Source organism: Sphingomonas sediminicola, assembly GCF_014489515.1.
In the GTDB taxonomy this organism is placed as follows: domain Bacteria; phylum Pseudomonadota; class Alphaproteobacteria; order Sphingomonadales; family Sphingomonadaceae; genus Sphingomicrobium; species Sphingomicrobium sediminicola.
In genome coordinates this window covers 2,007,879-2,120,836 of the sequence record NZ_CP060782.1, presented here as the reverse complement: position 1 = coordinate 2,120,836, position 112,958 = coordinate 2,007,879, and the positions used below count along the sequence as shown (strand labels likewise).

Genomic DNA, 112,958 nt, shown 5'->3' with positions numbered 1-112,958 from the left:
CGTGCATGTCGTAAAGACAGCCATCAAGGGTGCCGTGGACCTTGCCGCGGAGAGGCGGCCGCCACCCTTGCACTTACAGAACGCAATCATAACCGGATCCCATCAGGGTCCCCCGGCTGGTTGGATTGTGACGATCCGAACGCGCTTAACGGTCATTTCTCATTGTCGGCGTCAGCCTCAGATCGTTGAACTGTCGCAACGAGGTGGTTAGCTGATGGCGTGAAGCCCAAGCTCCTGACGACCCTCCGCGACTACAGCTGGCGCTTTTTCGTCGGCGATGCGCTGGCGGGGGTCACGGTGGCGCTGGTCGCACTTCCGCTGAGCATCGCCATCGCCATCGCGTCCGGCGCCGATCCGAAGGCCGGGCTGGTTACTGCGATTGTCGCCGGCCTGCTGATTTCGCTGCTGGGCGGGAGCAGGGTTCAGATCGGCGGCCCGACGGGTGCGTTCATCGTCGTCGTCTATGGCGTCATCGAGCAGCACGGGTTCGACGGCCTGCTCCTGGCGACGCTGATGGCCGGCCTGATCCTGGTCGCCGGCGGTCTTTTGCGGGCGGGGCGATTCATCACGCTGGTGCCGGAGCCTGTGATCGAGGGCTTTACCGTCGGGATCGCGATCATCATTGCGGTCAGCCAGTTCAAGGACCTGCTCGGGCTTTCGTCGATCAAGGCGTCGGCCGACCTGGTCGAGGCGCTGCCGGCGCTCTGGGCGGCGCGCGAGACGATCAACCCGCTGGCGGTCGGCGTGGGCCTTTTTTCAGTGGCGGGAATCGCATTGCTCCGCCGAATCGCGCCCTGGTTTCCGGGATCACTGCTGGTGATCGGCGCCGCGTCGGCGGCGGTGGCTCTGTTGATGCTGCCGGTCGATACGATCTACTCGCGCTTCGGTGCGCTTCCGACGGGCCTGCCGATGCCGTCGCTGCCGCACGTCAGCATCGCGCGGATCAGCGCCCTGCTGCCCTCGGCGTTCGTCATCGCCTTCCTCGCCGCGGTCGAATCCCTGCTGTCCGCGATCGTCGCGGACCGGATGATAGGGGGAAGCATCGCTCAAATGCCGAGCTCCTGGCGCAGGGCGTCGCGAACATTGCCTCGCCCCTGTTCGGAGGTTTGCCCGCCACTGGCGCAATCGCCCGGACCGCGACCAACGTGCGGGCCGGCGGCAAGACGCCCGTCGCGGGGATCGTGCACGCGCTGGTCATCCTGCTCATCACATTGGGAGCGGGCTGGCTGACCGGCTATCTGGCGATGCCGGCGCTGGCGGGGCTGCTGATCGTGACCGCGTGGGTTATGAGCGAGCCGCATCGCTGGGGCGAGCGGATACGGTTGCGAGCGGGCGACCGGACCTTGCTGTTCCTGACGATGCTCCTGACGATCGCCACAGACCTGACAATTGCGATTGCGGTGGGCACGGTCGCTGGCCTCGCACTGCGCCTCATCCGGAAGGACGTCGAGCCGGAGGAATGGACACCGGCCGACCGGTCACAGCTTTGATCGTAATGTTCGCTTTTGACCCACTGCGGACACTCGGCACTACCTTGAAGCGAGGATCTGTCGAACCTCTTCAAAGGGAGCCGCGACGAAACTCACGTTGTGAAACGCTTCGCGCGAAATCGAATCGGCTACAGCTTGAGCGTCTTTGCCGATGGCTCCGAAAACTACGATCCGCGTGTTGTGATCTTCCATTGGGAGGCGCCCGTCATCCTTGGCTTCTTTCACCACACCTTGGTCCTTGCCGGGCTTAAGGCCGCTCACGGGAATATTTCGCGCGCCTGGGATCGTCTCTGTGGCGAATTGTGATGATTCGCGCGCGTCTACCCATACGGCAGTGGGATCGCTCCGGATGTACTGAAGCGCCGACACTTCGGTTTGCATCGCAGCACCAGCGAGCGCTCGCCAGCCCGGTGCACCAAGCTGATACCGGCGAACATTGGTGTACCCAGCCTCGGCGAGTTCGGCCGCGAGGCGTTTGGACTTCCCGCAGAACGGGCCGTTACAATACAACACAAGTGGGCGGTCCTTCACCCCTTTAGCAACCGTCCGACTTCCACGACGTCAGAGACGTAGATGGGCGGGACGACCAGGCTGCGGCGCCACGTTCTGAGCGCCGGGAATATGGCTTATTGAATATTCTAGTGGTGGCCGCGCATCGATCAGCACTCCACTGCGGCTATCGATGAACCGGCGCAGTTCGTTCGTGGAAATATCAGCGGTCTTCTGCTCACTTTCGACGAGCGTTGCATCGAGGACGTTCTGCGCAATCGTTGGGGTTGTCGCGAACAGCAATGAAGCGGCAAGGCTCATAGCAAGATGTCGCATTATCTTTTCCCCGTCGAGCGACCTCAACAGTATAGCGGACTCAACGCGAAATGTCCGCTTTCCACCCAAAGCAGACATAAACAGAAACACCGTTTACAACTGTAGTCGTGTCGTTTACACGTGTAATCGACATGGTGACAGACAAGAGAATCAGCGACGCCGAGCTCGACCTCATGGAGGTGCTTTGGGCCGCCAGTGAGCCGCTCACTTCCGCCGAGGTTGGCGAACGACTCGAGGCGCAGCGTGGTTGGTCGATGGCTACCGTCAAGACCATGCTCGGGCGGCTCGCCGCCAAGGGCGTTGTCTCGCACCGCGAAGACGGACGCCGCTTTCTCTATTCACCCGCGATCGAGCGCGAGGCCTATGTCGGAAGCGAGTCCCGGCGGTTCGTCGAACGGCTGTTCGGCGGCCGTCTATCGCCGCTGGTCGCGCGCCTCGCCGAAGAAGATGGGCTCGATGCGAAGGATATCGCCGAGATCGAGGCTTTGTTGAGGGAGCTCAAGTCGTGACGGATTGGCTGGTTGGTACCTTGCTTGCCACTTCGGGATTGATGGTCCTGGTCCTTTTGCTGCGCGAGCCGGTGCGCCGCCATTTCGGAGCCCGCGTCGCCTATGGCCTGTGGCTGATTCCGGGGGCGCGGCTGCTGATGCCGACGATCACGCAGACGATCGAGCGCCCGATGGGACCGGCCGTCACGCCGCGGCTGATGAGCACGCAATACATGTCCGAGCCAATGCTGTTGAGCAGCGTCGTGCCGCCCGAACAGTCGCTGATCGAGCAGGTCGGCGGGTGGTCGACGATCCTGCTGGTCGCTTGGCTGGGCGTCGCGGCCGGGCTGTTCGCGGGCCGAATCCTGCAGTTCCGGCGCGCCAGGACCATCATCCTGGACGGCGCCGTCGAGCTGGGTCGGGTCGGCTCGATCCGCATCGTCCGGTCGAGCGAGGTCACCGGTCCTCTTGCGTTCGGGATCTTCGACCGGGTCATCGCCGTGCCGGCCGACTTCGAGCGAATTTACGCGGAGCATGAGCGGCGGCTCGCGCTCGAGCACGAGCTCGCGCACCATCGCTCGGGCGACCTGATCGCCAACCTCTTCGCCTTCGGCCTGCTCTGCCTGCAGTGGTTCAATCCGCTGGCCTGGGCCGCGCACGCCGCGTTCCGCTTCGACCAGGAAGCGGCATGCGACGCGCGGGTGCTGGAGAAAGCCGGAACCATCGACCGCTCGGACTATGGCCGGGCGATCGCGAAAGCCACATCGGGCGGGCGCTGCTGTTTGCCAGCGCGCTCGATCGTCGGACTACCCTTCACAGGAGATTGAAGTCCATGCTCAGCAATCCCACCGCCGGCCGCAAATTGACCGGCCGGATGATGGTCCTCGCAGTGATCGGAGTCGCGCTGCCGCTGACCGCCACGCGGGCGATTGAGTATGTCGATATCCCGATGTTGTCCGCGGCGCCTGCCGCCGCTCCGATTGTCCCCGTGGCGTCGGTTGCCCAAGTGGCCGCTCCGGCGCCGGTTGCGCCCGTCTCCCCGGTCCACAAGCGGTCCAACCTCAGCATCCACAACGGCAGTGTCACGATGAACGGCGAGACGAAGAAGTGGGAGGATCTTACTCCGGCTGAGAAGGCGGAGGTACGCAAGTCGCTGACAGAGGCGAGGGCAGAGATCAGCCGTATCAACCGCGACGAGATTCAGCGCGATGTCCGCGAAGCAATGAACGAGGCCCGGATCAGCAAGGAAGAGTTCCGGCGCGAGATGGCTGCGGCCAAGGTCGAAATCGATCGCGCAATGCGAGAGATCGACGCGCACTCCGTCGAGCTTCGCCGCGCCGGCCAGAGCCCTGACCAGATCAAGGCGACCGTTCGCGCGTCGCTGAAATCGGTCGAGGCGATCGACATCGAAGCGATCACTCGCAACGCCATGGCCTCGGTCAGCGAAGCGCAGATGGAGCGGGCCTTGGAAGCTGCCCAGGACGGACTCGACAAGGCGCGGGACGAACTCGACCGCCTCGACGACCCTCAAGACTAAGCTCAAAAGGATCGTCCACTTCCCGGACCGCTAGCCAGGCAGCCGACGAACCCATTAAGGGATCCGTCCGTTGTCGAGGTTCGGTCGAGGGAAGTGGACGATGAAGATTTGGCGACTCGCTTCGGCTCTCATGGTTGTGGGTGTCCTGTGCGGATGTGAGACTGTCCCGCCGCCGCCGCCTCCTTCTGCCGAAGCTTCTCCCCCGCCTGCTACAGCCCCGACAATCAGCGCCAATCGTATGTCCGAGATCACGCGCGTGCTTGCATCGGACGAATTCCAGGGCCGGTCGATGGGCGGTCCGGGCGAGGAGAAGACCGTCGCTTATCTGACCGAGCAATTCAAAGCGGCGGGGCTCGAGCCCGGCGGAGAGAATGGCGGCTGGACACAGACGGTCCCGATGATCCGAACCAAGCTACAGGCGCCGATGACATTCTCGGTGAAGCAGGGCAGCCGGACGCTGCCGCTGCGCTTCCCCGACGACATTTATCTCAGCACCGTCCGCGACACCGACCGGGCGAAGATCGCCGGCGCGCCGATGGTGTTCGTTGGATACGGCGTGAATGCGCCGGAGCGCGGCTGGGACGACTTCAAGGGCGTCGACCTCAAGGGCAAGGTCGCGGTCTTTCTGGTCAACGATCCCGACTTCGAAGCGGTCGCAGGAGAGCCGGTGGCCGGAAAGTTCAGCGGCCAGACGATGACCTATTACGGGCGCTGGACCTACAAGTTCGACGAGGCGGCGCGGCGCGGCGCGGTCGCCGCCCTGATCGTCCACGACACGCTGGGCGCGGGCTACGGCTGGAACGTCGTTCAGAGCGCGGCGGGGAGAACTTCAACATCGTCCTTTCCCGGAACGCGCAGCAGCCGGTGCTCCTGCAGGGCTGGATCCAGGGTCCAGTCGCGGCGGAGATGTTCAAGCGCGCCGGATACGATCTCGCGCAGCTGCGCCGGAAGGCGCGGACCGCGGAGTTCAAGCCGGTGGCCCTCAAGGCGACCTTCTCGGCCAATGCCCCGGTAGAGCTAGCGCGGATTACCAGCCATAACGTTATCGGCAAGCTGACCGGCTCCAAATATCCGAATGAAACGGTCAGCTACGGCGGACACTGGGACGCTTACGGCATCGGGCCGGCGGACGCGCAGGGACGAACGATCCGCCCGGGTGCAGCCGACGACGCGCTCGGCCTCGCGGCGATGATCGAGATTGCGCGGAAATTCGCGGCCGGTCCTCGGCCAGAGCGCACTTTGCTGTTCGCGGCGTGGACATCGGAGGAACGCGGCCTGCTCGGGTCCGAATATTATGCCCAGCATCCGCTCTACCCGCACGAGACGATGGTCGCGAACCTCACGCTCGATACCCTCCAGTTCGCGGGTCCGGTGAAGGATGTGGTGCTGATCGGCAAAGGGCAGAGCGAGATGGAGCAGCTCCTTGCTCAGGCCGCCCAGGCGCAAGGCCGGTACGTCACGCCGGAGGGGCATCCGGAGCGCGGATTGTTCTATCGCGCCGACCATTTCTCGCTCGCGAAGCGCGGCGTCCCGGTGCTCCTCGATATGGCGCTGGCGGGAGCCTACGACCTGCAGGACGGAGGCCGGGAAGCAGGTGAGCGCTGGCTCTCCGAGTTCACCGGCAAATGTTACCACCAGACCTGCGATGCCTGGTCGCCGGACTGGAACCTCGGCGGCGCGGTGCAGGAGGCCGACCTGTTCTACGACATCGGTGCGCGCCTGGCGAACAGCCGCGAATGGCCGAAATGGCTGCCTTCGTCCGAATTCTCGAAGGTTCGCGAAGCAAGCGCCGAAACACGCCGCTAACCCAGATCGGGACTGCTCTTCGAGGTGATTGCCTAGACGAATTAACTTGCGTCATGCATTCTCGGCCTTTCGGAGCAGGGAGCGCGGATGCTCCAGCGTAACAGGACGACCCGGCGATGAACGTCGCCGAGTGGGTGAGAGCGGGAGACGGCGCGACGAGGCTCGTTGTTCGCTGCCTCGGCCGATTCAGCCTCGAGGATCAGTCCGGAAGCCAGCTTCATCTTCGAACGAAGAAGGCGCGCGCTCTGCTCGCGGCACTGGCTTTGAGCGGGCGCCCGATGTCCCGCGATGCCCTCGCCGACCTCCTGTGGAGCGACCGGGGGAAGCGCAGGCGAAGGCCAGCCTCCGGCAGACTATCTTCGAACTGCAGCACTTCGGCGACGAAGACCGGCCTATCCTCAGTGTCGGCCGGGACGAGTTGGCGATCCGTAGGGATAATCTCGTCACCGACATCGAGCTGGTCCGCCTAGCCGCGGGCGATGGCGACTGGACGCGTCTAATGGCCTTGCTGGATGGGGCCGAACCCGGTCTTCTCACGGATCTGGATGGCCTCGACCCGGAGTTCGATGACTGGCTCCGAAAGATACGTGCGCTGGAACCCGAGCGTTCATTCTCCGCAGCTGTATCGGCAGTCGATCGCTGCCGGGCGGAGGCCGGGCCGAGGGCGGCGATTGAGCTCGTCACGGCGCTGCTGCGCTTCGATCCCGCAAACGAGGGAGCTACGCGGTCCGCCCTACAACTTGACCATGAGCTAGGCGACAACGCCGCACTATACCGTCACTTCCATTCTCTGAAGGAAAGACTAGCGGTTGATTTCGACGCCGCTCCATCCAACGAAACCGTCGAGCTTTTTGAACGCCTTTCAAACGAGCGCGCGTCCGTAATTCCGGACGGCTCGCGATTGGAAACCGGGCCGTCGACGGTTGGCACCGTCACGCCGATCGCGCCACGGCGCGCGCGACCGATCATGTCGGTTCTCACGGTGCTGGTGCTGGCCGCTGCCGCACTGGCGGCCCTGATCTGGAGTAAGCCGCGGCAGGCTTCGACGGACTATCCGGTTATCATTGCCGTAATGCCGTTCGATCAAAAGCCGAGGCAGGACAGCTTCCTGGCTGCGGACTATGGGAGCAGACTCGAGGGCCCTGACCAGGGCAAGGGCTTCCGGGTTCTTGGGCGCGCGACGACCGAGGCCATGGCTCAGCAGCGGATTTCTCCGCGGCAGTTCCTCGACAGGTTCGGCGTCACGCACCTTCTCGAAGGCATGGTCCTCAGAAGCGGGGACAATGTGCAGATTTCGGTGTCGCTGACCCGGACCAGCGACGGGATTGCAGTGTGGCAGGACACGTTCCGGGGCCGGATGAAGGAACCCTTCGCGCTACAGGATGCCATCGCGAACGGAATAGAGGGGAAGTTGCGCGCTCGGCTGGCGCCGGATGGCGGACGTCGGGCAGAGCAGATCGCGACGACGCCCGAAGTCTACGCGATGTACAGCGAGGCCCGGCAGCTCATCGGGAGCCGCGAGCGGGCAAACTTCCAAAGGCGGAGGCACTTCTTCGGCAGGCGGTTAAGGCCGATCCCAACTATGCGCCCGCCTGGTCGCTGCTCGGAGGAGCTACTTTCTTCAACGGGCGGATCGCCATCGTGGATGCAGATGCGCGCGCGGAGGGCTAGCGGCCGTTCGGAAGGCGCTCGCCATGGCACCGAACTTCGCGCCCGCCCACGCGACATTAGCGCTGATCCAGGGTGACAATTCGCGTGCGGCGGAGCCGGAACTCCGTCGCGCGGTCGAGCTCGATCCGAGCTATTCCGAAGCCTGGCTGTGGCTGGGGAATTCACTGGCCGCGCAGGCACGTTACCAAGAAGCCCGCGACGCCTACTGGCGCGCTCTCGAGCTGGATCCCCTCTTGCAGCCGGCCGTGCTCAACTTCTTTGGGACCTCTTCAGATCTGGGCGATGCGGCTTCGATCGAACGGCTATTTCGAAAGCTCAAGCGGGCTGGGGCCAGCGCCGACCTCCTTTTTAGCCTGCGGGCCGAAGGTGCTTACCGGCTGGGCGATTATTCTGCTGCGCTCAAGTTGCTCAGCAAACATGGTGTGGATGGGAATGGACGTCCCAAACATCTGCTCTGGCTAAGCTGGTTCGAGTCGATCAGCGCTATCGGATATTACGACGCTATGCACCGGGTCACGGGCTGTCCGGAGTGGTACGCGCTCATGGTCAGCGGCAAGGTTCTCCCGCCCAAATCTTTTGAGGGAAAACCGGTCACGCCCGAAGAATTCTGGACCTCTCTATTCTTCTCCGCGCCCGCCGCACGATCGATGATCGAACTCGGCCATTCGCATGACCTCGTGAAGCTCTACCGTGCCGGTTTTCGCGACGCAGATGAATTCATATCGCAGGTGGACCGTCGCGACATGCTGCCGGAACTCGCCTCCAATGTGGCCGTCGCCCTGCGGTCAGAAGGTTTGGATTCAGAGGCCGATTACGTGCTCAGAGGGCGGCTCGTAAGCTTGAAACGGTGCTGGCGCGCGCGCCGGTCAGGGACGCGAGCGGCAGGCTGGCACTGGTCAGGGCGGCACAAGGGGAGCAGTCTCAGGCGCTCGCCACGCTCGAAACCGCGCTCAAGCGAGGCTGGCTGCCGGATGGCCGTACGATCGCACTCGATCTCGCGCGGGAACCTGCATTTAGCGGGCTTCGCGGCAATCCTCGCTTTCAGGCCGCCCGCGATCGCATTCTCAATCACGTCGCGAAAGAACAGGCGGAGCTCGGACCGTTGAAGGTCTGAGCTCCGCACCCCCCGCGAGATACTGCGGCTACTCGCGAGTCGAAGTGAAGATGTCGGCTGAGCCTTCAACGCCGGCTCTGGTCGAGCCGAACATCAGGCGGGTTCCATCCCACGACAAAGAAGCGCGCGTGTCGTTTCCTGCGCTGCTGATGCCGTTTTCTAAATGGATGCCCGTGCCCCAAGGTTGATCGACCGATGATCGGGTAGCCGTCCAGATGTCTGGTCCACCAAGTGTCCCCGTCCGTGTAGAATCCCACACGATTTCCAGCCCATCGTGGCGAACGTTCGGACGCGCGTCGCTGGCCGAGCTGTTTACGCCGCCCTGCGCGAGCTGAGCTGGCCCGTAGTCGACGCTGTAATAGACCTGCTGCCGGGGAGCGCCGACGCGCGTGCTGGAGAAATAGAGGACCTCGCGGCCGTCGGGCGTCTCGAACCAGGAGGGGCTCCATTCCTCATACGGACTGTTGATCGAATCCGATCCGGTCGGGAGACGCTGGGGTGCTTGGAAGCCCTTATTGGGCAAGTCTTTCGAAACGAAGATATCCGTATTCGTCGCACTAAGTCTTCGCACAAAGAAGAACCGATTGCCCCGCGACGGAGTGGGGCAGAACTCATCTGCCGCGGAATTGATGGCTGGACCTGCATTGACGGGGGTTCCCCACCCTTCGCCACTCCTAGGCGCAATCCAGATGTCGAGTCCGCCGTAACCGCCCGGTCTGTTGGAGGCCATGTACAGGCTTCCATCATAAGGGTTGAGGATTGGGCAGCCGTCGTTGGAGGGAGTGTTCAGCGAACTGCTCGAGCCGGGTAGCGATTCCGCATTCACCGGAGCACCCCAGTCGCCGAAGGACTTTGCGGCAACGGCTGTCGCGGTAAGGGCCAAGACTGTCGCACCGCCGGCCACCAATGCACGCATGGGCCGTTGAGGCCACCAGACATCTTTACGCATTCCACTTCTCCCATTCGCCCGCGCGAGTTGCGCGTTCGAGTTGGGTGCAGGAGGAAGCGTTCGCTGGGTGTGACCGCCGCGTTATCGCGACGTCAAATCGAACGGATCCAAATCGTTGAAGGCGAAGCGGCAGCGCTGGCGGCCGGCTTCCTTCACCCTTTTCCGGCGCGACGCGCACTGCAGGCTCGTAGCGAAAGTCTGCAGGCTTCGGCGGAACGCGACTTCTTCGGCCGCGCGATAGGCGCTGGTCCCGCGCGGTGGATCGTCCGACAATCCGGTAATGAAATAAGCGACGCCCGTTCCGTTCACGCGGTCGATCCACAGGCCTGATCGGAGACCGTACGCGTCGCCTGCGTGCCCGGCACGGGCAATGCCGTCACCTGCCGGGTCGTCCTTGCAGCCGCGTCGGGCTGTGGGGATCTGCTGGGTCGCGAGCCCATAGCTGCAATAAAATCCATGATCGGTGTCGCCATTCGATCCGTCGAAACGCCAGACGGGCGTCAGGAGCGTTTCGACCGACTGCGGCGACAGAATGCGGACTCCGTCCAAGGTGCCGCCATTCAACAGCATTCGGCCGACGCGAGCGAGATCGCGCATGGAGATCCGCAGTCCGCCCTGGGAGCAAACAATGCGCCATTCTCGCCGAGCTTTGAGCGGGCAAGATCGCAGGCGCCGGTCTCCACATAGACCGGACAGTCCGGCTGTCTTCCCCCTAGGTCGTCCTTAACGGCCTTGCCGTCCTGCGTGAGCACGACCGCGCGGGCGACCTTCGCATCGCTGCAGGTCGGCCAATTGTAGCAGGCGTCGAGCTTCATTGGCTCGATGACTTCGCGCCGCATCCAGAGGTCGAACCGCTCGCCCGTAACACGCTCCACGATCGACGCGACGATCGGGAAATTGAGGTTCGAATATTTGAAAAAGACGTCGCCCGGCCCGTGTTTCGGATCCCAGCTCGTCGGCGCCGCCATGATCGACTGGACGCTGTCGCCGAGCGGAATCGCATATTGGTCGTGATGGTCGCGGACGGAGCTTGTGTGCGACAGCAATTGCCGGAGCGTGATCGGGCGATTGGGATACGCCGGGTTTCTAAGTTTCCAGCCGAGGTAGGCCGACGCATCGCTGTCGAGGTCTAGCTTGCCCTGCTCGACAAGCTTCATCACGCCGATGCCGACGACCAGCTTGCTGATCGAGGCGACGCGCACCGGATCGTCGGGAGTGACCGCGCGGCCGGCGGCGGGCTCGGCAAAGCCTTCCACGAAACTGCCGACTTCCTCATTGCGGTCGAAGGCAACGCCAACCTGCGACACCGGAACTTCGGGCGCTTGCAGCGGGACCGTTGCGCAGCCCGCCAAGGCCAGAAATGCCAGTGCAACGCCCCTCATGCCCGCAGGGTGACTCATGAGTGCGCCCATGCGCAAGCGTCTGTCTCATTTGACTCCAATCAGCCGGAGGCAGAGGCTCCACATATCGGAGGCCAAAATGTTTGGTTCGCTGCTTTTGATCTCTGCCTTTTTTGCCCAGGATCAGCCGGTCATTGTCGAGGGGCAACGGCCTGCCGTGGAAAAGAAGGTGTGCCGGACAGAACGTTCGACTGGCAGCCGGGTCGTCAAGCAGGTCTGCAAGACGGAGGCCGAGCGGCTGAGGGAACAACGGGACGCCAAGACCATGCTGGGTATGGGCAATCGCTCCAACCGCCCGCCCGACGCCTTCAAGCCATCCAAGGGCGACTGATCGCGGTTAGGGCGCGATGACCTTTAGAGCGCGCTTTCGCACCTTGTAGTCCAGTGGCGATGTGAGTGCGGTAACTTCGCCGTCGACGGAAATCGGAAGATGCGTGCGGCGGCTTGCGACGCGCAGGCGGGCGACGTCGTCCAGCCGGACCATATCGTCCGGCCGCGTCCGGTTGAGCAAGGCGCGGATGCTTGCCGCGATCAGTCCGCGCCGCGTCTTCTTGCGCATGACGAGGACGCACAGCTTCCCGTCCTGCAGGCTGCCCCGGTGGCCGGGCGCCCCGATGTCGATCCGGTAGTCGTTGTTGCCGACGAACAGAAGAGGCGTGTCGAGCCGTGCCTGCTCGTCGTTCACGGTCAAGGTGAGGCGATTGTGATGAAAGCGCGCGAGCGTCCGCAGCGCCGCGACCACCATGGCGAACCTCTTGCTTCGGCCCAGCCGCTGCTGCTGCAGGTCGCGGTCGATCACCATCAGCGGGTAAAGGCCGATCGCGCTGTTGTTGATGAAGGTGCGCCCATTGACCTCGGCGACGTCAACCACGCGAGTCTGGCCGGCCGCAATGACCTTTGCGGCCTCGTCGAGCTTCATCGGAATGCCAAGGTCGCGCGCGAAATGGTTGAGTGTCCCGAGGGGCAGGATTCCGAGACTAGTCTCGGTCCCCGCAAGCGCTCCGGCAGCAGCGCTGATCGTGCCGTCCCCGCCGCCGACGACGATCAACTCGGTGACCGCTTCCGCAGCCTTCTTCGCCTGCTCGGCGATTGCGGCACCATCGAGCAGCTCGACCCGTCCCTTGATTCCCGCGCTCGCGAGCGCCGCGCGGATCTCGTCGGCTTCGCGCTCGCTGCGCGCGGCGGTGCCGCTCGAACGGTTGACGCAGACCAGGACTTCGCGGGCGCGGGGCATCCGCGCCTTAACGCTTAAGGGCCGCCGGGTCCCGTTCAGGACGTCTTGGCGGATTTTTCCGTCGCCGGCGGACATTCGCCGACGCGCTTGGCGGTGATAGTCCGGGTCATGGCATAGTCGCCAAAGCCCGACAGGTAGGTTGTCGTGCTGACTTCGACGTCCATGCTGTCTGCCTTGAACGTTCCGCTGACGGACTGACGAACCTCGCCAGTCTGGCTTTTGCGCTTGCAGGTCAGGTCCATGCTCAGTCGGCCGTTGCGGACATAGGGATTGGCGACGGTGCACGTATCCCCATCCTCGGCGAACAGTGCAGGGTCGATCGTGCCGTCGGCGGCGACACATCCGCTGGTGGTCCCCGCCGCATCCTGCTTGAGCTTCGTCGCCGGAGTGCTCTTGTCGACCGAGCGGACCGACGTGACCTTCCAGCTGGCTTGATACTGGCCCGCGGAAGGAACGGCGGCGGCCGTCTCTTCCTGCTTCACCGGAGCGTCTTCCGAGCAAGCGGAAACGAGAGCAGCGGCGGCCGCTGCGACGATCAGTTTGCGCAATTCACTTCCCCCTCTTCACCCAGTCCTAGCTCTCGCGGCCGTCGCACTCCCCGATGCGCTTGGCGTCGACCCGCATCTTCATGTTCATCGTCTGGCCCGGCTGGGCGCCCTGGCCGCTCATGGCCATCGCCATCTGGTAGCTGTTCGGTTCGTAGGTGCCCGTCATTTCCATGGTCTTGGTCGCCTGCGGTTCCGTGCAGACAATCTTCATGTCGACCTTGCCGCCGCCCCATTTGAAATGCTCGTAACGACAGTTCTTCTCGGCGCCCGTGAAGAAGTCCTCCTTGGGACGTTTCGCCTGTTCTTCGGTGAGGCAGGTTTCATGGACCTGGCTCGTCCCGACTGCCTTCTTCATAGCCTCGGCCACTTGCGGCGGCATTCCGGGAACGTCCATTTCAAGCAGCGATGCAGTCTGCTGCCACTTGCCCGGACTGACGAAGGCAACATCCGATTTGCCCATTTCCTTGGCGACGTCGCCTGCCGACGCATTGGTCATCTCGACCGTATCGCCGGAGCCGCAAGCGGCCAGGCAGGCGAACGATGCCAGTATGAAAGGTCTCATCCACAGCCCCCTGTGAGACGTCCGCCTCCCGGACGCGGCGCGCACCCTATTCCGAAAAAGCGGCGATGGGAATCAGCCCCAGATATGCACGAACTCGGCGGTTGCCGGCAGAGCGTCGATCGCGCCGTGGACAAGCGCGACCAGCAGCAGGCTTCGGGACCTTGACCAGAGCACGCCCATCGAAACGGACAAAGGCGAGAGGGTGGCGACGGTAAACGCGGCGACCTGTGCCGGGTCGTTCGACCAGCCGTCCACGCCCGGACCGCCGCGGAAATAGAGGCCTGGGAAGTGAGAAAGGCCGAACAGGATCGACGTCGCGAAGATCGCCGTCGCTGGAGAATTGAGCCAGGCTGTGAGGCGCGATTGCAGGCAGACCCGGAAGAAGAACTCTTCGCAAAGGCCTGCTTCGACTGAAATCCACAGCCAGGACGCGATGACCCATGAGGCTGCCGCCGCCGGCGAGAGGTTCAGCTCGGCAATCTGCTTCAGCGACGGGCTGACGAGTGCCAATAGCGCGAACATCGCAGCGCTCAGCACGATCAGGGCGAGCCAGAATCCGCGGCGCCGGTGGCCGGTGTCGAACAGCGCGTGCACAGTTCCGCCGAGCGACAGGATAATCGCCACGGGAAGGGCGACGTGGATCGCAAGCTTGTAGGCGAGGACCGCGAGTTCCTGCGAAGGGCCGGGAGGGATGGCGCTCTTGATCGCGCCCAGTCCGAAACCAATCAGGAGCACGGCATAGACCACGAGATATATGAGCAGGCCGGCGCTTTCGCGCTTGGGATTGGCGACGGGCACCGGCGGCGCGTCCATCTTCCGGGTGACGAACCAGATGACGGCGCTGAAGGCCACGCCGAAGATCAGCAGGGAGGCGAACGGGAAGGTCCAGTCGCCTCCGGTCAGGGCGAGATAGGCGACGGCGACGCCCCAGATCGCGATATAGATGAACAGTGCCCGAAGCGTCGGTCTACTAGCCAAGGAATTGCGGTTCACAACGTTTCCCCTGCGTAACCATTACGCGCCGGGAGCGGCAATCGGAAGCCGCGAACGGCGTCGCTGGAACTGAGCCGCTGCGAACGCCATATGGGCCGTAATGGCGATTCAAATCCGCACCAGCCTTGCCGAACCGGAACCTGCCGAAGGCTTCGTTCCTCACCGCCCCGCGCGCCCCGACAAGGCGGAGGGTGGCAAGGCGTTCAGGGTCGTTTCGGATTTTGAACCGTCGGGCGACCAGCCGACCGCCATCCGCGAACTGGTCGAAGGCATCGGCGAAAATGGGGACGTCAGCCAGGTGCTCCTGGGCGTCACCGGTTCTGGCAAGACGTTCACCATGGCGAAGGTTATCGAGACCTTGCAGCGGCCGGCGCTGATCATCGCCCCGAACAAGATCCTGGCCGCGCAGCTCTACGGGGAGTTCAAGAGCTTCTTCCCCGACAACGCCGTCGAATATTTCGTATCTTACTACGACTACTATCAGCCCGAGGCCTACGTGCCGCGCACCGACACCTACATCGAGAAGGAAAGCTCGGTGAACGAGGCGATCGACCGCATGCGCCACTCGGCGACGCGGTCGCTGCTGGAGCGCGACGACGTGATCATCGTTGCCTCAGTGTCCTGCCTCTACGGCATCGGCTCGGTTGAGACCTATTCGGCGATGACTTTCAGCCTGAAGAAGGGCGCGAGCGAGGATCAGCGCGAGGTCATCCGCAAACTCGTCGCGCTTCAATACAAGCGAAACGATGCTGCCTTCGCGCGCGGCAATTTCCGGGTGCGCGGCGATAACCTCGAAATCTTCCCGTCCCACTATGAGGACACGGCTTGGCGCGTGTCTTTCTTCGGGGACGAGATCGAGGACATCGTCGAATTCGACCCGTTGACGGGCAGAAGGCGGCGAGCCTGGACAGCGTGAAGATCTACGCCAACTCCCACTACGTGACGCCCGGTCCGACGCTCAAGCAGGCGATGGAAGCGATCAAGCATGAGCTCGAGGAGCGGCTGAAGGAGCTGGTCGCGGAAGGACGGCTGCTGGAAGCTCAGCGGCTCGAGCAGCGCACCAACTTCGACCTGGAAATGATCGCCGCCACTGGGTCGTGCGCGGGCATCGAGAATTACTCGCGTTTCCTCACCGGCCGATTGCCCGGCGAGCCGCCGCCGACCTTGTTCGAATATCTGCCCGACAACGCGCTTCTGTTCATCGACGAGAGCCACCAGACGGTGCCGCAGATCGGCGCGATGGCGCGCGGCGACCATCGGCGGAAGATCACGCTGGCGGAGTACGGCTTCCGTCTGCCGAGCTGCATCGACAATAGGCCGTTGCGCTTCAATGAGTGGGACGCGATGCGTCCGCAATCGGTGTTCGTTTCGGCGACGCCCGGCCCGTGGGAGATGAACGAGACTGGCGGCGTATTCAGCGAACAGGTCATCCGCCCCACGGGCCTCATCGACCCGCCGGTAGAGATCAAGCCGGTTGAGGACCAAGTCGACGACCTTGTCCACGAGGCGAAGGAGACCGCGCGCAAGGGTTATCGGACCCTAGTCACCACGCTGACCAAGCGCATGGCCGAGGACCTAACCGAGTACCTGCACGAAGCAGGGCTTCGCGTCCGCTACATGCACTCCGACGTCGAGACACTGGAGCGTATCGAGCTGATCCGCGAGCTGCGGCTAGGCGTCTACGACGTGCTGGTCGGCATCAACCTGCTGCGCGAGGGTCTCGATATCCCGGAATGCGGGCTGGTCGCGATTCTCGACGCGGACAAGGAAGGCTTTCTGCGATCCGAGACGTCGCTGATACAGACCATCGGCCGCGCCGCTCGCAACATCGACGGGCGCGTGATCCTCTACGCCGATACCAAGACGGGCTCGATCGAGCGCGCGCTGGCCGAGACCGACCGCCGCCGCGAAAAGCAGCTCGAGTATAATAAGCTCCACGGGATAACGCCCGAAAGCATCAAGCGCCAGATCAGCGACATTATCGCCCACGTTTCCACACGCGATGGCGTGGTCATCGACACCGGCGACGAGGATCGCCCGCACCTCGTCGGCCACAACCTCAAGGCCTACGTCGCCGACCTCGAACAACGCATGCGCAAGGCGGCCGCCGACCTCGAGTTCGAGGAAGCCGGACGCTTGCGCGACGAAATCCGCCGGCTGGAAGAGGACGATCTCGGAATCCCGCACGACCAGCGCGTTGCGCCGCGCCCGGCGGGCAATTCGAGCGAGGGAAAGCCTGGAACGCGCAAAGGCCGCTTCGGCAAGCAGTCACGCACACGCTTCGGCGGGCGGCGATAATTGGTTCAGGTGCGCGCAACCCAATCATCCGCAAGGAGTTTCGTGAACAAATCCACTTGGGGAATGCGCCGCGAACGCGGCGCAAAATTTATGCGCAAGAAGCTCGGGCTGTTTGTTGGCGCATTGGCGCTGGTTGGTTCTACGCCGCTTTGGGCGCAGAGGGGCGATGAACCGATCGCGGTTCCGCGCACCATCAAGCAGGGCATCGACTTCGTCTACGTCGATCCGGATATGAACAACGTGGCCAGACGCCATCAGCGGCCACAGAACTGGTTCCAGAGAATCCTGAGCTTCGATTTCTCCGGCGGCCGGACCGGCGCTCCGAACGTGCTGTTCAATCAGCTTGGCCGCGGCATGCGGCAGTATCAGGCTACCTACGGTCGGCTTCCGCAGAACAAGATCCCTGCGGGCCCTGTGCTCAAGCGCGGATCGACGGGCAAGCGCGTGCAACTCCTTCGTCAGCGGCTCGGCCTTTATCCGTCCGGCGGATATGACGATCAGCTATTCCAGGCCGTGGCGTCCTACCAGACTGTTCACGGCATTGGCCCGGCCGACGGCGTTGCCGGCAAGGGCACGATCGCATCGCTGAACCGCGGCGCGGACTATTACGAGAAGCGGCTCGCGATCAACCTGGAGCGCGCCTACCGGCTGCCGGCAGTCCGGACATTCAACCGCTATGTCGTTGTCGATTCAGGCGCGGCCGAAGCCTATCTGTTTGATCGCGACCGGATCGTGGATGGAATGAAGGTCGTCGTCGGTGCGCCGAAGACCAAGACGCCGATGATCGCCGTGATCATGCGCAACGCGAAGGCGAACCCCTATTGGAACGTCCCGCCGGAGCTTGTCCGCAGCCTGACCGCGAAGAAGGTCGGTGAAATGGGCCTCTCCTACTTCAAGAGTTTCCATTACGAGGTGCTGTCCGACTGGGGACCGAACGCCCGGGTCGTTGATCCGAAGACGATCAACTGGAAGGCGATCGCTTCGGGAAAGCAGCAGCCGACCATGCGCGTTCGCCAGCTTCCCGGACCGTGGAATTCCATGCGCAACATGAAGTTCGAGATGCCGAACGATTACGGCATCTATCTTCATGACACTCCGCATACGGAGCTGTTCGCGAAGAACGACCGCTGGCTGAGCAACGGCTGCGTGCGTCTGCAGGATTATCGCCGGTTCGCGACCTGGGTGTTCGGGAGCGTCCCGCAGCCGTCGACACCGTATGAGCAGACATTCAACCTGCCTCGCCCGGTCCCGGTCTATTTGACTTACCTGACGGTCGAGCCGAGCAACAATGGCGTCGTATTCCGCCCGGATCCGTACGGATGGGACGCACTGGCGATGCCGCAGATGTTCGGAGGCCGCGTTGCAGCGGCCGGTGACGAAGACGGCGGACGACGCGGCTAACGCCGTCCGCCGCAGTTACTACCGAAGAAGGCCTTTTCTCTCGACTCCGCGCGCGTAGGCGAACTGCGCGATCCCCAGGACGACGATGACCAGCGGCATGTATTTCATCATGCCTGCCTGCTCGCTGCCGGGCATCGGCGGGCCGAGGAACATGTAGCCGAAGCTCATGATCATTCCGGCGATCGACAAGCCGAATGCCCAGACTGCGTAGCGATGGCGCATCAACAGCAGCACCGATCCGACGAGAGCCGCCCAGACGCCGAGGCCCCAGCCGATCTGAGCGTACATCGGCATGCCGTCGATATAGTCGATCAGTGTCGTTACATCGACGCCGGGCGGCGTCATGCTGGTCAGGTAATCCATGTTGCGCGTGCGGGTCATCAGATAGTCGTATCCGCCAAAGCAATTCCAGAGCAGCGACAGGATCCCGACCACCCACAAATGTGCGGGTGTGCGCAAGGGCGCGGCAGTTGCCATGAGTGTCCTCCCTCGTCGCGGCGCGACGATGCGCCGCTTACCGACGCTTACAGGGCAGGCACGGGCGACCCGCGCTGCCGTGACGAAAAAGGCTCCGCAAGCCGCCCGGAGTCAAGCGGCTTGCAGGGGAGCTGCCGTTCTAGAAACCGACGTTCAGGCAGACCTGCGCGGATGTATCGTTGCCGTCGTCGCGACCGACCGTCGTCGAAAGAACGGTGTTCAACGTGACGCCGCTGAGGATCGCGGCGCTGCCGCCGCCCGAGATCCGGCCATAGGCCTTCTTCGTCCGGTCGAACGTCCAGCTGTTGACGATCCCCGGCGCACTGGTTTGCGCGAAGCGGACTGTCCTGTCGCCGTTGAGCAGTTCCTTTTCAAGCATCGCCGACAAATAGGGACGGACCGACATTCCGCCGGTTTCGAAGTCGCCGCGGATCTCAGCGCCGATGCCGCCGGTCAGCGACTTGGCCGAGACGGAGCTGACGTTGAGGTTCAGTGCCGGGTCTCCGCTTTCGGTATAGCCGTCGACCTTTGCCTTGGCATAGTCGAGCGCGACGACCGGGCCTGCACGCATGCTTCCGACTGGAACGAGGTAGCCGGCCTTGGCGCCGGCAAGCCAATGACTGGCGTCGGTGCTTGCGGTCATGCCCTCGACGACGCCCTGGCGTTCGATGTCGAGGTTGTCCCAGCCGTACCCAGCGTAGCCCTGGGCGAAGGCGCCGGCGAGCGCGAAGCCCGCGAAGCCGCCGATCTGCCAGCTGTTCGCCTCGGTCCGCGAAACGTCGCCGATGAACTTGGCTCGAGGGCGGGAATAGTTGCCGGCGATCCCGACCGTTCCATTGTTGAAGCCGTAAGCAACGCCCGCAGTGCCGCCGACGCCGTCGATGTCGAACTGGTCGCTTGCGAAGTCGGCCTTCGCATCGCGGGAGAAGGTATCGCCGACGACGAAGAACTTGAGGCCCTCGGCGACGTCGCCGTCACGCGGAGAGCCGACGTCTGCGCGCGTGGACAGGGTCCGTCCGAACTGACGGGCCGTCTCGAGCCCGAGTTCGCTCGGAGCCTTGAGCGTGAGCGGCGCCTGCAGCTGCGTTGCGACGTACCGGCCGACGATCCGGAAGCCCGCCGACGTCAGGTGGAGCGCGTCCACGTAGAACAGGTACTGGTTGGCATAATTGCTGTCGGTCACGCACGACGGCGCAGGCGTGCACGCGCCGGTGTTGGTGAAGCCGTAGGCGCCGGGATTGGCGACGATCTGCTGCCCGACCAATGTCAGGTCGAGATAGTGGACCATGACTCCGTTGGCGGCATAGTCGGCCAGGACATCCTGCATCGTCGCATTGAAGGTCGTTGAATAAGAGTTGCGGATCGCCTGAGCCGTGGGTCGTTGGCGATCTCCGGAAGGATCGACGTGTTGCCGGCGAGGAAGCTGATGTTCTGGGCGCCCGCCGAGACGAGTGCGTCGATGCCGGCTGCAGCAGTAGCTGCAGAAACCGTGGCGGCGGTAGGCGCACCCGCCAGCGTTCCACCATTCTGCTGATAGAAGCGGGCGTCGTTTCCGCCGATCGAGAAGGTAACGAGGTCGCCTTCGTCGAAGGTCCCGGAAACCGTCGGGAAAGGTCCGCCGCCACCAGCGAGATAGGCGTTCCACTCGGTGATGAAACCGGGAATGCCAGGCCCGTTGGTGTTCGTATTGTCGGTCAGCGCGCCGCCGATCGCGAAGTTCTCGACTGGCGCGTCAAGCAGAAGCGACAGAGTGTCGATGTAATTGGTGCCGCCCGAGAAGCGGCCCGTCGGATAGACCTGCGGCGCGGGGTTGAAGCCGATGATCTGGAAGAGATTGCCGTCGTCCGCATAGCTGTCGCCAAATGCGACGATATTATCGATGCGCTGCGCGGCGGCCGGTGTCGTGAATGTCGCTGCGGCAAGAGCGGTTGCGCCCAGAAGGGTGCGGCCCATCAACCGGCTATTCGTCATGAATCCTCTCCCCGCGGCCGAAACTAGCCGCCCAACGCAGATTTATGACCGTTGATTAAGCACCATGACAAGTGGCGGCGCGGCAACAGCCGCCGGAGAACGGCTTACCGTTGGAACCTCACCGCTCGGCTGCGGGTAACTAACGGGATTCTGGAGCCATTCATCTTCGGCTGCTACAAAGCTCGCGGGTGTGAAGGGGTGACAATGCGCCGTCTTGTCTTGATTCTCGCGGGCCTTGGCCTGCCAGCTTCGGCTTTCGCCGCGGCGGGCCAACAGCCGATCGAGCCGATCGATGTCCCGCCGAGCATCGAGCAGGGCCTCGACATGGTCTACATCGACCGCGAAATGGCGCCGTCGATCGAGCAGCGCGACGAGCAGCTGCAGGCGCAGGGCTATGACGATTTCAAGGTCGCCCCCGTCGACATGTTCGCGCCGGTGCACCCGCTTTACACCGACCTCAGGCGCGCGCTCATTCGCTACCAGATGCGCTGGGGCTCGCTTCCTCAGGTGCAGGTCGCGTCCGGCCCGACGCTGAAGCTCAATTCGACCGGCGATCGCGTTGCGGTGCTTCGCCAGCGGCTCGGATTGCCCGAAGGCACCAAGTTCGACGCGGCGACTGCCGCAGCGGTCAAGGAATTCCAGGGCGTTCACGGCTTCAAGGCGGACGGCATCGCCGGCGCAGGGACGATCAAGGCGCTCAACCTCGGCTACAAGCATTACGAGAACGTGCTCCTTCTCAACATGGAGCGTGCTCGCCGCCTTCCGCGGACGACGGAGTCCGGCCGTTACGTGCTGGTCGATGCAGGCTCGGCGCGTCTCACGATGTATGAGGACGGCCGTCCGGTCGACAGCATGCGCGTGATCGTCGGAAGCCAGGCGACCGAGACGCCCATGATGGCGGCGCTGCTGCGCTTCGTCAGCGTTCATCCGTGGTGGAATACGCCGCCGGAGCTCGCGAAGAAGTCGGTCGCCCCCGGCGTTCTCAACGAGGGCCTCAAGTATCTCACCGACCGCGACTACCAGGTCCTGTCTGACTGGAGCGACGACGCCCAGCCGATCGATCCGGCCACCGTCGACTGGAAAGCCGTTGCGGACGGCAAGGTCACCGCGCGCCTGCGCCGGGGCCGGGCGAGTGGAATTCGATGGGCGACTATAAATTCAACATGCCCAACGATTTCGGCATCTACCTCCACGACGTGCCGGGCCACGAGAAGGACCTGTTCAAGGCCGACAACCGCTGGATCAGCAACGGCTGCATCCGGCTGGAGGACGCGCAGCGGTTCGCCAAGTGGCTTTTCGGGCGTCCGCTGAAGGGCGAGGATTCGAAGACCGAGGTGAACGTCGATCTTCCGGAGCCGGTACCGGTCTATGTCACCTATCTGACGGCGGAAGCCGGGCCGAACGGGCCCAAGTTCCGCGCCGATCCGTACAGTCGCGATCCGGCGTTGCTCGCCCGCTATTTCGGTGACGGCCAGCAGCAGGTCGCGGCCTTCAACCCCTAGGGTCCTCGTTCCAGGTCACGCTTGAGCTTCGTGAGCCACACCGTGGCGGACGCGGCGTGCGGCCCAATCCAGAACTCGTGAATTTCCTGGATCGGCGCCACGTTGAGATGGTTCCAACGCTCACGACGCTTGCGGACGGGATCACCAGATCCGCCTCCTCCAGCACCTTCAGATGCGGCATCACCGCGCAGCGATCCAGTTCCGGGAAGTGCGCGACCAGCGTTCCGGTCGTTAGCGGCTGGTCTTTCAGAGCGTCCAGAATCTGCCGCCGGACCTGATGGCCCAGCGCTGAAGGGCGCTACGGCAACTGCCAAGGCTGGTCGCAGATGCTCGCGGCGCTGAAAGCCTGGGTCGAATACGACAGCAACCTGCACGAGGGCATGTAGAGAGCGCTAATCATCACTCGGGGAACCAAGTTCTTGACGGCCAACGGTGTTAGTGATTCAATCGTTCCCTAGGTGAAACGACTGGACGGGAGGAGGGGCCCATGTCCGTAGCGTTTTCCGTGGTGGCGAGACTGCACGACAGGCTGCTGTTCGCTTTATCGCCGTCTTACAGGCAGGTCAGAAGAAGGCTCGAAGGGATAGGTCGGCCCGTGGGCTAGCGAGCCTAGATCAGCGGCCGATCGCGGCCACGAATGTGTTCTGCGACGCGATGATCTTCCATTCGGTTTCACGTTTCTCGATCACATGCTTGAGACGTGTCCGGACGACCCCGTCCGATCCGCAAGTTGCGCCGGGCGGGGCAGGCGAAAAGCCCGTGACTTCGACGTCGAGGTCGACGACCGCGAGCGTCGTACTGAGCGACTTGGTGCGCCGCACGCTCGCAATCACGCGAGTGTCGCGCGCCGGGCCGTTCCAGAGGTCGACGTGCATGTCGGCGATTGCCTTGCGGCCTGTCCAAATAGTTCCGGTTGGATCCACCAGTTCGGCGTCAGGCCAGTAAGCTTCGCCATAGCCCGATCCGTCCCTGCCGTTCCACGTGGTCGCAAATCTCTCCGCAAACATGGTTGCGATTGGTTCGGACTGCATGGTGCAGCTACCTCCTCTCCTTCGCCAGCCGGCTCATCAGGATCGCGGCGCGTTTGGCCTGCCGCGCTATCGAAGGGATGTCTACGAACTCGCCAGGGGCGTGGCTTCCCGCGCCAGCTGGTCCGAGGCCGACGAGCCCGTCGGTGTCGTTGGCGACAAAGCTGATGTCGCCCGCGCCGCGGTCCATCGGGTCCAGCTCGCCCATCAGCTCCAGGCCCATGTCGGCGTTCACGCGGTTGAGCCGGGCGAGCAAGGCGCGATTGCCCTCGGTCGGCGCCATCGGCGGATAACCGCCCTTGTCGAAGCTGATCTGCGCATTGGTTCCGGGCAGCGACTTGGCGACGATCTCCTGCATCTTCGCCTTGGTACGGTCGATCTGATCCTGGCTGATGGCGCGCAGGTCGCCGCGTGCGACGGCGGTTGCTGCGATGATGTTGGTCTTTCCGGTTGCATTCAACCGGATCCGGTCGGCATCCATCTCGGTGGTCGCGCCGCCGCCGATCATCCCGACATTATAGGTCAATTTGTCCTCGCCCAGCTCGCGGCGGAACGTGTCGACGATCCGCGATAGTTCGTAGATCGCGCCATATTCGGGATGCATCACGCCGCTCGAATGGCCGGTCCGGCCGCTTACGATCAGAGTCCAGCTGTCGGAGCTGCGTCGGGCAATCGAGCCCATGTCCTTGCCCTCTTTCTGGGCAAGGCCTTCGAAGTCGAGCGCGACGTCCGCCCACTTCCCTGCTTCGATCAGCGGACCGCGCGTAACCTCGATCGGGTCGCCCGCATCCTCCTCGTCGCCGGTAAGGACAACCGTGATGTCGGCGGGTTTCAAAGTGCCCGCGGCCTTCATCGCGCGGAGGGAGGCGATGATGACCGCCATTCCGCCCTTGTCGTCGCCCGAGCCCGGCCCGATCCCGCGGTCGCCTTTCCGCTCCCATTTCTGGAACGAGGAATCCGGCTCGAACACCGTGTCGAGGTGGCCGATCAGGAGCATGCGCTTGCCGCGGCCGCTACCCTTGTGGCGGGCAACGATGTGCCCCGCGCGGCCGGCGGCCTTCATCTCGATCCACTCGACCTTGAAGCCGAGCGGCTCGAACTCGGAGCGGAGCAACTTGCCGACCGCCTCGACACCCAGCGCGTTCAGGCTCCCGCTGTTCTGGTTCACCCACGTCTCGAGCATCGAAACCGTGCGATCCTGCTCGGCATCGACAGTCTGGATCATCACCTGCTCGGGTTTCGAAAGCTCGGCAGCGACAGGGGTGGCGAAAAGGAAGGCGGAAGCGGCAATCAGCCAAAGACGCAGACGCATGCACAAGCTGTAGCCGCGCCGGGAACCTCCAGCAAACCGCGGCATCCAATCGGGCGAAACTCGAACCGGGAGGATTGAATGACCGCCAAGATCGCCTTGATCGCCTCGGCCACGCTGCTGGCCGGCTCCGTCGCCTTCGCTGCCGACGGCCCGACCGATCCCCAGATCGCGCATATCGCCTACACCGCGGGCTCGCTCGACATCGAGGCTGGGAAGCTGGCGCTTCAAAAGTCGAAGAATTCGTCCGTCCGCGAATTCGCTTCGGAAATGGTTCGCGACCATGAGGCGGTGAACGAAAAGGCGCTGGCTCTCGTCGCGAAGCTCGGAGTTACGCCTGAGCCGAACGCAACGAGCGAAGGTCTGACCAAGCAGGCGGACGAGACGCGGGCGAAATTGGCCAAGCTCAATGGCAAGGCGTTCGACCGCGCCTATGTTGCGAACGAGGTTGCCTATCACAACACGGTCAACGGTGCGCTGAAGACCGCGCTCATTCCGTCCGCCGAGAATGGCGAGCTGAAGGCACTGCTCGAGACCGGGCTGACGCTCTTCAGCGAGCATCAGAAGCATGCCGAACACCTCTCGGCGAGCCTGAAATAGCCATGCGGGGCTGGCCCGCATTTGGCCCCGCGGCGGCGTTGCTGCTGCTTGTTGCCCCCTCCCTGGCAGCAGCGACGCAGCGAACGCACGTCGTGACGATCGAAAAGATGAAGTTCGGCGCGCTTCCGGCGGATGTTAGAGCGGGCGACACGATCATCTGGGACAACCGTGACATGTTCCAGCATACCGCGATGGCGAAGGACGGCAGCTTCAATGTAGACCTTCCCGCGGGCGCCAAGGGCAAAACCGTGGTCCGGAAAGCGGGAGCGATCGCCTTCATGTGCAAATATCATCCGGGTATGCGCGGCGTGCTAAAGGTCGCGAGATGACCGTTCGGGCCAAACGCGACTATTCCATCCTCGGAGATGGTGAGCTTGCCGCTCTCTGTGCGGGCCGCGATCCCGAGGCAGTCCGGCATGTGCTCACCACCAACAATCAGCGTCTGTTCCGCGCAGCTTGGAGCATTCTCAAGGACCGGGCCGAAGCGGAAGAGGCGTTGCAGGCCGCCTATGTCTCGGCCTTCTCGTCGATCGGCAGCTTCGAAGGACGCTCGTCGCTCACGACCTGGCTGACCCGCATCGTGATCAACGAAGCCCTGGGGCGTGTTCGGAAGGAGCGCCGCCGCCGTGCCCAGTTGGATGCCGCAGGAGTGCCTGTACTCGATGCCTATCGGGAGAAGCTGATGGCCGGATCTGAGACACTGGCTCCGGATGCCGCAGTTGCACGGGAGCAGCTTCGGAGGGTCCTCGAAAGAGCGATCGCCGGGCTGCCCGAAATCTTCCGGACGGTATTCGTATTGCGAGAGATCGAGGGCCTGTCGGTCGAAGACACCTCTGACGCGCTCGGCATTCCTGCTTCGACCGTGAAGACCCGCCTTCTGCGCGCGAGGAGACGGCTGCAGGAAGCGCTCGCGCCCGAAGTGCATGAGGCGCTGACCGGGACGTTCCCGTTTGCAGGAGCCGATTGCGCCGCGCTGACCGCGCGCGTGATGGGCCGCCTCGGCCTTTAGCGGTTCAGAAGCCTGTCCCACAATGAACCAAAGAGGTTAATCACGCCACGACTCGGTCGTTAGTTGTGAGAGACAGCGTTGGAGAATGAGATTTCGATGTCGATGCGCTGATCGGCGACCTGATCGAGCGTGAGGGCGGCTATGTGAACCATCCCGCCGACAAGGCGGGCCGACCTGCTTCGGCATTACCAAGGCGGTCGCACGGAACGGCTTTGCCGGTGCAATGAAGAAGCTGCCGCGAGACGAGGCGGCTGGTCTATCGGCGCCTTTACTGGCTTCGACCTCGTTTCGACCAGGTCGCCAGGCGCTCGCCGAGGATCGCGGCCGAGCTGTTCGACACACGGGTCAACGTGGGCCGGCGGTTGCGACGACCTTCTCCAGCGCGCGCTCACGGCGCTTAACCGCAATGCCAAGGATTAGATGGACCTGACGCAAGACTGACGCGTGGGCCCGCTCACCCTGCATGCGCTCGACGCCTCCCTTGAAACGCTCGGGACGAAGGGCGGCGAGACCGTGCTGATGCGCGCGCTCGAAGCGCTCCAGGGCGAGCGCTACCTCCGTCTCGCCGAGGCGCAGTCTTCAGACCCGTGGACCAGCCGCGCGCGGCCGAGCTTTCTCTATATGATGTACGCGCTGATCCTCTGGACGATCCCGATGGGCCTGATCGCGGCTGCCGACCCCCGCAATGCAAAGGGAATAGCCGACGGCATGACAGCATTTCTGCGCGGATTCCCGAGGAGCTCTACGCCCTCTTCGGCACCGGCTACCTCGGCTACACGGCGGCCCGCACCTGGGGTAAGGTCAAGGGAGTGGAGCGCTAAAGCAAGGGGCGGGAGATGCGGCCGGAGCGGCTTAATGCATTGACCGACGGTGTGGTCGCCATTGTCCTGACGATCATGGTGCTCGAGCTGAAGTTCCCGGAGGAGCCTACTTTCGCGGCAGTCCTCGCCGTCCTGCCTTTGCTCGCAGCCTATCTGCTCGCCTTCATCTACGTCGCCATCTACTGGAACAACCATCACCACATGATGCAGTCGGCGCACAAGGTGACAGGCGGCGTGCTGTGGGCGAACCATTCGCTGCTTTTCTGGCTTACGCTGTTTCCCTTGATGATCCGCTGGATCGACGAGGCCGGGATGGCGCACCTGCCGGTCGCTTCGTTCGGCCTTGTCCTTATCGGCGCTTCGATTTCGTACCTGGTCCTCGAACGGACTCTGATCGCCGCGGACGGCGAGGACTCCGGCGTGAAAAAGGCGGTGGGACGTGGAACGAAGGAATGGGTTAGCTTCGCGCTCTACGTGGCGGCGGTCGTGATCGCGTTCGTCTCGCCTCCGATCGCTGTCACCATTTACGTAGCCGTCGCTGCGATCTGGCTGATCCCCGACCGCCGCTTCGTTCGGGCCTAGTTGCAGGCGTAACGACGCCTTCCCACATCCTCGCCATGGAAAAGTATCACGGAACCACGATCCTTGGCGTGAAGAAGGACGGCAAGACAGTTATTGCCGGGGACGGCCAGGTCAGCCTTGGCAATACGGTGATCAAGCCGAACGCGAAGAAGGTCCGCCGGATCGGCGAGGGCGGGAAGGTCATCGGCGGCTTCGCCGGCGCGACCGCGGACGCCTTCACCTTGTTCGAGCGGCTGGAAAAGAAGCTGGAGCAGTACAATGGCCAGCTGATGCGATCGGCTGTCGAGCTCGCCAAGGACTGGCGGACCGACAAATACCTTCGCAATCTGGAAGCGATGATGATCGTCGCGGACAAGGACAGTTTGTTGATCCTGACCGGCAACGGTGACGTGCTGGAGCCGGAGGGCGGCATCGCGGCGATCGGCTCGGGCGGCAATTATGCGCTCGCCGCAGCGCGCGCGCTCACCGATTATGAGAAGGATCCGGAGAAGCTGGCCCGCCGCGCGATGCAGATCGCCGCGGAGGTCTGCGTCTTCACCAACGACCAGCTGACAATCGAGACGGTCGAATAGGTCCGCTTGAAGCGGGCCACCGCGCCTCCAATCTAGGCTTTCAAATGAACTACCACAGATCCATTCCCCAGAGCGGCGGGGCTTCCGAAATGCTGAAGGACAAGCTCACTCCCAAGGCGATAGTCGCGGCGCTCAATGAGCATATCGTGGGCAGAACGACGCGAAGAAGGCGGTTGCCGTCGCGCTTCGCAATCGTTGGCGCCGCCAGCAACTCTCGCCGGAACTTCGCGACGAAGTGACGCCGAAGAACATATTGATGATCGGCCCGACCGGCTGCGGAAAGACGGAGATCAGCCGCCGTTTGGCAAAACTCGCCGACGCGCCATTCGTGAAGGTCGAGGCGACCAAGTTTACCGAGGTCGGCTACGTCGGCCGCGACGTCGAGCAGATCGCCCGCGACCTCGTCGAAGAAGCGGTTCGGCTGGAGCGCGAACGCCGCCGCGAAGCAGTCCGCACCGGAGCCGAGGAAGTCGCGATGGAACGGCTGCTCGACGCGCTGACCGGCAAGGGCTCCAGCGCCGCCACCCGCGAAAGCTTTCGCCAACGTTACAAGGACGGCAGCCTCACCGAAGCCGAAGTCGAGATCGAGGTGCATGAAGCCCCGTCGACGCCGTTCGAGATCCCCGGAATGGGCGGCCAAGTCGGCATGATCAACCTCAGCGAGATGATGGGCAAGGCGTTCGGCAACCAGCCCGGCAAGCGCCGCAAGCTCAAGGTACCAGACGCCTTCCAGCGCCTGACGGACGAAGAGGCCGACAAGCGCGTCGATCCTGACGACATCAACCGCGTCGCCTTGGCGGATGCGGAGGCGAACGGGATCGTGTTCCTCGACGAGATCGACAAGATTGCGGTCAGCGACGTGCGTGGGGGCTCGGTCAGCCGCGAGGGCGTCCAGCGCGACCTGCTCCCGCTGATCGAAGGCACGACGGTCGCGACCAAGTATGGGCCGCTGAAGACGGATCACATCCTCTTCATCGCGTCCGGAGCATTCCACATCGCGAAGCCGGCAGATCTGCTGCCGGAGCTTCAGGGCCGCCTCCCGATCCGCGTAGAGCTCAAGGCCCTGACGCAGGAGGACTTCGTCCGCATCCTGTCGCAGACCCGGGCGAGCCTGACCCAGCAATATCAGGCGCTGCTCGGCACCGAGGGCGTGACCGTCACCTTCGCGGACGACGGTATCGAGGCGCTCGCCCGCATCGCCGCAGAAGTGAACGAGGCGGTCGAGAACATCGGCGCGCGTCGCCTGCAGACGGTGATGGAGAAGCTGCTCGAGGACGTGAGCTTCGAAGCCGAGGACCGGAGTGGGCAGACGCTGGTCGTCGACGCGGCATTCGTTGAAGGTCAGCTCGCCGGCATTGCGAAGAATGCCGACCTCAGCCGCTACGTTCTCTAATCTTCGCTGATCTTGCGATAGCGCCAGACGAAGCCTTGCACGAAGGGCGGCCAAAGGCTGGTCCGCACGCCGGCAAGGCGAAAGCGACCGGACGCCCAGGTGTTGCAGGTCTTGAGGGCGTGGAACCTGCCGGTGGCCCAGTAGAAGGCGTCCGAACGGCCGTAGCCGGCATGGCCGATGCGCTCGGGCTTGCCGTCCGCGTTCAGACGGAAATCGGAGCGGATCGCTGCCCACAGGCGGCGATATTCCTCGGGTCGAAGGCGAATCGTCCGGTCGGCGTAGAATTCCGGGTTGGAGACCCACTCGACGTGCATCACCCGCTTTCCGCCCGTTAGCGCCGACCAGACGGTTCCGGGCCGGATGTCGCGCCAGCGGGGCGTGTCGAGGTAGACGTGCTCCTCACCCGAACCGAAGGCGACCCAGCCGGCATTCGGGTCGGGAGAGGCGAAGTCGGATCTCGGAACGAACGGCGCCCAGTCCAGGCCCTGCGCCTTAACCGGCATGACGATGTCGGAATGGATTCCGTTGTTGGCCAGATAGATGGTGACGCCCTGGTCAGGCTCGCTCCAATCCCGATTCACCGGGACCAATGAGCCGATCAAGGCGGCAATCAGGTAAGCGACCGGGATCGCCGCGAAGGCCAGGACCAAGCGACGGACCCAATTGCTTTTTCTGCGTTTGCGTCTTCGGGCCATCCGCTTGTGTTATCTGCGAGCGGTGCCTAGATGCCAGCCCTCGGTCGGGGCGTAGCGCAGCCTGGTAGCGCATCACACTGGGGTGTGGGGGTCGCTGGTTCGAATCCAGTCGCCCCGACCATCAAACCAAAGGGCTGTTCTTGCGCCTTTCTTCACTGCCGTGATAGTCGCCCGCCGACTTCCGCTTAGGAACCATTCCCTCAGCCAATGACAGACATTCTCCTGCAGACACTCGCCGCCGCGAGCGCCAATCCGAACAGCGCATCAGGAATCTTCTTCGCCCTCGCGCCGTGGCTCCTGATCTTCGTGATCTTCTATGTGCTGATGATTCGCCCGCAGCAGCAGAGGGTGAAGCAACACCAGGCTGCGATCGCGGCAATCAAGAAGGGTGATGAAGTCGTCACCGGCGGCGGAATCCGCGGCCGGGTGACGAAGGTCACTGATGACGAGGCGGAGGTCGAGATTGCGCAGGGCGTGAAGGTTCGCGTGGTCAAGGGCACGCTGAGCCAGGTGCTCACCAAGTCTGCCAAGCCAGCGAACGACTGATGCTCGATTTCCCTCGCTGGAAGGTCTGGTCGATCTCGCTGGTCATCCTGGTCGGCATCCTGTTCGCCATTCCGAGCATGCTGCCGTCCGACCTGAAGGCGCGCTATCCGAAGTTCCTTCCCAGTGCGACGATCAACCTCGGCCTCGACCTTGCCGGCGGAAGCCAGCTTCTGCTCGAAGCGGACCAGAGCGACGCTGCCAAGCAGCGGCTCCAGGGCATGGAGGACCAGGTCACGACCGAGCTTCGGCGTACGCCGCGGGTCGAGATCGGCGATATTTCGACGGCCGGTGGGCGCGTTTCCTTCCTCGTCCGCGACCCGACCCAAGTTGACACCGCGGTCGAGCGCCTCCGTGCGATCACCCAGCCGGTAGCGCTGACGGGCGGCCGCGATTGGGATGTCCAAGTCATCGATTCGACGCGGATCGTCATGACGCCGACGCAGGCCGGCACACAGCGCGCGATGAAGGACGCGATGACCGTCGCTCGCGACGTCGTCCGCCGCCGCATCGACCCGCAGGGCACCAAGGAAATCACCGTCATCAACCAGGGAACGGACCGGATCCTGGTCGAAGTGCCCGGCGTCGAGGATCCGGAGGCGCTCAAGCGCCTGATCGGCCAGACGGCGCGGCTTGAGTTCAAGCTGGTCGACATGACCGCTGATCCCGCCCAGGTCCAGCAGGGCCATGCGCCGGCGGGCAGCCAGGTTCTGCAGATGGCGGAAGGCGGCGGCTTCATCGCCGTGAAGCGCCGGGTGATGGTCTCGGGCGACCAGCTGGTCGACGCCAAACAGAGCTTCGACCAGAACGGCCAGGCGGTCGTGTCGATTAAGTTCAATACCGCCGGCGCCCGCCGTTTCGGCCGCGTCACTCAGGAGAACGTGAACAAGCCGTTCGCGATCATCCTCGACGACAAGGTCCTTTCGGCGCCGAACATCAACGAGCCAATCCTCGGTGGCCAGGCGCAGATCAGCGGCAATTTCACGGTCGAGAGCGCGAACCAGCTCGCAGTAAGCCTGGCATCGGGCAAGTTGCCAGTGAAGCTCAACGTCATCGAAGAGCGGACCATTGGTCCTGAGCTCGGCAAGGATTCGATCGAAAAGGGCATCATCGCCAGCATCGTCGCGACGCTCGCGGTGATCGTCTTTATGTTGATCACCTACGGCCGGTTCGGGGTCTACACAACCTACGGGCTGGTCGTGAACGCGCTGCTGATCCTCGGGATCATGGCGGTGTTCAACGCCTCGCTGACCCTACCGGGAATCGCTGGCTTCGTGCTGACGATCGGCGCGGCAGTCGACGCCAACGTGCTGATCAACGAGCGAATCCGCGAGGAGCAAAGGCGCGGCCGCAAGACCCTCGATTCCATCGAGACCGGCTACAAGGAAGCCTCGACCGCCATTTTCGATGCCAACATCACCAACGTCATTGCCGCGGTGCTGATGTGGTACTTCGGCTCGGGCCCGATCCGCGGCTTCGCGGTCGTCCTGATGATCGGAATCGTCACGTCGGTCTTCACCGCCGTCAATTTCACGCGAATGCTCGTCGCATTGTGGGTGCGCCGTAAGCGTCCGCGCGTGCTGCATATCTAAGGGCCAGTCATGAAGCTCCTGAAGCTCATCCCCGACAATACGAACCTCGACTTCATGCGCTGGCGCAACATCGCGCTGGTCCTGTCGATCATCGTCACGGTCGCCAGCCTGACTCTGGTCGCTGTCCGCGGCCTCAACCTCGGCGTGGACTTCCTCGGCGGTCAGATGATCCGCGTGACCTTCTCGCAGAAGGTCGACGTAGAAACACTCAGGAACGACGTGGATTCGCTGAACCTCGGCGAAGCGAGCATTCAGGAAACTGGCGGCCCGCGGAGCTTCCAGATCCGCCTGCCGAAGCCTGGAGGCGGCGAAGCGGCCGCCAACCGCGCCGCTTCGCAGGTCCGGAGCATGCTCGGCCAGAAGTACCCGGGATCGCGCGTCGATTCGGTCGAGACTGTTTCCGGCAAGGTCAGTGAAGAGCTGGCCTGGGACGGAAGCCTCGCCATCGGCCTCGCGATGCTCGGGATCGCCATCTACATCTGGTTCCGGTTCGAATGGCAGTTCGGCGTCGGGGCGCTCGTTACGTTGTTCCACGACGTGTCAATGACCCTGGGCTTCTTCTCGCTGACGCAGCTTCAGGTCGACCTCAACGTCGTCGCGGCAATCCTGACAATCGTCGGTTATTCGCTCAACGACACGGTCGTCATCTACGACCGAATCCGCGAGAATCTGCGGAAATTCCGCAAGATGCAGATTGTCCCGCTGCTCAACCTTTCGCTGAACGAGACATTGTCGCGAACGATGGTCACCTCGCTCTCGATCCTGCTCGCGCTCGGAATGCTGCTGCTGCTCGGCCGGAGGTTATCTTCGGGCTCACAATCGCCATCTTCATCGGCATCTTCGTCGGCACCTATTCGTCGGTCTACATCTCCTCGCCGGTCCTTGTCTGGCTTGGAGTGAAGCCCGACACCTTCGTCCGTGCCGAAGACGAGAAGGCTCCCGGGCCGGCTGCCGTCTGACACCGTTCATCTGGCGCCAAGCAAAGTGCGTCCATCTCCCGCTTGGCCTGTCCATGGCCCCACGCTAATGAGGTCTTCATGCCGCCGAAGCTGACCCGTACCGCCGCCCTGTTGCTTGCTTGCGCGATCGTGATCCCGGCCGCCGGTTGCGCCCGCAACAAGACCGGATCCGACACCGCCTACATCGCCCGCGACGTGAACAGCCTCTACGCGCTCGCGAAGCAGAAGCTGGACAAGGGCCAGTACGAGGACGCCGCGAAGCTGTTCGACGAGGTCGAGCGCCAGCACCCCTATTCGGTCTGGGCCCGCCGCGCGCAGATGATGAGCGCCTTCAGCTACTACATGGCGCAGAAGTATCCGGAGGCGATCAGCTCGGCCCAGCGCTTCCTGACGATCCACCCTGGCAACAAGGACGCACCCTACGCGCACTACCTCATCGCGATGAGCCATTATCAGCAGATCGAGGACGTGACCCGCGACCAGGCTAGCACGGCCAACGCCCAGCAGGCGTTCGGCGAGCTCATGCGGCGCTATCCCGACAGCCGCTACGCATCGGACGCGCGGCTGAAGCTCGACCTCATCAACGACCATCTCGCCGGCAAGGAGATGGAGATCGGCCGTTTCTACCAGCGGTCAGGCAAGTGGCTTGCGGCAACCCTCCGCTTCCGCAAGGTCGTGGAGCAGTACCAGACGACGAACCACACTCCGGAAGCCCTGGAGCGGCTGGTCGAATGCTATCTCGCGCTTGGCATCCCGCAGGAAGCGCAGAAGGCTGCGGCGGTCCTAGGCCGCAACTATCCGGGCAGTGACTGGTATCACCGGGCCTACAAGCTCGTTTCGCGGCACGTGCCGCAGACTGCTCCGCAGGGCTAATGATCCAACCAGCGAGCGCGCCGTGCTGAGGCAGCTCGCGATTCGAAATGTCGTGCTCGTCGAACAGCTCGAGCTCGAGTTCGACGCCGGTCTTGGAGTCCTGACCGGCGAGACTGGCGCGGGTAAATCGATCCTGCTCGACGCATTGGGCCTGGCCCTTGGCGCGCGGTCGGACGCCGGGCTGGTTCGAAGCGGTACGGACGCTGCGGCAGTGTCGGCCGAGATAGAGCTTCCGGCCCATCATCCGGTTCATGCCCTCCTGTCCGAGCAGGGCATTGAAGCGGACGCAGGTGAATCGCTCATCCTGCGGCGCTCGCTCAAGGCAGATGGGGGAAGCCGCGCCTTCGTCGGAGCTGCCACCGTCCCTGCCGGAGTGCTTCGCGAGATCGGCGCTCTGGCGGTCGAGATTCATGGCCAGCATGATGAGCGTGGATTGCTGAACCCGCGCGGGCATCGCGCCCTCCTCGATACATTTGCCGCGTCGGACGTGACGAAGGTCGCCGACGCCTGGTCCGAGGTCACTCGGATCGAAGCGGAGCTGGCCCAGGCGCGCGCCGAGATGGCGGCCGCCGCGCGAGACCGCGACTATCTCGCTCATTCGCTTTCGGAGATCGATGCGCTCGCGCCTGAAGCCGGCGAGGAAACCAGGCTGGCCGAGGAGCGCGCCGCGATGCAGGCGGGCCTGAAGGCGGGGGAAAGCCTGTCCGGCATCGACGAACTGCTTGGTGGATCGGACGGTGCCTTGGCGCAGTTGAGGCTTGCGGCTCGAAAGATCGAACGCGGAGCGGCCGACCATCCGTTGCTCGCCGAAGCGCTTGCGGCCCTCGACCGCTCGCTGATCGAGGCAAGCGAGGCCGAGGATAAGATCGAGAGGGCGGCCGATGCTCTCACGTTCGACCCGGCCCGGCTGGAAGCGGCCGAGACGCGCCTGTTCGAAATCCGGGGACTTGCCCGCAAGCATCGGGTCGAGCCGGACGCACTGGCCGAGCTTGCCGAGCGCATGCGTGCCCAACTTTCGGAGATCGAAGCAGGCGGAGAGCGCATTGCCCACCTTGATGCCGAGTTAAGCAAGGTGCGGCTGCATTATTCGGAGCTTGCGGCCGAGCTGAGCCGTCAGCGGCACGAGGCCGCCCGGAAGCTCGATGAGGCCGTCGCGGCCGAGCTTCATCCCCTCAAGCTGGACTCGGCGCGCTTCCAGACTGCGATTGCGCAGGCCGAGCCGGGCCCGGCCGGAACCGACCGCGTTGAGTTCGAAATCTCCACCAATCCCGGTGCGCCGTTCGGGCCGCTGACCAAGATCGCAAGCGGCGGCGAGCTGTCACGGTTCGTCCTCGCCCTCAAGGTCGCGCTCGCCGAGGCGGGCAGCGCGGGGACGATGATCTTCGACGAAATCGACCGCGGGGTCGGCGGAGCGGTCGCGAGCGCGATCGGTGAGCGGCTGGCAAGGCTGGCCAAGCAGTCGCAGGTCCTCGTGGTCACTCATTCGCCGCAGGTTGCGGCCCGTGCCGCGCACCATTTCCGGATTGAAAAGGTGCATGGGCCGGACGGAACCCGCACGACGGTCCGTCGTCTCGATGATGCCGAGCGTCGGGAAGAGATTGCGCGCATGTTGTCCGGCGCTGCAGTGACGGACGAGGCCCGCGCGCAAGCGGCAAGACTTTTGGAGGCGGCATGAGCAAGCAGACATCAGTTGCACTCGAGTTCGAAGGCGAGGCGCTGGAAGGAGTATTCGTCGGACGCCGCGATGGGCAGGCTCGCCCGACGGTGATGCTGATCCCGACGGTGATGGGCGTTTCCGACCTCGAGATCGGGTTTGCGAAGCAACTCGTCGAGCTTGGCTACAACGGCTTCGTCGCCGATATCTTCGGCAAGAAATTCCGCGGTTCGCCGCGCGACGTGATGTTCGGCGAGATGAATCGCCTAGGCAATGACCGCGTCGCATTACGCCGCCGGCTGCTGGCGATCGTCGAGCAGGTCCGCGGACTCAAGGAGGTGGAAGGCGGCAAGCTGGTCGTCGCGGGCTATTGCTTCGGCGGGAAATGCGCTCTCGACGTCGCCCGGACCGGCGTCGACATTGCCGCAGCGGTCGCGTTCCACGGGCTTCTCGATCCGCCAAACTGGCCGACGGAGAAGACAAGCACAAAGATCGTCGCCTTCCACGGTTGGGACGATCCGATGGCGCCGCCGGATCATGTCGTCGCGCTTGGCAAGGAACTGACGGAGGCCGGCGCCGACTGGCAAATTCACGCCTTCGGCAACGTCCGCCACGGCTTCACCAATCCCAACGCCCACCAGATCGGCCTCGACGCGGTGCGCTACGACGAACTGGCCGCCGAGCGGTCGTGGACGAGCTTCATCAACCTGCTCGAGGAGGTGTTCGGCTGAGCATGGCTGACACGATCAGCGAGGCGGAGGCCGCCAACCGGCTGATGCGCCTGGCCAAGCTCATCGCGCACCACGACAAGCTTTATCACGATCAGGACGCGCCGGAGATCAGCGACGCGGATTATGATGCGCTGGTCCGTGAGAACCGCGAGCTGGAGGAGCGCTTCCCGCAACTCGTGCGCGCGGACTCTCCGTCGAAGCGGCTTGGCGCCGCGCCGACGACCGTGCTCGCCAAGGTTACCCACGCGCGGCCGATGCTCAGCCTGGAAAATGCCTTCTCCGAGGACGAGGTCGCGGATTTCTCGGCGAGGATTCGCCGGTTCTTGAACCTGTCGCCGGACGCGGTCGTGGCGATGACCGCCGAGCCCAAGATCGACGGCCTTTCCTGCTCGGTCCGCTACGAGCGCGGCGAGTTGGTTCTCGCGGCGACGAGGGGTGATGGAGCGGTCGGCGAGGATGTGACGCCGAACGTGCGGACGATCTCCGACATTCCGAAGCGACTTTCCGGAGCGCCCGATGTGCTGGAAGTGCGCGGTGAAGTGTACATGTCGAAGGAGGACTTCGAGGCGCTCAACGAGCGGCAGGAAGCATCCGGCGGCAAGATCTTCGCCAATCCCCGCAACGCCGCTGCGGGCTCGCTCCGGCAGAAGGACGCGAGCATTACGGCGGCTCGCCCTCTGCGTTTCCTGGCGCATGGCTGGGGCGAAATTTCGGAGCCGCTGGCCGACTCGCAGTTCGAAGCAATGAAGCGGATCGAGTTACTCGGCATTCCGGTCAGCGAGCTTCTGGTCCGCTGCGATGATCTGACCGCGATGCTCGCCCACTATCGGGCGATCGAGAAGGCGCGGGCGGACCTGCCGTTCGACATCGACGGCGTGGTGTACAAGGTGGACCGGCTGGACCTGCAGGAGCGGCTTGGGTTCGTGGCGCGCGCTCCGCGCTGGGCTCTTGCCCACAAGTTCCCGGCGGAGAAGGCGGAAACGACGCTTGAAGCGATCGACATCCAGGTCGGGCGCACCGGCAAGCTCACGCCCGTCGGGCGGCTGACTCCTGTTGGCGTCGGCGGCGTGATAGTCGCCAACGTCACGCTCCATAACCGCGACGAGATCCAGCGGCTTGGGCTGCGCATCGGCGATCGCGTGCGCATCCAGCGCGCCGGCGACGTCATCCCTCAGGTCGTCGAGAACCTCACCCGCGATGAGGTTCGCGAGCCATACGTCTTCCCCGACCATTGCCCCGAATGTCAGAGCGAGGCGGTCGCCGAGGAAGGCGAAGTCGACGTCCGTTGCACGGGTGGGCTCGTCTGCCCAGCGCAGCGTTTCGAGCGGCTGCGCCATTTCGTGTCGCGCGGAGCGCTCGACATTGAAGGACTGGGCGAGAAGTCGATCGCGGAGTTCATCGAGCTGGGCTGGCTTCATTCGCCCGCCGACATCTTCCGCCTGCGCAAGTTGCGCGACCAGCTGATCGGCCGCGAGGGCTGGAAGGAGAAGTCGGTCGACAATCTGCTCGGCTCGATCGAGGCGAAGCGTGAGCCGGACGGGCCGCGCTTCCTGTTCGGGCTCGGTATTCGACACATCGGCATCGTCACCGCCAAAGACCTGCTGAAGTGCTTCGGCACGATCGAGGAGCTTCGGCGTGTTGCGACAAGCCCGGATGCGCATGCCGAGCTTGCAGCGGTCGAGGGCGTAGGGCCGGTCGTTGCAGAAGCGCTCGTCGATTTCTTCCACGAGGAGCACAATCGTGAAGCGCTGGACGACCTTCTCTCCGAAGTCCGCCCGAAGCCGTTCGTCACCGACGCAAAGCAGACGGAATGGACCGGCAAGACGATCGTGTTCACCGGCAGTCTAGAAACCATGAGCCGCGATGAGGCGAAGGCTCAGGCGGAACGGCTGGGTGCACGCGCGGCTGGTTCGGTCAGTGTAAAGACGGACCTCGTGGTGGCGGGACCGGGCGCGGGATCGAAGCTCAAAAAAGCCGAAGAGCTCGGCATTCGCGTGATCAACGAAGCGGAGTGGGCGAAGATCGTCGCTGAAGCCTAGACGCTAAAGTCTGCAATGGGTGGAAAGCGGACATTGCGGCTCGCCTGCCTAGTTGATGTTTGCGTAACCGAAGACGATCAGACCGCCAGCTCCGAGAGCCCCGAATAACCAGCGTGCGGGAAGCAATCGAACGCTCGCATTGATGATCAGACCGAGCCATGCGACGAGAAAAGCAGGCATCCCAAGGACAATGTAAACGTAACCCAAACCGGCATTGGAATAGAGTGTGAATATCTCGCGAGAAAATGCACTGAGGGTGACGGCGGCATAGATCAGCCAGGCCAGCCAGCTAATCCATACAGCATCTTCATTGATGTAAGTCGAAACTCGCGCTGAGGCGACTTCAGGTGGTTGGTGTGTCCCTGCCTCAGGCGACTTCTTGGGCGGCAGGACGAGCGCCAAACCGATTGGCCAAAGAATGCCATTGATCATCAATGCAACGCCCAGCCAGGCACTGACCTTTGCGATCAAAATCACGTCGCCCCTCCGTCGCCTTTCCCGGGCGTCGTACTGCCGGTCTGTATGAGATTCATGAGCAAATCGTGAGGAAGTGCTGAGAAACGCAAACGTCCGCAATGGGTCGGAAGCCGCCACTCCGATATGGCAGGAATGCGTGGGAAGCTGCGACTCCAAAGGTTCGCCGCCCGCATCGATAGGGTCGGCGTAATTGGCTCCTGATGTGCTAAAAGCCCTTGGTCAGGGGGGAACCTGCCATGAAATATCAATGGATTGTATTGCTGGTCGCGGGCGCGTGCCAACAACAACCGAGGTCAGCGGTAAAACCCGCAGAAATCACCTTCGATGGGGCAGAAGTCACTGAGGCTGCAGCGATGCGAACTCACGGCGAGCGCCTTTCTCGCGTCCTCGGCTGCCGCGGCTGCCACGGCAAGGATTTGCAGGGCCAGAACTGGGATAATGATCCCAAAGGCTATGGTGTACTCTGGGCCTCGAACCTTACTCGCGCAATTCCGGCAATGACCGATGCGCAGCTACGCGACGTTCTAACGAAGGGAATACACCCGCGTCGACGGGATCTTTGGCTAATGCCCTCGCAAATGTTTCAACACTTGTCGTCAGCGGACGTCGACGCACTGATTGCGCATCTTCGATCGGTAAAGCCCGCCGGTGAGGCGACTCCAGACCCACGGCCAGGTCCTCGCGCATTGAGTCAGATCAGGAGCGGCGAGGTAAAGCCTGCTGCGGCGCTCGTCCGCGAACGGCGCGATATGCTACCTTTCGACGCCGGCCCTTCACACGGGCTTGGTCGCTACATCACCGAAGTAACATGCGTCGAATGCCACGGAACGAAACTTGAGGGCCGCCATGACGAAGAAGGAAGTACGCCCGACCTGGTGGTCGCCAGTGGCTACAGCCGCGCAGAGTTCGATACGCTTCTAATCAAAGGCATCCCGTCGGGCGGCCGCAAACTCAAAAACCCATTGATGGGCCAAGTTGCCCGCAGTCGCTTCTCGCACCTCACGCCGCACGAGCGTGACGCAGTTTACGCATACCTGAAGGCGCGCGCAGAGCGACCGCAGTAGGTCTGCTTCGCCGAAGATCCGCTTTGGAACGGAAGCTGCCGCAGCAGCTTGGGGTCGAAAGTCGACATGCGGTCGGCGACGGATCCTGCTTGTCGGTGACCGCTCCTAGCTCAACTGGAGAGAGCGCCGGGCTTCGAACCCGGAGGTTGGGGGTTCGAGCCCCTCGGAGCGGGCCACAATTGAAGAGTCCGCAATGGGTGGAAAGCTGACATTGCCTCCCTTAGGCTCACGCGGTGCGCAACGTCCCAAATGACAGAACCAAGCCGACACTGCTTGAGATTGCCAAGACGAAGTCGGCGCTGGGCATTGCTCTAATCGCAATCGCCCTGCTCGCCTGGGCAGCGGGTCTCATTCGTCTCTAACGTCTGCTTTGGGTGGAAAGCGGACATTAGCGCGACCGCCCCCCAAAATGCCGGGCCCTTGGAAGAATTTTCGAGCCTGGCGATTAGTTCGATGATTCGGGCTCTCGCTCGTGCCGGCAATAGCTGGCCGATTGGCAGGTGCTCGCTAGGCAATCCGACCCCGCCGATCCCCGCTCTGCCTTTCGACCTCGGTTTGCGCTTCGGCTGAATTCAAGGTTCCTTGTGTAATAGTGCGAATCGCACTAAATGGGTGCAGTGCGCGTTGGCGAAGTCCCGGCCGTGCCCCGACGGTCGGGGCCAGTCCCGGCCTGTCTGCAAGGCCTGTCGTTTCTCTGAAAGGATCCTTTGTGAGGGGAATAGTGTATTCGCTTTCGATCTTGGCGGCCGGCGTCATTGGCCCGTCGATTCCGGGTGCAGGGCTGGCGCGTTCCCACGCCCCTACGATTGCGCAATTTGAAACGCTCATCGCGGCCGACCGCAAATTGTCCGGACCCTTCGATCTTGCGGATGGAAGTTCGACCATCACGTCGCTCCTGACCGAAGACGTCGCTCTGTTTGCCATACCCGTTCCGGGCCTTGCCCGAAACAAAGCGGACGCGCGACAGGTGCTCGGCAAGGCGTTCGGACCGGGCCAGTCGGTCGTGACTACCGTGCCGATCCGCGTCGGGCTGTCGTCCGATGGCACCCAAGGCTTCAGCTTCGGCTTCATGAACGTCGGCAGAGATAAGCTGAAGTTGGGCAAATATGTTGCCTATTGGGTGCGCAGCGCCGCGGGTTGGCAGGTCGCGGCATTCAAATGGGTTCCCCGGCCGGAAGGCACCGTTTCGACGGGCCGGCGCGAGCCTGCGCTTCCAACAAAGTTTGCGGCTTCAGCCAAGGATAATTTTGCGCATGAGCAGTATCGCAAGAGCCTCGATGCGACCGAGCGGCGATTCTCCGCTGACGCGCAGACGATGGGGATTGGACGTGCGTTCCGCAAATATGGAAGCGCGGACGCCATGAATGTCGGCGGAGAAGCCGACTTCACCTTCGGCAATGATGCGATCGCCGAGGCGCAGGGCGGCGACGCAGCCAAGGGCAGCCCGGTTCGCTGGGCTCCTGACGGAGTCCTTGTCTCGTCGAGCGGTGATCTCGGCGTGACGTTCGGCTACCTCGACCGAAACGGCGCGACTCCTCCGGGCCGGCTGACGCGGATTCCCTTCTTCACAATCTGGCGTCGCGCGGCTCCGAAGGATGAATGGCGATACGTCGCTGAATAGAACGCTGAACGGGGCTCTCGGGTGCGGAGGGGCAACCGGCCATTCCCATGTGCGTGGACGATCGACTGGCGGCGGGGCTTGAGTCTGTGGCTCTCAGGACACAGAACATAGTATTAATAGTACTATATTTCACTTAAGCTATTGAGCTATCCGCCCGTTGCGTATGAGTACGCGTCGTACTTCTACGTCAAGGGGGAATCCATGCTGAAATCCGGTTTATTGAACACGACTGCGCTTGTGTCGGCTTTCGTTGTCTCGTCCCTTGCGCTGGCGCAGCCCGCCAACGCGCAGACACCCGACCCGGTCAATCCGGATCGTGACCCGTGCCGGGCTCCGGCCGATCTGCGCGATCCCAACGCAGCCTGCGCGCCGACGGACTCGGCGGCCGTCGAATCGATCGCTCAAGGGCAAGCGGCAAGACCGGCTTCTGAGGAAGGCGGCGTCGTCGTCGTCGGTTCGCGCATCCGCCGGGATCGCTTCAATGCGATCGACCCGATAACGGTCATCAATCGCGACGCAGCGGTTGACGCCGGATTCAATTCGACCGCCGAGGTTCTGCAGAACGTGGGCGTCACTGGAGGCACGGGGCAGATCAACGACACGTTCGGCGGGCTCGTCGTCCGGGGCGGCCCGGGCGTCAACACCTTGTCGCTCCGTGGACTTGGGCCCAGCCGGACTCTGATCTTGCTCAATGGACGGCGAATTGCTCCGGCCGGTACGCGCGGCCAGGTCCAGGCTGCCGACTTGAACGTGTTGCCGAATGCCGTTCTCGATCGCATCGAGGTCCTGAACACCGGAGCTTCGTCCGTCTACGGTTCGGACGCCGTCGCAGGTGTCGTCAACATCGTGACGCTCAGCAGATTCAATGGCCTTGCCGCCGAGGCCTCGATCCAGGCGCCGGAGATAGGCAACGGCGCGACGCAGCGTTACGCGATAACTGCCGGTGCGTCCGGCGAGCGTTTCTCGATCCTCGGATCGCTCGAGCTATTCGATCGCAACCGCATCACTCAAGGTGACCAGCCCTGGGCCCGCTGCCCGCAGCAACTCCGGCTCAGCCCGCTCGGCGTCAACGATACCGACAAATGCTTCCCGCTCGAGGAAGGTGGCGCCACCGTCAACACGATCGGAACCGGTTATTACTTCCTCGACGATCCAGCCGATCTGGCGTCCGGTTTCGAAACGGTTCCGGCGGGCTACTACCTCTATTGCAACCGCTGGCGGCCCAACCCGGCGAACACCACGGGCACGCTACCAGGATTCGAATGCGTGGGTGGACTGATCTATAGCCCGGTTGGCCCGACGGGCTACGGCGCAAATCTCAACGTCCGCGACACATCCACGCCTGCGTTCCTTCAGGCGGATATCGTGTCGCCGACCCGCAATTATACGGGATTCCTGACCGCAACCTACGACACGAACCTATTCGGTAATGGGCAGCTTTATACCGAGCTGCTGGTGACCCGCCGCAAGTCCCAGCAAAACGGCGCGGGGAGGCAGCTGCTTGTCGACTATCCAACCAACAGTCCTCTGGTTGCGGCCGGCCTTGGGTTCACTCCCCGCGCTCTCGGCGGCGGAGTCCGCACGCGCGTGTTCGCAGATTACGGCGTCTATGACAGCCATCAGGTTCAGGACTATGTGAAAGTCTCAGGCGGCTTTCGCGGCGACCTGCCGTTCGCTCCGTCTTGGCGCTACGACCTGTACGCCGCCAAGAGCTGGGCCGACGGCATGTACAGCTTCAACACGGGTCTCACTGACCGGGTCGCACAGAGCCTGGACGTCGTCCAGAATCCGGACGGCACCTTCCGCTGCCGCGACCTGAGCGGCGGCTGCGTTGCTGCGCCGATCCTGACGCCGGCAATCATTGCCGGGCAGTTCCCGGCTGCGTGGCGGGATTATGTCACGGACGATGTCGTCGGGAACACAAAGTTCCGCGAGTGGACCGCCAACCTAACGGTTGACGGCCCCCTGTTCGAATTGCCGGGCGGCAAGGCCCAGGCGGTGGTCGGCCTCGAATACCGCAAGTCCAGTATCAACGACCGGCCCGCTGAAGACAGCATTCGAGGCAACCTTTACAACTTCACCTCTGCGCCGGTCACCAAGGGCTCCGACAACGTCTGGGAAGCCTACACCGAGCTCGATTTCCCGATCCTTCGCAATGTCCCGTTTGCCGAGGCCCTGACTGTCAACGTTTCGGGTCGCTACACCGACTACAAGTCGTACGGTTCCGACACGACCTACAAATTCGGCGGCCTCTGGTCGCCGACTCGATGGCTGTCGTTCCGCGGCAGCTACGGTACGTCGTACAGGGCTCCTGCCCTGGCGGAACAGTTCCTGGGTTCGACCACCGGCTTCCTCGCCAGCACGGCAGATCCTTGCAATGACCTTGCGGCGGTGGCCAACCCGACCGTTCGGGCTAAGTGTCTTTCGGAAGGTCTGCCCAACAGCTTTCGGCAGCTAAGCGGCGTTACCGTGATCCAGCGAGGCGGTGCGGATTCGGGGCTTGAGGCCGAAACGTCAACGAACCTGACCTTCGGCGGAGTGCTTCAGCCAACTCTCGGATCGTTCGGCAATCTGTCGCTGGCGGTCGATTACTTCCGGGTTGAGGTGAGCAACGGTGTGTCACAGCTCGGCGCGGGTACGATCGCCAGTGGTTGCTACAACGGCACTCATCCCGAATACTGCCAGTTCGTAAGCCGCGCTCCCTACACGGGAACGGGCACTGGCGCCCTCACGTTGACGACCACCTTCGTCAACATCGCCACCGACATCGTGAAGGGCATCGACTTCGTGCTTCGCTACGACCGCGAGCTGGGTCCGGGCAAACTTGATGTGGGTATCCAGGCAGTGAAGATCCTTGATCGGATCAACCAGACCGATCCGGACACCGCGCCGTTCGACTTTGCCGGTTCGATCGGCAATCCGAAATGGGCGGGCACAGCGCATGTCGGCTATGACTGGGGGCCGTGGTACGCTCGCTGGGGGTCGACTATATCAAGGGCACCGATGACCGCTTCATTACCGAAGACGTGGATGGTGATGGGGTGATCGACTTCGATCCCGCGGTTTACGACTTCTCGGTGCCTGATTATTTTCTACACACGGCATCGATCCGGTTCGAACCGTCGAACAGGTACAGCCTGACGCTTGGCGTACGGAACGTCTTCGACAGGAAGCCCCCGAAGATCACGTCTGAGGATCCGTTCGTGAACACGATCGCGAACGTCCCCTTGCAGGCGGGCTTCGACGTGCGTGGCCGGACGTTCTTCGTGAACGCGCAGGCCAAGATCTTCTAGAATCGGGGTCAGCGCCTAATCTGGCGGGCGGTGGCCTTGTGCTGCCGCCCGCTTTGTTTTGCCAGCCTCATCAAAGTCGAGAAGGTGGCGGACACAGGACCTCGACTGTCCTTGGCTGGCGATAAACTCGTCTGCCAGTCCAGCTTCGACAAAACCGAGCTTGCCGAGCAACGTTCTCGAAGCCTGGTTGTCCGGTAGAACCAGGGCCTCGATTGTGGAAAAGCCGAGAAATTCTCGAGCAGCGGGAATGACATTGGACAGAGCCTCGGTCGTCAGGCCGTGTCTTCGATATGACGTTCCGATCCAGTAACCGATCCTCGCAAGCCGATCGGAAACGAGCCAGAGACCGACCCACCCGAGCAAAGTGCCGTCCGCCTTCCGGACGATCGCAAAATTCACGGCCTTTCGCTGTGAGAGAAGGTTTTCCGATGTTCGGATTCGATCGAGCGCCTCCTCCTCCGTCATAGGACTGCGCCAGGTCGACAACTGGCTGGCGACGTCGGGGCTGACCAGCCTGGCAGTTGGAGCTGCGTCCTCTTCAGCAACCGGTCGAAGGAGTAGGCGAGGCGTACCTACGACTGGGAGCGCAGTGCCCATCACGCGGATCGATGCGGCAATCGAAAAGAGTGTCTGCGCCTATTTCTCGTTGGTGACCGCATAAAGTAGCTCGTCCAGCCAATCCATCTTGACCCGAAGGCTCTCGACGACGCTTCGGTAGGCGATCTCCTGATAGGGCACGGTAACAGACTGATTATAGTCGTCGAGCACTTCGCGGCGCCTCTTGACCAGCGACTTAGCCCTGATGATCCACTTGACCCGTTCAGCGTCGGACAGAAGCTCCAGGGCAAGCATCCGTGTTCTCAACGGATCGTCAACGACGACCAAGGCGTCTTCAAGCTTGAGAACCCATGCCCGAACCGCCGCTCTTCCAGCCGCTGTCACCTCGAGTTCTTCGCTGTTGCGGCCATCGCCCTTCAACTTTCGGGCCCTGAGAAAACCCTTGGCCTTCAATCGGCGAACAGCTGGATAAACTTGCCCCTTGCTTGCGTTGATCGACGTGACCGGCGAGAGCTCGAACGCCTTCACAAGCTGGTAGGCTGTGACGGGCTGCTGACGAAGGGCAACCGAAAGCAGCATGCCCTCGTGCTCCGTGACGTCGACCTCCATCGAGGCCTTTTGATTTACCACTGAGGTCCGGCCTTCGTCTCGGTCTCGGCGGCGCATGTCATGGCAAGGTCTTAAGTCAGGCCGCCAATTGCCTCAACCCTCAAGCGAAACATCGTTCGGTGCAAACCGCACCGACATTCGAAGACCGAATCTTGAGCCGGCAATGCCGCGCCGAAGTTCCGAGGGTCAAAGGGACGCCGGCGTGTCATCTAGGCCACACCAGACGGAGAAAATGTTACGACACGTACCAAATTCATAACACTGAAACAAAGCATGCTGCTAACTGACCGGGGAAGGCATAAAGAACGAAACGTACTACATTCCGTTGGAATGGATATCCGTCGGCCACTACACGGGGGAGATTATGAAACTCACACTTCGCCAACATTTGCTGGGATCAACCTTGCTCGTCGGAGCGTCGGCATTCGGCACGCCCGCAATGGCGCAGGATACCGAACCGGCGGGGTCCGAACCGACCGGTCCGGTTGAGACCCAGCTAACGCCGTCGGTTTCGGCAGAGGGTGAGGACGTCCAAGGAGGACAGGACATCATCGTCACCGGTTCGCGCATTCCGCAGCCGAACCTCGAATCCGCCAGTCCGGTGACGGTCGTGAACGATCAGGACATCAAACTTTCCGGTACCTCCAGGATCGAGGATGTCCTCAACCAGCTCCCGTCGGTTGGCGCCGCCCAGGCGTCAGGCGTGTCGAACGGCGCGACCGGTACCGCGGAAGTCGATCTTCGCTACCTCGGCCCGAAGCGGTCGGTGGTCCTGGTAAACGGCCGGCGTCTCATGCCGGGTGACCCGGTCAGTACCAATCAGTCGGCCGACCTGAACGTTATTCCGTCGGCGCTGGTTCGCCGCGCGGAAGTCCTGACCGGCGGCGCATCGTCGGTGTACGGTGCGGACGCGGTTGCGGGCGTCGTCAACTTCATCATGGACACCAGCTTCGAGGGGGTCCGTTTCGATGGCAACTGGAGCACCTGGCAGCACAACCAGGATGATCCGAGCGTGTCGGGTGGCCTCAACATGAGCGACATCCTCGCTTCTCGAGGATACGCCCAACCGACCGGCAGCGTGACGGACGGCCGCTCGATCGACGGCACCGTCACCATCGGCGCTGGGTTCGATGACGGCCGCGGCCATGCGGTTGCATATTTCGGCTATCGCAATACGAAACCGGTTCTCCAGCGCGATCGCGACTACTCAGCCTGTGTCATCCAGAACACCGGCGGAGGCATCCCGCGTTGCGGCGGGTCGGCGACGGCAAACCCTGGTAACGCGGTTATCTTCGCGACGACCACCGAAGGCAGCATTACCTCTACCCTCGCCGCACTCGGCCCGGGAACGATCGCTCCGTTCGGATCGAATATCTACAATTATGGCCCGCTGAACTACTTCCAGCGGCCGGACGAGCGCTACATCGCCGGCACCTTCGCCGACTATGAGATCAGCCCGGCAATCAAGCCCTATCTCGAGTTCATGTTCATGGACGATCGCACGGCGGCGCAGATCGCTCCCTCGGGCGACTTCGGCAATACGCTGACCATCAACTGCGACAATCCATTCATGTCGACGGCGCAGTTTGACGTCATCTGCGGCAATTCGAACAACCTGATCAACGGCTTTCTGGGAAGCTTCCCGCTGGCAGTGGGGGCGCCGTACAATCCGAACCCGGGAGACCCAGCGGTCCTTTTCCCCAATACGGTCCCGGGGGCGCGGACTATAATCGCGCGTACTTCCAGCTCCTTCGCCGCAATACGGAAGGCGGACCCCGCATCGCCGACCTTCGTCACCAGGCGTGGCGCGGGGTGCTCGGGGCACGCGGCGACCTGTCGAATGTCTTCTCGTACGACACCTACTTCCAGTACGGCCGTACGCTCTACGAGCTGATCTACAAGAACGAGTTCTCGATCTCGCGTCTCACTCGAGCTCTTGACGTGATTGACGATCCGACGATCGCAAATACGCCGACGAGCCCGTTCCAACCTGTTTGCCGCTCAGTCGTGGACGGAACGGACCCGTTTTGTCAGCCCTATGATCCGTTCGGCACCGGCCCGACAGCCGCTGCAGTCAATTACCTAAACGTTTATGGAACCCAGCAGGGTATCACCTCCGAGCAGATCGCGAACTTCAACGTGACCGGCCTGCTCGGCGAGATGGGCTGGAAGACTCCATGGGCGGAAGACGGTGTCGCGTTAAATGCCGGCGTGGAGTATCGACGCGAATCCCTCGAGCTTAACCCCGATCAAGCGTTCCAAACGCTTCCGTCAAGCGACCTTGCGGGGCAGGGCACTGCGGTCCTCCCGGTCAGCGGCAATTTCAAGGTCTGGGAAGTCTTCGGCGAAGCGCAGATCCCAATCGTCCAGAACAGGTTCATCGATGAGCTGACCCTCGGCCTAGGCTACCGCAAGTCTTGGTATACGGTGAGCAACGGCCGAAAGTACGATACCGACACCTACAAGCTGTCACTTGAGTTCGCTCCAATCCGCGGTGTCCGGTTCCGCGGCGCCTACAACCGTGCGGTCCGCGCCCCGAACATCCAGGAGCTGTTCGCACCACAGATTGTCGCCCTCGACGGCAGCAACGATCCGTGCGCCAAGGTCATCACCGCAACGGATTATGGCTGTCTCGCACAGGGTCTGGTTGTTGGTCAGTCGCCGTCTCCGAACCCAGCCGGCCAGTACAACGGCTTGCTTGGTGGCAACGAGGACCTGATCCCGGAAACCGCGACCACGACCACCCTTGGCGTCGTGCTTCAGCCGAGCTTCATCCCGAGACTCGCGCTGACGGTCGATTGGTGGGACATCAAGCTGAAGGACGCGATCCAAGGTCTTGGCGCGGACGCGGTCTTGAACACCTGCGTATCTCAGTCGACCGCTTCGTTCACGTCGCCTGCGTGCGAAATGGTCGTCCGCGACCCGGCCGGGTCGATCTGGTTGACGGCCGGGGTTATGTCGTCGACACACCCTTGAACACCGCGAAAATGCGTAACCGCGGCATGGATTTCAACGTCGCCTACTCGCACCCGTTGTTCAACTTCGGCAAGATGTCGTGGAGCTTCATCGGCACCCGCATGCTAAAGGCGCGGGTCGATAACGGCCTGTCCCAACCATACGATTGCGTCGGGTATTTTGGCCCGGTTTGCTCGGGCGGCGGCGTCGCGGCCGCGGCACCGATCCCGAAATGGCGCCACAAGCTGCGTGCTTCGTGGCAGTCGAACTTCGGTCTCGGGCTGTCGCTGCAGTGGCGCTATGTCGGCAAGGTCAAGGCTGAAACGCTTCAGGAGAACAACACCGTCGGAGGCGACTTCAACTTCGATCCGGGCCTGAACGTGAAGGGCCAGAACTACCTCGACCTCTCGGCAACATTCAGCCCGATCGATCACGTCAGCCTGCGGGCAGGTATCAACAATCTGTTCGACAACGACCCGCCGCGTATCACGGGTGGCAATGCCGCGCGCGGCGGATCGAACCTATGTCCGACCGGCCCGTGCAACGGCAACACCTACCCGGGTACCTGGGATGCTCTCGGCCGCCTGCTGTGGGTTGGTGCGACGATCGACTTCCTGCCTCCGAAGCCGGCTCCGGCTCCGGTTGTGCCGGCAGCCCCGCCGCCGCCTCCGCCGCCGCCTGCCACGCAGACCTGCCCGGATGGTTCGGTGATCCTGGCGACCGAGGCCTGCCCGGCCCGCCGCCTCCGCCGCCTCCGCCGCCGCCTGCGCCAGAGCGCGGTTAGCGGGATGAATTCAGCTCAGCCGAGCGCGCGGAATGCTCGGCTGGGGCTGGTGTGCACGTCACTGGCCCAAGCCCGCCGGCGGGTTCCCCTTTCCGGCGGGCCCCACTCTCAGGGAGGAGTCGTAATGCGTGACAAATCGGTTGAGCCAGAGCGCTATGAGGGTCTTCTTCCGCCTCAAGTTTTGAATCTTGCGCGGTGCGAACGAGAGGTCGCGGTCATCATCTATCTTGAGGGATCGGCCACCGCGAAGACAATAGAAGCCCGGTTGCCGCGAAAGTTATCCAACGGGGCGATCCGCTCGATGCTTGGCCGGATGTGTAAGAAAGGGATTCTGAAGAGGCGCAAGATTACAGGGTCTCATATCCCCGGCGATCGCCGAATCCCTTATCTCTATTCTCCGGCAATTACGCCCGATGCGGTGAAGAATCGGGCACTTTTGGAAGTCGCACGGGATTATTTCGGTGGTTCATTGGCGCATCTCGCGCAAGCAGCGGAAAGGGTCTTGCAGCAGTCAGTCGACGCGAGGTTTGACCCAAAGTCTTATGAAAGAGAAAGGCAGCAAAGAGTTGGTTGTGCGCGTTGAAGCAAGGAGCGCGATCGGTGGATCGTCACCGTGAGAATTGCCGGGAGACAACCTTGGCCGGAATGCATTCCGATGTGATCCGCGAGGACGAGAGTCCGCAATGGGTGGAGTTCGAACACTACAGCATGCGATCCAGATCTAGTTCATCTCGCGCTCGAGTAATGATCACCGATGATCCGTTCCGTCCTCTTTTCGGTGCTCTTAGTCGTCGGCTGCTCGTCAGGAGACTCGAAGAGCCAACCCTCTCGGCGCCTCGAGCTGACGAACATACCGCTCGGATCGTCATGCTCGCCGAACCTAACCCAGGTATTACGGTTGCTGCACGGCCTGCTAGTCAAACCAGTTAAATCCTAGATGTCAGGCGGCCCACGAATAGGGTCCGGCCCGATTCCATCAGCGATTTGTTCCCATGTTGGAATGTGGCGAAACCCGGGGTTACCTGACTGGTCCCTCTTCAGCTGGCGTGATTAGCGGCGGGAGCGCAACTGCACAGGTTCAAATCTCGCGCGGTGATTGGAATGGTCGTCTGCGCGAGGCCCAACCACGCATCATCTGGAGCCTGGCCAAAGCCGCCACATGTTTTGACGCCAAGGTGTCCCATGCCGTGCACGTGGTCGATGAGGCTGGCAACGTTCTCCGCGTTCAAAGTGTGTCGCTCGACGCGCTTTGCCACTGCGACTTTATGGGATCCAACACTTGGTACCGTTGCTGAAATAGTCTCATTCAGGCATCCTCTAATGTCTGCAATGGGTCGAAAGCGGACATTAGCTCTCGGCCCACCTACCGCGAGTTGGAAGTCCGCCGAATGAAATTCGCGACCTTGTCGTGGATTTCGATGAGCGACGGGTGGTGCGCGTACACCATGTGGCCGGCCTCGTAGTAATGATACTCGATATTGGCTGAGAGGCTTGGCGGGACGGGCAGGTGGCGAAGCTCGAACTTGCCCGCGAAATAGGGTGTCGAGACGTCGTAATAGCCGCCGTTGACCATCACCTTCATGCTTGGGTTCTGCTTCATCGCGACGGCCAGATCGGGAAGCACGTTCGGCAGCGCGATCAACGCCTTGTCCGCTCCGGGCGGCTGGTGCTTGTAGTCCCAACTTCCGTAGATATCGATGCCGGACTTGAACTCGATTCCATCTCCGTAATGAAGCCTGTCGCGGACGTAATTGTTGTACGCCCCGACATAGGCGGCGCTGATTGCACTGCTCTGCGGGTCCCAGGTCGCAACCTTGCTGAGCGGGTCGAGCGTCGCTCCGACGAACCGCGTGTCGAGCGTCCCGGTGGTCGCCGACTGGTCGGCCAGAAGCTCCTTCTGGAACGCGCCATATTCGATCCGCAGATTGGTCTTGAGCAGGTAGGCGACGGACAGGCCGGTGTACGCCGACAGTTGCTGCGCGATACGCTGGCGTTCCGCGTCGGACAGTTCGTTGCCCTTCATCAGCGCCAACGCATAATCGGTCGTCGCGAACGTCTCCACCTGCGCAAGGAACGACTGCAGGTCAGCCGGTCGGTTCGCGACGCGGTTGTGATACCAGGCGGTGGCCGCATAGGTCGGCAATGCGACGACGTAGGACAGGTCGATTCCCGGATTGAGCTGCGGATCGTCGGGAACGAGGTCCCAGTTCAGGATGTCCGACAGCAAGATTACGCCGTTCAGGTCGACGTCGCGCTTCTGCAGCGCCAGCGCGAGGCCCGCACCGCGCATGGTTCCGTAGCTTTCACCGAACACATATTTGGGCGAATCCCAGCGGCGGTATTTCGACAGGAACTGGGTGATGAACTGGGCGAAGGCGTCGATGTCCTGGTCTACGCCGTAAAAGGCCTTTTCCTTGTCCTTGCCGGCGATGCGGCTGAACCCGGTTCCCGGGGCGTCGATGAAGACGAGGTCGGAAGCGTCGAGCAGGCTCTGATCGTTATTGACAACATTGTAGGGGGCAGACGTGTGCTGCTCATCCAGCGCAAGTACGCGGACGGGTCCGAACGCGCCCATGTGCAGCCAGACCGTCGATGAGCCCGGGCCGCCGTTGAACAGGAACGTGACCGGGCGGCCGGACGTGGGAACGCCGTCGCGGAAATAGGCGGCGTAGAACATCGAGGCCTCGGCCTTGGGCTCGTCGTCATCCTTTTTGTCGGACTTCTGCGAGGCCGCTTCGATCGCGTCGGTGTCCGACCAGTCCTTCGGATGAACGACCAATGTCCCGCCACGGCGTGGTAGGCGATCTTTCGTCCGCCGACCGAGACCGAACCGGTCGATCTTACTTCGGTGGGCTGGAAGAGCGGCTTCGCAGGTTCGGTGGGTTTCGAGGGCGTCGCGGCCGGCTTCTGAGCCTCTGCCCTCGGCGGTTCCGAGACGGGCGTCGCGGCCGGCGCAATCTGCGTCGCGAGAAGTGCAGCAACAATGAGATTCATTTCCGGGTCGGTCCTTTAAGCACGACGACCGGCCATTCTCCGGTGCCACGATCTTGGAGTTCAAGGCCCTGCTTTTCAAAAGCCCAGGCGACTGCATCGGCCTGCGTGTCGAGCAGGCCCGCGAGGATGATCGTTCCACCCGGCGCAAGCGCCGCCGTGAAGGCTGGGGCAAGCTCGATCAACGGCCCGGCGAGGATGTTGGCGATCAGCAAGTCGAACGGCGCTCGCGCGGCAAGCATCGGCGAATCCATGCCGTCCGCAACGGCGAGCAACAATTCGCCCGCGCCATGCCCGGTCCTAACCGCATTGATCGCGGCATTGTCGCGCGAAACGTCGATGGCGATCGGGTCGATGTCGGTCGCGATGCATTTCGCATCCGGCCAAAGCGCGAGCGCCGCGAAGGCGAGCAGACCTGTTCCCGTTCCAATGTCGGCGATGTTGGAGAATCGCTCGCCTGATACGGCAAGCCGGTCGAGCGCATCGAGGCAGCCCGCTGTGGTCGCATGCTGGCCAGTGCCGAACGCGAGACCCGCATCGATCTCGAAATTGACCGTGTCGGCGGGCCGGTCGGCGTAATGCATCGGAGTATGGACGAAGAAGCGGCCGGCGCGGATCGGCTGAAGTCCTTGCTGGCTCTTCGTCACCCAGTCGGTTGAATCTTCGAGATGCTCGATCTCGGGTTCTCCCGTGCCCAGCTGCTTCAGCTCGGCGAGTTCGTCGTCGGTCGGCTCAGAATCGAAATAGGCGTGGATCACCCATTCATTGGGCCGGGCCTCATCAGGTTCATCGGCGACGACGACGGGCGGCGACGCGCTCGCGAGGAAAAGGTCGGCTTCGGGGACCGCCTCGCCTTGTGCGCGCGTACAGGGGATGGTGACGCGGTAGCTTATTTCGCCTGCTCCTTCGCCAGCCGCTCATCCAATGCTTTGCGGCCGCGGTCCGCGTAGGCTTTGCACGCGCTGCGATCGATCAGCGGCGCCTTTCCGGCGAGGCGGTCGTAGAAATTGCTCGCGCCCGGATGCGGTGTGATCAGCAGGTCGCAACGAAGACGGGCGATCTTGAACAGGCTGTCGCGGAAGGCCGCGACATATTTCTTGTGGTCGGAGAAGCGGTACTCCTCCGCCGAGACCGCCGACACGCTGTCCGCATAGACGATGTTTACGCAGCGCTTTCCGTCGCACGAGCGCCACGACCAGGTCGTGCTTCCAGGCGCATGGCCAGGCGTCGCATATGCCGTGAGGCTGAGCGGCCCCTGACGGGCGACGAAGCCGTCGGACAACATGATCCCGACCTTCGCTCCGGGGAAGGGCTTGTGCATCCCCCACTGCGGGTCCTCGCGATTCACGATTCCGGTCTCGAACGTCAAATATGCCGCCGGCATCGACATTACGGTCGCGCCGGTCAGCCGCTGCAGCTCGGCAACTCCGCCGACATGGTCGAAATGCTCATGGCTCGCGCCGATCAGCTTCACGTCGGAGAGCTTGAATCCGAGACGCTCGACATTCGCGGCGATCGACGGCGCGGCTTCCGCCGTCGCGGCATCGAGCAGGATATGCCCGCGAGGTCCGGTGATGAGCAGCGACACGATCCCGCAGGTTCCGACATCGTAGACATTGCCGAAGACCCGTACCGGCGGCGCAGGATCACTCCAGCCGTCCTTGCCGGCACAGGCAGCCTGATGCTCTGCGACGGTGGCCGGATTCGCCGCGGCAAGTGCAGCGGCGGCGATGCTAGCGAACATAGCTCGCGCCGTTCACGTCGATGGTGGAGCCGGTCGAGGACGCAGGCGCTTCGGTCGCGAGCCAGCGGATGACCTCCGCGACTTCGTCCGTGCTGGCGACGCGGCCGAGTGGGATGTCGGCGATGATCGCAGCGCCGCCTCGGCCCTGCAAATATTCCTCGGTCATTTCGGAAACGGTGAACCCTGGCGCGACCGCGAAGGCGAGAATTCCCTCGGCTGCATAGCCGCGCGCGATCGTCTTGGTCATGCCGATCAGCGCCGACTTGGACGCGGCATAGTGCCAGTGCTGCGGGCTGTCCCCGCGCCAGCCCGCGCGGCTGGCAACGTTGACGATCCGGCCGGGGATGCCGAGGTCGAGGAAGTGCGAAACGGCTAGCTTCGAGAGGTCGGCCGCAGCCTGGAGATTGACCGTTAGTGTGCGATTCCAGGCGGCGCGCCATTCGTCGTCAGTCGCATTGTCGGGCACTGCTTCGTAGATGCCGGCATTATTGACGAGGACGTCGATCTGCCCGCCTAGCTCGTCGAGCGCCGTGTCCCAGATGTTCCGCGGCGCGGCTGGATCCATCAGGTCGCCGGCGATCAGTTCCTGGCTGCCCTTGGTGGAATGGCCGACGACATTGTGGTCGCGTGACTTTAGCAGCTCGTAGGCGGCGGCGCCGATGCCCCGGCTGGCTCCGGTGATCAGGATGTTCATGAGCGCCGACTAGCCCCGCCGACGCGGCGGGGGAAGTCAGGCGGCTACGCGAGCGACGAACTCTTTGGTCTTCGACGTGAAGTCGGCGATCTGCTCGGAGAAGCGGCCGAAGCCCTGCTCGACCTGATCGATGTCCTTCGCGACATTTTCGGTGTCGGTCCGGATTGCGGCGATCGTCGAGCTCATCGAGTCGGCCGCGAGCGCAGTCTCGTCGACGGCAGCGGTGATCATTGTCACCGTCTGGGCCTGCAGCTCCATCGCCTGGCGGATGCGGTCGGCGGAGGTCTGGACCTCCTCGACGGTGCCCTGGATGGAGCCGTTGGCCTCGACGGTCTGGCGAGTCGCCTGCTGGATCGCGGTGATCTTGGCGGTGATATCGTCAGTTGCGCGAGCAGTCTGCGACGCGAGGCTCTTCACTTCCTGCGCGACGACCGCGAAGCCACGGCCGGCGTCGCCTGCGCGAGCGGCTTCGATGGTGGCGTTGAGGGCGAGCAGGTTGGTCTGGCCCGCAATGTCGCGGATCAGGCCAAGGATCGATTCGATTGCTTCGACATGACCGGACAGCGCCTGGCTGACCTTCACTGCCTGGCTGGCCTGGTCGCCTGCGCGGGTCGCGACGTCTGCAGCGACTTCGACTTCCGAGCGCGCATCTTCGATCGCGCGGATCAGGCCGGCTGCGGTCTGGGCAGCCTCGCGCATGGCGACTGCCGACTGTTCGGCGGCGGCGGCAACTTCACTCGTCTTGCCCAGCATTCCGCGGGCCGAAGCGGCAGTCGAGCGTGTGCGCTCCGTCAGCGATTTCGACTGGTCGCTGCTGGCGCGGACCAAATCCGTAACGCGGCGTTCGAACTCGTCGCTCTGCTTCCCGCGAGCCTCGGCGGCATCATTGGCTTCGAGAACGGCGATCTGGGCGAGGATGATGTCTTCGGCGTAGGCGAGCGCGCGGTTGAACGCGTCGATTGCCGTTAATTTGTCTTCGCTCTTGCCTTCGAAGCGCACTTCGAACTCGGCGATCACGTCGCGCGACATGGAAGCATGAGCAGCGATGAACTCGGGTACGCTCTTCTTGTTGGTGAACATGTGCACGCCCTGCTCCGCGACGGCGCGGACCCAGGACTGGTCGACCTTCATGGTGAAGTAGGCGCGGTTCAGCTTGACGGCTTCCTCGCCGAAATGGCGGCGCGAGCACTCCTCGATGACATCGCCGGCCTGGCCCCAAAGCCAGCGCAGCGAGTCCTGAAAACGGCCGCCGTCGGTGTAGGCCCGAAGCCGCGAGGAAACCTGCTCGTCGGATAGGCGCTGAAGATTCCCGATGTCGCCGCTCATGCTCTTAGTTCCCGCCTTCTCTCACTCGAATGTTGCCGACCACATGCTCCGGCAATGGTTAAGGGCGGGTTAGGCCCCTGAACGTGGCTGCCACGAATCTTGCCTCACGCCGGACCCGCGCCTAATCGGGCTTCGACCTTCAGGGCCGGCACGGCCTGCAGACCAACAGGAGAGTAGCCCTCATGGCAGAACAACGCGCGCGGCCGCTGTCGCCGCACCTCGGTATCTGGCGGTGGGGCCGGGCATGACCGTCTCCATCCTGCATCGGATTACCGGTGGAGCGCTTACCGTGGCCGGCCTGGCGGTGCTGACCTGGTGGCTGCTTTCTTTGGCGAGCGGGAATGAAGCTTATGGCGACTTCAGCGCCATCGCGGGCACCTGGGTCGGCCTTGTCGTCCTGATCGGACTGACCTGGGCCTTCTTCCAGCATCTGCTGTCGGGCGTCCGCCATCTGGTCATGGATACGGGCGCTAACTTCGAGCTCGGTCCCAACAAGACCTTTGCTTTGCTGACGATCATTGGATCCGTCGTCCTGACGGCGGCATTATGGTTCTACATTCTCGGAGTAGTGAAATGAGCCTGGGTGATAGCTCGACCGAGCTTGGCAAGGTCCGTGGCCTCGGCTCCGCGCACGAAGGTGGGGACCATTGGATTTCAGAGAGAGTGACCAGCCTCGCGCTGCTCGTTCTCGGCGTCTGGCTGATTGCTTCGCTGCTGTTCCTGCCGACTCTGGATTATGCGACCGTTCGCGAATGGTTGCGCTCGCCGCTTGGAGCGGTGCCGATGGCATTGTTCGTGATCACGTCCTTTTACCACGGGCTCGAGGGCCTGAAGGTGGTCGTGGACGATTACGTGCACGAGCCGGGAAATAATTTCGCGTTGAACACCCTGTTGCTGTTCGTAGCGGTCGGGGGCGCTGCGTTTGCGCTGTTCGCGCTGGGCCGCATCGCATTTGGAGGCGCAGCTTGAGCGCGTACAAGATCGTCGATCATACTTACGACGTCGTCGTCGTCGGCGCAGGTGGCGCCGGCCTTCGCACCACCATGGGCGCGGCGAACCAGGGACTGAAGACCGCCTGCATCACCAAGGTCTTCCCGACACGCAGCCATACGGTCGCCGCGCAGGGCGGAATCGCCGCCAGCCTCGGCAACATGGGTCCGGACCACTGGACCTGGCACATGTACGACACCGTCAAAGGCTCGGACTGGCTCGGGGACCAGGACGCGATTGAATATCTCTGCCGCGAAGCTCCCGCTGCGGTTATCGAGCTCGAGCATGCGGGCATGCCGTTCAGCCGTAGGGCGGACGGCAAGATCTACCAGCGCGCATTCGGCGGAATGACGCAGAACATGGGTGAAGGGCCGGCCGCGCAGCGGACCTGCGCCGCTGCCGACCGGACCGGCCATGCAATGCTTCACACGCTCTACCAGCAGAGCCTGAAGTATGATGCCGACTTCTTCATAGAATATTTTGCTCTCGACCTGATCATGGAAGGCGGTGAGTGCCGCGGCGTCGTCGCACTGTGCATGGACGACGGTTCCATCCATCGCTTCCGTGCGCAGGCCGTGGTGCTCGCCACCGGCGGTTATGGCCGCACCTATTTTTCCGCCACCTCCGCACACACCTGCACCGGCGACGGCAATGCGATGGTGCTCCGCGCGGGCCTCCCGCTGCAGGACATGGAGTTCGTCCAGTTCCACCCGACCGGAATCTACGGTGCGGGCGTTCTCATCACCGAGGGTGCGCGCGGTGAGGGCGGATACCTGACGAATTCCGAGGGCGAGCGCTTCATGGAGCGCTATGCCCCAGCGCCAAGGACCTCGCCAGCCGCGACGTCGTGTCACGCTCGATGGCGATGGAAATCCGTGAGGGCAGGGGCGTCGGCGAGAACAAGGACCACATCTTCCTTCACCTCGATCATATCGACGAGAAGATCCTGCACGAGCGGCTTCCGGGAATCACCGAGACCGCGAAGACCTTCGCGGGCGTCGACCTGACTCGGCAACCGATCCCGGTTGTCCCGACGGTCCACTACAACATGGGCGGCATCCCGACGAACTTCCACGGCGAAGTCGTTACCCTGAAGGACGGCAATCCGGACTCTGTCGTCCCCGGCCTGTTCGCAGTCGGCGAAGCGGCCTGCGTTTCCGTGCACGGCGCCAACCGCCTCGGCTCCAACAGTCTGATCGACCTGGTGGTGTTCGGCCGCGCGGCCGGTCTCCGTCTCGGCGAAATCCTCAAGGCGAATGCGGCGCAGAAGGAGCTTCCGAAGGATTCGGCGGACCTTTCGCTGCAGCGGCTCAACCATTTTCGCGAGGCGAAGGGAGATGCGCCGACCGCCGAGATCCGGCTGGAAATGCAGCGCACGATGCAGGCCGACTGCGCAGTGTTTCGGACGGAGCGGACGCTTGCCGAGGGCGTCAGCAAGATCGATGCGGTCTACAGGAAGATGGCGGACGTGCGGGTCAGCGACCGCAGCCTCATCTGGAACAGCGACCTCGTAGAGACGCTCGAGCTCGACAACCTCCTCGCTCAGGCGGTGGTGACGATGCATTGCGCCGAGAATCGCAAGGAAAGCCGCGGCGCGCACATGCACGAAGATTTCCCGGACCGCGACGACAAGAAGTGGATGAAGCACACCGTCGCCTGGTTCGACGGCTGGGGCGGCAAGGGCGGATCGGTGAAGATCGACTATCGCCCGGTCCACGACTTCACGCTTACCGACGACATCAAGTACATCAAGCCGAAGGCGCGCGTGTATTGAACGAGACCCTGCTCTGGCTGCTGTACCTGGTCAGCGCTGCCGTCGCCTTCCTTACAGTCCAGCAACTCGGTTGGCGCATCGTGCCGTCCATGCTTGCCGGCACGGTTGTGACGATCGTCGGCTGGGGCCTGATTTTCCTGCTGACCGCTGAAGACAAGCGACCAGCCTTCTGGCGGCTCGATTTGTCTCTGAACGCAAGCTTCGCCCTGATCTTTGCCGGAGCCGGCGCCGCAATCGCCTTCGCGATGAAACGTAATCAATTCGACCGCTAAGTACCGTTTTCACCAAAGCATCAGGAGTTGCTCAGGCCGCTCAAGGGTGATCAGGTCACAGTTCCAGGCTCGTGATCACCTGATTGGAGGAATACGTGCTGAGAACCGAAGGCGAGCGAACGCCTGGCTTCAAACTATTGCTGGCGATCCTGATCGGCGCTGCATTGTCGATCCCGCTCTTTTCCGTCTGGCTGCTGGTCTACGACCGCCAGACACAATCCGAACAAGCAACGAGCTCGATCACCGAGGGCTGGGGCGGGCCGCAGGCGATGTCGGGCCCGATGCTCGTCATTCCCTATCGCGCGATGACCACCGACACGATCGTCGATCGCGGGCAGAGCATCACCCGCAGCCGCGAGGTCATGCGCGAACTTACGCTTTCGCCGGAGGTGGCCGAGCTTTCGACGACGGTCGCGCCAGAACGTCGCAAGCGCTCCATCTACGAGGCGGTCGTCTATGATGCGAAACTTTCCGGTTCGGCTCGCTTCGCCTTTCCGCCTGACCTTTCGCGCAATGGGGTGAAGATCGAAGACATGGACCTGTCGCGGGCCGAGCTTCGCTTCGGCGTCAGCGACCCGCGTGGCCTGGGCGCCAATCCGCAGGTCATCGTGAACGGCGCTCGCCTTCGCCTCCAGCCGGGCGGCGGAAGCGGAGGGGGCGCGGCTTCTTTGCCTGGATCGATGCCAGCAGCCTAACCTCCCAGCCAATCGCCGTCCGCTTTCAGTACGAGCTGCGCGGCAATTCGTCGCTGACCTATGCGCCGCAGGCCGGCGAGACCGTCTGGACCGTCCGCTCTGGCTGGCCGCACCCTTCGTTCGGAGGCGATTTCCTTCCCCAGCAGCGAAGCGTCGACACGAAGGGGTTCGAGGCGACCTACCGGATCGGCAACCTCGCGCTCGGAAAGTCGCTCGTCTCCACCGGCGACGCAGGCCAGAGCAATGTCGTCGAGAAGGTACGGCCCGCGACTCCTGACGATTATGTCGCGAGGGATGCAGGCGCTCCGCAGGTGGCGAGCATCAACCTGATCCAGCCGGTCGATCTCTATTCGCAGGTCAACCGGGCGACGAAGTACGGCTTCCTGTTCATCGGCTTCACTTTCCTCGCATTGCTCATGTTCGACGTGATCGGCGGCGTTCGCGTGTCCGCGGTCGAATATCTCCTGATGGGCGCGGCAATCGTCCTGTTCTTCGTACTGCTGCTGGCCTTCGCGGAAGTGATTGGTTTCACCTTCGCTTACATCGTCGCGTCGGCGGCGATCGCGGGACTGAACACCGCCTATTCCGCAGCCGTGCTGAACAGCTGGCGCAGGGCATACTTCATCGGCGGCCTGCTCGTCGGGCTCTATGCGGTCCTTTACGTGCTTCTCAGCCTCGAGGCCTTCTCGTTGCTGATCGGCTCGCTGCTGCTCTTCGCGGCGCTTGCCGGGGTCATGTACGGGACACGCCGGGTCGACTGGAGCGCTCCGCGCAAGCCGGAAGAAGTCTAGCACTTGGGGTTGGGGGCTTGCTCGGCTAAGCCCCCAACCCGATGACTGATCCAGTACCGCCAAAGCGCATTTTTCCGGAGGCAAAGGTCGATGCGAAATCCGCTCGGCACGTGCCCTCCAGCCCACAGACCGAGAGCGAAGCCTACAAGCTCGCGTTCCAAGACATCGACTTCCTGCTTCGCGAGGATCTGCGGCCGGTTCGCTTCCAACTCGAGCTTCTGAAGCCCGAATTGCTGATGAATGAAGCGAAGATCGGATCGACTTTCGTCTTCTACGGGTCGGCGCGAATCCCCGAGCCTTCGCTAGCCGATGCGCTCGTAGCCGGCGCGACCGACGATCGCCAGCGCGCGATCGCGGAGCGGCTGAAAGCCAAATCGCTCTTTTACGACGTTGCCCGCGAGCTTGCGCAGCTCGCCAGCAGCTGCGGCTGCGACGAGGACGGAAAGAGGCACTTCGTCGTCTGTTCGGGTGGAGGACCGTCGGTGATGGAAGCCGCGAACCGCGGCGCGATCGACGTCGGGGCCGAGTCCATCGGCCTCAACATCGTCCTTCCGCACGAGCAGCTTCCGAACCGCTACGTTACCCCGGACCTCAGCTTCCAGTTCCACTACTTCGCGCTTCGGAAGATGCACTTCCTGCTGCGCGCACGCGCGGTTGCCGTTTTCCCGGGCGGGTTCGGCACGTTCGACGAGTTCTTCGAGCTTTTGACCTTGATCCAGACCGGCAAGGTCCGGCCGCTGCCGGTCCTCCTGTTCGGCAAGGAGTTCTGGACGAAAGTCGTGAACTTCGAGGCGCTGGTCGAGGAGGGCGTGATCGCACCGCACGACCTCGACATCTTCCACTGGTGCGAAGATGCAAAGGAAGCGTGGAACTTCGTCGAGAGCTTCTACGAAGAGCATCCGGCGCCGCCACGAGAGCGGACCGGCACACCGGAATAGGCGGCTCGTCGCGCCGTTCTTAGTGGGCCGGAGCGGCTTCCTTGGCGGCCGGTTTGGCTTCCGCGCTGGCTTCCGCAGCCGCGGGTTCCTTGCCGGCTTCGGCGCCAGCCGCCTTGTCGCCAGCGGCCTTTTCGCCGGCGGCGGGCGCAGCAGCTTCGGCCGGTGCGGCTGGAAGCGGGAGCGGGCTGTCGCTGTGGGTATTCAGGAACGCGATCACGTTCGCGCGGTCCTGCGGGTTGCTGAGGCCTGCGAAGGTCATTTTCGTTCCCGGCGCGAACTTCTTCGGGCTCGTCAGCCAGGCGCTCATGTTGTCCCAGTTCCACGTGCCGCCAACGCCCGACAGCGCAGGCGAGAAGGGGAAGCCCTTGCCCTTGCCGACGGGCTCGCCGAGCACGTCCCACAGGTTCGGGCCAAGGGCGTTGGCGCCGCCCTTGTCCGCATTGTGGCACGCCGTGCACTTCTTGAAAACCTGCTCGCCGGCCGCGGGATCCGCGCTCGCGAGATAGAAAGCGATCGGCTTCTCTGCTTCGGCAGCGCCTGCACCTTCCTGAACGACTCCCTCGATCGGATAGCCCATCTCCTCGGGCCGCTCGCTCTTGAAGGTTTCGCCGGCGACGATGGAGGCTCCAAGAGCCACGATTCCGGCAAACAAGGTCCAGCCGGCGATAGTGTTGAAACGGTCGTCCATGGGTCTCCCGACGGCGAATGCCGAGGCTATCTGAATGGAATTTGCGCCGCTCCTTTACGGACGACTCTGCAGTTCATCAAGCCGCGAGCCATTGCTCCAGGAGCGTTCGCGCGATCGCGAAGCGTGGGGGTGGCTGGAAGGTCGCGTCAGGATGGCCTGCGAGCGCCGCCATGACCTCGTCCCGGGTGAACCAGCGGGCATCGTCGAGCTCGGTGGTGTCGATGGTCAGATCGCTGCCGAGTGCTCGGGCGTGGCACCCCAGCATCAGCGACGAGGGAAAAGGCCAGGGCTGGCTTGCAACGTAAGTGACGTCCGCAACCGCGATTCCTGCTTCCTCGTGCAGCTCACGGGCGACTGCCGCCTCGATCGATTCGCCAGGCTCGAGGAAGCCCGCGAGCGCGGAGTAGCGCCCGGGCGGATATTGCGGCTGGCGTCCGAGAAGAAGGCGGCCCTCATGCTCGGCGAGCATAATGACGACCGGGTCGACGCGCGGGAAATGTTGGGCCGAGCATTCGGGACAGCGCCTCGACCATCCGCCGCGCTCGATTTCGGTGCTAGCTCCGCAATTGGCGCAGAATTGATGCCGCGAATGCCACCAGGCGAGGCTGAGGGCGGCCGCGAACAGGGGCGCCTCGTCATCGCGAAGCAGTCCGATCGTATCGAAGGCTGCCCTGGCATTGGCGTGCGGTTGCTCGGTCGCGGAGAAACGGGGAGCGCCGTCCTGAATTCCGAGGAACAAATCTGACGAGGCGGCAGGCTGCCATTCCAGCCTTCCATCTGCCCCGATGGCGGGCAATCCCTCCCGCCACTGAAGCTGCAGGCCATCTTCCCGATTAGCGATCTCGGCAAGCCGGGCCTCGTCGACACGGACCTGGTCCGCGCGATCGATTCCGGGGCCGGAGAAAAAAGGTTCAGGCCGCAAGGGCGCTCCTGGCTTCAAGTACCGAATCGGCGGCGCGGCGGTACAGCGTCGGCAGGCCCGCGTCGACAAGCCGGTCGAGCGGCTGCCACCAGCCTTCGCCTGTTGGGCTGTCGGACGCTACGACCGCCAGCTCGAGGTGAAAGTGCGTGAAGACGTGGGACACGTGGACGAGTGCTGTCTCGGCCGGCGCGGGCTCATCGGTCCAGTCCGGGCCCGGTAGTGCCGCCATTCCACCGAGCATCCCCTTGGCCGGGCGGCGAACCAGCCAGATGCTGCCGCTTCGCTCGATCCAGTGGGCGACACCATATCGTGCTGGGCGGACTGCCTTGCGCTTTGGAGCGGGGAAACGTTCGGGCTCGCCGGAAGCAAAGGCTGAGCAACCGGCGTTCAGCGGGCAAGCGGGGCAGTCGGGTGACTTGGGCCTGCAGATGGTGGCCCCGAGATCCATCATCGCCTGGGCAAAGTCCCCGCGCGTTCCACCGGGGTCATCATGTCCAGAAGTTCACGGAGGCGCGGCTTGCTTTCGGCGATGGGGGCTTCGATCGCGTGCAACCGCGCGACCACCCGCTCGACGTTGGTATCCATGACCAGCGCGCGCCGTCCGAACGCAATCGCAGCGATAGCGGCTGCCGTATAGGCCCCGATCCCCGGCAGCTGCCGAAGCTGTTCCTCCGTGTCGGGGAACCCGCCGCGAGCTGCCACTTCCCGAGCACAGGCGATCAGGTTGCGGGCGCGGGCGTAATAGCCGAGGCCCGCCCATTCGGAGAGCACGTGCTCGTCTCTTGCGCCAGCCAGCGCCTCGACGGTCGGCCATCGCGCAATGAACCGTTCGAACCTCGGCGTGACTGCCGCGACCGTAGTCTGCTGGAGCATCACCTCGCTTAACCAGACGCGATAAGGGTCCGGCGCCGTCTCTCCCGGCATTGCCCGCCACGGAAGCCGCCGGGCGTTATCCACATAATGTTGGAGCAAGCGGTTGGCGGGCACACTTTCCCTATGGCATGACCTCCTTGAGATGGCGAAGCCAAAGTCTCCAACGACGAAGCGGAAAGCCGGCGCCGAAGATGCACCGCGCTCCGGCCGTGCGCGCGCGGCCGGCGAACTTGTCGGCGAGATCGGCGGAGTGGCGTTCCGCCGCTTCGGCTTCGTCCAGAGCGCAATCGTCAGCCGCTGGAGCGAAATCGTTGGCGAGCGCTATGCCCGGGTTTCATCACCCGAATCGATCAGATTCCCGACCGGCAAGAAATCAGGCGGCGTCCTGACGCTGCTGGTCGAAGGCGCCCATTCACCTCTGCTTCAGCATCTCGCGCCACTGATCATCGAGCGCGTGAACCGTTTCTTTGGATATCAGGCCATCGACAGGGTCGTGTTCCGTCAGGGAAGGCCGTTGGCGCGCTCTCCAAAACCAGAACGGCCGCAATCAAGCCCTGTTTCCAAAGAGCTTGGTGAGGGACTTCGCCAGATTGCCGACCCGGAGCTTCGCGCCTGTCTCGAATCGCTTGCCGGAAAAATTGTGTCTACAAGCGGCACGCCGACGGTCGATGGACCCGACGACAATCCCATACCCATTACGTTTCGGAGTGTATGATCTGATGAAGCCAGCCTACGTCCTGCTCGCCGCAACGGCGATCTTCGCAAGCGCGGCCTGCAATGCCGAAAAGGGATCGACGACGAAGACCGACTCCGGGCCGATCGAAGCCGTCGCCGCCCCGAATGGTGGCGACTGGACCAAGATGGTCGTTCGCACGCCCGAAGGTGGGTTCCTGATGGGCAACCCCAAGGCAGACGTGAAGCTCATCGAGTTCGGCTCGATGACCTGCCCGCACTGTGCCGAATTCGAGGAGAAGGGCGGCGAACCGCTCATCAACAATTACGTGAAGAGCGGCCGGGTCAGCTACGAATTCCGCAATTTCGTCCGCGATCCTTTCGACCTTACGGCGGCGCTCATCGCTCGCTGCGGCGGTCCGGACCGCTTCTTCCCGGTAACTCGCGCTCTCTATACCAATCAGCGTGAATGGACGGGCAAGCTGCAGGAAGTGCCGAAGGAGCAGTTCGAGGCGCTGCAGAACGTCGGCCCGGAAAAGCAGTTCACGGAAATTGCCAAGCTCGCCGGCCTCGTGCCGTGGGCGGCCCAGCGCGGTATTCCGTCGGCGAAGAGCAATGTCTGCCTGGCGGACCAAAACGAGATCAACTTGCTGGTCCAGATGAACGGCGACGCGACCTCGCAATTCCCCGAATTCAGCGGCACGCCGAGCTTCGTCATCAACGGCAAGCTCCTCCAGCAGACCGCGACCTGGGACAAGCTTGAACCGCAACTCCGCGACGCCCTCGGCGAACGCGGATAGCGGCCATGTGAGGGTGGGGGAGACAAGTTGCGCATCCGCCGGCTGAAACTCAGCGGGTTCAAGAGCTTCGTCGAAGCGTCGGAGCTAAGGATCGAACCGGGGCTCACCGGAGTCGTCGGTCCGAACGGATGCGGCAAGTCCAACCTCCTCGAAGCCATTCGCTGGGTGATGGGCGAAGGCAGCCCGAAGTCGCTTCGCGGCGGCGGGATGGACGACGTCATCTTCGCCGGCACCGCGACGCGGCCGCAGCGCGACTTCGCCGAAGTCTCGATCCTCCTCGAGCGTCAGCACGGCGATGAAGGGCAGGCGGGCGAGAGCGAGGTCACCCGGCGGATCGAGCGGGGCACCGGCTCGGCCTACCGGATCGATGGTCGCGACGTCCGCGCCAAGGATGTCTCCCTGCTGTTCGCCGACGCGGCGACTGGCGCGCACTCTCCGGCGCTGGTCAGTCAGGGCAAGGTCGGCTCGATCATCGCGGCCAAGCCGACCGAGCGGAGGCTTTTGCTCGAGGAAGCCGCTGGCATTTCCGGCCTTCATGCCCGCCGCAAGGACGCCGAGCAGAAACTTCGTGCGACCGAGGCGAATCTTACGAGGCTGGCCGAGCTTCTGTCGGATCAGGAGCAGCGCGCTGCGCAACTGAGGCGGCAGGCGCGCGCGGCCGAGCGTTATCGCCAGCTGTCGGACAAGATCCGCTCGGCTGAGGCTCGGCTGGTTCACGCCCGCTGGGTCGAGGCGGATTTGGCAGCGACCGCAGCGACGCAAGAGGCGCGGGAAGCCGAAGGGCAGGTCTCGGCGCTGCAGGGCGCGATGGCGAACGCGCAGCAGGCGCAGGATCAGGCCGCGGCGCTTCTCAACCAGCGCCGTCACGAACTGGCGGAAGCGCGCGAACGCGCGACCGAGCTTGCGCATGAGCTGGCGACGACCCGCGCGCGGCGAGACACGGTCGTTCGGAGGCTTGCCGAGCTCGACCGGTTGGATGCCTCGCTTGCGTCGGATGTCGAGCGCGAGGAGGCGCTTCGTCACGACGCCGAGGCTCGGATCGCCGAGCTGGACGCCGAGCGTGCGGCAATCGATCACCGCCTGTCCGATGATGAAGCGCAGTCGGCCCGGATTGGGCGTGAGCTCGCCGATCTCGAAACCAAATCGCGCGAAGCCGAGGCGGCTCTTGCCGACCTCCTGACCCGCCAGGCCGCGATGCGAGCCGAGCGCCGGGTTGCCGAAGCTGCCCTCGAGGCCGCGCGAGCGCAGCTTCAAAGGACCGAGCAGGAAAAGCAGCGGCTTGCTTCGCAGCTAGAGGCGCTCGGCTCGGGATCAGCCGAGCAGTCGGCACGCGACGAGGCCCTGAAACGCGCAGAGGCCGCGAAAAGGTCGCAGGCAAATACCGAGCAGAAGCTCGAGGCCGCCGAACGCGAACGCGCAACCGCCGCCGAGCGCCGCGATTCTTCGGAGAGCGACCTGGCGGCGGCACGCGCCGCGCTATCCGCAGCGAAGGCAGAGGCTCAGGCGCTGGAGCGGGCGCTCCAGCATGGCGGTGGCTCGGCTATCGAAAGCCTGTCGGCGGATTCGGGCTATGAGCGGGCCTTGGCCGCGGCACTCGGCGAAGATGCCGATGCGGCGATCGGCGGAGGCGGCCCGAGGCGGTGGACCGGAAGCGAGGCTATGGCGAGCGATCCATCGCTCCCCTCCGGCGTGGAGCCGCTGATCGATCATGTCCGGGCGCCCGCGCAGCTTCTTCGGCGCCTTCGTCAGATCGGCGTGGCAGATGAAGATAAGGGCCAGCAGCTTGCAGTCGGCCAGCGGCTCGTAACGCTGGAGGGCGGGCTGCGCCGGTGGGACGGTTTTGTCTCGACCGGCTCCGGTGCGGCCGCGGCTGAGCGCCTGATCCGCGCGAACAGGCTGGCCGAGTTGCAAAAGCAGCTTCCGGGCTTGGAGAAGGCGGTCGACACGGCTTCGGCAGAGCGCGACCAGGCGGCTCGCGATGTCGAACGCTGGCGCACCGAGGGTGACGAGCAGCGTAAAGCTGCCTCCGCTGCCGAGCGCGACGGCCGCGAGGCGGATCGCGCAGCCGACGCCGCGGCCGCTGCGATCGATCGGCTGAACGACCAGCGCGAAGCTATTTCGCAGCGCGCGGAAGACTTGAAGCCGGTAGCCGAAGCTTCGGCCGAAGCACTCCGCGCTGCTGAAGCGGTCATCGCTGGATTGCCCGATCCGGCGGCGCTTGAAGCCGATGTCGAAAGTGCGCGGTCGCGGGCGTCGGGCGCGGGATCGGCCGTCGCCGACAAGCGTGCCGAAGCCGCGACGCGTGCGCGCGAGACTGCCGCAGCGCGGGAACGTCACGGAACTGCGGGCCGTGAGCAGGAGGAATGGCGCAAGCGTCACGCCGACGCGAAACGCCGCCTCGCCTTGGCCGTCGAACGCCAGTGCCAGCAAAGCGCCGAGCGCGAGCAACTCAGCCAGGAACCCGCGCGCCTCGACGAGGCGATCGGCGAATTGGAGAATCGCTCCGGCGAGTGCGGCCGCCTGACCTCCGCCGCTGCGGAGGCCGAGCGTGCTGCGGAGGGCGAAGTCGCCAAGGCGGCTTCGGCCTTTGCGACCGCCAACGAATCTCTGTCTGCTGCTCGCGAACGCCGCGCCGCGGCCTCGGCGCGGGCAGAAGCGCAAGAAGCGCGCCGCACGGAATATGGCCGCGTCTGCTTCGAGCGTTTCGAGTGCATTCCTCAGCGGCTACCCGAGAAGCTTGGCTTCGACGAAAACGAAGTGGTCGATGCGGACGCGCAATCGGCGCTGCTAGAACGCCTGACCACCGAGCGCGAACGGATCGGCCCGGTCAACCTCGTTGCCGAGCAGGAGCTGGCCGAGTTAGACGAGGCCCGGGTGAAGGGTGCCGAGGAAGCAGAGGAACTGACTCAGGCGATTCATCGCCTGCGCGGGTCCATCGGCAATCTCAATCGCGAAGGCCGGGTGCGGCTGCTCGACGCATACCGCGAGGTCGACACGCATTTCCGCGACCTGTTCACGACCTTGTTCAATGGTGGGCAGGCGCATCTCGAATTGGTCGAAAGCGACGATCCGCTGGAGGCGGGACTGGAGATCATGGCGCAGCCTCCTGGCAAGCGCCTCTCGACCCTCACCCTGCTGTCAGGCGGCGAGCAGGCGCTCACGGCCGTTGCGCTGATCTTCGCTTTGTTCCTGACCAATCCTGCGCCTATCTGCGTGCTGGACGAAGTCGACGCGCCGCTGGACGACGCGAACGTCGAGCGGTTCTGCGACCTGCTCGACCGCATGACCCGCGAGACGGACACGCGCTACCTGATCGTGACTCACAACGCAGTGACGATGAGCCGAATGCATCGGCTCTACGGCGTGACCATGATCGAGAAAGGCGTCAGCAGGCTGGTTTCTGTCGACCTCGGTGGCGCGGAGACGCTTCTCGCTGCAGAATAGGGGTATGAAGCCCACACGCGTTGTCTTCCTCGTCTTTCCCAACGTCACGCAGCTCGACCTTACCGGTCCGGCGCAGGTGCTTTCGCGCCTACCAAATGCGAAGGTCGATCTCGTTTGGAAGTCGCTCGATCCGGTCCAGACCGACAGCGGCTTTGCACTGCTTCCGACGGGAACGCTCGACGAGGTGACCGAAGCGGACATTCTCTGCATCCCCGGCGGCTTCGGCTGCGTCGATGTCATGCACGATGACGACGCGCTTGCCTGGGTCTGGAGCGTCGGCGAACGGGCGCAATGGATGACGAGCGTGTGCACTGGTTCGCTGATCCTCGGTGCGGCCGGACTGCTCGAAGGCTATCGTGCGACGTCTCATTGGGCATGGCGCGACTATCTCAAGCTGTTTGGGCGGAGCCGGTCGCGGAGCGCGTCGTGTTCGACCGCAACCGGGTCACGGGCGGCGGAGTGACGGCCGGGATCGATTTCGCATTGGCACTCACCGCGCAGATCGAGGGAGAGGATTACGCACGCGCGATCCAGCTGGGCTCGAGTACGATCCGCATCCGCCGTTCGATTCCGGCACTCCGTCCAAGGCGGGTGAACAGCTCGTGAAACAAGTCTACGAGCGCTCGGATCGCATGGCGCCCGACAGGGAGGAGCGCGTCCGCGCCGCTGCGGAGCGCTTGGCAGGCCGGTGACAAAGCTCTGGGTCCCGCCGCATCCTCCACGCCGGCCGAAGCCCGTTCCGACCTGGCGCGGCTTCCTGGGGGAACGGGCGCGGACCGCGGTGTACGGCTGGTCCCAGCTCGCCTTCCAGAACTGGTATTTCAAGCGCAACATCCTGGGCCACACGGTGCATGTTGTCCTGCAACCCGACTGGGTGCAGCGCGTGCTGCTCGACAACGCGTCGAACTACGAGAAGCCGAAGCTGGTGAAGCGCATCCTCGGGCCGACGATCGGGCGGGCCTTCTGACGTCGGAGGGCGAGCTTTGGCGCGCCCAGCGCAAGATTGTTGCGGCGAGCTTCACACCACCCGCGGTGGACGCGCTCATGCCTTTGTTCGGCGAAGTCGGGCAGGACATTGCGCAGTCATGGCAGGCCGGCACGCGCGACATGGCCGTCGAAGCGACCTCGGCGACGATGCGGGTGATCGCCACGGCTTTGTTCAGCGGCGACCCTCGGCTCACGACGCCAGAGGCGATGGACCATATCACCGCCGCCATGGAGGGCGTCGGCGAAGCCCGGATCCAGGCGTTGCTGGGCATGCCACTGATCCCGGTAACTCGAAAGGGCGGCGGGGCCGGGCAGGGCAGCAGTTCCTGCGTTCGACGCTGGGCGCGATCGTGCGCGAGCGGCTCGGTAGCGACGCGCCGGACGATTTCGTCACGGCAATGATCCGGGCGCTGCTCGACCAATTCCCGCGTGAGGAAGCGATCGAGTTGGCGATCGACAACGCTGCAACCTTCTATCTCGCCGGCCACGAGACGACGGCCAACCTGACGAGCTGGACCTTGTTTGTCCTTAGCGAACAGCCGGAATTGCAGGAGCGGGTCGCCAAGGAGGCGCGGTCGGCCCTGGAGAATGGGGTCGATGCGGGTCTTTCGGATCGGCTGCCATTCCTTCGGGCGGTCGTGGACGAAACGCTCCGCCTCTATCCGCCCGTTCCGCGCTTCGATCGCGAGGCGGTCGGGCCAGACATGCTCGGAGAGCATGAAGTGAATTCTGGCGACCTGGTGTCCATTTGGCCGTGGATCATTCAGCGTCACAGGAACCTGTGGGACGAGCCTGATGCGTTCGATCCCGATCGGTTTGCTGGTCGCAGGCAGGAACGGCACCGTTTCCAGTATCTGCCGTTCGGCGCTGGCCCGCGCACTTGCGTCGGCGCTCGCTTCGCAATGGCTGAAGCGCTGACGATCCTCGCGACGTGGCTCAGCCAGTGGAGATTCGCCCCCGTCCCTGGAAGAAAGGTGCGTCCGTCCGGAATGGTCACTCTGCGCCAGGAAGGTGGTCTTCCGCTTATGCTATCGACGCGCTGAACGAATTCAGGGGTTTATCGGGAAGCTTGATCGGACAGTTCGGCAAGCGCCAGTTCTGCTATTGCGAATGACTATCAATAACGATAGTAGCCGTCCGCATGAAGGGGCTCACCACTGTATCGTTCGCCGCCGCATTGTTGGCAGGCATGTCTTCTCCAGCGTTTGCCGCGGCGGATTTGTCCGAAGGGGCTGGGTCCGAGGCGACGTCGGCGGCGGCTGCCGAAGCGGCCGACCAGGCGATCATCGTCACGGGCCAGCGCAGCGAATATGGCGCGCGAGACACGAGCACGGCTACCAAGACCAACACCAACATCCGCAACATCCCGCAGGCGCTGACGGTCATCTCGGAGAAGCAGATCGAGGACCAGTCGATCCGCTCCGTCGCGGAGCTGCTGACATTCGTTCCCGGCGCCACTCCAGGGACTGGCGAGAGCAATCGCGACCAGTTCACCTTGCGCGGCAACAACTCGACCGCCGACTTCTTCATCGACGGCGTCCGTGACGACGCGCAATATTTCCGCGACTTCTACAACGTCGATCGCGTCGAGGTGTTGAAGGGCCCGAACGCGATGATCTTCGGACGCGGCGGTGGCGGTGGGGTCGTCAACCGCGTCCTGAAGCGCGCGACTTTTGGCGATTATCGCGAGGCGCTGACCTCGACAGACAGCTTCGGGGGTTTCGTCTCACCGGCGACGTCGATCAGGGGATCGCCTCCGGTGTCGGGCTCCGGGTCAACGGCCTTTACGAGAATGGCGACAGCTTCCGCCGGCACGTCAACCTCGAACGCTATGGCGTGAACCCTACGCTCGCGTTCCAGGCCGGCCCGAACACCCGCATCGATATCGGCTACGAATATTTCCATGACTACCGGACGTCAGACCGCGGCGTCCCGGCCGACGGCGACCGGCCGATCAAGGGCTTTGACCGGACCTTCTTCGGCGATCCCGAGGACAGCCATTCGAAGGCGAACGTCAACATCGGCACATTCAGTGTCGAGCATGAGCTTGCGGACGGCCTGACGCTCAAGAACCACACGCAATTCGCGGACTACGACAAGTTCTACCAGAACATCTATCCGAGCTCGTTTAGCTCCGCGACGGGACTGGTTACGCTCGGCGCCTACAACAACCGCAACAACCGCCAGAACCTGTTCAGCCAGACGGACCTGGTCTGGGAAAATCGCCTTGGCGGGATCGACCAGACATTGCTGTTCGGCTTCGAGTTCGGGCGGCAGAAGTCCCGCAACCAGCGGATGTCGGGTACCTTCCTGAACGGAAATACGACGCCGATTTCGGATGCGAGCGTCGACAAGAACGTTTCCTTCACTTCGTCTGCGAGCGATGCGAACAACCGCACCCGGGCGACGGTCGCGGCAGTATACGTCCAGGATCAGATCCGCCCCGCCGAATGGCTCGAGATCGTCGCGGGCCTGCGGTTCGACAGTTTCAAGCTATCGGTGAACGACCTGCGCCCTGCGAGCGAAGACTTCAGCCGACGGGACGAGCTCTGGTCGCCGCGCTTCGGGTTGATCCTGAAGCCGCGCGACAATCTGTCACTCTACACCAGCTACAGCCGATCCTATCTGCCGCAATCGGGGACCAGTTCAGCGGCCTGACCTCGACGACCGCCGACCTGAAGCCAGAACGCTTCGACAATTACGAGCTGGGCGCGAAGTGGGCCCCGATCGACGGTCTGCTCGCCACCGCCGCAATCTATCGGCTCGACCGTACCAACACGCGTGCGATAGACCCGCTTACGCAGCAGACCGTGCTGACAGGCGCCCAGCGAAGCAAGGGCTTAGAGTTGGGTCTCGAGCGCAGCATCAGTGACCGCTGGCAGGTCTCGGCAGGCTATTCCTGGCAGAAGGCGGAGATTACCAAGACGACTGCGTCAGCTCCGGCAGGCCGCGACGTGCCGTTGGTTCCGAAGCACAGTTTCTCGCTCTGGAACCGCTATGATGTCTCGGACACGATCGGTCTCGGGCTTGGCGTGATTGCCCGGTCGAAGTCCTATGCTTCGATCAGCAACAACGTGAAGCTGCCGGGCTACGCACGGGTCGACGCTGCCGCCTATTACAAGCTGATGCTGGGCATCGAGGCGCAGATCAACGTCGAGAACATCTTCGGGGCCGACTATTTCCCGACCGCCCACAGCGACAACAACATCGCTCCCGGCGGACCGCGAGCGATCAAGGCACAGTTGAGGTTCGGCTTCTAGGAAGCCAGCTCCGCCGCGCGATCGCGGACGCGTTTGAGGTCGTCGACGAACTTCGCCCGTTCTTCGCGCTTACGGTCCGGTTCGGGGATGCGGAGCAGGAAGCTCGGGTGGACGGTCACCCAGCATTCGCCGCCGTCCGGAAGCGCAATGGGCGAGCCGCGCACGCGGCTGATCGTGACGACCTTGTCGAGGATCGAGCGGGCAGCGGTCGCTCCCAACGCGACGGTGACCGGCGGGCGGATCAGCGAGCGCTCCTGGTCGATCCACCAGCGGCAAGCTTCGATCTCGCCCGCATTGGGTTTGCTGTGGATGCGTTTCTTGCCGCGCTGCTCGAACTTGAAATGCTTGACCGCATTGGTGACGTAGACTTCCGAACGCGGGATCCCTGCTCTCTCCAAGGCCTCGTCAAAAACCTGGCCGGCCGGTCCGACGAACGGGCGTCCGGCGACGTCCTCCTGGTCCCCGGGCTGCTCGCCCACGAACATGATGGACGCGTCGAGCGGGCCCTCGCCGAACACTGTCTGGTTGGCGCGCTTGTAGAGGTCGCATCGGGTGCACCCGCGCGCCTCCTTGAACAGGGCCTCCCAGGACTTGCGCAGGTTTCCGCCTGGCTCAATCCGCCGTTCCGCTTCCAGCGCTTCTCTGAGGCCTTCCTTGGCCGCTGCCCGGTCGATCATTTCCAACTCCCGATTGCGAGCGCTCGCAATCAAAGGCTGAACGAGTGAGGTCTCCGGCATGTTGCGCCAGTATTTCTTCGGCATCTCCTTCAGCATTGCGCCGACCTTCAGGCGTGCCGGATTGAAGATGGAGGCATAATAGGTCGTCCACATCGCCTCGAGCGGATCGCCGCCGGGCGCCTCCGCGCGCGTCGTGCCAGGACCTTCAGAAAGCGTTTCGCCGTCCCAATGGATCGAAAGCTCGGGCGTCAGGATCGACCACCGCATGTTTGTGAAGCGGCGTACGAAGAAGCCGGCGGCGTGCCGGACGATGTGATGGTCGGGCTCGAAGAAGGCGATGAAGCGCGTCATTCCGTCGGGCTGCTCGACCACCCGGAAGCGGACGAAAGCGTGCATTTTGTGCACGTCGCGGCGGACTTCCTTGGCCAAATTCTCGAGCCGGTCGACCAGCGGATCCGCGCGATCTTCCATGGCATGGCGGTTGGAGCGCAATTTCCAGAGCATTGCGTAGAGCAAAGCGAACCGTTCGGGGTCGGTGTGGCAGACGACGCTCTTCGCGAGGTCGATGAAGGGCCGTGGAACGGGAAAGCTGGCGCCGGTCGGCTGCCGAGCCTCTTTGGCGAAAAGGTCGTCTTCCGATCCGTCCACGCGCCAGACGATTGCGTCCGGCGGGACGCCTGCCTCGGCGAGGTCGCGGGCGGCATCGCGCCAGCCGTCGAAGTCGTCCTCCGAGGCCAGGGTGACGCGATGCGCGTCGATCATGGGTCCTTCTTGCAACACGTCAGACGTTAACCGAGTTAACCGCGGCGAGTTGCGCCCGGTTCGGGTTTCCCAAAGAGTTCAAAGGCTTTAACGCAGAGCAATGATGAAGGCAGCGCCTTGGCCGGTGACGGCCCTGTTCCTGGCGTCGATGGCGTTCAACCTGTGGCTCGCCGGAGCGCCGGACTGGCTGTGGGCTCCGGCTGCTCTCGCCGCCTGGTATGTCGCCGACCTGCTGTCGGGCCTCACGCACATGTACATGGACTACCGACCGTGCACGCCGGGTATTGGCCTCGACCGTCTGTATTTCTACCCGGGGTCGCGTGAATCCGAGGACTATCTCTCTTTGAGGGACAGCATTTGGCGGAAGATCGGGCCACTCGAAAAGCTGGTCTACGATTTCAAGAACCACCATCCGCGGCCAGAGGCCCTGGGCCGACGACCGATGCTGATGCAGATCGGGTCGACCATCATCTTCGTGGCGCTCCCAGCATCGCTTGCGCTCAATCTGACGGCTCTGCTGCTGCCGCTGTCCGGCTGGTTCACGTTCGGAGCGGTCGTCCTGATCATTGGCGGCACGTTCGCCCAATATTTCCACGGCACGCTGCACCGCGAGGACAATCCTGCGATCGTCCGAGCGATGCGGGCTGTCGGCCTGTTGATGACCCCGCGGGCCCATCAACTCCACCACGACACACTGACCCGCGATTTCGCGACCAACAGCGGCTGGTCGAACCCGGTGATCAATCGGCTGTTTGCCTTCGCCACGCGCCGCCGCTGGCTGACCGATACGGGGCTTATCCCAGAATAGAACTTCAGGCAGCGAACAGTTCCAGCTGCTGCTGTCTTGGCGCGACCAGCGCCTTCAGGTCGGCTCGGTCGGTCATGAGGGTCGGGATCCAATCCGCGGTGGTAATGAAGGGCCGAACCTTGGCGATCGAAAGCGTCAGTCGTGCAACATCGGCGAGCCGAAGATTCCGCCAGCGCCGCGAGGACAGGATCCGGTCGACCGCCTTGGTGCCAAGGCCGGGCACACGCAGAAGCTGTTCCTTCGGTGCCCGGTTTACGTCTACCGGGAAGCTCTCCCGGAACTTGAGCGCCCAGGCGAGCTTGGGATCGATGTCCAACGGAAGCATGCCACTTGCGTCGGCGGCGCCTGCCACCTCCGCCGGCTTGAAGCCGTAGAAGCGCATCAGCCAATCGGACTGGTAAAGCCGATGCTCACGCATCAGCGGCGGGCGCTTCAGTGGAAGCACGGCGCTCGCATCCGGGATCGGTGAAAAGGCCGAATAATAAACGCGCCGCAGTCGGAAGCGGTCGTAGAGCGCGCTCGCCCGAACGATGATGTCGCCGTCGCTGGCCGTGTCGGCACCGACGATCATCTGGGTCGATTGGCCGGCCGGAGCGTAAAGTGGAGCGGACTTGTATTTCGACTTGGCGTCTGCGCCGTCGTCGATGGCTGCGCGCGTGTCCCGCATCGCGCTTTCGATCCGGCCGCCATCCTTTTCAGGCGCAAGGCGCTGAAGCCCGCTTTCGGTGGGAAGCTCGATATTGATCGAAACGCGATCGGCGAAAAGCCCGGCCTGACTCAGCAACTCCGGATCTGCGTCGGGAATGGTCTTGAGGTGGATGTAGCCGCGGAAGTCATGCTCTTCGCGCAGTGACCGCGCGACCTCGACCAGTTGCTCCATTGTATAATTGGACGAGCGGATGATGCCGGAGGAGAGAAACAGTCCTTCGATGTAATTGCGCTTGTAGAACTCGAGCGTGAGTCGGACGACCTCCTCGATGGTGAAGCGCGCCCGTCGGACATTCGAGCTCTTGCGGTTGATGCAATAGGCGCAGTCGAAGATGCAGCTGTTGGTCAGCAGGATCTTTAGCAGGGAGATGCAGCGGCCGTCCGGCGCGTAAGCGTGGCAGATGCCCATCCCCTCCGTCGAGCCCAGCCCCTTGCCGCCGCGGCTGTCGCGTCTTGACGATCCCGAAGACGCACAGGATGCGTCATATTTGGCCGCATCGGCGAGAATCGCGAGCTTCGACTGCAGGTCCAGTTGGGCCATTCGTTCTCAATATGTTCTAAGACTTCTCCTGTCCATACAGGCGTTTAGCGGTATCGCTCGAGCGTGGCTCCGAGGCGCCGGAGCCACGCCCTGCGCAGCCGGTCAACGCGCCGTCGAGATCGTGATCGCAGCGGCGGCGATGGAAGACGTGCCCGTCGCCCTTTCCACGGCACGAGCGATCTGCGGGCGAGCGTCGCTCCAGGCGACGTTCGAGCATTGCTTCAGGCCGGACTTGAAGGCGAAGCTCCCATTGTCGAAATGGTTCGCCTCAGTGCACACGTCGCCGATCGCGAAGCCGACCCTGTCGTAAAGGGCCGCCTTTCCCGCCGGCGCGGCGAGGTCGAGGTCCGAATAGCTCACATGACGCACGACAAGGTCGGACGGAGCCGTGACGAGCACGGGTCGGTCCTTCGCCGTGGCTGACGCAAATGGCAGGAACAGGCCCGCGGTTGCTACCGAGGCGGCTGCCAACGTGGAAAGAATTCTACTCTTTCGCATTGTTGCCATCCCATCTGTCCGCTTGTGGACGGCGGTGGGATGAACTGCCTTGGTGGGTCCCGCATTGCGATTTCGCCGGAGCCGGAGTCGTTTTCGACCACCGGACCTCGGCTTCGACGAAGCTTCGCTGTCGGTCGATGAAGGGAGTCGGCCTGGCGCGGATCAGCGGCGGACTGCGTCTTTCAGACCATCTGCGACTCGATCGACCGGCGGAGGCCGGTGAATTCGGCGGAAGCGAGCCTCGACGAGGCTGAGGAAGCCGAACAGCATCAGGCCCGCCGCGACCCAGCCTCGAACCGTTGGCGAGAAGAAATCCAGCGCCTGTTCCAGCCCGCCTGCTTCCGATGCCCGGCGATGGATGGCCGATTGTTCGAGCTGCCAGGCGACAACCAGGAAGATAATCCCGCGCGCCGCATAACCGATTCGGCCCAGCCATCGGATCCAGACCTTCTGGCGATCGTCGCAGTCGAGACGTGCAAGGAAGCTGCACTTCGCTGCCTTGACCAGCTGGACGATGCCCGCGCCGAAGAGAATTGCCGCGGCGATCAGGACTATTATCTCGCCGCCCGGAAGATCGAAAGCATCGGCCGCGTGCTGCTGCGCGTCGTTCCCGCTCACTCGCTGGGAGAAGAGGATGCGGACCGCCTTGTAGGCGAGGAAGGAGTAGATGATTCCGCTTGTCCCGGCAGCGACACGCTTGCGCCAGGCCTTCCAGTGATGCCTCCCGCTCTCGATCCCGAACACGGCGTCAGTGAGCCTCCAGAGCCCATACACGGCCGTGCCGACGACGAGCACGGCCAGAAGCAGTTTGCCGACGCCGTGGCCAAGATACTCGAGCGCTCCGGTCAGGTCTTCGGTGCGGCCCGCGAAGATCACCAGCAGGCCGATGATGATGTACAGCAGGCCCCGCCCGGCGAAGCCCAGCCGGGTCAGCAGCTGGAAGCGGCTCTCGCCGGCGAGATCGTCGGGAAGCGCGTCCTCAGGCTTCACGCCGTCGCGCTGGCCGGCGCTCCACCCGTCATCCTCTTTCCGATCATCATCTTGAAGACGATGAAAGCGACGAGGCCGAAGGCCGCGCTCGCTATATGAAGCAGCCAGAAGGTCGTGGTCGGCAGGCTGGAATAGAGGCCGCCGACATAGCCGACGGCCTTGTTCGCAGCGAAGAAGGACAGATAGTACAGTCCGATCACCGTGGCCGTAATCTGCTTGGGCGCGATTTTGGTGAACAGCGCAAGACTGATCGGCAGGATATGCGCGAAGCCGATGCTGTTCATCAGGTGAAACATCACGGGCCAAAAGAGGCCGATTTTCCCGCCTTCGGGTTGTGTCAGGGCTGCCATGAACAGGCACAGGCCGCCGGCGATCGTGAACAGGCTGCCGATGATCATCTTGCTGATTTCGTCGGGCTCGCGGCGCTTGAAACTCCACCACTTCCAGAAAGCGGCGACAGCCACGAGCATCGAGAAGCTTAGAATTGCGTCCAGGGTGATGAGCCAGCTCGACGGCAGTGTTCTCCCCATGAATGTCAGGTTGAACTGCTGGTCGCCCCAGATGAGGTATGCGTTGAAAATCTCCTGATTGGTCAGCAGCGCGATGGCCAGCACTGGAATCAGGATGCAAAGCGAAAGCACCCGCGACTTATCGGCATCTCCGAGATTTCTCGTCAGGAACCAGTAGAGCAAGGCGATGAGCGCCAGGGCGCTGATCGTTCCGACAACCCAGCTCGAAAACAGAATGCCCGAGATCATCAGCCACAGGATAACCAGCGCCGCGATGCCGATGGCACCGCCGACGACGCGGCCTATGAGTTTGCTGCGATCCTGCTGTGCGACGCCTAGATCGGCCGGCAACCATTTTTGGCCGGACAAATAAATGCCTAGGCCGAGGACCATCACCACTCCGGCGCAGCCAAAGCCATAATGCCAGCCGACCTCCTGTCCGAGCGTCCCCGATATGAGCGGGGCAGCGATCACGCTGACGTTGATGAAGATGTAGAAGATCTGAAACGCCATCGCACGGCGCAGGTCATGCTCGCCGTAGAGTTCACCGACTTGGGTCGCGATATTGCCCTTGAAAAGGCCGACCCCGACAATCAGCGCTAGTAGCGCGAACAGGAATGCGCCTTCGATCGCCATCAGGAAATGGCCTAGCGCCATGACTAGCCCTCCGGCGATCAATGCGACCCGGCGCCCCGTCAACTTGTCGGCGATAATCCCGCCGAGAATTGGCATGAGGTAAACGAGCGACGTGTAATCACCGAAAATAGCCGATGCGAGCGGCTGGCCCTCCAAGCCCGGGTAATGCCACTCTCTCAACCAGCCAAGTCCGGCAACACCCTCTATGTGGCCAGCCAACAAGAGGTAATTGACCATGTAAAGCGTGAGCAGGGTCTGCATGGAGTAATAGGAGAAGCGCTCACAGGCTTCGGTGAAGCCGAGATAGCCGAGTCCCTTTGGATGACCGATGAAAGCGCGATCGGACTGGTCGATATGTTCGAGGTCCGGAGTGGCGTCGGCAACGGTCATCTGCAGTCTCCCGAGCAGCGTGAAGCAAGGGCTAGTCGCCCCGAAGGCGCAGCACAATGGAGGCTCGCCGCCGTCCGTCGAAACGCGCGTTGCGCCAAAGCGCTGCACGGCTAGGCTCCGGTGCAACAGGGAGGATTCAGACATGCGCCAATTGACGCTTGCACTCGCGACCGTCGCTTCGATCGCCATTGCAACGCCCGCGATCGCCGGGCCGACCGAGGACTTCCACAAGCTGATGGACGACTATTGGGCGGCCTATCTCAAGGATAATCCGCTCACGGCAAGTTCGGTCGGCGTCCAGACCTATGACCGCGATCTTGGCGAACTGAGCCTTACCGAGTTCGACCGGCAGGCATCCGAAGCGCAGGCCATTCTCGTTCGCCTGCAGGCGATCCCCGCCGGCTCACTGAGCCCGATGGACCAGAGCAACCGCGCGGTGCTGCAGCGGACGCTGGAGGACCAGATCCTGCTCAACCACTTCGGGCAGCGCCAGTTGCTCTACTCTTCGCTTGGAAGCTACCACGAAGCTCTGGCGACGATGGGGAGACGATCCCCATGCGAACCAAGGCCGATTATGAGAATTATCTCGCCCGGCTGGCGCTCGTTCCGGCACGAATGAAGGCGTACAGCGACATGAGCGTGAAGGCCGCTTCGGAAGGCTACACGCAGGCATGCGAATGGATGAAGACGCTGCCCGGCTCGACGCTTGCGCTCGTGCCGGCGGACGTTACCCAGTCGCCGTTCTACAGTCCCTTCGCGGCGGCGCGTCCGCAGGCCATCCCGGCGTCCGAATGGAATGGCCTGCAAGCTCGCGCGAGTGAGGCCATCGCCGGTCCGATCGCCACGTCCTACCACGCATTTTCGACCGTCGCGGCGCGCCAGCTCGTCCCGAAGTGCCGCAAGGTAGATTCCGTCTCCACGCAGCCCCAGGGCAAAGACTATTACAAAGCGCTGGTTCGTTACCATACGACGACGGATCTCACGCCGGACCAGATCCACGAGATCGGACTTCAGGAAGTCGCGCGCATCCGGGCCGAGATGGAGGCGGTCGCGAAGAAGGCGGGTTTTGCCAGCCGCGAGGCGATGATCGCCGACATGCGCACTAATCCGAAGTGGTATGTCAAAACTCCGGGAGAGCTGATGGAGAAGACCGCGATCGTCACCAAGACAATCGATGGAAAGATGCCGGCCTATTTCGGGCGTCTTCCGCGACTGCCCTACGGGATCAAGCCGATGACCGCCGCTACCGCGCCGACCGACACGACGGCGCGTTACCAGCCGGGAAGCCCCGAGGGCGGCATCGCCGGCAACTACCTCGTCAACACGACCAAGCTCGACCAGCGGCCGTTGTGGGAAATCCCGGTGTTGTCGGTCCACGAAGCGGTGCCCGGCCACCACCAGCAGATCGCGATCCAGCAGGAGCTGGACATGCCGCAGTGGCGCAAGTCGACGACCTTCTTCACCGCGTTCGTCGAAGGGTGGGGCCTCTATTCCGAGCGGCTCGGCACGGACATGGGCCTCTACGACACGCCGCAAAAGGAGATGGGACGCCTGAGCTACCAGATGTGGCGGGCAACACGACTGGTCGTCGACACCGGCATCCACTGGAAGGGCTGGGACAAGGCGCGCGCCGTCGCCTTCATGAAGGACAATTCAGCGCTGACGGACGCGAACATCGACGCGGAGGTCAACCGCTACATCTCCGTCCCCGGACAGGCGCTCGCGTACATGATCGGCAAGCGCAAGATCGAGGAATTGCGGTCGCGCGCCGAAAAGGAGCTGGGCGACAAGTTCGACATCCGCCGGTTCCACGACGCCGTGCTCGGTCAGGGCGCGGTGCCGATGGATGCGCTCGACGCGCAGACGAATACGTGGATCGCTGCGGAGAAGGCCCGGAAATAGGCGCTTACGGCTGAGGAGCGGTCGATTGCTCGATCGTTTCCTTGCTCTCTTCCCTAGCCTGCTTGATCATCTGCTCCATGCAGCCAGTGTAGCCGGCCGGGCCGACGGGCGAGCAGCTCTGGATGCCGGTGCGGCCGACGCGTTCGATGCTGCGTACCTTGTTGGCCCAGGCCTGGCGCTGCTGCAGCGAGCCACCTTCGCGGAGACGCTCAGGAATCCGGAAACGCTCCTCTTCACCCACGCGCTTGCAGACGACCACCTGGTCGTCGGTCGCGCGCGGACACGGGTCGGTGCCGAAAACGATGATCTCATTGACCCGGTCGGAATTTGGCGTGGTCTGAGCAGAGACAGGCTGAATGGCGGCGAAGCCCGTCATCAGGGCAGCGACTGCAAGATGTGCTGCGTGCTTCGTCATAACTGGTCCTTCCAAGCGTAAAAGCGGCTGACAACCGCTGCTGGTTCCTCAAATGCGTTTCGACAACCCGATTGCGACACGGCATGCCGCACGTATCCCGAAGGTCAATAAGGGATAGCCCGGGGCCTGCGCCGCGCCGGCTTCGCGAGCGGTGTCGCGATGCTCGAGTTCATCTGCCCGAAACTTCTCTATATCGGCGGCAAGCTCGGGATCATCGTTGCCCAGATCTTCGAGCTGCTTGCTGTAATGAAGGTCAATTTCGGTCTCGACGGCCTCGGTACAGGCCATTGCCGCCTTGTCGGACAAGAGTGCAGTTGCAGCGCCTAGTGCGAAGCCCGCGACGTTCCACACGGGCTGCAATACCGTTGGCCGGACGCGTCGCTCGCTCATCAGAGCATCGAAGCGTTCGAGGTGGCGCCTTTCCTGGTCCGCCATGCGTGAAACAAGCTTGGCGGCGGCCGAATTGCGCGGAAGGACCGCAAGCTGTCCGGCATAGATCCGGGTCGCGCCGAATTCGCCGGCCTGGTCGACGCGCAGCATCGACGCCGAATCCGGACGTCGTTGGCCGGGGCGCCAGGCGCTCATGCGCGGCGGCTCTTGAGGATGAGGAAGACGATCAAGACGGCTCCGGAAAGCGACAGGATCGCGTTCCAGCCGGCCATGGAGATTCCGAACAGCGACCACTGCACCTGATCGCATCGGATGAGCGGGACCTTCATCAGGTCTTCCAGGCTCAATCCGCCGGTCGCGGTGCAGGTCGTGAAGCCTTCGAAGATCCTGGCTTCGACACCCGCATGATAGACGCCGATGGCGCCGGAGATCGCGATTGCGAAGGCCGCAAGCAGGGTCAGTCCAATCGATCGCTTCGAGGTTGCCGTGCTGGTGAAGGCGAGCAACGCAAGTACGATCGCCGCGCCGTGAGGCCAACGCTGCCAGTAGCACATCTCGCAAGGGTAGAGCCCGCCGATGTACTGCGAGCCCAATGCTCCGCCGAGCAAGCCCAGCGGGAGGAGCAGCGCGATCAGCCGCGCCGCACGGGCGTTATCGATTCCCAGCATTCCGCCCCTCTGGGCAAGCGCCGCTTCGTTCATCTACGAACGCTTTGGCGAATCCGCTGAGGCGACGTTGGTCGGACCGCGCAGCCGCTTCAGCGTCCGCAGCGCATAGTCGAGCTGGAAGTCCTTGACCCCCTTCTTCTCGAGCTCTGCCTGGGTGAAGTTGAAGCGCGGATCCTTCGAGAAATCATCTTCCTCGAGGAGCTTGTCGTCCACGTTCGCCTGTCCGAGCAGGTGGCGACGGAGATCGACCTCACGTACGACTTTGCGGTCCTTGTAGTCCGGGTCGGTCAGCTGCGGCACGGTGATGTCCGGATCGATTCCGCCCGCCTGAACCGATCGGCCCGACGGCGTGTAGTAACGCGCCGTGGTCAGCCTGAGCGCCGCCTTCGGGCCCATGATCTGGACCGTCTGGACGCTGCCCTTTCCGAAGCTCCGCTCGCCGAGAAGCAGTGCGCGGTGGTGATCCTGCAGTGCGCCTGCGACGATTTCCGCAGCCGATGCGCTGCCAGCGTCGATCAGCACCACGACCGGAAGGCCGTGAGCCATGTCGCCCGGCGTCGCATAGTAGCGCTCGATATCGTCCCGCTCGCGTCCGCGTTGAGAGACGATCTCGCCGCGCTCGAGGAAGGCGTCGCTGACGTCGATCGCCTGGTCGAGCAGTCCGCCCGGATTCGAGCGAAGGTCGACGACATAGCCGAGCGGCTTTCCGCCGGTTGCCTTGTCGATCGCCAGAAGCGCCGCCTTGGTGGCGTCGCCTGTGTTTCCGGCGAACGAGTTGATGTTAATGTAACCAATGCCGTCCTTGATTTCCCACTTCACGGGACGGAGCTCGATGCGCTCGCGGACGAGGCCAACGTCGAAAGGCTTGTCACGGCCGGGGCGGACGATGGTCAGCTTCACCGACGAGCCGGGCTGGCCCTTCATCTTCTCGACCGCTTCGTCGAGCGAAAGGCCGTAGAGAAGCTCGCCATTGATGTGAGTGATGTAGTCGCCGGACTTGAGGCCAGCGCGCCATGCTGGCGTGTCCTCCATCGGCGAAACGACCTTCACCGCGCCGTCCTCAACCGAGACGGTGATCCCGAGACCGCCGTAATTGCCGTCCGTCGTGGCCTTCAGGACATCGAAATCGGTCGCTTCGACATAGCTGGAATGCGGGTCGAGCGCGGCCAGCATCCCGTCGATCGCGCCCTTGATCAGCGTATGGTCGTCGACCTTGTCGACATATTGGGCCTTCACCCGCTCATAGACGCTCATGAACGTCTCGAGCTCTTGGTAATTGGTGGTGTCCGCAGCTGCCAGCGCGCTGGTCGTGACCGGCACCAGTGCAAGCGCTCCGACGAGCGCTAGAGGCGGAAGCAGTTTGCTCGTGAGCTTCATGGCTTTCATGTCCCGAGTTTTCGGACCTTCCTAACCCGCTTTGGGCCCTTTGACAGGCTCTGAGATGAACCTGCGATGAGAGCAGGTGACACATGCTGCCCATTTCGGGACAGTTCCACTCCTATTCGACCAAGTGCACGTCCAAGCGACTGACCGATCTCGACTTTCTCGCCTGGTTTGAGCGGCGATGCGACGTTCAGGAGCAGGCTCATCCAGCCGTTTCCATGGTCGATGATGACGACGGCGTCGTAGCTGCGGAATGGGCCGGAGAAGCGGACCGTGCCGGACGCCGGTACCGTGACCGTCGAGCCACGGCCTGTTGCAAGCGTCAAGCCGCGCGAACGGATGCCGTTGGTCGCGACCGCGCCGAGGCCTTCCGTGACGGCAGCATCGGACGGAAGGACATAGGGGAACGGTGCTCCGGCGACCGCGCCATTTGAGCCGGGGCGAGCTGGCGGTGCCGGTAGTCTGGCAAGCTGGGAAGCGATCGCGCGCGCCTGGTTGCCGCGCTGGACCTCTCCAACCAGCTGTTCGGCTTCCTCTCCGCGGGCAAGGGCGATGTCGCCCGCTCCAAGCGCTTCTCCGCCGCGCTCATTGGCGATCTTGACCGCTTCTGCTTCAAGTTCGGCGAATTCGCGCTTTCGGATGGAGAGCGTGTTGCGGCTGCGCACGAGGTCGGCTCGAGCCAGCTCCGCGCGCTGCTGCAACTGACGTCCGCGTTCGAGTTCAGCACGAAGGGTGGCCGTCCGCGCTCGAATGACCGGCAGGGTCGAATCGAGCAGCAGGCGAACGCGGATGAATTCTTCCGTCGAGCCCTGATCGAGGATCGCGAGCAGGGGCGGGCGCTCGGCCATGACCGCGAGGCCGCCAAGCAAGGCCGTGGCTGGGGCCGCTTCCCGCCGCAGCCGCTCGCGCCTTAGCTCGATCTGGGCCGCAATTACGCGTGCGTTTGCGTCGGCGGCGCTGATCCGCGCTTCCGCGGCCGATATCGCCTGAGCTGCCGCTGCCCTCCGGGCGCCGATGCGCTCCGCTTCGGTCCGAGCCTGATCAGCGGCCTTCTGGAGCTTCGCGACCTGAGCATCCGCAACGCGCGCTTCGGCGACGGCGCGCTTCGCGCTCAATTCCAGCGGCTCGGACGTCGGCAGGACCGGTCCGCTCGCACCGATCAGCAGAGAAGCGGAAAGGGCCGCACCAAAAGGGCCTAGGAGGCGCATGCCTCAACCTTCGCGATGATAAGGGTGGTTCGCAAGGATAGATGTTGCCCGGAACAGTTGCTCCGCCAGCATGGAGCGCACGAGGAGGTGTGGCCAGGTCGCCGGGCCGAACGATAGCAGCAGGTCCGCGTTCGCCCGCTCTTCGGGAGAGTGGCCATCAGCAGCGCCGATCAAGAAGCGAGCTTCCCGCATGCCCCGATCGCGCCATTGCTCAAGCTTCCTGGCAAGCTCCATCGAGGAGAGAGCATTGCCCTTTTCGTCCAGGAGCACCGTGACCGAACCGGAAGCTGCGGCAGGCATTGGAGCGCGTTCGCTGAGTTCAGTGAGCTTGGTCGGCCAGGTGATGCGCTTCAGGTAGCGCTCGACCAGCTCGGCTTCCGGCGATCGCCCGATTTTCCCACGCGCGATGATGTGGAGTTGCAACCAGCCCTCAGTTACGGCCGGCGACGGGGCTCGTTCCGCCGAAGCTCGGCCAGGTGAAGAGGCTGGTGAAGCCATCGTAGATGGCGCGTGCGGCCTGTGCGATCGTGCGCGGGCGGTCGGTGCCGCCGCGAGCAAACATGGCGACTGCGACGCGGCGGCCGTTCGGCATGGTGATATAGCCGACGTCGCTCGCATAATTGTTCAGCGTGCCCGTCTTGTGCTCGACCCTGGTTCCCCACGGCAGAAGCCCGCGGATGCGGTTCTTGCCCGTCGCGCAGCGGCCCATCAGGTCCATGAGGTAGGATCGGCTCTGCGGCTTCAGCACGTTGCCCTTGTCGAGACGACGGAGGAGATCGACCATCGCCAGCGGTGTGCTGGAATCGCGAACGTCCCATAGGTCACGCTTGTCGGCGAGCAGGCGCGCGATCGTCCGGTCGACGCGCAGATTGTAGAGGCCGTTGAATGCGATCCAGTCCTGCAGCCCGCTCGGACCGCCAAGATCGCGAAGGAGCAGGTCCGTCGCGTGATTGTCGCTGTGGATCATCATCCGCTCCATCAGGCTGGCGGCGGATTGACCCGAAATCTTGTCATTCAGGGAGCGGCGGCCATGGTCGACCTGGCTCAGATAGGCAGCGGCGACCGCGACCTTGACCGTGCTGGCCATTGGAAAGGCCGTATTTCCGTTGATGCTGACGCTTTCGCCCGTCGTAAGGTCGAGCGCCGCAACGCCGACGTCGCTGGACGCAGAGCCAACCACAGCTCGGAGCTGCTGCTCGAGACTGACAAGGGCCGGCGAAGACGCCGCATGTACAGGCTGCAGGGCTAAGGCCAGCAGCCCGAGAAAGACAGTAATGAAACGCATGGGGTCCCTCTACCCGCTAGCGACTGTACTTCTATCGGCATCATCGCCGAAAGCCCACATACGTTCCAAATTGTAAAAACTTCTCACTTCGGGACGAAATAAATGCACGATGACGTCATCGGCATCGATCAAGACCCAGTCCGCGGCGGGTAATCCCTCAATCCGAGCGATCCTGCCGAATTTCTCCTTGATCCGGTCCGCGAGCTTCGTCGCCATGGACGCCACCTGCCGCGTTGAGCGGCCTGAAGCGATGACCATGTGGTCGGCGATGCTGGATTTTCCTGCGAGCGGGATAGAGACGACCTCAACGGCCTGATCGTCATCCAGCGATTTGAGGACGAGGGCGTGGAGGTCTTCGACGTCGATCTCAGGACGGCCAGTGGCGGTCTCAGCGGAACGGTCGGGCAAGTGCTCTCCTGACAGAAGTTGGCAATGCGAAACGTTTGGAACCCCTGCGGGGTCCGGATAACGTTCATGCCAGTTGGGATCGTGCGCGCGTAAGCCGGTAGCGGAGGTTCGGTCGGGCGGCAGGCGAAGAAAAGTGATCGCCGGTGCACTCCAATCCGTCCAATTCCTTGCCTGGCTGGAAAGTCGGACGAACCTTCGAAGCCAGCCCATCGCGCGCGCCGCGTGGGCTTGGCGATCATAACCGGGCCGGTGAATCACCGCAATCGGAAGCGATTCCGCGAGCTTGCGCCAAGCCTTCCACTGATGAAATTCGGCAACAGTGTCGCCTCCCATCAGCCAGATGAAGCGGTCGTTCGGGTAGAGGGTCTCGAGCTTTCGCACCGTATCCACGGTGTAGCGGGTGCCGGCCCGCCGTTCGAAATCACTGACTCGAATGCGGGCCCGTCGCGCCATTGCCTTGGCCGAGGCGAGACGGTCTTCGTAGGACGCCATGTCCTTTCGACCGGCCTTCAGCGGGTTTCCGGGCGAAACCAGCCACCACACTCCGTCGAGCCCGAGCGCCTCCATTGCCGCCAGGCTGATCCGCCTGTGACCGATATGCGCCGGGTTGAACGAGCCGCCGAGGAGGCCAATCCGTCTCATGATCGTGGAGCTAGCATGAGCGCCGGACCGCGCATAATGTCGGGGAAGGGGGATTGGTCATGCCGGATCTCGAAGCGATCGGTGACGCAGCGAGCGGTGCGGTCCTGGCGCGGACCGTCGAGCCGCGAACCGGCTCCGGCGAAGACGGCCATACGCATGAAAAGAACTGCCTGAATTGCGGCGCGGAGCTGGCCGGTGACTATTGCCACGCATGCGGGCAAAGGGCGCGCGTTCACAGGACACTTCATGCCTTCTGGCACGACCTGCTTCATGGCGTGCTCCATTTCGAGGGGAAGATCTGGCACACTTTACCGCTGCTCGCGTGGCGGCCGGGCGAGCTCACCCGGCGCTACATCGACGGCGAGCGGGCCAAATTCGTCTCCCCGATGGCCCTGTTTCTCTTCTCCGTCTTCCTGATGTTCGGCGTTGCGAGCTTCAGCGGCGGCCTGTCGCCCAGGATCAGCCCTAACGCTCCTGCGGAGCTGCAGAAGAGCATTACGTCCAACGAACGTCAGATCGCGGCTTTGCAGCGAGAGCGCGATGCCGCAGTTCGGGACGGCCGCTCCACGGCATCCTTCGATCCGAAAATTGCCGAGCTTCAGAAAGACCTGGCCATTATGCGCGGCGTCCAGTCTGGCGAGATAGGGAGGGTCGCGAAGACCCAGATCGACGCGCCGGATTGGTTGAGCAAGCCACTGGAAAAGGCCGTCAAAAATCCGGACCTGCTGTTCTACAAACTCAAGACCAATGCCTACAAATTCAGCTGGATGCTGATTCCGCTGTCGGTCCCGTTCCTGTGGCTGATGTTCCCATTCAGCCGCCGGTTCAGGCTCTACGATCACACGGTGTTCGTCACCTATTCGCTGAGCTTCATGACCCTGCTGGTCGTGGCGGCGGTTTTGATTGGATTGGCCGGGCTGCCCGCGGTTGCGGGCTTCGCGATGTTGATCCCGCCATTTCACATCTATCGCCAGCTTAAGGGCACTTATGGGCTTTCGCCCGGCGGTGCGCTTCTCCGGACATTTCTGCTGATCGCGTTCGCGACGTTGGCGCTCGGCCTGTTCCTGCTGATGCTATTCGGGCTTGGGCTGTTCGACTAGCGGCAGGGATACTTCTTCTGAAGCACTCGCAGCATTGCCTGTTTCAGGTTCAATTTCGGCCGCTCGGTTGAAGGAATTGCTTCGAGCCCGTCGATGAACTCCATCGAGCCGAGCTGCGCGCGCGCCTTGGGCGAGCAATAGAGGATCGGCTTGCCCGTCTTCTGGGCAGCGAGACGATCATCGCGAAGCGAATTGCCCGCCGCATAGGCTTCCGACTTGAGCCGACGGTAGTCGGCGTCGAAGAATGCCAACGGCCCTTCGCTTTCAGACGGTTCGCACGGTCCAGGAAGTTCTGAGCGGAGCCTGGAGGTGCGGCCAGCGCCGATGCAGCGCTGGCGAGGACAATCGCAGCGATTGCGAAGCGGGCTGGCGTCAAGCGCCGGCGGTCGCCGGACCGCCGATGCCGGACTTCGGACGCTTCGCCTTCGGAATCGAAGAGCCGGCCGCCGGGATCGTCGGACCCTTTTGTCCGCCGCGGTCGATCGCTCCGCCCGCTATCAGCGTCTTGATCTCGTCGCCGCTCAGCGTCTCATACTCCAGAAGGGCCTTGGCGAGCGTCTCGAGCTGCTCGCGATGCTCCTCGAGCAGGCCCTTGGCGCGATCATAACCCTGCTCGACGATGCGACGGATTTCCTTGTCGATCGCCTGCGCAGTCTCGTTCGACATGTTCTTCTGGCGATTGACTGAATAGCCGAGGAACACCTCTTCGTCGGCTTCCGCATACTGAAGCGGACCGAGCGCATCCGACATGCCCCAGCGGGTGACCATGTCGCGGGCGAGGCCGGTCGCGTAGCTGATGTCCGACGACGCGCCCGAACTGACCTTGTCGTAGCCGAAGATGAGTTCTTCGGCGACGCGGCCGCCCATGGATACCGCGAGGTTCGCGTACATCTTGTCGCGGTGGTAGCTGTAATTGTCGCGCTCCGGCAGGCGCATGACCATGCCCAGCGCACGGCCGCGCGGAATGATCGTTGCCTTGTGGATCGGGTCCGAAGCGGGCTCATGCAGAGCGACGATTGCGTGGCCGGCCTCGTGATAGGCGGTCATGCGCTTCTCATCCTCGGTCATGACCATGGACTTGCGCTCGGTGCCCATAAGCACCTTGTCCTTGGCTTCCTCGAACTCCTGGGCTGCAACCAGGCGCTTGCCCTTGCGGGCGGCTAGCAGGGCTGCCTCGTTGACGAGGTTCGCGAGGTCCGCACCGGAGAAGCCCGGCGTGCCGCGCGCAATGACGCGAGCGTCGACGTCCGGAGCCAGCGGTACCTTCTTCATGTGGACGTGCAGGATCTGCTCGCGGCCGTCGATGTCGGGGCGCGGAACGACGACCTGCCGGTCGAAACGGCCCGGGCGCAGAAGCGCCGGGTCGAGCACGTCCGGACGGTTGGTCGCGGCGATGATGATGATGCCTTCGTTTGCTTCGAAGCCGTCCATCTCGACCAGCAGCTGGTTGAGCGTCTGCTCGCGCTCGTCGTTGCCGTTGCCGAGGCCGGCGCCGCGATGGCGGCCGACCGCGTCGATCTCGTCGATGAAGACGATGCACGGGGCCGACTTCTTGGCCTGGTCGAACATGTCTCGGACGCGGCTAGCGCCGACGCCGACGAACATCTCGACGAAGTCCGAACCGGAAATGGTGAAGAAGGGTACGCCGGCTTCACCCGCGATGGCGCGAGCAAGAAGCGTCTTGCCAGTACCCGGCGAGCCGACCAGCAGCGCGCCCTTCGGGATCTTGCCGCCGAGGCGAGCGAAGCGGCCCGGATCCTTGAGAAACTCTACGATCTCCTGAAGCTCTTCGCGGGCCTCGTCGATGCCAGCGACGTCGGCGAAAGTCACTCGGCCCTGCTTTTCCGTCAGCATGCGAGCGCGGCTCTTGCCAAAGCCCATCGCGCCGGAACCCGCGTTCTTCTGCATTTGGCGCATCACGAAGAAGGCGACCCCGATCATGAGTATGAACGGCAGGGACTGGATCAGCAGGTAGTACCAGACGCTCGACTGCTCGGCTTCCTTGGCCTGGACATTGACGCCAGCCTTGATGAGGCGATCGGTAACTTGGGCGTCGGCCGGAGCGGTTGTGCGAAACGTCTGACCACCTTCCAGCTTGCCGGTGATGACCTGGTTGCCGCTGGCGGTCGACGACGTCGTAACCGACTGGACGTTTCGCTCATCGACCTGCCGGACGAACTCGGAATAAGCGATGGTCTCGCCGGTCGCGGCCTTGGAGCCTCCGCCGATCATCTGCACGAAGACCACGAGCCCGAAGAGGATGCCCACCCAGATGAGCAGGCTCTTAGCCCAGGGATTCGTTGGCTTTTTCTCGTTCATCGCGTCTCTCTCGGCGGCGCAAAGGCCAGTCAGAATCGGAAGATAGGCGTTCGCACCTTAATAACAATGATACCACAGGCGTTTCGCGGTGTCCTGAACGGGGCCAACTCGAGATTCTGGATTCAGCTCTTTAGGAAGCTTCCCGTGAGGAACTCGTCCGCGCGGATCGCGAGCTCGGTCCGGCTGCTGACTCCGAGCTTTTCGAACAAAGCGTGGAGGTAGACCTTGATCGTCCCTCGGTCACTCCAAGCTGCTCGGCAACGTCGCGGTTGCGAAGTCCCTTACGAACAAGGCTGATCAACTGGCGCTCGCGCGGAGAAAGTGCGTGCGCCTCGCGATCGCCGAGCGTTTCGGCTAGTTCCTTCGCGCGGACGCCGAGTTCGGGATCGATCCATCGGGCGCCGACGCTCACCTTTTCCAGGCATTCGAGGAGATAGGCCGGGTCCGAATTCTTCAGGACCATTCCCTGCACTCGAAGCGACTTCGCTTCGAGCAGGGATGCATCGTCGATCGCCGCGGTCAGCAGGACGATCTTAAGCCGGCTGCCGTTGGATCGGACTCGGCGCAGAACGTCCATGCCGGTACCGCCGGGCATCTGGAGGTCGAGGAGAAGGATATCCGGCTTTAGCTCTTCGACTTTCTGAATCGCCTGCTCCCCGGTGGAAGCCATGCCGGCAATTTCGAACTCCGTTCCGCGCAGCAGGGCTTCGATCGCCGTGCTGATCATTGGATGGTCGTCGGCAAGCAAGATACGCATCACTGGAGCCTTCCGCCGATTGGGAGGGATACCGAGATCTTGGTCACGCCCATGCCGCGCGACAGCTCTAGCGCGCCTCCGGCAAGCTTTACGCGCTCACTTAGCGAGCGGGGCATTTCGCCGGTCAACGGCGATTTGGGATAGCGTGTCCCGTCATTGATGAAGTCTAGCCGGAGCCGCTCCGGGTCGGAGCGAAGGCGGATGGTCACGCTCTTCGCGCCGGCATGCCGGACCGCATTGGCAACGGCCTCCCGAACGAGGTGCTGGGCATCGAGATGAAGGCGGCTGGGCACCATCATGTCGGATGTCTGGGATGTAAACTCGCAGAGCACATCCCATTGCGTCGCCAGCCTTTCCGCAAGCGACCGCAAATCCTTGGCGAGCTCGTCCAGGCCGATCTGCGGGGCGCTGCGCAAGGCCGCGATGAAGGACCGCAGCTCACCCTGCTCCTGAAGCATCAATTGTTTGAGATGATTGAGCTCCGGTTCGAGGTCGCGGCCCGAAACCAGGTCGCGTCTGAGTGCTTCCAGACGAAACGCAGCTCCGGCGAGGAACTGCACGACGCTGTCGTGCAAGTCGCGCGCAAGTGCCAGTCGCGACCGCGCTTCGGCGCTTTCCTCGACCGCTCGGAAGTAGGCGTGGCGTTCGACGTGACCAGAGACGTCGGCGGCGACCTCACTGGCCAGATCGATGTGGTCCGTCGAAAGGTTCGGAATCGATTCGAGAAACAGTTCGCCCCGCGTGCACCCGTTCGGATCGGGATCGCAATTCCCTCTGATAGCTTCAGTGCCGCTGCCGACTTTTGCTGAAGGAGCTTGCTCGCCGGAGCAGGGCACAGGTTGCGCTGTTCATCGCGCGCAAGCGTCCGGTCTTTCACAAGGTCGTAGAGAAACGGAGTGGCGCCAGCGTTCTGCAGCGTTCGCCCTGCAAGCCGGATGATCGACAATGTGCCGTTACGCGCGACAAAGGCCTCCGCGTCGGCCCGGCCCTGGTCGCGCCAAACCAATATGCCGACCCCGGCTTGTAGCCGTTCCATCGCTGCCCGAAGGCTCGTTTCAATTGGCGACTCGTCCAGCGAGGGGTCGGTGAAAGAACTGGTCTCGCGAGAGTAGATGCCTGCGCGCCACTGGTTCACGCCGAACCAGATCAGGATCAGCGAAAGGATGACGAGGTGACCGGTCCGGTCGACGAAGTCGTGCAGAACGCCTTGTGTAGATTGTTCCGAAACGACCATGCCGGCCAACAGGTAAAGCGTGACGAGCAGGACGGCCGTGAGCGCCGTCGCCCGCCAGCCCCAACGGATCGCGGCCGAGAGCAATACGAACATGAAGAAGGTGAAATACGGGCTGTCGAACCCCTGAGTAGAGAACACCAGTGTCGTGAAGACGAGGATGTCAACCGCGTGAGTCGGTCCGGCCAGCCTCGCATCGAGCCACCAATTGTTCCAGGTGATGACCAGAATGATCAGCGCAAAGATCACGTAGGAGCTGTTGACTGCGAATGGGCCACCCAGCGGGGTGAATGCGGGGCTAGCGTCGAACCACAATGCGAACAGCAGCAGGGACGCCAGCATGTAGCGTCCGATCGCGATCACGCGCCCGGAAGGTAGTCTAAGCCCCGTTTCACATGCATTTGATACCGCACCGAGCACCCCTCGCACAGGGGCGGAAACTTTAGCGTCCAAAACGGGACAAATAGGCGTCTCCTAACTTTGGATAGCTAGGATGAGCCTGCTTGTGCGCTACTTGTGAGTTGGGTGAAAACCCTTCCTTCGAGCGAGGAGCGCGGCTTTGTTCGCGCTCCTCCAGAAAAGAAGGAGAAGCGGCCCGACCCCGGGGATTTCGCTTGGGGATCGGACCGCCCCCGCGAGGTCGTCGCCCGGGCGCTGCGACAGGCGTTCGAGCAACAGCCTCAAGCGACTCTATACAGCCGTTTGCCTCGGGGGGGTAGCGGCGAGCGGGTGGGACCTGCCGACGCTGTCGTTGCTAGACGATTCAAGCGGCCGACAGGCCCCACGCCGCACCTAACCCAGATAATGTAACCCAGCGATTAAAATCGCGGTATTTCAGGCGTCGCTCTTTGCGCCCCCATTTCTTCTGTAACTGCCATCGGCCGACACGCAATTGTGTTTAGTCTCCAGCGCGTTACAGGAGCGTCATGAACAAAGTGCCGTCCGCTGTCCGAGCCTGAACTTTCGTCCCTTCCGTTTCTTCGGGGCGGCGGTGAGATGGGCGAGCGGATCCGCGCCCATGACTGGGCGAGCACGCCGTTCGAACATCCGCGTTCGTGGCCGCATTCGCTGCGTTCCGCACTGTCCGTCTGCCTGCATTCAAGCTTTCCTACGGCGATCTATTGGGGCTCGGAGCTTCGGCTTCTTTACAATGATGCCTGGGCGCCGATCCCTGCAGAACGTCATCCGTGGGCGCTCGGTCGGTCCGGTGCCGAGGTCTGGGCCGACATCTGGGACGTTGTCGGTCCTCAGTTCGAGCAGGTGATTGCTACGGGCAAAGGCTTCTCCACCTATGACCAGCTGTTGTGGATGGAGCGCGACGGCGTTCCGCAGGAGACCTACTGGAATTACAGTATTACGCCTCTGCTCGACGACGAAGGAACCGTCGTTGGCATCCTCAACCAAGGAAACGAAACGACCGATCGCGTGCTTGCGGACAGGAGGCGCGCGGCGGAGATCGAGCGGCAACGCAGACAGTTTCAACAGGCTCCGGGTTTCATTGCGGTCCTCAATGGACCCGAACATCGCTACGAATTTGTCAATTCGACTTACACACGCCTGTTCGGCGAGCGCGATTACCTCGGCAAATCGGTCGGCGAATTGTTTCCGGAACTCGAAGGGCAGGGAATTTTCGAGCTGCTGAACCGGGTTTACCAGACAGGGGAACGGTACATCGCGGAGGCCCTTCCGGTCAGGCTAAACGTCCAGGACGGAGCAGCCGGGAACGAGCGTTACCTCGATTTCATCTATGCGCCGGTCACTGATGAAGACGGTTGCGTCACGGGCATCTTCTGCGAGGGCCACGACGTCACCGAAATTCACCGCGCACAAGAGGATCTGCGCGAGCTTAACGACAGCCTGGAACGCCGGGTTGTCGAGCGGACAGCGGAGCTCGAACAGGCGCAGGAGGCTCTGCGCCAGAGCCAGAAGCTGGAGGCCATGGGGCAACTGACCGGCGGCGTCGCGCACGATTTCAATAACTTGCTGACCCCCATTATCGGCAGCCTCGACATGCTCCAGAGGCAAAAAGTCGGGAACGAGCGGACCCAGCGCCTGATCGAAGGTGCGCTGCAGTCGGCCGACCGCGCCAAGACACTTGTTCAGCGTCTCCTGGCCTTCGCGCGAAGGCAGCCCCTCCAGCCTGTGGCCGTCGACGTTGCCGGGCTCGTTGCGGGAATGGCAGAACTGGTTGAAAGCACTTCCGGACCGCGCGTGAAGGTCGAGGTCGTCGTTGGGTCCGATCTTCCCGCTGCTCGAGCGGACGCCAATCAGGTGGAGATGGCGATTCTGAATCTCGCGGTGAACGCGCGCGATGCGATGCCGGACGGCGGGAAGCTATCCATTGTTGCCTCAAGCCAGCTGATCGAGCGCGGGCACAAGTCAAAGCTTCCACCCGGCCAATATATTCGCCTGGCTGTTTCTGACACTGGTGTTGGTATGGACCGGCCGACACTGGACCGCGCAATCGAGCCGTTCTTCAGCACGAAGGGCATCGGCCAGGGAACGGGGCTAGGCCTCTCCATGGTGCACGGACTGGCTTCCCAGCTTGGCGGGGCGCTCACCATTTCAAGCCGACCCGGCGTCGGGACTTGCGTAGAACTATGGCTTCCGGTCGCGGGTGAAGAGGCCGCGTTGTCCGAGGAGAGCAGGGAGCCGGAGGCTTCCGCTGGAGCCGGAGAAGTTCTCCTGGTCGATGACGAGACCCTTGTTCGCGCCAGTACAGCCCACATGCTTTCCGAGCTCGGCTTCACCGTGACGGAAGCGGGATCGGCGGAGGAGGCTGTTCGGATCCTGACGGGCGGCTTCCGTCCGGACCTTCTAGTCACCGACCACCTCATGCCCGGAAAGAGCGGCACGGACTTGGTCAGAGAGGCGCAGGAGATTTGGCCGGAAATGCGGGTCCTCATCGTTTCCGGATATGCCGACGAGACCGGAATTGCTTCGGACGTTCCCCGCCTCGTGAAGCCGTTTCGCCATTCCGATCTTGCCGCGAGCGTTACCTTGGTAATGAGCTGACGTTCACGTCAGCGCGAGCGCGGTGCTGCTCGCGAGAAGGTCCACCGCGGACCGCCGCTACAGCGGACTCCCCGTAACGTTGTCGTTTTTGCGGCCTCCAAATCGCTGAGAAGGCGGTCGATCTCCCGTCCACGGAGGTCGTCAGGCTCGCCTTCATTCCCGAGCCGGGCGATTGCCATGGCAACGATGCGTCGGAGGATGCCCCTGGGTGCGCCCGGGTCGCGATAGACGATTTCATTGTCGTTCTCTTCGACGAACCCGGCCCAAACCTGGACGGAGGCCCACTCGAGCGCTTCATCACTCCACGCTAGATTTTCGGCGCTGCGGGCGAGCGCTTCGGGGTCCAGCCAGTCGGCCGCAGCCAGCGCCTGCCGGATTCGAATTCGCTCGAAGCGCTCATCCAGATTGCTGGGATCGGCGACCGGTTCGACGCCTGCTTCGCTGCAGACGCGCTCGAGTTCGGCCCGCCGCCAACTCAGCAGCGGCCGTAGCAGCGCAAAGTCGGGATAGCCCGGCACCTTCGACTTGCGGCGCATCCCCGCCAGGCCGCGGACGCCCGACCCCCGGTTCAGCCGCATCACCAGGGTCTCCGCCTGATCGTCGAGATGGTGTGCGGTCAGGAGTGCGCCGAGGCCGCGTTCGTGCATCCATCCTGCGAGCGCGCCGTACCGAACCGCACGTGCCTGCTCCTGAATTGCGGACGCAGGCGGCAAGTCCCATTCGATTGTGAGGATGGCGTGCTGGACGTCCATCGCCTCGCACAGGTTCGCGACCATTTCGGTTTCCGCGGCGCTTTCGGGTCTCAAACCATGATCGACAGTGGCGGCCTCAAATTCACTCGGCCGTGCCGATGCAGCAAGCAGCAGGAGCGCCAGGCTGTCCGGTCCACCGGAGACGGCGACCCCGAACCGCGTACCTGGCTCGATCAGCGTGTCGAGATCGGCGCGGAATCGATCAACGAGCGCGACATTGGGGACCATATATGGCCCTTACGTCATGACTTGCACTTTGCCTGCGTTTTCGCGGTGGGGAGCATCTTCTGCAGGTCAGCCCGCATGTTCGAGCCGTACACTGCTTCCAATTCTCCGTAGGCCTTGCAGGCCTGGCTTGGCTGGTCGAGCTTCATCAGCGATTGGCCGAGGTAGAAGAGGCTGTCCGCTGCGCGCTCACCCTTCGGGTTTCCGCGATAGTTGGCGAGCAGGACTTCCGCGGCTGCACGCGCCTCGCCCTTATCTAGCATTGCCCGGCCGGCGAGATTGTTCGCCCAGCTCGTCCGGCGATGATTCGGATAGGCAGAACTGAAGGCGCGCAGGGCGCCGATCGCCTCGTCGTACTTCCCGGCCTTCCAGAGCTGGTAGCCGGCATCATAGGCTTCCTCGGCCGGGTCGGTGTCCGTCGATGCGACGGCTGCAACTGGCTTCGGCGTGGATGATTTGCCGGCAACGGCTGGTTTCGGCTTCTCGGACGCTGGTTCGGATGCGGTCACAGTTGGCGCTGGTGTCCCGGCGGCAAGGCGGCTTTCCAGTGTTGAAATCCGTTGTGCGCTCGCCTCGCGCTCCTGCTGCAGGGTCGACTCAAGCTGGCTGATGCGTCGGCCGTTTTCTTCCTCGGCGCGCAGCAGGTCCGCGATCTGGCGCTCCAGCGCGACGATGCGGTTGTCGAGATTGATGACCGACGCCTGGGTTGCGGCAGGCTGCGGCTGCGCGGCCGAATATTGCGGCTGGACCTGCGCCGCCGCGGGCGCGGTGACCAGAAGCGTTGCGGCTACGGTGCTGAAAAGTACGGTTCTCATGTTCCCTCCCCGCGGGAAAATCTATTCGGAACAGTCGCCTAAGCCAAGCGCGGAGTGCAGTGGATCAGGCGCGAAAAGCTAACCCGCGCTGTTCTGCACGGGCGGCGTCGCAGGTGCCGATGGTGTCGTGCCAGCGCCGCCACGCATGAGGTCGGCCGGGGCAAGGCTCACGTTAGAAGCCACCTTGCCGGGCGTACCGACGGGCGGCGCTACGGCCGAGCCAACCGTGACCCGCAGGGCTTCGGGCTTCCCGGCCTTAAGCAGAGGCGCGGTCGCCGTTTGCGGAACGGTGTAGCTCTGGCCTGCTGCAAGCTCGCCCGAGAACAGCGTCTTGCCGCCGTCGGTGATCTGGATCCACGCGGCATCCGTCGCCGTGAGAACCACTGCGCCGCTCGCGGCCTGGGCCGGCTGCGGTTGCGGTTGAGCCGGCTGTGTCTGAACCGGACCGGCCTGCTGCGTCGGCGCAGTTGCGGCTGCTTCGGGCGCGGGGGCAGCCGCTTCGGGCTCGAGTGACCGGTTGTTCAGCCAAGTCATTACGACAACGAGCAGCACGATTGCGCCGATTGCCGAAAGAACGAGCCAGCGCGGCATCGTCCGCGCCGGGTCGGCGGGTTCAAAGACTTCGGGGCTGCCAGCGTCGAATCTCTGCCCGCCCATCTCTGCCCGGAGGTCGTCGCCGATCTCGGTCCGGTCGAGGCCGATGGCGCTCGCGTAACTCTTCGCAAATCCGATTGTGTAAGTTGGCGCCGGGAGCTTGGACCAGTCGCCGGCCTCCAGATTTTCGAGGTGCCGCAGCGGGATACGCGTCTGTGTAGCGATGTCCTCGAGGGACAGTTTCTGCTTCTCACGAGCCGCGCGAAGCCGCTCTCCAACCGCCGTCGTCTGGATGATGTCGTCGCTCTGTTCCGTCATCCGCTCCAACCCGAAATTCCACCCGCTTGTCGAAGTCGGGGCCCTAGCTGTCAACCGCCGTTTCGGACCGCCTCAGCCAATCGATACCTTATGCCGCCGGGCCCAGTCCGAAAGCGCCTTCCGCATGTTCGCGGGCGGGAGATCCAGCAGTTGCTCCATCCTGGTCCGGATGCGAGCGGCGTCGAGCGAACGGATCATCGCCTTGATCGGTCCGACGGCTGCCGGAGTGATCGAAAGCTGCTCGATCCCGATTCCGATCAGGGCCATCGCCTCAAGGGGCGGCCGCCCATTTCGCCGCACACGCGCACCGGAACGCCGGCCTCGCGCGCCTGCTTGTTCACTCGCCTCAGGAAGCGGAGGATCGCCGGGCTCAGCCAGTCGTAGCGCTCGGCGAGCCGGGGATCCGCCCGGTCCGCAGCGAACAGAAATTGCGTGAGGTCATTTGTGCCGATGGAAAGGAAGTCGACATTCGGAAGCAGCAGGTCGAGCATTTCGGCCAGCGACGGCACTTCAAGCATTGCTCCGAACTCGACCTTTTTGGGGAGTGGTCGCTTCGACTTGCGTGCCCATGCGAGTTGTTCCTCGAACAGCTTGCGGGCTTCGTCATATTCCCAGGGTTCCGAGATCATCGGGAACATGACGCGCAGAACCTTGCCGCCCGATGCCTCGATTAGCGCGCGGGCCTGCGCTTTCATAAGGGTCGAGCGGTCGAGCGAGAGACGGATCGCCCGCCATCCCATGGCCGGGTTCTCGGCCTCGTCGCGAATGTCGGTCAGGTAGGGGAGAGCCTTGTCGCCGCCAATATCGACCGTTCGGAAGACGACCGGCTTGCTGCCCGCCGCGGCGAGAACTTTCGAGTAGAGCCTTTGCTGGCGATCCCGGCCGGGAAGGGTCGCCGAAACGAGGAATTGGAACTCGGTTCGGAACAGCCCGATGCCGTCGGCGCCCGACGCGTCGAGATTGACGGCGTCCTCGGCGAGGCCCGCATTGACCATCACGCTTATCGGTAGATCGTCTAGCGTGACCGCGGGAAGATTTCGGACCGCTTCATATTCGGCACGCCGCTTCTGCCGCGTCGCGAGCCGATGTTCGAAACCGGACAGGAGGACCTTGCCCGGCCGGACGATTACGCTGCCGTTGTCGCCGTCGACGAGGATCTGCTCGCCTTCCTCGACGCTGTGGCGGATGTCGGTCAGTCGTCCGACGACCGGCACTCCCATCGCCCGAGCGACGATGGTCATGTGCGCGGTTAGCGACCCTTCCTCGAGCAGTACAGCCTTCAGCCGGCGGCGGTCGTATTCCAACAGCTCGGCCGGGCCGAGGTTGCGGGCAATCAGAACCGTATCGCGCGCAAGGCCGGTCTGGGCCGCCGTTCCGAAGCGCCCGGACACGATCCGAAGCAGCCGGTTCGACAGGTCCTCAAGGTCGTGCATCCGCTCCTTCAGGATCGGATCGTCGATATCCTGCATGCGGGCGCGAGTGCGCTGCTGGACTCGCTCGATGGCCGCCTCGGCCGTCAGGCCGCTGTCGATCGCCTCGTTGATCCGCCGCGACCAACCCTCGTCGTAGGCGAACATCTTGTAGGTCTCGAGGATCTCCTGATGCTCACCCGCGGTGCCGAACTCGGCCTCCTTGGTCATCGCATCGATCTGCTCGCGCATCTTGCGGAAGGCCGAGTAGACGCGGTCACGCTCGGCCTCGATGTCCTCTGCGACTGTGTGCTCGACGACGATGCGAGGCTGGTGGAAGACCGCTTCGCCCTTCGCCATTCCGGCGACAAGCTTGAGTCCGGCGAGGCGCAGCGGCCCAGCGCTGCGGAGGCGGCTTCGCCTTGCCCCATCGACCAGCCGCGCGGCCGCGATCATCTCGGACAGGACCATCGCGACCGTCTGCAGCGCCTCGATCTCGACGTCCTCGTAGCGACGCGGTTCGGCATGCTGGACGGCAAGCACGCCGATCGGGCTTTCGAGCCGGACGATCGGAACCCCGGCGAAACTGTGGAAGCTCTCCTCGCCCGTTTCCGGACGGTAGGCGAAGGCAGGATGGTCTGCCGCTTCGGCAAGGTTCAGGATCCGGCCTTCAGCGGCAATCGTGCCGACGAGGCCTTCGCCCATTCCAAGCCTCGTAACGTGCACGGCTTCCTTGCGAAGGCCATGGGTCGCAAAGAATTCGAGCTTGTTGTCGCGAAGAAGATAGATCGAGCAAACTTCGCTCTGCATCGCCTCGGCGATCAGGTCGACGACCTTGTCGAGCTTAGCCTGCGCGCTGCCGCGGCCGGCCATGACTTCATGCAGGCCCGTAAGGATTTCCCGGGCGGAGGCGGCAGCGCTCAGCGGCATGGTCGAGCGCTAACAGATGCGCTGCGCCAATGTCACGCGGTTGCTAGTCGAAAGCTAGTATGTACCCAGCTGTTCGAGCGGATCGACTTGTATTTCTTCGTACGACTCCATCTCGATTTCCTGCCAGAGTAGGTCGATCATCTTCGCGAGTTCACGTACGTGCGGGACATCATGCCTCTGCACGTAGCGATACTTTTCCGAAAGCATCGAAACCTCGGCGAGGATCAGCCTCACCGTTTCTCCGTGCCGGTCGAGCGAGGGGATCGCCTCGTAGGCGTCGAGCTCCTTTGCGCGGAGAATGCTGTCGGAGGCGATCACAGGAGCCTCGCAATCAGATCCGGCTTCATTCCGGAGGCGCCCAGCAAATAGGCCCCGCAAGCCACGGCGACGACCAGGACGAAGATCGCGACCCGCCGCCACCAGTTCGGTCCCTCGGTCTCTTCGTCGTCGCAGACGGTCCACTCTTCCGCCGTTGGATCGGCGGCTTCTGCCGGCTGCGGCGTCTCGATTTGCCAGTCGCGCTGGCTGATCCCGGCGACAAGCGTGTGCTTCTCGACGTTCAGAGCAGCACGCTCCAACTCCAGCACATTGCCGAACACTCCATCGTCGTGGGCGGTCGGAACCTTCGCCAGATAGTCCTCGAGGCTTCGGTCCAGTGCGACGAGATCGTCAACGGCCTCCAAGGCGACGCGCCGGTCGCGTCGTTCCATGGCCAACTGCAGCCGAATGACCTTTAGCGTGCTGGCGCGGATCAGCATCAGACCCTCGGCCAGGTCCTCGCTCCCGATCGAAGGAATCGTCCGTTCACGCGTCGCGTTTGCCGGCTGCATGGTCCACCCCCTGAGTCGTATCAGCGAGGGTACGCCTGAAGGGGCTATCCGTGCGCTTCGGTCCGAGGAATTAACGCCTGACTGTTGGAGTTGCGCGATATTTTGACTTCTTAACCCGTCTATTGGACCGATTTGACGTCCTCGGTCTTGTCGGCTGCGACCTGCACGCTCTTGATGTTGGTGAATTCGCGGATGCCGAAGGATGAGCATTCTCGGCCGAAGCCGGAATGCTTGACGCCGCCGAACGGCATGCGCGGATCGGAGCGGACGTTGTCGTTGACGAAGCTCATGCCTGCTTCAAGTTCTTGTGCCGCGATGCGGCGGCCGCGCTCGAGATCGCCGGTCAGGACTCCGGAGCCCAGGCCGAACTCGCTGTTGTTGGCGATGCGGATGGCGTCGGCTTCATCGTCTGCAGCAATGATCGCGGCGACCGGGCCGAAGATTTCCGCGTCATGCGCCGGTTGGCCCTCCCGGACGTCGGCGAGAACGGTCGCCGGATACCAGGCCCCCGGACGATCGGGCACTGCGCCCCCGAGCAGGAGCCGAGCGCCATTGGCTACGCTCTTCTCGACCTGCTCATGGATATCGTCGCGAGCTTTCTCGCTGACCAGTGGCCCAAGCTTCGTGCCTTCTTTGCGCGGATCGCCCATCTCAAAGGCGCGCATGGCCTCGACGATGGCGGTCTCGAACTTTTCGAGGATCGGGCGGACGACGATGAAGCGCTTGCCGGCAATGCAGCTCTGGCCGCCGTTCACCATTCGGGCGGTCGCGCAGATCTTCGCTGCCGCTCCGATGTCGGCGTCTTCGAGGACGACGTAAGCGTCCGACCCGCCAAGCTCTAGCACACACTTCTTGAGGACCCCGCCCGCCGCGGTCGCGACGCTCCGTCCTGCAGCGATGCTTCCGGTTAACGTGACTGCGACGATATTGTCGTCCTCGATCAAGGCCTTCACTTCGCTGCTCGGGAGGAGGAGGGTACGGAAAAGATCGCGAGGCACGCCTGCCTCGTGGAGCACTTCCTCGATCGCCAGCGCGCAACCGGGAACATTGCTCGCATGCTTCAGCAGTGCGCCGTTGCCGGCCATCAGTGCGGGCGCAGCGAAGCGGAAGACCTGCCAGAACGGGAAATTCCACGGCATGACCGCCAGCACGACGCCGAGCGGATTGAATGTAACGAACGCCTCGCCGCCACCGACGTCCACCTGTTCGTTCGCGAGATAGCCCTCCGCGTGTTCAGCAAACCAGTCGCAGTGAAAGGCGCATTTCTCGACCTCGGCGCGGCCGTCGGTGAGCGTCTTGCCCATTTCCTCCGTCATCAGCGCCGCGAATTCGTCCTTGCGACGCCGGAGAACCTCCGCCGCCTTACGGATGACGGCCGAGCGTTCGGCGAAGGAGGTTCGGCGCCAGGATTCGAACGCCTTTCGCGCAGCCGCCGCGGCGGCCTTGGCGTCGCCGGTGCTAACCTCTTCGTAAGTGCGTCCGGGTTGGCCGGTAGCGGGATTCACCGTCTGAATCGTCCGAGTCTTCGCGTCGGTTTCGCGTTCGGTAGTGACCTGGTCCGTCATGTGCGCTTCCTCGTTCGCGCTATCCCCGGCTTTCCAATGCTGCGGCAGCTTCGTCGATCAATTCGCGGATGATCTCCGCAACCGGTTCCTCGCGGGTGACCATGCCGACAGACTGGCCGGCCATGACCGAGCCCGTCTCGACGTCGCCATCGATCACCGCGCGGCGAAGTGCGCCGGCCCAATAATGCTCGATCTGGAGCTGGGCCTCGGCCATCTCGATCGCGCCTTCGTCGAGTTTTTGCGCGACCTCACGCTGCTTGGCGGCAAAGTTCTCCATCTCGCGGTTTTTGAGCGCGCGGACGGGGATGACGGGCAGCCGAGGGTCGATCTGGACGGACGGGATCGCATCGCGTGCGGAGGCACGGATGAAGGCCTTCTTGAAGTTGGCGTGAGCGATGCTCTCGTTCGCGCAGACGAAACGGGTGCCGAGCTGGACGCCGACCGCGCCCATCTCGAGATAAGCGGCGACCGCCTCGCCGCGTGCGATGCCTCCAGCGATGAAGACGGGAATGTCGTGACTGACGTGCGGCAGGATTTCCTGCGCAAGCACGGTCGTGGAGACGGGTCCGATGTGACCGCCGGCCTCCATGCCCTCGATCACGATGGCATCGACGTTCGAGCGCATCAGCTTCTTGGCAAGGCTAAGCGCGGGGCGAAGGCCATCAGCTTGGCGCCATGCGATTTGATCTTCTCGATCGCCTTGCCCGGCGGAAGGCCGCCTGCGAGCACGATGTGGCCGACATCGTGCTTCACGCAGGTGTCGATAAGCTCGAACAACTGCGGGTGCATGGTGATCAGGTTGACGCCGAACGGTCGCTTGGTGCGCGCCTTGGTCTCGGCGATCTCGGTGTCGAGCAACTCAGGCGTCATTGCGCCGCAGGCAATCACGCCGAAGCCGCCGGCATTAGAGATCGCGGAGACGAGGTTGCGCTCGCTGACCCAGCTCATCGCGCCGCCCATGATCGCAAAGTCGCAGCCCAGGAACTCCGTCCCGCGATGCATCAATTCCTTTAGTCGCGCATGGCCGACCGACTGGTGGACGGCGCGGGGTTCGGCGATCAGGCCTTCCCCGCTCATGCCGCAGCACTCTGGTCGTCGAGGCCGAAGGCCGTGTGAAGCACGCGGACGGCCAGTTCCAGTTCGTCTTCTGCAATCAAAGCACTCACCTTGATTTCGGACGTGGACACGGCGAGCAGGTTGATCCGCCGCTCGGCGAGGGTTTCGAACATTTTCGCCGCCAGCGCCGGGTTTGACCGGATGCCGACGCCGACAATGCTGACCTTCGCGACCGATGGGTCCTGCACGAGGTCGGAATAGCCGATCGCGTCCTTGCGCTGTTCGATCACCGAGATCGCCTGGGCGAGGCTAGCGCGCGGAACTGTAAAGGTTAGGTCGGACGAGCCCGTGTTCGGCGTCGCCGCATGGACGATCATGTCGACCTGGATTCCGGCCTCCGCGATCGGACTGATCGTGGCGGCGACCGTGCCCGGCGTATCGGCGATGCCGGTCAGCGTGATCCGTGCCTCGTTCCGGTCGGCGGCGATGCCCGCGATGAGGTTTCTTTCCATCTCCGCTCCTGAAAGTTCGGCAACAATATCCGTGCCGGGCTTGTCCTCGAACGCTGACAGAACGCGCAAGGGCATGTTTTCGCGCATTGCGAGACCGACCGAGCGGACCTGCAGTACCTTGGCTCCGACGCCGGCTAGTTCGAGCATTTCGTCGAACGTCACTTGGTTGAGCTTGCGCGCGTTGGGCACGATGCGTGGGTCGGTCGTGTAGACGCCGTCGACGTCGGTGTAGATGTCGCAGCGGTCGGCCTTCACGCCGGCAGCGATGGCGACGGCCGAGGTGTCCGATCCTCCGCGGCCGAGGGTGGCGACACGGCCGTCCTCACTAACACCCTGGAAGCCTGGTATGACGGCAACGGTGCCGCCCTTGAGTGCTTCGTCGAGGGTTGCGGATTCGATCGCTTCGACGCGGGCATTGCCGTGGACGCCGGACGCCCGGACCAGCTGCCAGCCCATGAAGCTGCGGGCCTTCACGCCCATGTTTTGAAGGGTCATCGCCAGCAGGCCGGACGTGACCTGCTCGCCCGACGCGACGACCACGTCATATTCCTTGGGATCGCTAAGCGCCGCAGCCTCGCGGCACAGCTGCACGAGCCGATCCGTCTCACCCGCCATGGCCGAAACCACGACCAGCACCTCATTGCCCGCCTCGGCCTCGGCCTCGCGTCGCACGCGACTCGCCACGTTGCGGATGCGCTCGATGCCCGCCATCGACGTGCCGCCGAATTTCATGACGATGCGAGGCATTGGGCTCCTTGGGTGATCGGGCGCGCCCTGTTAGGAGGCGACTATGGCGGAAACAAGCATCGTCCGAGAAGAGATTGAGCAGTTCGGAAAGCTCGCCGGGGACTGGTGGGACCCGAAGGGCGCGTCGGCGATGCTGCACAAGCTCAACCCGGTGCGGCTGGGCTACATCCGCGACTGGATCGACCAGCACTGGGCGCTCGACGAGCACAGCCGCCGTCCGCTGGCAGGAAAGACTGCACTGGACGTGGGCTGTGGTGCCGGTTTGCTGGCGGAGCCATTGGCGAGGCTAGGGGCGAAGGTCACGGCAATCGACCCGACGCCAGAGCTGATCAGCGTCGCCCGCGACCATGCGGCAGGTCAGGGCCTCGACATCGACTATCGCGTGTCGGCGGTTGAAGGCCTTGACGGTACGTTCGACCTGATCACGTCGATGGAAGTGATCGAGCATACTGCCGACCCACAGCAATTCCTCAACGACCTGGCGGAGCGGCTCGCACCGGACGGCCTGCTGATCATGTCGACCCCGAACGCGACGGCCTGGTCGAAGCTGATCACCATCACCCTCGCCGAAAGGTTCGGAGCGATTCCGAAGGGCACGCATGACTTCGACAAGTTCATCGCGCCGGAGCGGATGAAGCAGTTGCTGGCCAAGGCCGGCCTCAAATGCCTCGACGTCGAAGGCCTCGCCTTCAGCCCGACGCGCGGGCTCCACTTGAGTGAGGATTTGCGGCTCAATTATTTGCTGGCTGCGACGAAATAGGCTTATTGCCTATGTCTGCTTTCGACCCATTCCTGCCATTAGCGGCCAGTGAGCGTTACGTCGGTCAGCCTCCCCCGCCGGCAGGTCACTGTTGAAGATATCGGCAGCTGCTTTCCATTCGCCGCCGACCTTGCGCCAGACCACAACATATTTCCCTGTGTCGCTCTGAGCCTTACCCGATGGCGCAACCGCCAGCCGGTAGGTTCCACGATCCAGCGCCATGTCCCGGAATTAGACACGACAATTTGCTCCGGAGCGAACGTGAGTTCGAAGCCGGGCGTGTTCATCATCGAAGCCCAAGTCTGCTGAATCGCTACCCGTCCTTTGCCGATGGCCGTATTTGGCGGCATCACGGCGCCGTCTTCGGTATACAACTGGGCAATAGCGGCCGCGTCTTTCGCTTTAACGAGCTCGAGCCATCGAGCGACCTGGCCGCGAATAGCTTCCTCGTCAGCAGTGCTGCTAACGCTCACAGCGGCCTCGGACGAGTTGCCGTTCGCATTCTCTTTTCCGGTGTCACATGATGAGATCAGCAACGCTGTCGCAGTAAGCAGCATTAGGCGGATTGTCATGGCATCCCTCCCAGAGTGCATGATGACCTTAAATAGCATGGTTTCCTCAGTCACGGCAGACGGCGAGGCTCGTCATGGATTGTGGTCGCTTAGCTGATCGCCCAGCGTTGTCGCAGCTCCACCCATTGCAGCCATCAAACAATCCTCGATCGCACGAGAATTCAGCGGCGTTCAGCCGAACTCATTAGCCTTTCGTAAAAGGCAATCGCCCTCATGTAATCGGCGATGGCGATCCGCTCGTCGTTGCCGTGAAAGCGGGTGAGGTCGCCCTTGCGCATTGTGATTGGCACGAAGCGGAGGACGGCCTTCGCGACGCCCTGATAATGGCGGCCATCAGTCGCGCCGACGACCAGCCCCGGTGAAATTCCAGCCTCCGGAAAGCTGGAACGAACAAGCGCACTGAACTGCCGGTACTCCGCGCTTTTCGGCGAAACGGGCGTTCCCGGATCTTGCTGGAATGAGGCCGGGCGAACCTGAACCTGCGGATCGTCGATGACGCGGCGGTCATGCTGGAGCACGCTTTCGACCGTGTCTCCCGGTAGGATGCGGTGATTGACGACTGCGTGAGCGACCTGTGGGATCACATTGTCCTTGGTCCCGGCGTTGAGGATCGTCGGCGCGGTCGTGGTGCGAATGGCGGCGGCGGTGCTCGGCACGGCAAGGAGCTGCCGCTCGAGCAGAGGGCCCGTGAGCCAGCGATTGGCGAGCGCCGCCCGCATCGCAAAGCCCCCGTAAGGAGCGATGCCGTCCAGCATTGCTCCGGACGCGCCGTTGATCCTCGCCGGCATCTGGTGCTCGGCCAGACGCTCGACCGCGCGGGCGATCCGGACCGCGGAATTGTCGTTGGCGGGCATGGAACTGTGCCCGCCGGCGCCGGTGGCTGTTAGCTCGAACGAGACATAGCCCTTCTCGCCGATGCCGATCATAGCGATCGGCGCGTTCACGCCACCAATCACTCCGTCGAGAACGGCATAGCCCTCGTCGAGACCGAGCCCGATGTTCGCGCCCCGCTGCTTGAGTAGGGCTGCCATGGCCTTCGCGCCTTCTCCGCCGCGCTCCTCGTCATGGCCGAAGGCGAGGTAAATGGTCTGCTTCGGCCGATAACCGCGGGCCAGAAGTCGCTCGGTCGCCTCAAGGATGGCCATCAGCGAACCCTTGTCGTCGATCGCTCCGCGCCCGAGCACGAAGCCGTAGGCGATCGTGCCGCTGAACGGCGGAGCGCTCCACTTGCCTTCGCTTCCGGCCTCGACCGGGACGACGTCCTGATGGGCCATCAGTAGCAGGGCGGGGCGGACGGATCCGTGCCCGGCCAGGTGAAGAGCAGGCTCCCTCCGGGCAATTCCTCGCGCTTCAGCTGCGCGTGGACGCGGGGAAAACTCTGCTCGAGGAAGGTGTGGAAGGCAGCGAACACCTCGGGCGACGCTGGTCCGGTCTCGGTCGAAATTGTCTGTGCCTGCAGGCCTTTGAGAGACGCTGGACCGCCGCAGTATCAGTCGGCAGAGGCGGCGGGACTTTGCCGAGCGGCTCGGCCTTCAACCTTAAGGTGTTGAACAGAACGACGGCGACGAGCGCCAGCAGCAGGATCGCTGCGGCCAGCCCGATCTTTCGGACCGTCCTCAGAAGTCGACCTTGTCGTAATGGGCGGGCGGCACGATCACCTCCATTCGCTCGCCGAGCAGCGGCCGGAAGCTCGGCCTCGACTTCATGACGGCGTACCAATCCTTGGTCTGCTTGTGCCCGCGCCAGTCGAGCGCACCGAGATAGTCTATGACGCTGAGATGTGCGGCGGCGGCGAAATCAGCGAGGCTCAGGCCCGGTCCGGCAAGCCAGCGCCGGTGGTCGAGCAGATAGTCGACGTAATCGAGGTGATTGTTGGCGACCCGCATCGCCTCGCGGAGGATACGCGTATCGGGGCTTTCCTTGCTGACGAGGCGCTTGCGCATGCGCTCGTTCATCAGCGGCTCGACGACCTCGCGATACAGCTTCTCGTCGAACCATTCGGTGAGGCGTCGGATCTCCGCACGGAGCGCGGCGTTGCCGTGGATCATCGGCATCCGGTCGACCGTCTCGTCGAAATACTCAACGATCGGCTGCGAGCCGATCAGGGTGATACCCTGGTCCGCCTCGACCATGACGGGCGTTTCGCCGGCGGGATTGAGATCGACGAACTCGTCGCGGCGCTCCCACGGGTTCTCGCGGACGAGCTCAGCCGCAATGCCCTTTTCTGCGAGGACGAGCCTGACCTTGCGGGAAAAGGGACAGAGCGGGAATTGGAAGAGCTGCCACATTTGAGGGCAGCTTTAGCGAGGGCAGCGCCCGCGTCTAGGCGTCTGCGTCACCGCCGCGGATAATCGGGACGGGGGACGTTCGCCGAGGCCCGATCAAGCTCCTGCTTCGCGTCCTCGAGGCTTTTCATGATCGACGGAAGCGCCGCCTGAACGGCCCGCATTCCGGCCTGCATCGCCGGCCGGGTCGCTTCGATCTGCTGACGGACGTCGCGCTCGTTCATTCCCGTCTCATTCCGGAGAGTCCGGCGCCGGTCGGCGGCTGTCGGCTGACGGCCTTCGACGGCTGCTTCCACCTCGCCAACGGGCAGGTTCAGGAACGCCTTCGACATGGCGACCATGGTGTCGGTCAACCGGTCGGCCCAGCGCATGTCAGTCACCTCGGGCGGAAGCTGGTACGCCTGAGGCGGAGGCGGCGCTGCCTGCGCGAATGCCGGCGAGGCCAAAGCTGCAAGCGGAAGCGTGAGAAAAATGGCGCGCATGGTACGAGTCCCGAGGGCCAGAAACAGTGACTTTCTATGGGCTTGCGACCTTAGCAGTCGATGAACGGCAGATTAAATCTACCGTGCCGCGAGCCAGATAAGGGCAGCCGTCCCGGCGATAATCCGGTACCAGGCGAACGGCCAGAAGCCGTGCCGCGAGATGTAGTGGACGAAGGCCTTCACGACGACGATCGCGACGATGAAGCTGACAAGGAAGCCCACCGCGACCGCGCCGAAGCCGACGCCGCTTGCACCAGCGAGCAGAGTGTCGTGATGCTTGATGAGTTCCAGCGTCGTGGCTCCGACCATGGTCGGAATGGCGAGGAAGAAGCTGAACTCAGCCGCAGTCCGCCGTTCTACACCTAGCGAAAGTCCCCCCAGGATGGTCGCTCCGGAGCGGCTGACGCCCGGGATCATCGATAAGCACTGGATAAAGCCAATGCCGAGGACTGTCTTCAACGGCATTTCGGCGACGCCGATGATCTGGCCAGGCTTCACGAACTTCTCGATGATCAGGATCGCAATGCCGCCCGCGACCAGCGCCCAGGCGACGACCTCAGCATTTCCCAGCAACAGCTCAATCTTGCTGATCAGGATCACCCCGATGATCGCCGATGGCAGGAATCCGATCAGCACATTTCGGACGAAGCGCCACGACATCGGATTGTTTCGCAGCAGGCCTTCCAGCACTGCCCAGAACGTCCGCCAATAGAGGACGACGATCGCCAGGATGGCGCCGAGCTGGATGATGACGTTGAACGCGGCCCAGCGATCGGCGTCGAAGCCCATGAGCTCCGTGGCGAGGATCAGATGGCCAGTCGAGGAGACCGGAAGGAATTCCGTCACTCCCTCGACGATGCCGAGGATGATCGCGATCAGGAGGACGGGCACTTAGAAGGTCGCGGTCAGGTTCACGCGGCGGCGGGCGAAGCGGTTGCCGCCGTACATTCCGAGCCAACCCGGCGCGACCGCGGCGAACGGGGTAGGACGAACTCCGAAGGCGTCGAGCCCGGGACCCTCGGCGACATTGTCGTGCTGAAGCATCAGCCATTGGTCGCGGGTGAGGGGTGCGCCCGGGAGGAAGCCGAGCCAGGAGATAGCTGACGCGATCGGGCCCGGCACGTTGACCAGCTCGGTGTCGCGGCCTGCGGCCTTGAGGATCTCGACCGTCAGTTCGCGCATCGTCAGGACCTGAGCGCCGCCCAGCTCGTAGGTCTTGGCGCCATGGGCTTTCGGATCGAGCGCGGCGAGGGCGATCGCCTTCGCGAGGTCCTCGACGAAGATCGGCTGGAAGCGGCAGTTAGGCGCGATCACCGGTAGCGCCGGAAGCCTCGACATACCGGCGAGGCGGTTGGTCAGCTTGTCCTCGGCGCCGAAGACGATCGAAGGCCGGACGATCGTTGCCGCCGGGAAAGCCTTCCGGACGGCCTTTTCGCCCTCGCCCTTGGTTCGGGCGTAGACGGCCTCGCTATCGGCGTCGGCGCCAATGGCGGAAACGTGGACGAGCGATTGCGCTCCTGCCTTCTTCGCGGCCTCGGCGATGTTCCGTGCCCCGGCAACGTGGACGGCATCCATCTTCGAAAAGGCACCGGTCAGGTTGATGACCGCGGAAGCGCCTTCGATCGCATGCCGGACGGAGTCGCGATTGGTCACGTCGGCGCGGACGAACCCGAACTGGCCAACCTGGCTGAGCGGTTGGATGAAGTTGGCGTGGCGCGGTTCGCGGGTCACGACCCGGACGCGCGCGCCTGCTTCGAACAATTGTTCGCAAACGTAGCGGCCGATGAAGCCGCCGCCGCCGAAAACCGTCACGAGCTGGGGATTGAGCATCGCATCGCCACTAGCCGGTGGTGCGGCGCATTGACAAGGCGGCCGCCGCATCCGGCGGCCACCTTTTCGCGTCAATAATAGTCGGCCAGGGTCAAGATGACGGTCTGTCCGTCGGACTTGGTGAGGGAGATCTTGGTTCCCACGTC

At 63.4% G+C, this 112,958-nt stretch carries 108 protein-coding genes, 2 tRNA genes and 16 pseudogenes (2 of these 126 cut by a window edge); 62 read left to right on the top strand and 64 right to left on the bottom strand.

The features are described from left to right. A protein-coding gene (locus H9L14_RS11450; protein ID WP_187708201.1) for a hypothetical protein crosses the window boundary here: on the bottom strand, positions 1-73 show its start. 281 nt of this gene lie to the left of the window's left edge; 73 of the gene's 354 nt are visible here — the first part of the coding sequence; the start codon lies at positions 71-73; the stop codon falls past the left edge of the window. 146 nt (positions 74-219) lie between these two features. Here H9L14_RS11450 and H9L14_RS16720 point away from each other — a divergent pair. Further along, a pseudogene (locus tag H9L14_RS16720) lies at positions 220-1,020 on the top strand (SulP family inorganic anion transporter); the annotation flags it as partial. Continuing rightward, a complete protein-coding gene (locus H9L14_RS16715) occupies positions 996-1,490 on the top strand; it encodes a SulP family inorganic anion transporter (RefSeq protein ID WP_343070261.1) in 495 nt (164 codons plus the stop codon). The pseudogene H9L14_RS16720 and the gene H9L14_RS16715, both read left to right, overlap by 25 nt. A gap of 39 nt (positions 1,491-1,529) precedes the next feature. Here the strand turns inward: H9L14_RS16715 and H9L14_RS11440 are convergent, their stop codons facing one another. Further along, positions 1,530-2,021, bottom strand: a complete 492-nt coding sequence (locus tag H9L14_RS11440; RefSeq protein ID WP_187708200.1) for a rhodanese-like domain-containing protein — start codon at positions 2,019-2,021, stop codon at positions 1,530-1,532. Between the two features lie 30 nt (positions 2,022-2,051). Then, entirely contained in the window at positions 2,052-2,315 is a 264-nt protein-coding gene (locus H9L14_RS11435; protein ID WP_187708199.1) for a rhodanese-like domain-containing protein, read from the bottom strand. 131 nt (positions 2,316-2,446) lie between these two features. On the opposite strand from H9L14_RS11435, the gene H9L14_RS11430 reads away from it, so the two are divergent. From H9L14_RS11430 to H9L14_RS11405, 6 genes and pseudogenes are all read left to right on the top strand, one after another. After that, a complete protein-coding gene (locus H9L14_RS11430) occupies positions 2,447-2,824 on the top strand; it encodes a BlaI/MecI/CopY family transcriptional regulator (protein ID WP_187709959.1) in 378 nt (125 codons plus the stop codon). Beyond that, positions 2,821-3,630: a M56 family metallopeptidase gene (locus H9L14_RS11425; RefSeq protein ID WP_187708198.1), complete on the top strand. Its 810-nt coding sequence runs from the start codon at positions 2,821-2,823 to the stop codon at positions 3,628-3,630. Before H9L14_RS11430 ends, H9L14_RS11425 begins: the two co-directional genes overlap by 4 nt. Positions 3,631-3,635: 5 nt before the next feature. Then, the gene (locus H9L14_RS11420) at positions 3,636-4,340 is read left to right on the top strand and encodes a hypothetical protein (protein WP_187708197.1); all 705 of its coding nucleotides are present in this window, start codon (positions 3,636-3,638) and stop codon (positions 4,338-4,340) included. A gap of 130 nt (positions 4,341-4,470) precedes the next feature. Next, positions 4,471-6,146 (top strand): annotated as a pseudogene (locus H9L14_RS11415) (M28 family metallopeptidase). Between the two features lie 307 nt (positions 6,147-6,453). Then, entirely contained in the window at positions 6,454-7,893 is a 1,440-nt protein-coding gene (locus H9L14_RS11410) for a hypothetical protein (protein WP_187708196.1), read from the top strand. Continuing rightward, positions 7,841-8,923, top strand: a complete 1,083-nt coding sequence (locus tag H9L14_RS11405; protein ID WP_187708195.1) for a tetratricopeptide repeat protein — start codon at positions 7,841-7,843, stop codon at positions 8,921-8,923. The genes H9L14_RS11410 and H9L14_RS11405 overlap by 53 nt, the downstream gene beginning before the upstream one ends. A 36-nt stretch (positions 8,924-8,959) precedes the next feature. On the opposite strand, the gene H9L14_RS11400 is transcribed toward H9L14_RS11405, so the two are convergent. From H9L14_RS11400 to H9L14_RS16705, 3 genes are all read right to left on the bottom strand, one after another. Further along, on the bottom strand, positions 8,960-9,880 hold the full coding sequence (locus H9L14_RS11400; RefSeq protein ID WP_187708194.1) for a TolB-like translocation protein: 921 nt from the start codon (positions 9,878-9,880) through the stop codon (positions 8,960-8,962). Positions 9,881-9,961: 81 nt separating this feature from the next. After that, entirely contained in the window at positions 9,962-10,477 is a 516-nt protein-coding gene (locus tag H9L14_RS16710; protein ID WP_222949981.1) for a serine hydrolase domain-containing protein, read from the bottom strand. Then, positions 10,441-11,262, bottom strand: a complete 822-nt coding sequence (locus H9L14_RS16705; RefSeq protein WP_222949818.1) for a serine hydrolase domain-containing protein — start codon at positions 11,260-11,262, stop codon at positions 10,441-10,443. Before H9L14_RS16705 ends, H9L14_RS16710 begins: the two co-directional genes overlap by 37 nt. Before the next feature lie 28 nt (positions 11,263-11,290). Between H9L14_RS16705 and H9L14_RS11390 the strand changes: the two genes are divergently transcribed. Further along, positions 11,291-11,611 (top strand): hypothetical protein, encoded by a 321-nt coding sequence (locus H9L14_RS11390; RefSeq protein WP_187708193.1) that lies wholly within the window; start codon positions 11,291-11,293, stop codon positions 11,609-11,611. A gap of 6 nt (positions 11,612-11,617) precedes the next feature. Here H9L14_RS11390 and H9L14_RS11385 read toward each other — a convergent pair whose 3' ends face one another. The 4 genes from H9L14_RS11385 to H9L14_RS11370 all read right to left on the bottom strand — a co-directional run bounded on the left by H9L14_RS11385 (position 11,618) and on the right by H9L14_RS11370 (position 14,602). Then, positions 11,618-12,514 (bottom strand): diacylglycerol/lipid kinase family protein, encoded by an 897-nt coding sequence (locus H9L14_RS11385; RefSeq protein ID WP_187708192.1) that lies wholly within the window; start codon positions 12,512-12,514, stop codon positions 11,618-11,620. Between the two features lie 35 nt (positions 12,515-12,549). After that, complete coding sequence (locus tag H9L14_RS11380; protein ID WP_187708191.1) at positions 12,550-13,062, bottom strand: DUF3617 domain-containing protein; 513 nt, start codon at positions 13,060-13,062, stop codon at positions 12,550-12,552. Between the two features lie 25 nt (positions 13,063-13,087). After that, positions 13,088-13,624, bottom strand: a complete 537-nt coding sequence (locus H9L14_RS11375; protein WP_187708190.1) for a DUF3617 domain-containing protein — start codon at positions 13,622-13,624, stop codon at positions 13,088-13,090. A gap of 72 nt (positions 13,625-13,696) precedes the next feature. Further along, entirely contained in the window at positions 13,697-14,602 is a 906-nt protein-coding gene (locus H9L14_RS11370) for a CPBP family intramembrane glutamic endopeptidase (protein WP_187708189.1), read from the bottom strand. Between the two features lie 115 nt (positions 14,603-14,717). Between H9L14_RS11370 and uvrB the strand changes: the two are divergent. Together uvrB and H9L14_RS11360 are read left to right on the top strand one after the other, a co-directional pair. Further along, positions 14,718-16,915: pseudogene (gene uvrB, locus H9L14_RS11365) on the top strand (excinuclease ABC subunit UvrB). Between the two features lie 90 nt (positions 16,916-17,005). Further along, complete coding sequence (locus tag H9L14_RS11360) at positions 17,006-18,316, top strand: L,D-transpeptidase family protein (RefSeq protein WP_222949817.1); 1,311 nt, start codon at positions 17,006-17,008, stop codon at positions 18,314-18,316. Between the two features lie 18 nt (positions 18,317-18,334). Here the strand turns inward: H9L14_RS11360 and H9L14_RS11355 are convergent, their stop codons facing one another. From H9L14_RS11355 to H9L14_RS11345, 3 genes are all read right to left on the bottom strand, one after another. Further along, the gene (locus tag H9L14_RS11355) at positions 18,335-18,793 is read right to left on the bottom strand and encodes a hypothetical protein (protein WP_187708187.1); all 459 of its coding nucleotides are present in this window, start codon (positions 18,791-18,793) and stop codon (positions 18,335-18,337) included. Positions 18,794-18,932: 139 nt separating this feature from the next. After that, positions 18,933-20,120 carry an autotransporter domain-containing protein gene (locus H9L14_RS11350; protein ID WP_187708186.1) on the bottom strand — a complete coding sequence of 396 codons (1,188 nt, stop codon included), beginning with the start codon at positions 20,118-20,120 and terminating at the stop codon, positions 18,933-18,935. Beyond that, positions 20,060-20,764: an SGNH/GDSL hydrolase family protein gene (locus tag H9L14_RS11345; protein ID WP_187708185.1), complete on the bottom strand. Its 705-nt coding sequence runs from the start codon at positions 20,762-20,764 to the stop codon at positions 20,060-20,062. Before H9L14_RS11345 ends, H9L14_RS11350 begins: the two co-directional genes overlap by 61 nt. A 204-nt stretch (positions 20,765-20,968) precedes the next feature. Between H9L14_RS11345 and H9L14_RS17085 the strand changes: the two are divergent. The 3 genes and pseudogenes from H9L14_RS17085 to H9L14_RS11335 form a co-directional block, all read left to right on the top strand. Continuing rightward, positions 20,969-21,730: pseudogene (locus H9L14_RS17085) on the top strand (peptidoglycan-binding protein); the annotation flags it as partial. 176 nt (positions 21,731-21,906) lie between these two features. Next, positions 21,907-21,999, top strand: a pseudogene (locus H9L14_RS16090) (hypothetical protein); the annotation flags it as partial. 99 nt (positions 22,000-22,098) lie between these two features. Continuing rightward, a complete protein-coding gene (locus tag H9L14_RS11335; protein WP_187708183.1) occupies positions 22,099-22,266 on the top strand; it encodes a hypothetical protein in 168 nt (55 codons plus the stop codon). Here H9L14_RS11335 and H9L14_RS11330 read toward each other — a convergent pair. The 3 genes from H9L14_RS11330 to H9L14_RS11320 all read right to left on the bottom strand — a co-directional run bounded on the left by H9L14_RS11330 (position 22,256) and on the right by H9L14_RS11320 (position 24,606). After that, positions 22,256-22,516 (bottom strand): hypothetical protein, encoded by a 261-nt coding sequence (locus tag H9L14_RS11330; protein WP_246444618.1) that lies wholly within the window; start codon positions 22,514-22,516, stop codon positions 22,256-22,258. The genes H9L14_RS11335 and H9L14_RS11330 overlap by 11 nt on opposite strands. Before the next feature lie 364 nt (positions 22,517-22,880). After that, complete coding sequence (locus H9L14_RS11325) at positions 22,881-23,297, bottom strand: SgcJ/EcaC family oxidoreductase (RefSeq protein ID WP_187708182.1); 417 nt, start codon at positions 23,295-23,297, stop codon at positions 22,881-22,883. Positions 23,298-23,304: 7 nt separating this feature from the next. Then, the gene (locus tag H9L14_RS11320) at positions 23,305-24,606 is read right to left on the bottom strand and encodes a M20/M25/M40 family metallo-hydrolase (RefSeq protein ID WP_187708181.1); all 1,302 of its coding nucleotides are present in this window, start codon (positions 24,604-24,606) and stop codon (positions 23,305-23,307) included. A gap of 78 nt (positions 24,607-24,684) precedes the next feature. Between H9L14_RS11320 and H9L14_RS11315 the strand changes: the two genes are divergently transcribed. The 8 genes and pseudogenes from H9L14_RS11315 to hslU all read left to right on the top strand — a co-directional run bounded on the left by H9L14_RS11315 (position 24,685) and on the right by hslU (position 29,580). Next, on the top strand, positions 24,685-25,203 hold the full coding sequence (locus tag H9L14_RS11315; protein ID WP_187708180.1) for a DUF4142 domain-containing protein: 519 nt from the start codon (positions 24,685-24,687) through the stop codon (positions 25,201-25,203). A gap of 2 nt (positions 25,204-25,205) precedes the next feature. After that, entirely contained in the window at positions 25,206-25,532 is a 327-nt protein-coding gene (locus tag H9L14_RS11310; protein ID WP_187708179.1) for a cupredoxin domain-containing protein, read from the top strand. Next, the gene (locus tag H9L14_RS11305) at positions 25,529-26,212 is read left to right on the top strand and encodes an RNA polymerase sigma factor (RefSeq protein ID WP_187708178.1); all 684 of its coding nucleotides are present in this window, start codon (positions 25,529-25,531) and stop codon (positions 26,210-26,212) included. Before H9L14_RS11310 ends, H9L14_RS11305 begins: the two co-directional genes overlap by 4 nt. A 251-nt stretch (positions 26,213-26,463) precedes the next feature. Then, positions 26,464-26,613, top strand: coding sequence for a glycosyl hydrolase 108 family protein (locus H9L14_RS17080; RefSeq protein WP_222949980.1), 150 nt, complete (start codon positions 26,464-26,466; stop codon positions 26,611-26,613). Positions 26,614-26,773: 160 nt separating this feature from the next. After that, positions 26,774-27,033: pseudogene (locus H9L14_RS17075) on the top strand (3TM-type holin); the annotation flags it as partial. 15 nt (positions 27,034-27,048) lie between these two features. Beyond that, complete coding sequence (locus H9L14_RS11295; protein ID WP_187708177.1) at positions 27,049-27,615, top strand: TMEM175 family protein; 567 nt, start codon at positions 27,049-27,051, stop codon at positions 27,613-27,615. 35 nt (positions 27,616-27,650) lie between these two features. Then, positions 27,651-28,187: an ATP-dependent protease subunit HslV gene (gene hslV, locus H9L14_RS11290; protein ID WP_187708176.1), complete on the top strand. Its 537-nt coding sequence runs from the start codon at positions 27,651-27,653 to the stop codon at positions 28,185-28,187. 92 nt (positions 28,188-28,279) lie between these two features. Further along, a pseudogene (hslU, locus tag H9L14_RS11285) lies at positions 28,280-29,580 on the top strand (ATP-dependent protease ATPase subunit HslU). Here the strand turns inward: hslU and H9L14_RS11280 are convergent. Continuing rightward, positions 29,577-30,230, bottom strand: a complete 654-nt coding sequence (locus H9L14_RS11280) for a TIGR02117 family protein (RefSeq protein ID WP_187708175.1) — start codon at positions 30,228-30,230, stop codon at positions 29,577-29,579. The pseudogene hslU and the gene H9L14_RS11280 sit on opposite strands and share 4 nt — an antisense overlap. Before the next feature lie 90 nt (positions 30,231-30,320). Here H9L14_RS11280 and H9L14_RS11275 point away from each other — a divergent pair. The 8 genes and pseudogenes from H9L14_RS11275 to ligA all read left to right on the top strand — a co-directional run bounded on the left by H9L14_RS11275 (position 30,321) and on the right by ligA (position 38,666). Further along, positions 30,321-30,396, top strand: a tRNA-OTHER gene (locus H9L14_RS11275). Between the two features lie 86 nt (positions 30,397-30,482). Further along, a complete protein-coding gene (gene yajC, locus H9L14_RS11270; protein ID WP_187708174.1) occupies positions 30,483-30,821 on the top strand; it encodes a preprotein translocase subunit YajC in 339 nt (112 codons plus the stop codon). After that, positions 30,821-32,410: a protein translocase subunit SecD gene (gene secD, locus H9L14_RS11265; protein WP_187708173.1), complete on the top strand. Its 1,590-nt coding sequence runs from the start codon at positions 30,821-30,823 to the stop codon at positions 32,408-32,410. Before yajC ends, secD begins: the two co-directional genes overlap by 1 nt. A gap of 9 nt (positions 32,411-32,419) precedes the next feature. Continuing rightward, positions 32,420-33,369 (top strand): annotated as a pseudogene (gene secF / locus H9L14_RS11260) (protein translocase subunit SecF). A gap of 78 nt (positions 33,370-33,447) precedes the next feature. Continuing rightward, positions 33,448-34,242 carry an outer membrane protein assembly factor BamD gene (locus H9L14_RS11255; protein ID WP_187708172.1) on the top strand — a complete coding sequence of 265 codons (795 nt, stop codon included), beginning with the start codon at positions 33,448-33,450 and terminating at the stop codon, positions 34,240-34,242. A 22-nt stretch (positions 34,243-34,264) separates the two neighbouring features. Beyond that, the gene (gene recN, locus H9L14_RS11250; protein ID WP_187708171.1) at positions 34,265-35,917 is read left to right on the top strand and encodes a DNA repair protein RecN; all 1,653 of its coding nucleotides are present in this window, start codon (positions 34,265-34,267) and stop codon (positions 35,915-35,917) included. Continuing rightward, a complete protein-coding gene (locus tag H9L14_RS11245) occupies positions 35,914-36,627 on the top strand; it encodes a dienelactone hydrolase family protein (RefSeq protein WP_187708170.1) in 714 nt (237 codons plus the stop codon). Before recN ends, H9L14_RS11245 begins: the two co-directional genes overlap by 4 nt. A 2-nt stretch (positions 36,628-36,629) precedes the next feature. Then, positions 36,630-38,666, top strand: coding sequence for an NAD-dependent DNA ligase LigA (gene ligA / locus H9L14_RS11240; RefSeq protein ID WP_187708169.1), 2,037 nt, complete (start codon positions 36,630-36,632; stop codon positions 38,664-38,666). A gap of 48 nt (positions 38,667-38,714) precedes the next feature. On the opposite strand, the gene H9L14_RS11235 is transcribed toward ligA, so the two are convergent. Further along, positions 38,715-39,143, bottom strand: coding sequence for a hypothetical protein (locus tag H9L14_RS11235; RefSeq protein ID WP_187708168.1), 429 nt, complete (start codon positions 39,141-39,143; stop codon positions 38,715-38,717). A gap of 236 nt (positions 39,144-39,379) precedes the next feature. Between H9L14_RS11235 and H9L14_RS17470 the strand changes: the two are divergent. From H9L14_RS17470 to H9L14_RS16690, 7 genes and pseudogenes are all read left to right on the top strand, one after another. After that, positions 39,380-39,772: pseudogene (locus tag H9L14_RS17470) on the top strand (c-type cytochrome); the annotation flags it as partial. Between the two features lie 57 nt (positions 39,773-39,829). Further along, positions 39,830-40,207, top strand: a complete 378-nt coding sequence (locus tag H9L14_RS16080) for a c-type cytochrome (protein ID WP_246444122.1) — start codon at positions 39,830-39,832, stop codon at positions 40,205-40,207. Positions 40,208-40,306: 99 nt separating this feature from the next. Then, positions 40,307-40,383 (top strand) — tRNA-Arg (locus H9L14_RS11225). Positions 40,384-40,440: 57 nt separating this feature from the next. Further along, positions 40,441-40,569, top strand: coding sequence for a hypothetical protein (locus H9L14_RS16695; RefSeq protein WP_281389381.1), 129 nt, complete (start codon positions 40,441-40,443; stop codon positions 40,567-40,569). A 359-nt stretch (positions 40,570-40,928) separates the two neighbouring features. Continuing rightward, a complete protein-coding gene (locus tag H9L14_RS11220; RefSeq protein WP_187708166.1) occupies positions 40,929-41,828 on the top strand; it encodes a Cif family virulence factor in 900 nt (299 codons plus the stop codon). Between the two features lie 201 nt (positions 41,829-42,029). Then, the gene (locus tag H9L14_RS11215; protein ID WP_187708165.1) at positions 42,030-44,873 is read left to right on the top strand and encodes a TonB-dependent receptor plug domain-containing protein; all 2,844 of its coding nucleotides are present in this window, start codon (positions 42,030-42,032) and stop codon (positions 44,871-44,873) included. Beyond that, positions 44,855-45,121 carry a TonB-dependent receptor gene (locus tag H9L14_RS16690; RefSeq protein WP_281389380.1) on the top strand — a complete coding sequence of 89 codons (267 nt, stop codon included), beginning with the start codon at positions 44,855-44,857 and terminating at the stop codon, positions 45,119-45,121. The genes H9L14_RS11215 and H9L14_RS16690 overlap by 19 nt, the downstream gene beginning before the upstream one ends. Positions 45,122-45,136: 15 nt before the next feature. Here H9L14_RS16690 and H9L14_RS11205 read toward each other — a convergent pair whose 3' ends face one another. Both H9L14_RS11205 and H9L14_RS11200 read right to left on the bottom strand, forming a co-directional pair. After that, the gene (locus H9L14_RS11205) at positions 45,137-45,718 is read right to left on the bottom strand and encodes a GNAT family N-acetyltransferase (RefSeq protein ID WP_187708163.1); all 582 of its coding nucleotides are present in this window, start codon (positions 45,716-45,718) and stop codon (positions 45,137-45,139) included. A 39-nt stretch (positions 45,719-45,757) separates the two neighbouring features. Continuing rightward, the gene (locus tag H9L14_RS11200; protein WP_187708162.1) at positions 45,758-46,309 is read right to left on the bottom strand and encodes a PadR family transcriptional regulator; all 552 of its coding nucleotides are present in this window, start codon (positions 46,307-46,309) and stop codon (positions 45,758-45,760) included. 343 nt (positions 46,310-46,652) lie between these two features. On the opposite strand from H9L14_RS11200, the gene H9L14_RS17070 reads away from it, so the two are divergent. The 3 genes from H9L14_RS17070 to H9L14_RS16070 are packed head-to-tail and all read left to right on the top strand — an operon-like array spanning position 46,653 to position 50,610. After that, positions 46,653-48,182, top strand: a complete 1,530-nt coding sequence (locus H9L14_RS17070; RefSeq protein WP_187708161.1) for a TonB-dependent receptor — start codon at positions 46,653-46,655, stop codon at positions 48,180-48,182. Then, positions 48,068-49,264: a TonB-dependent receptor domain-containing protein gene (locus tag H9L14_RS11190; RefSeq protein WP_343070260.1), complete on the top strand. Its 1,197-nt coding sequence runs from the start codon at positions 48,068-48,070 to the stop codon at positions 49,262-49,264. The genes H9L14_RS17070 and H9L14_RS11190 overlap by 115 nt, the downstream gene beginning before the upstream one ends. Positions 49,265-49,275: 11 nt before the next feature. Next, positions 49,276-50,610 (top strand): BlaI/MecI/CopY family transcriptional regulator, encoded by a 1,335-nt coding sequence (locus H9L14_RS16070; protein ID WP_187708159.1) that lies wholly within the window; start codon positions 49,276-49,278, stop codon positions 50,608-50,610. A 780-nt stretch (positions 50,611-51,390) separates the two neighbouring features. On the opposite strand, the gene H9L14_RS11180 is transcribed toward H9L14_RS16070, so the two are convergent. The 5 genes from H9L14_RS11180 to H9L14_RS11160 all read right to left on the bottom strand — a co-directional run bounded on the left by H9L14_RS11180 (position 51,391) and on the right by H9L14_RS11160 (position 56,782). Then, positions 51,391-52,806: a S10 family peptidase gene (locus H9L14_RS11180; RefSeq protein WP_222949815.1), complete on the bottom strand. Its 1,416-nt coding sequence runs from the start codon at positions 52,804-52,806 to the stop codon at positions 51,391-51,393. Between the two features lie 211 nt (positions 52,807-53,017). Continuing rightward, the gene (locus tag H9L14_RS11175; RefSeq protein ID WP_281389456.1) at positions 53,018-53,893 is read right to left on the bottom strand and encodes a 50S ribosomal protein L11 methyltransferase; all 876 of its coding nucleotides are present in this window, start codon (positions 53,891-53,893) and stop codon (positions 53,018-53,020) included. Positions 53,894-53,907: 14 nt separating this feature from the next. Then, a complete protein-coding gene (gene bla / locus H9L14_RS11170; protein WP_187708158.1) occupies positions 53,908-54,762 on the bottom strand; it encodes a subclass B3 metallo-beta-lactamase in 855 nt (284 codons plus the stop codon). Further along, positions 54,752-55,456: an SDR family NAD(P)-dependent oxidoreductase gene (locus tag H9L14_RS11165; RefSeq protein WP_187708157.1), complete on the bottom strand. Its 705-nt coding sequence runs from the start codon at positions 55,454-55,456 to the stop codon at positions 54,752-54,754. Before H9L14_RS11165 ends, bla begins: the two co-directional genes overlap by 11 nt. 36 nt (positions 55,457-55,492) lie before the next feature. Beyond that, positions 55,493-56,782, bottom strand: a complete 1,290-nt coding sequence (locus tag H9L14_RS11160) for a methyl-accepting chemotaxis protein (protein ID WP_187708156.1) — start codon at positions 56,780-56,782, stop codon at positions 55,493-55,495. A gap of 244 nt (positions 56,783-57,026) precedes the next feature. On the opposite strand from H9L14_RS11160, the gene sdhC reads away from it, so the two are divergent. The 6 genes and pseudogenes from sdhC to H9L14_RS11130 all read left to right on the top strand — a co-directional run bounded on the left by sdhC (position 57,027) and on the right by H9L14_RS11130 (position 62,242). Beyond that, positions 57,027-57,359, top strand: a complete 333-nt coding sequence (gene sdhC / locus H9L14_RS11155) for a succinate dehydrogenase, cytochrome b556 subunit (RefSeq protein ID WP_187708155.1) — start codon at positions 57,027-57,029, stop codon at positions 57,357-57,359. After that, positions 57,356-57,751: a succinate dehydrogenase, hydrophobic membrane anchor protein gene (gene sdhD / locus H9L14_RS11150; protein ID WP_246444118.1), complete on the top strand. Its 396-nt coding sequence runs from the start codon at positions 57,356-57,358 to the stop codon at positions 57,749-57,751. The genes sdhC and sdhD overlap by 4 nt, the downstream gene beginning before the upstream one ends. Continuing rightward, positions 57,748-59,546, top strand: a pseudogene (sdhA, locus tag H9L14_RS11145) (succinate dehydrogenase flavoprotein subunit). The gene sdhD and the pseudogene sdhA overlap by 4 nt, the downstream one beginning before the upstream one ends. Beyond that, positions 59,543-59,818, top strand: a complete 276-nt coding sequence (locus H9L14_RS11140) for a hypothetical protein (RefSeq protein WP_187708154.1) — start codon at positions 59,543-59,545, stop codon at positions 59,816-59,818. Before sdhA ends, H9L14_RS11140 begins: the two are co-directional and overlap by 4 nt. Positions 59,819-59,913: 95 nt before the next feature. After that, positions 59,914-61,304, top strand: a pseudogene (creD, locus tag H9L14_RS17465) (cell envelope integrity protein CreD). Between the two features lie 41 nt (positions 61,305-61,345). Continuing rightward, a complete protein-coding gene (locus H9L14_RS11130; protein WP_187708153.1) occupies positions 61,346-62,242 on the top strand; it encodes an LOG family protein in 897 nt (298 codons plus the stop codon). A 19-nt stretch (positions 62,243-62,261) separates the two neighbouring features. Here H9L14_RS11130 and H9L14_RS11125 read toward each other — a convergent pair whose 3' ends face one another. The 3 genes and pseudogenes from H9L14_RS11125 to H9L14_RS11115 form a co-directional block, all read right to left on the bottom strand. Further along, a complete protein-coding gene (locus H9L14_RS11125) occupies positions 62,262-62,930 on the bottom strand; it encodes a c-type cytochrome (RefSeq protein WP_187708152.1) in 669 nt (222 codons plus the stop codon). A gap of 76 nt (positions 62,931-63,006) precedes the next feature. After that, the gene (gene nudC, locus H9L14_RS11120) at positions 63,007-63,852 is read right to left on the bottom strand and encodes an NAD(+) diphosphatase (protein WP_187708151.1); all 846 of its coding nucleotides are present in this window, start codon (positions 63,850-63,852) and stop codon (positions 63,007-63,009) included. Continuing rightward, a pseudogene (locus H9L14_RS11115) lies at positions 63,842-64,776 on the bottom strand (A/G-specific adenine glycosylase). The gene nudC and the pseudogene H9L14_RS11115 overlap by 11 nt, the downstream one beginning before the upstream one ends. Before the next feature lie 91 nt (positions 64,777-64,867). Between H9L14_RS11115 and H9L14_RS11110 the strand changes: the two are divergent. From H9L14_RS11110 to H9L14_RS17460, 10 genes and pseudogenes are all read left to right on the top strand, one after another. Then, entirely contained in the window at positions 64,868-65,440 is a 573-nt protein-coding gene (locus H9L14_RS11110) for a DUF721 domain-containing protein (RefSeq protein WP_187708150.1), read from the top strand. A 4-nt stretch (positions 65,441-65,444) separates the two neighbouring features. Next, entirely contained in the window at positions 65,445-66,197 is a 753-nt protein-coding gene (locus H9L14_RS11105; protein ID WP_187708149.1) for a thioredoxin domain-containing protein, read from the top strand. A gap of 27 nt (positions 66,198-66,224) precedes the next feature. Continuing rightward, on the top strand, positions 66,225-69,641 hold the full coding sequence (locus tag H9L14_RS11100; protein ID WP_187708148.1) for a chromosome segregation SMC family protein: 3,417 nt from the start codon (positions 66,225-66,227) through the stop codon (positions 69,639-69,641). A 4-nt stretch (positions 69,642-69,645) separates the two neighbouring features. Then, positions 69,646-70,104, top strand: a complete 459-nt coding sequence (locus tag H9L14_RS11095) for a DJ-1/PfpI family protein (protein ID WP_222949814.1) — start codon at positions 69,646-69,648, stop codon at positions 70,102-70,104. Further along, on the top strand, positions 70,068-70,247 hold the full coding sequence (locus tag H9L14_RS15090) for a hypothetical protein (RefSeq protein WP_222949813.1): 180 nt from the start codon (positions 70,068-70,070) through the stop codon (positions 70,245-70,247). The genes H9L14_RS11095 and H9L14_RS15090 overlap by 37 nt, the downstream gene beginning before the upstream one ends. An 82-nt stretch (positions 70,248-70,329) precedes the next feature. Beyond that, positions 70,330-70,608: a hypothetical protein gene (locus H9L14_RS11090; RefSeq protein WP_187708147.1), complete on the top strand. Its 279-nt coding sequence runs from the start codon at positions 70,330-70,332 to the stop codon at positions 70,606-70,608. Positions 70,609-70,685: 77 nt separating this feature from the next. Continuing rightward, on the top strand, positions 70,686-71,030 hold the full coding sequence (locus H9L14_RS11085) for a cytochrome P450 (RefSeq protein ID WP_222949812.1): 345 nt from the start codon (positions 70,686-70,688) through the stop codon (positions 71,028-71,030). Further along, the gene (locus tag H9L14_RS11080) at positions 70,979-71,671 is read left to right on the top strand and encodes a cytochrome P450 (RefSeq protein ID WP_187708145.1); all 693 of its coding nucleotides are present in this window, start codon (positions 70,979-70,981) and stop codon (positions 71,669-71,671) included. Before H9L14_RS11085 ends, H9L14_RS11080 begins: the two co-directional genes overlap by 52 nt. Positions 71,672-71,769: 98 nt before the next feature. Beyond that, positions 71,770-72,468, top strand: coding sequence for a TonB-dependent receptor plug domain-containing protein (locus H9L14_RS11075; protein WP_187708144.1), 699 nt, complete (start codon positions 71,770-71,772; stop codon positions 72,466-72,468). Further along, a pseudogene (locus H9L14_RS17460) lies at positions 72,465-73,888 on the top strand (TonB-dependent receptor). The gene H9L14_RS11075 and the pseudogene H9L14_RS17460 overlap by 4 nt, the downstream one beginning before the upstream one ends. On the opposite strand, the gene H9L14_RS11065 reads toward H9L14_RS17460, so the two are convergent. Further along, on the bottom strand, positions 73,885-75,327 hold the full coding sequence (locus H9L14_RS11065) for a UdgX family uracil-DNA binding protein (protein WP_187708142.1): 1,443 nt from the start codon (positions 75,325-75,327) through the stop codon (positions 73,885-73,887). The pseudogene H9L14_RS17460 and the gene H9L14_RS11065 overlap by 4 nt on opposite strands. A 100-nt stretch (positions 75,328-75,427) precedes the next feature. Between H9L14_RS11065 and H9L14_RS11060 the strand changes: the two genes are divergently transcribed. Then, positions 75,428-76,135, top strand: coding sequence for a fatty acid desaturase CarF family protein (locus H9L14_RS11060; protein WP_187708141.1), 708 nt, complete (start codon positions 75,428-75,430; stop codon positions 76,133-76,135). A gap of 4 nt (positions 76,136-76,139) precedes the next feature. Here the strand turns inward: H9L14_RS11060 and H9L14_RS11055 are convergent, their stop codons facing one another. The 4 genes from H9L14_RS11055 to H9L14_RS11040 all read right to left on the bottom strand — a co-directional run bounded on the left by H9L14_RS11055 (position 76,140) and on the right by H9L14_RS11040 (position 80,407). Beyond that, entirely contained in the window at positions 76,140-77,384 is a 1,245-nt protein-coding gene (locus tag H9L14_RS11055) for a putative DNA modification/repair radical SAM protein (protein WP_187708140.1), read from the bottom strand. 102 nt (positions 77,385-77,486) lie between these two features. Next, on the bottom strand, positions 77,487-77,855 hold the full coding sequence (locus tag H9L14_RS11050; protein ID WP_187708139.1) for a UrcA family protein: 369 nt from the start codon (positions 77,853-77,855) through the stop codon (positions 77,487-77,489). A 189-nt stretch (positions 77,856-78,044) separates the two neighbouring features. Further along, positions 78,045-78,872, bottom strand: a complete 828-nt coding sequence (locus H9L14_RS11045) for a DUF1206 domain-containing protein (protein WP_187708138.1) — start codon at positions 78,870-78,872, stop codon at positions 78,045-78,047. Continuing rightward, positions 78,869-80,407: a peptide MFS transporter gene (locus tag H9L14_RS11040; protein ID WP_187708137.1), complete on the bottom strand. Its 1,539-nt coding sequence runs from the start codon at positions 80,405-80,407 to the stop codon at positions 78,869-78,871. The genes H9L14_RS11045 and H9L14_RS11040 overlap by 4 nt, the downstream gene beginning before the upstream one ends. 142 nt (positions 80,408-80,549) lie before the next feature. Between H9L14_RS11040 and H9L14_RS16050 the strand changes: the two genes are divergently transcribed. Together H9L14_RS16050 and H9L14_RS11035 are read left to right on the top strand one after the other, a co-directional pair. Continuing rightward, on the top strand, positions 80,550-81,026 hold the full coding sequence (locus tag H9L14_RS16050) for a hypothetical protein (RefSeq protein WP_246444116.1): 477 nt from the start codon (positions 80,550-80,552) through the stop codon (positions 81,024-81,026). After that, on the top strand, positions 80,963-82,309 hold the full coding sequence (locus H9L14_RS11035) for a DUF885 domain-containing protein (RefSeq protein WP_246444115.1): 1,347 nt from the start codon (positions 80,963-80,965) through the stop codon (positions 82,307-82,309). Before H9L14_RS16050 ends, H9L14_RS11035 begins: the two co-directional genes overlap by 64 nt. Positions 82,310-82,313: 4 nt before the next feature. Here H9L14_RS11035 and H9L14_RS11030 read toward each other — a convergent pair whose 3' ends face one another. The 9 genes and pseudogenes from H9L14_RS11030 to H9L14_RS10990 all read right to left on the bottom strand — a co-directional run. Then, positions 82,314-82,724 (bottom strand): hypothetical protein, encoded by a 411-nt coding sequence (locus H9L14_RS11030; RefSeq protein WP_187708136.1) that lies wholly within the window; start codon positions 82,722-82,724, stop codon positions 82,314-82,316. Between the two features lie 48 nt (positions 82,725-82,772). Continuing rightward, entirely contained in the window at positions 82,773-83,309 is a 537-nt protein-coding gene (locus tag H9L14_RS11025; protein WP_187708135.1) for a demethoxyubiquinone hydroxylase family protein, read from the bottom strand. Further along, the gene (locus tag H9L14_RS11020) at positions 83,306-83,782 is read right to left on the bottom strand and encodes a disulfide bond formation protein B (RefSeq protein WP_187709956.1); all 477 of its coding nucleotides are present in this window, start codon (positions 83,780-83,782) and stop codon (positions 83,306-83,308) included. The genes H9L14_RS11025 and H9L14_RS11020 overlap by 4 nt, the downstream gene beginning before the upstream one ends. 33 nt (positions 83,783-83,815) lie before the next feature. After that, positions 83,816-85,159, bottom strand: coding sequence for a S41 family peptidase (locus H9L14_RS11015; protein ID WP_187709955.1), 1,344 nt, complete (start codon positions 85,157-85,159; stop codon positions 83,816-83,818). Positions 85,160-85,164: 5 nt separating this feature from the next. Further along, on the bottom strand, positions 85,165-86,373 hold the full coding sequence (locus tag H9L14_RS11010; protein ID WP_187708134.1) for a murein hydrolase activator EnvC family protein: 1,209 nt from the start codon (positions 86,371-86,373) through the stop codon (positions 85,165-85,167). A gap of 3 nt (positions 86,374-86,376) precedes the next feature. Next, complete coding sequence (locus H9L14_RS11005) at positions 86,377-86,796, bottom strand: 23S rRNA (pseudouridine(1915)-N(3))-methyltransferase RlmH (RefSeq protein ID WP_187708133.1); 420 nt, start codon at positions 86,794-86,796, stop codon at positions 86,377-86,379. Positions 86,797-86,803: 7 nt separating this feature from the next. Continuing rightward, a complete protein-coding gene (locus H9L14_RS11000) occupies positions 86,804-87,658 on the bottom strand; it encodes a serine hydrolase (protein ID WP_187708132.1) in 855 nt (284 codons plus the stop codon). 9 nt (positions 87,659-87,667) lie between these two features. After that, positions 87,668-88,066, bottom strand: coding sequence for a ribosome silencing factor (gene rsfS, locus H9L14_RS10995; RefSeq protein WP_187709954.1), 399 nt, complete (start codon positions 88,064-88,066; stop codon positions 87,668-87,670). A 36-nt stretch (positions 88,067-88,102) separates the two neighbouring features. Beyond that, positions 88,103-88,708, bottom strand: a pseudogene (locus H9L14_RS10990) (nicotinate-nucleotide adenylyltransferase); the annotation flags it as partial. A gap of 59 nt (positions 88,709-88,767) precedes the next feature. Here H9L14_RS10990 and H9L14_RS10985 point away from each other — a divergent pair. After that, the gene (locus tag H9L14_RS10985; protein WP_187708131.1) at positions 88,768-89,808 is read left to right on the top strand and encodes a DUF3667 domain-containing protein; all 1,041 of its coding nucleotides are present in this window, start codon (positions 88,768-88,770) and stop codon (positions 89,806-89,808) included. On the opposite strand, the gene H9L14_RS10980 is transcribed toward H9L14_RS10985, so the two are convergent. The 5 genes from H9L14_RS10980 to H9L14_RS10960 form a co-directional block, all read right to left on the bottom strand. Then, on the bottom strand, positions 89,805-90,059 hold the full coding sequence (locus H9L14_RS10980; RefSeq protein ID WP_187708130.1) for a hypothetical protein: 255 nt from the start codon (positions 90,057-90,059) through the stop codon (positions 89,805-89,807). The two genes, H9L14_RS10985 and H9L14_RS10980, sit on opposite strands and share 4 nt — an antisense overlap. 121 nt (positions 90,060-90,180) lie before the next feature. Further along, positions 90,181-92,127 carry an ATP-dependent zinc metalloprotease FtsH gene (ftsH, locus tag H9L14_RS10975; RefSeq protein WP_187708129.1) on the bottom strand — a complete coding sequence of 649 codons (1,947 nt, stop codon included), beginning with the start codon at positions 92,125-92,127 and terminating at the stop codon, positions 90,181-90,183. 130 nt (positions 92,128-92,257) lie between these two features. Next, entirely contained in the window at positions 92,258-92,884 is a 627-nt protein-coding gene (locus H9L14_RS10970; RefSeq protein ID WP_187708128.1) for a response regulator, read from the bottom strand. Then, complete coding sequence (locus H9L14_RS10965) at positions 92,884-93,444, bottom strand: sensor histidine kinase (RefSeq protein ID WP_187708127.1); 561 nt, start codon at positions 93,442-93,444, stop codon at positions 92,884-92,886. Before H9L14_RS10965 ends, H9L14_RS10970 begins: the two co-directional genes overlap by 1 nt. Further along, positions 93,342-94,478, bottom strand: a complete 1,137-nt coding sequence (locus tag H9L14_RS10960) for a hypothetical protein (RefSeq protein ID WP_187708126.1) — start codon at positions 94,476-94,478, stop codon at positions 93,342-93,344. Before H9L14_RS10960 ends, H9L14_RS10965 begins: the two co-directional genes overlap by 103 nt. A gap of 633 nt (positions 94,479-95,111) precedes the next feature. On the opposite strand from H9L14_RS10960, the gene H9L14_RS10955 reads away from it, so the two are divergent. After that, on the top strand, positions 95,112-97,130 hold the full coding sequence (locus H9L14_RS10955) for a PAS domain-containing protein (protein WP_187708125.1): 2,019 nt from the start codon (positions 95,112-95,114) through the stop codon (positions 97,128-97,130). 8 nt (positions 97,131-97,138) lie between these two features. On the opposite strand, the gene tilS is transcribed toward H9L14_RS10955, so the two are convergent. From tilS to H9L14_RS10910, 9 genes and pseudogenes are all read right to left on the bottom strand, one after another. Further along, a complete protein-coding gene (tilS, locus tag H9L14_RS10950; RefSeq protein ID WP_187708124.1) occupies positions 97,139-98,110 on the bottom strand; it encodes a tRNA lysidine(34) synthetase TilS in 972 nt (323 codons plus the stop codon). Positions 98,111-98,124: 14 nt separating this feature from the next. Further along, positions 98,125-98,922: a tetratricopeptide repeat protein gene (locus H9L14_RS10945; RefSeq protein WP_187708123.1), complete on the bottom strand. Its 798-nt coding sequence runs from the start codon at positions 98,920-98,922 to the stop codon at positions 98,125-98,127. A gap of 78 nt (positions 98,923-99,000) precedes the next feature. Continuing rightward, entirely contained in the window at positions 99,001-99,834 is an 834-nt protein-coding gene (locus H9L14_RS10940) for a helix-turn-helix domain-containing protein (protein WP_187708122.1), read from the bottom strand. A gap of 72 nt (positions 99,835-99,906) precedes the next feature. After that, positions 99,907-102,173: pseudogene (ptsP, locus tag H9L14_RS10935) on the bottom strand (phosphoenolpyruvate--protein phosphotransferase). A 54-nt stretch (positions 102,174-102,227) separates the two neighbouring features. Next, entirely contained in the window at positions 102,228-102,491 is a 264-nt protein-coding gene (locus H9L14_RS10930) for a hypothetical protein (RefSeq protein ID WP_187708121.1), read from the bottom strand. After that, complete coding sequence (locus H9L14_RS10925; RefSeq protein ID WP_187708120.1) at positions 102,488-103,003, bottom strand: hypothetical protein; 516 nt, start codon at positions 103,001-103,003, stop codon at positions 102,488-102,490. Before H9L14_RS10925 ends, H9L14_RS10930 begins: the two co-directional genes overlap by 4 nt. 119 nt (positions 103,004-103,122) lie before the next feature. Next, the gene (locus tag H9L14_RS10920; protein ID WP_187708119.1) at positions 103,123-104,568 is read right to left on the bottom strand and encodes an NAD-dependent succinate-semialdehyde dehydrogenase; all 1,446 of its coding nucleotides are present in this window, start codon (positions 104,566-104,568) and stop codon (positions 103,123-103,125) included. A gap of 19 nt (positions 104,569-104,587) precedes the next feature. Further along, positions 104,588-105,570, bottom strand: a pseudogene (locus H9L14_RS10915) (NAD(P)H-dependent flavin oxidoreductase). A gap of 71 nt (positions 105,571-105,641) precedes the next feature. Further along, a complete protein-coding gene (locus H9L14_RS10910; protein WP_187708118.1) occupies positions 105,642-106,883 on the bottom strand; it encodes an aspartate kinase in 1,242 nt (413 codons plus the stop codon). Positions 106,884-106,926: 43 nt separating this feature from the next. Between H9L14_RS10910 and ubiG the strand changes: the two genes are divergently transcribed. Beyond that, positions 106,927-107,643 carry a bifunctional 2-polyprenyl-6-hydroxyphenol methylase/3-demethylubiquinol 3-O-methyltransferase UbiG gene (gene ubiG / locus H9L14_RS10905; RefSeq protein ID WP_187708117.1) on the top strand — a complete coding sequence of 239 codons (717 nt, stop codon included), beginning with the start codon at positions 106,927-106,929 and terminating at the stop codon, positions 107,641-107,643. A gap of 38 nt (positions 107,644-107,681) precedes the next feature. On the opposite strand, the gene H9L14_RS10900 is transcribed toward ubiG, so the two are convergent. From H9L14_RS10900 to H9L14_RS10865, 8 genes are all read right to left on the bottom strand, one after another. Continuing rightward, complete coding sequence (locus H9L14_RS10900) at positions 107,682-108,269, bottom strand: YybH family protein (protein ID WP_187708116.1); 588 nt, start codon at positions 108,267-108,269, stop codon at positions 107,682-107,684. A 107-nt stretch (positions 108,270-108,376) separates the two neighbouring features. Continuing rightward, positions 108,377-109,489 (bottom strand): M20/M25/M40 family metallo-hydrolase, encoded by a 1,113-nt coding sequence (locus tag H9L14_RS10895; RefSeq protein WP_187708115.1) that lies wholly within the window; start codon positions 109,487-109,489, stop codon positions 108,377-108,379. Then, on the bottom strand, positions 109,489-109,626 hold the full coding sequence (locus H9L14_RS10890) for a hypothetical protein (RefSeq protein WP_187708114.1): 138 nt from the start codon (positions 109,624-109,626) through the stop codon (positions 109,489-109,491). The genes H9L14_RS10895 and H9L14_RS10890 overlap by 1 nt, the downstream gene beginning before the upstream one ends. 205 nt (positions 109,627-109,831) lie before the next feature. Further along, entirely contained in the window at positions 109,832-110,503 is a 672-nt protein-coding gene (locus H9L14_RS10885; RefSeq protein WP_187708113.1) for a glutathione S-transferase family protein, read from the bottom strand. Between the two features lie 47 nt (positions 110,504-110,550). Further along, on the bottom strand, positions 110,551-110,982 hold the full coding sequence (locus H9L14_RS10880) for a hypothetical protein (RefSeq protein WP_187708112.1): 432 nt from the start codon (positions 110,980-110,982) through the stop codon (positions 110,551-110,553). A 78-nt stretch (positions 110,983-111,060) separates the two neighbouring features. Next, positions 111,061-111,873, bottom strand: a complete 813-nt coding sequence (locus tag H9L14_RS10875; RefSeq protein WP_187708111.1) for an undecaprenyl-diphosphate phosphatase — start codon at positions 111,871-111,873, stop codon at positions 111,061-111,063. After that, positions 111,874-112,812, bottom strand: coding sequence for a complex I NDUFA9 subunit family protein (locus tag H9L14_RS10870; RefSeq protein ID WP_187708110.1), 939 nt, complete (start codon positions 112,810-112,812; stop codon positions 111,874-111,876). A 71-nt stretch (positions 112,813-112,883) separates the two neighbouring features. Further along, positions 112,884-112,958, bottom strand: partial view of an aspartyl protease family protein gene (locus tag H9L14_RS10865; RefSeq protein WP_187708109.1) — the 3' portion only. It continues 1,119 nt past the right edge of the window; 75 of the gene's 1,194 nt are visible here — the last part of the coding sequence; its start codon lies beyond the right edge, outside the window; its stop codon occupies positions 112,884-112,886.

Bases quoted from the DNA above. Each gene is read 5' to 3' on its own strand.
- H9L14_RS11160 (WP_187708156.1), bottom strand. From the start codon at position 56,782: ATGAGCGGCGACATCGGGAATCTTCAGCGCCTATCCGACGAGCAGGTT.
- H9L14_RS10885 (WP_187708113.1), bottom strand. From the start codon at position 110,503: ATGTGGCAGCTCTTCCAATTCCCGCTCTGTCCCTTTTCCCGCAAGGTC.
- H9L14_RS11375 (WP_187708190.1), bottom strand. From the start codon at position 13,624: ATGAGACCTTTCATACTGGCATCGTTCGCCTGCCTGGCCGCTTGCGGC.
- H9L14_RS10880 (WP_187708112.1), bottom strand. From the start codon at position 110,982: ATGCGCGCCATTTTTCTCACGCTTCCGCTTGCAGCTTTGGCCTCGCCG.
- H9L14_RS11215 (WP_187708165.1), top strand. From the start codon at position 42,030: ATGCTGAAATCCGGTTTATTGAACACGACTGCGCTTGTGTCGGCTTTC.
- H9L14_RS16705 (WP_222949818.1), bottom strand. From the start codon at position 11,262: ATGAGGGGCGTTGCACTGGCATTTCTGGCCTTGGCGGGCTGCGCAACG.
- secD (WP_187708173.1), top strand. From the start codon at position 30,821: ATGCTCGATTTCCCTCGCTGGAAGGTCTGGTCGATCTCGCTGGTCATC.
- H9L14_RS16710 (WP_222949981.1), bottom strand. From the start codon at position 10,477: ATGCGCGATCTCGCTCGCGTCGGCCGAATGCTGTTGAATGGCGGCACC.
- H9L14_RS11035 (WP_246444115.1), top strand. From the start codon at position 80,963: ATGCGAACCAAGGCCGATTATGAGAATTATCTCGCCCGGCTGGCGCTC.
- H9L14_RS11125 (WP_187708152.1), bottom strand. From the start codon at position 62,930: ATGGACGACCGTTTCAACACTATCGCCGGCTGGACCTTGTTTGCCGGA.
- H9L14_RS11105 (WP_187708149.1), top strand. From the start codon at position 65,445: ATGAAGCCAGCCTACGTCCTGCTCGCCGCAACGGCGATCTTCGCAAGC.
- H9L14_RS11165 (WP_187708157.1), bottom strand. From the start codon at position 55,456: ATGAACATCCTGATCACCGGAGCCAGCCGGGGCATCGGCGCCGCCGCC.
- H9L14_RS11295 (WP_187708177.1), top strand. From the start codon at position 27,049: ATGCGGCCGGAGCGGCTTAATGCATTGACCGACGGTGTGGTCGCCATT.
- H9L14_RS11255 (WP_187708172.1), top strand. From the start codon at position 33,448: ATGCCGCCGAAGCTGACCCGTACCGCCGCCCTGTTGCTTGCTTGCGCG.
- H9L14_RS11355 (WP_187708187.1), bottom strand. From the start codon at position 18,793: ATGGCAACTGCCGCGCCCTTGCGCACACCCGCACATTTGTGGGTGGTC.
- bla (WP_187708158.1), bottom strand. From the start codon at position 54,762: ATGTTCGCTAGCATCGCCGCCGCTGCACTTGCCGCGGCGAATCCGGCC.
- H9L14_RS11055 (WP_187708140.1), bottom strand. From the start codon at position 77,384: ATGGCCCAACTGGACCTGCAGTCGAAGCTCGCGATTCTCGCCGATGCG.
- H9L14_RS10970 (WP_187708128.1), bottom strand. From the start codon at position 92,884: ATGCGTATCTTGCTTGCCGACGACCATCCAATGATCAGCACGGCGATC.
- H9L14_RS16070 (WP_187708159.1), top strand. From the start codon at position 49,276: ATGCGTAACCGCGGCATGGATTTCAACGTCGCCTACTCGCACCCGTTG.
- H9L14_RS11385 (WP_187708192.1), bottom strand. From the start codon at position 12,514: ATGCCCCGCGCCCGCGAAGTCCTGGTCTGCGTCAACCGTTCGAGCGGC.
- H9L14_RS11075 (WP_187708144.1), top strand. From the start codon at position 71,770: ATGAAGGGGCTCACCACTGTATCGTTCGCCGCCGCATTGTTGGCAGGC.
- H9L14_RS16050 (WP_246444116.1), top strand. From the start codon at position 80,550: ATGCGCCAATTGACGCTTGCACTCGCGACCGTCGCTTCGATCGCCATT.
- H9L14_RS11205 (WP_187708163.1), bottom strand. From the start codon at position 45,718: ATGGGCACTGCGCTCCCAGTCGTAGGTACGCCTCGCCTACTCCTTCGA.
- H9L14_RS10895 (WP_187708115.1), bottom strand. From the start codon at position 109,489: ATGGCCCATCAGGACGTCGTCCCGGTCGAGGCCGGAAGCGAAGGCAAG.
- sdhD (WP_246444118.1), top strand. From the start codon at position 57,356: ATGAGCCTGGGTGATAGCTCGACCGAGCTTGGCAAGGTCCGTGGCCTC.
- H9L14_RS11305 (WP_187708178.1), top strand. From the start codon at position 25,529: ATGACCGTTCGGGCCAAACGCGACTATTCCATCCTCGGAGATGGTGAG.
- H9L14_RS11390 (WP_187708193.1), top strand. From the start codon at position 11,291: ATGCGCAAGCGTCTGTCTCATTTGACTCCAATCAGCCGGAGGCAGAGG.
- H9L14_RS11110 (WP_187708150.1), top strand. From the start codon at position 64,868: ATGGCGAAGCCAAAGTCTCCAACGACGAAGCGGAAAGCCGGCGCCGAA.
- H9L14_RS17070 (WP_187708161.1), top strand. From the start codon at position 46,653: ATGAAACTCACACTTCGCCAACATTTGCTGGGATCAACCTTGCTCGTC.
- ligA (WP_187708169.1), top strand. From the start codon at position 36,630: ATGGCTGACACGATCAGCGAGGCGGAGGCCGCCAACCGGCTGATGCGC.
- H9L14_RS10920 (WP_187708119.1), bottom strand. From the start codon at position 104,568: ATGACGGACCAGGTCACTACCGAACGCGAAACCGACGCGAAGACTCGG.
- H9L14_RS11315 (WP_187708180.1), top strand. From the start codon at position 24,685: ATGACCGCCAAGATCGCCTTGATCGCCTCGGCCACGCTGCTGGCCGGC.
- H9L14_RS11345 (WP_187708185.1), bottom strand. From the start codon at position 20,764: ATGACGAATAGCCGGTTGATGGGCCGCACCCTTCTGGGCGCAACCGCT.
- sdhC (WP_187708155.1), top strand. From the start codon at position 57,027: ATGACCGTCTCCATCCTGCATCGGATTACCGGTGGAGCGCTTACCGTG.
- H9L14_RS11010 (WP_187708134.1), bottom strand. From the start codon at position 86,373: ATGCGCCTCCTAGGCCCTTTTGGTGCGGCCCTTTCCGCTTCTCTGCTG.
- H9L14_RS11040 (WP_187708137.1), bottom strand. From the start codon at position 80,407: ATGACCGTTGCCGACGCCACTCCGGACCTCGAACATATCGACCAGTCC.
- H9L14_RS11020 (WP_187709956.1), bottom strand. From the start codon at position 83,782: ATGCTGGGAATCGATAACGCCCGTGCGGCGCGGCTGATCGCGCTGCTC.
- H9L14_RS11000 (WP_187708132.1), bottom strand. From the start codon at position 87,658: ATGCGTTTCATTACTGTCTTTCTCGGGCTGCTGGCCTTAGCCCTGCAG.
- H9L14_RS11400 (WP_187708194.1), bottom strand. From the start codon at position 9,880: ATGCGTAAAGATGTCTGGTGGCCTCAACGGCCCATGCGTGCATTGGTG.
- H9L14_RS11095 (WP_222949814.1), top strand. From the start codon at position 69,646: ATGAAGCCCACACGCGTTGTCTTCCTCGTCTTTCCCAACGTCACGCAG.
- H9L14_RS11245 (WP_187708170.1), top strand. From the start codon at position 35,914: ATGAGCAAGCAGACATCAGTTGCACTCGAGTTCGAAGGCGAGGCGCTG.
- H9L14_RS11025 (WP_187708135.1), bottom strand. From the start codon at position 83,309: ATGAGCGCCTGGCGCCCCGGCCAACGACGTCCGGATTCGGCGTCGATG.
- H9L14_RS11130 (WP_187708153.1), top strand. From the start codon at position 61,346: ATGACTGATCCAGTACCGCCAAAGCGCATTTTTCCGGAGGCAAAGGTC.
- hslV (WP_187708176.1), top strand. From the start codon at position 27,651: ATGGAAAAGTATCACGGAACCACGATCCTTGGCGTGAAGAAGGACGGC.
- H9L14_RS11320 (WP_187708181.1), bottom strand. From the start codon at position 24,606: ATGCGTCTGCGTCTTTGGCTGATTGCCGCTTCCGCCTTCCTTTTCGCC.
- ubiG (WP_187708117.1), top strand. From the start codon at position 106,927: ATGGCGGAAACAAGCATCGTCCGAGAAGAGATTGAGCAGTTCGGAAAG.
- H9L14_RS11430 (WP_187709959.1), top strand. From the start codon at position 2,447: ATGGTGACAGACAAGAGAATCAGCGACGCCGAGCTCGACCTCATGGAG.
- H9L14_RS10910 (WP_187708118.1), bottom strand. From the start codon at position 106,883: ATGCCTCGCATCGTCATGAAATTCGGCGGCACGTCGATGGCGGGCATC.
- H9L14_RS11065 (WP_187708142.1), bottom strand. From the start codon at position 75,327: ATGATCGACGCGCATCGCGTCACCCTGGCCTCGGAGGACGACTTCGAC.
- H9L14_RS11405 (WP_187708195.1), top strand. From the start codon at position 7,841: ATGGCACCGAACTTCGCGCCCGCCCACGCGACATTAGCGCTGATCCAG.
- H9L14_RS11350 (WP_187708186.1), bottom strand. From the start codon at position 20,120: ATGCAGGATGTCCTGGCCGACTATGCCGCCAACGGAGTCATGGTCCAC.
- H9L14_RS10925 (WP_187708120.1), bottom strand. From the start codon at position 103,003: ATGCAGCCGGCAAACGCGACGCGTGAACGGACGATTCCTTCGATCGGG.
- H9L14_RS11325 (WP_187708182.1), bottom strand. From the start codon at position 23,297: ATGCAGTCCGAACCAATCGCAACCATGTTTGCGGAGAGATTTGCGACC.
- H9L14_RS11030 (WP_187708136.1), bottom strand. From the start codon at position 82,724: ATGACGAAGCACGCAGCACATCTTGCAGTCGCTGCCCTGATGACGGGC.
- H9L14_RS10955 (WP_187708125.1), top strand. From the start codon at position 95,112: ATGGGCGAGCGGATCCGCGCCCATGACTGGGCGAGCACGCCGTTCGAA.
- H9L14_RS11360 (WP_222949817.1), top strand. From the start codon at position 17,006: ATGCGCAAGAAGCTCGGGCTGTTTGTTGGCGCATTGGCGCTGGTTGGT.
- yajC (WP_187708174.1), top strand. From the start codon at position 30,483: ATGACAGACATTCTCCTGCAGACACTCGCCGCCGCGAGCGCCAATCCG.
- ftsH (WP_187708129.1), bottom strand. From the start codon at position 92,127: ATGAACGAGAAAAAGCCAACGAATCCCTGGGCTAAGAGCCTGCTCATC.
- H9L14_RS11435 (WP_187708199.1), bottom strand. From the start codon at position 2,315: ATGCGACATCTTGCTATGAGCCTTGCCGCTTCATTGCTGTTCGCGACA.
- H9L14_RS11310 (WP_187708179.1), top strand. From the start codon at position 25,206: ATGCGGGGCTGGCCCGCATTTGGCCCCGCGGCGGCGTTGCTGCTGCTT.
- tilS (WP_187708124.1), bottom strand. From the start codon at position 98,110: ATGGTCCCCAATGTCGCGCTCGTTGATCGATTCCGCGCCGATCTCGAC.
- H9L14_RS11420 (WP_187708197.1), top strand. From the start codon at position 3,636: ATGCTCAGCAATCCCACCGCCGGCCGCAAATTGACCGGCCGGATGATG.
- H9L14_RS10940 (WP_187708122.1), bottom strand. From the start codon at position 99,834: ATGACGGAACAGAGCGACGACATCATCCAGACGACGGCGGTTGGAGAG.
- H9L14_RS11085 (WP_222949812.1), top strand. From the start codon at position 70,686: ATGCCTTTGTTCGGCGAAGTCGGGCAGGACATTGCGCAGTCATGGCAG.
- H9L14_RS11015 (WP_187709955.1), bottom strand. From the start codon at position 85,159: ATGAAGCTCACGAGCAAACTGCTTCCGCCTCTAGCGCTCGTCGGAGCG.
- H9L14_RS10945 (WP_187708123.1), bottom strand. From the start codon at position 98,922: ATGAGAACCGTACTTTTCAGCACCGTAGCCGCAACGCTTCTGGTCACC.
- H9L14_RS10870 (WP_187708110.1), bottom strand. From the start codon at position 112,812: ATGCTCAATCCCCAGCTCGTGACGGTTTTCGGCGGCGGCGGCTTCATC.
- H9L14_RS11060 (WP_187708141.1), top strand. From the start codon at position 75,428: ATGATGAAGGCAGCGCCTTGGCCGGTGACGGCCCTGTTCCTGGCGTCG.
- H9L14_RS10985 (WP_187708131.1), top strand. From the start codon at position 88,768: ATGCCGGATCTCGAAGCGATCGGTGACGCAGCGAGCGGTGCGGTCCTG.